This window comes from Sporosarcina koreensis, assembly GCF_000826145.2.
In the GTDB taxonomy this organism is placed as follows: Bacteria; Bacillota; Bacilli; order Bacillales_A; family Planococcaceae; genus Sporosarcina; species Sporosarcina trichiuri.
The window spans coordinates 864,991-980,333 of sequence record NZ_LN651337.1 but is presented as its reverse complement, the minus strand read 5'-3'; the positions used below and the strand labels follow the sequence as shown (position 1 = coordinate 980,333).

At 53.3% G+C, this 115,343-nt stretch carries 116 protein-coding genes and 1 riboswitch (2 of these 117 only partly in view); of the genes, 111 read left to right on the top strand and 5 right to left on the bottom strand.

Annotated elements, in window-relative coordinates:
• The 97 genes from BN1190_RS10640 to hfq all read left to right on the top strand — a co-directional run.
• Window positions 1–38: the final stretch of a hypothetical protein gene (locus BN1190_RS10640; RefSeq protein ID WP_040286877.1), read on the top strand. The gene continues 1,993 nt to the left of window position 1, outside the view; the window shows 38 of its 2,031 coding nt (coding positions 1,994–2,031); the start codon falls outside the window, past its left edge; it ends in the stop codon at window positions 36–38.
• Window positions 35–316, top strand: a complete 282-nt coding sequence (locus BN1190_RS10635; protein WP_040286876.1) for an EscU/YscU/HrcU family type III secretion system export apparatus switch protein — start codon at window positions 35–37, stop codon at window positions 314–316. The genes BN1190_RS10640 and BN1190_RS10635 overlap by 4 nt, the downstream gene beginning before the upstream one ends.
• Window positions 317–443: 127 nt before the next feature.
• Window positions 444–1,604 (top strand): ADP-forming succinate--CoA ligase subunit beta, encoded by a 1,161-nt coding sequence (sucC, locus tag BN1190_RS10630; RefSeq protein WP_040286875.1) that lies wholly within the window; start codon window positions 444–446, stop codon window positions 1,602–1,604.
• A gap of 18 nt (window positions 1,605–1,622) precedes the next feature.
• Window positions 1,623–2,525, top strand: coding sequence for a succinate--CoA ligase subunit alpha (gene sucD / locus BN1190_RS10625; protein ID WP_040286874.1), 903 nt, complete (start codon window positions 1,623–1,625; stop codon window positions 2,523–2,525).
• 68 nt (window positions 2,526–2,593) lie between these two features.
• Entirely contained in the window at window positions 2,594–3,445 is an 852-nt protein-coding gene (dprA, locus tag BN1190_RS10620) for a DNA-processing protein DprA (RefSeq protein WP_040286873.1), read from the top strand.
• 119 nt (window positions 3,446–3,564) lie between these two features.
• Window positions 3,565–5,643 (top strand): type I DNA topoisomerase, encoded by a 2,079-nt coding sequence (gene topA, locus BN1190_RS10615; protein WP_040286872.1) that lies wholly within the window; start codon window positions 3,565–3,567, stop codon window positions 5,641–5,643.
• Window positions 5,644–5,667: 24 nt separating this feature from the next.
• Entirely contained in the window at window positions 5,668–6,984 is a 1,317-nt protein-coding gene (gene trmFO, locus BN1190_RS10610; protein WP_040286871.1) for an FADH(2)-oxidizing methylenetetrahydrofolate--tRNA-(uracil(54)-C(5))-methyltransferase TrmFO, read from the top strand.
• Between the two features lie 312 nt (window positions 6,985–7,296).
• Complete coding sequence (gene xerC / locus BN1190_RS10605; protein ID WP_082023347.1) at window positions 7,297–8,196, top strand: tyrosine recombinase XerC; 900 nt, start codon at window positions 7,297–7,299, stop codon at window positions 8,194–8,196.
• An 11-nt stretch (window positions 8,197–8,207) separates the two neighbouring features.
• Entirely contained in the window at window positions 8,208–8,753 is a 546-nt protein-coding gene (gene hslV / locus BN1190_RS10600) for an ATP-dependent protease subunit HslV (protein WP_040286870.1), read from the top strand.
• Window positions 8,750–10,147 (top strand): ATP-dependent protease ATPase subunit HslU, encoded by a 1,398-nt coding sequence (hslU, locus tag BN1190_RS10595; protein WP_040286869.1) that lies wholly within the window; start codon window positions 8,750–8,752, stop codon window positions 10,145–10,147. Before hslV ends, hslU begins: the two co-directional genes overlap by 4 nt.
• Before the next feature lie 80 nt (window positions 10,148–10,227).
• The gene (gene codY, locus BN1190_RS10590) at window positions 10,228–11,004 is read left to right on the top strand and encodes a GTP-sensing pleiotropic transcriptional regulator CodY (protein ID WP_040286868.1); all 777 of its coding nucleotides are present in this window, start codon (window positions 10,228–10,230) and stop codon (window positions 11,002–11,004) included.
• A gap of 338 nt (window positions 11,005–11,342) precedes the next feature.
• The gene (flgB, locus tag BN1190_RS10585) at window positions 11,343–11,735 is read left to right on the top strand and encodes a flagellar basal body rod protein FlgB (RefSeq protein WP_040286867.1); all 393 of its coding nucleotides are present in this window, start codon (window positions 11,343–11,345) and stop codon (window positions 11,733–11,735) included.
• A 2-nt stretch (window positions 11,736–11,737) separates the two neighbouring features.
• The gene (gene flgC / locus BN1190_RS10580; protein ID WP_040286866.1) at window positions 11,738–12,199 is read left to right on the top strand and encodes a flagellar basal body rod protein FlgC; all 462 of its coding nucleotides are present in this window, start codon (window positions 11,738–11,740) and stop codon (window positions 12,197–12,199) included.
• Window positions 12,200–12,223: 24 nt separating this feature from the next.
• Window positions 12,224–12,526, top strand: coding sequence for a flagellar hook-basal body complex protein FliE (gene fliE, locus BN1190_RS10575; RefSeq protein WP_040286865.1), 303 nt, complete (start codon window positions 12,224–12,226; stop codon window positions 12,524–12,526).
• 62 nt (window positions 12,527–12,588) lie between these two features.
• Entirely contained in the window at window positions 12,589–14,187 is a 1,599-nt protein-coding gene (fliF, locus tag BN1190_RS10570; RefSeq protein WP_040286864.1) for a flagellar basal-body MS-ring/collar protein FliF, read from the top strand.
• A 13-nt stretch (window positions 14,188–14,200) separates the two neighbouring features.
• Complete coding sequence (fliG, locus tag BN1190_RS10565) at window positions 14,201–15,214, top strand: flagellar motor switch protein FliG (RefSeq protein WP_040286863.1); 1,014 nt, start codon at window positions 14,201–14,203, stop codon at window positions 15,212–15,214.
• Window positions 15,207–15,983, top strand: a complete 777-nt coding sequence (gene fliH / locus BN1190_RS10560) for a flagellar assembly protein FliH (RefSeq protein ID WP_052461795.1) — start codon at window positions 15,207–15,209, stop codon at window positions 15,981–15,983. The genes fliG and fliH overlap by 8 nt, the downstream gene beginning before the upstream one ends.
• 2 nt (window positions 15,984–15,985) lie before the next feature.
• Window positions 15,986–17,317, top strand: coding sequence for a flagellar protein export ATPase FliI (gene fliI, locus BN1190_RS10555; RefSeq protein ID WP_040286862.1), 1,332 nt, complete (start codon window positions 15,986–15,988; stop codon window positions 17,315–17,317).
• Window positions 17,314–17,766 carry a flagellar export protein FliJ gene (gene fliJ / locus BN1190_RS10550; RefSeq protein WP_040286861.1) on the top strand — a complete coding sequence of 151 codons (453 nt, stop codon included), beginning with the start codon at window positions 17,314–17,316 and terminating at the stop codon, window positions 17,764–17,766. The genes fliI and fliJ overlap by 4 nt, the downstream gene beginning before the upstream one ends.
• Window positions 17,767–17,770: 4 nt before the next feature.
• Window positions 17,771–18,376, top strand: coding sequence for a MotE family protein (locus tag BN1190_RS10545; protein WP_098060132.1), 606 nt, complete (start codon window positions 17,771–17,773; stop codon window positions 18,374–18,376).
• A 45-nt stretch (window positions 18,377–18,421) separates the two neighbouring features.
• Window positions 18,422–19,798 carry a flagellar hook-length control protein FliK gene (locus BN1190_RS10540; RefSeq protein WP_052461793.1) on the top strand — a complete coding sequence of 459 codons (1,377 nt, stop codon included), beginning with the start codon at window positions 18,422–18,424 and terminating at the stop codon, window positions 19,796–19,798.
• Between the two features lie 4 nt (window positions 19,799–19,802).
• Window positions 19,803–20,450 carry a flagellar hook assembly protein FlgD gene (flgD, locus tag BN1190_RS10535; protein WP_040286860.1) on the top strand — a complete coding sequence of 216 codons (648 nt, stop codon included), beginning with the start codon at window positions 19,803–19,805 and terminating at the stop codon, window positions 20,448–20,450.
• A 21-nt stretch (window positions 20,451–20,471) separates the two neighbouring features.
• A complete protein-coding gene (locus tag BN1190_RS10530) occupies window positions 20,472–20,846 on the top strand; it encodes a TIGR02530 family flagellar biosynthesis protein (protein WP_040286859.1) in 375 nt (124 codons plus the stop codon).
• A gap of 97 nt (window positions 20,847–20,943) precedes the next feature.
• Window positions 20,944–21,804, top strand: a complete 861-nt coding sequence (gene flgG, locus BN1190_RS10525; protein ID WP_040286858.1) for a flagellar basal body rod protein FlgG — start codon at window positions 20,944–20,946, stop codon at window positions 21,802–21,804.
• Between the two features lie 282 nt (window positions 21,805–22,086).
• Window positions 22,087–22,308, top strand: coding sequence for a flagellar FlbD family protein (locus BN1190_RS10520; protein WP_040286857.1), 222 nt, complete (start codon window positions 22,087–22,089; stop codon window positions 22,306–22,308).
• On the top strand, window positions 22,298–22,726 hold the full coding sequence (gene fliL / locus BN1190_RS10515; RefSeq protein WP_040286856.1) for a flagellar basal body-associated protein FliL: 429 nt from the start codon (window positions 22,298–22,300) through the stop codon (window positions 22,724–22,726). The genes BN1190_RS10520 and fliL overlap by 11 nt, the downstream gene beginning before the upstream one ends.
• Before the next feature lie 34 nt (window positions 22,727–22,760).
• Window positions 22,761–23,762, top strand: coding sequence for a flagellar motor switch protein FliM (gene fliM / locus BN1190_RS10510; RefSeq protein ID WP_040286855.1), 1,002 nt, complete (start codon window positions 22,761–22,763; stop codon window positions 23,760–23,762).
• Window positions 23,755–24,978, top strand: coding sequence for a flagellar motor switch phosphatase FliY (gene fliY / locus BN1190_RS10505; protein WP_040287278.1), 1,224 nt, complete (start codon window positions 23,755–23,757; stop codon window positions 24,976–24,978). Before fliM ends, fliY begins: the two co-directional genes overlap by 8 nt.
• A gap of 18 nt (window positions 24,979–24,996) precedes the next feature.
• On the top strand, window positions 24,997–25,359 hold the full coding sequence (locus BN1190_RS10500; protein WP_040286854.1) for a response regulator: 363 nt from the start codon (window positions 24,997–24,999) through the stop codon (window positions 25,357–25,359).
• Window positions 25,340–26,053 carry a flagellar biosynthetic protein FliO gene (locus BN1190_RS10495; RefSeq protein ID WP_052461792.1) on the top strand — a complete coding sequence of 238 codons (714 nt, stop codon included), beginning with the start codon at window positions 25,340–25,342 and terminating at the stop codon, window positions 26,051–26,053. The genes BN1190_RS10500 and BN1190_RS10495 overlap by 20 nt, the downstream gene beginning before the upstream one ends.
• Entirely contained in the window at window positions 26,046–26,711 is a 666-nt protein-coding gene (gene fliP, locus BN1190_RS10490; protein WP_040286853.1) for a flagellar type III secretion system pore protein FliP, read from the top strand. The genes BN1190_RS10495 and fliP overlap by 8 nt, the downstream gene beginning before the upstream one ends.
• 23 nt (window positions 26,712–26,734) lie before the next feature.
• Window positions 26,735–26,992 (top strand): flagellar biosynthesis protein FliQ, encoded by a 258-nt coding sequence (gene fliQ, locus BN1190_RS10485; protein WP_425313931.1) that lies wholly within the window; start codon window positions 26,735–26,737, stop codon window positions 26,990–26,992.
• Between the two features lie 5 nt (window positions 26,993–26,997).
• The gene (gene fliR / locus BN1190_RS10480) at window positions 26,998–27,771 is read left to right on the top strand and encodes a flagellar biosynthetic protein FliR (RefSeq protein ID WP_040286851.1); all 774 of its coding nucleotides are present in this window, start codon (window positions 26,998–27,000) and stop codon (window positions 27,769–27,771) included.
• A 4-nt stretch (window positions 27,772–27,775) separates the two neighbouring features.
• A complete protein-coding gene (gene flhB, locus BN1190_RS10475) occupies window positions 27,776–28,855 on the top strand; it encodes a flagellar biosynthesis protein FlhB (protein WP_040286850.1) in 1,080 nt (359 codons plus the stop codon).
• A gap of 25 nt (window positions 28,856–28,880) precedes the next feature.
• Window positions 28,881–30,914 carry a flagellar biosynthesis protein FlhA gene (gene flhA, locus BN1190_RS10470; protein ID WP_040286849.1) on the top strand — a complete coding sequence of 678 codons (2,034 nt, stop codon included), beginning with the start codon at window positions 28,881–28,883 and terminating at the stop codon, window positions 30,912–30,914.
• On the top strand, window positions 30,911–32,032 hold the full coding sequence (gene flhF / locus BN1190_RS10465) for a flagellar biosynthesis protein FlhF (RefSeq protein ID WP_040286848.1): 1,122 nt from the start codon (window positions 30,911–30,913) through the stop codon (window positions 32,030–32,032). The genes flhA and flhF overlap by 4 nt, the downstream gene beginning before the upstream one ends.
• Complete coding sequence (locus tag BN1190_RS10460; RefSeq protein WP_040286847.1) at window positions 32,025–32,891, top strand: MinD/ParA family protein; 867 nt, start codon at window positions 32,025–32,027, stop codon at window positions 32,889–32,891. Before flhF ends, BN1190_RS10460 begins: the two co-directional genes overlap by 8 nt.
• Before the next feature lie 2 nt (window positions 32,892–32,893).
• Entirely contained in the window at window positions 32,894–34,012 is a 1,119-nt protein-coding gene (locus BN1190_RS10455) for a protein-glutamate methylesterase/protein-glutamine glutaminase (protein WP_040287276.1), read from the top strand.
• 12 nt (window positions 34,013–34,024) lie between these two features.
• Window positions 34,025–36,076, top strand: coding sequence for a chemotaxis protein CheA (locus BN1190_RS10450; protein WP_040286846.1), 2,052 nt, complete (start codon window positions 34,025–34,027; stop codon window positions 36,074–36,076).
• Window positions 36,077–36,093: 17 nt separating this feature from the next.
• Window positions 36,094–36,567: a chemotaxis protein CheW gene (locus tag BN1190_RS10445; protein ID WP_040286845.1), complete on the top strand. Its 474-nt coding sequence runs from the start codon at window positions 36,094–36,096 to the stop codon at window positions 36,565–36,567.
• Window positions 36,557–37,189 carry a chemotaxis protein CheC gene (locus BN1190_RS10440; RefSeq protein WP_040286844.1) on the top strand — a complete coding sequence of 211 codons (633 nt, stop codon included), beginning with the start codon at window positions 36,557–36,559 and terminating at the stop codon, window positions 37,187–37,189. Before BN1190_RS10445 ends, BN1190_RS10440 begins: the two co-directional genes overlap by 11 nt.
• 43 nt (window positions 37,190–37,232) lie before the next feature.
• Entirely contained in the window at window positions 37,233–37,685 is a 453-nt protein-coding gene (locus tag BN1190_RS10435; protein WP_244898729.1) for a chemotaxis protein CheD, read from the top strand.
• Window positions 37,686–37,834: 149 nt separating this feature from the next.
• Window positions 37,835–38,614 (top strand): FliA/WhiG family RNA polymerase sigma factor, encoded by a 780-nt coding sequence (locus tag BN1190_RS10430; protein WP_040286842.1) that lies wholly within the window; start codon window positions 37,835–37,837, stop codon window positions 38,612–38,614.
• Window positions 38,611–38,916: a hypothetical protein gene (locus BN1190_RS10425; protein ID WP_040286841.1), complete on the top strand. Its 306-nt coding sequence runs from the start codon at window positions 38,611–38,613 to the stop codon at window positions 38,914–38,916. Before BN1190_RS10430 ends, BN1190_RS10425 begins: the two co-directional genes overlap by 4 nt.
• A gap of 4 nt (window positions 38,917–38,920) precedes the next feature.
• Window positions 38,921–39,454: a hypothetical protein gene (locus BN1190_RS10420; RefSeq protein ID WP_040286840.1), complete on the top strand. Its 534-nt coding sequence runs from the start codon at window positions 38,921–38,923 to the stop codon at window positions 39,452–39,454.
• A gap of 142 nt (window positions 39,455–39,596) precedes the next feature.
• Complete coding sequence (gene rpsB / locus BN1190_RS10415) at window positions 39,597–40,331, top strand: 30S ribosomal protein S2 (RefSeq protein ID WP_040286839.1); 735 nt, start codon at window positions 39,597–39,599, stop codon at window positions 40,329–40,331.
• 93 nt (window positions 40,332–40,424) lie between these two features.
• A complete protein-coding gene (gene tsf, locus BN1190_RS10410; protein WP_040286838.1) occupies window positions 40,425–41,312 on the top strand; it encodes a translation elongation factor Ts in 888 nt (295 codons plus the stop codon).
• Window positions 41,313–41,394: 82 nt separating this feature from the next.
• The gene (gene pyrH, locus BN1190_RS10405; RefSeq protein WP_040286837.1) at window positions 41,395–42,117 is read left to right on the top strand and encodes a UMP kinase; all 723 of its coding nucleotides are present in this window, start codon (window positions 41,395–41,397) and stop codon (window positions 42,115–42,117) included.
• Between the two features lie 2 nt (window positions 42,118–42,119).
• Entirely contained in the window at window positions 42,120–42,677 is a 558-nt protein-coding gene (gene frr, locus BN1190_RS10400; RefSeq protein WP_040286836.1) for a ribosome recycling factor, read from the top strand.
• Window positions 42,678–42,804: 127 nt separating this feature from the next.
• Window positions 42,805–43,599, top strand: coding sequence for an isoprenyl transferase (locus BN1190_RS10395; RefSeq protein WP_040286835.1), 795 nt, complete (start codon window positions 42,805–42,807; stop codon window positions 43,597–43,599).
• Entirely contained in the window at window positions 43,596–44,390 is a 795-nt protein-coding gene (locus tag BN1190_RS10390; protein WP_040286834.1) for a phosphatidate cytidylyltransferase, read from the top strand. The genes BN1190_RS10395 and BN1190_RS10390 overlap by 4 nt, the downstream gene beginning before the upstream one ends.
• Before the next feature lie 20 nt (window positions 44,391–44,410).
• A complete protein-coding gene (locus BN1190_RS10385; RefSeq protein ID WP_040286833.1) occupies window positions 44,411–45,559 on the top strand; it encodes a 1-deoxy-D-xylulose-5-phosphate reductoisomerase in 1,149 nt (382 codons plus the stop codon).
• A gap of 45 nt (window positions 45,560–45,604) precedes the next feature.
• Complete coding sequence (gene rseP / locus BN1190_RS10380) at window positions 45,605–46,864, top strand: RIP metalloprotease RseP (RefSeq protein ID WP_040286832.1); 1,260 nt, start codon at window positions 45,605–45,607, stop codon at window positions 46,862–46,864.
• A 42-nt stretch (window positions 46,865–46,906) separates the two neighbouring features.
• Window positions 46,907–48,508 carry a proline--tRNA ligase gene (locus BN1190_RS10375; RefSeq protein WP_040286831.1) on the top strand — a complete coding sequence of 534 codons (1,602 nt, stop codon included), beginning with the start codon at window positions 46,907–46,909 and terminating at the stop codon, window positions 48,506–48,508.
• A gap of 58 nt (window positions 48,509–48,566) precedes the next feature.
• Window positions 48,567–52,877, top strand: a complete 4,311-nt coding sequence (locus BN1190_RS10370) for a PolC-type DNA polymerase III (protein WP_040286830.1) — start codon at window positions 48,567–48,569, stop codon at window positions 52,875–52,877.
• Between the two features lie 206 nt (window positions 52,878–53,083).
• Window positions 53,084–53,560, top strand: coding sequence for a ribosome maturation factor RimP (gene rimP / locus BN1190_RS10365; protein ID WP_040286829.1), 477 nt, complete (start codon window positions 53,084–53,086; stop codon window positions 53,558–53,560).
• 24 nt (window positions 53,561–53,584) lie between these two features.
• Window positions 53,585–54,781: a transcription termination factor NusA gene (nusA, locus tag BN1190_RS10360; RefSeq protein WP_040286828.1), complete on the top strand. Its 1,197-nt coding sequence runs from the start codon at window positions 53,585–53,587 to the stop codon at window positions 54,779–54,781.
• A gap of 23 nt (window positions 54,782–54,804) precedes the next feature.
• A complete protein-coding gene (gene rnpM / locus BN1190_RS10355) occupies window positions 54,805–55,086 on the top strand; it encodes an RNase P modulator RnpM (RefSeq protein ID WP_040286827.1) in 282 nt (93 codons plus the stop codon).
• Window positions 55,083–55,397 (top strand): YlxQ family RNA-binding protein, encoded by a 315-nt coding sequence (locus tag BN1190_RS10350; RefSeq protein WP_179860777.1) that lies wholly within the window; start codon window positions 55,083–55,085, stop codon window positions 55,395–55,397. Before rnpM ends, BN1190_RS10350 begins: the two co-directional genes overlap by 4 nt.
• A gap of 13 nt (window positions 55,398–55,410) precedes the next feature.
• On the top strand, window positions 55,411–57,999 hold the full coding sequence (gene infB / locus BN1190_RS10345) for a translation initiation factor IF-2 (RefSeq protein ID WP_040286826.1): 2,589 nt from the start codon (window positions 55,411–55,413) through the stop codon (window positions 57,997–57,999).
• Window positions 57,996–58,277 carry a DUF503 domain-containing protein gene (locus BN1190_RS10340; protein ID WP_040286825.1) on the top strand — a complete coding sequence of 94 codons (282 nt, stop codon included), beginning with the start codon at window positions 57,996–57,998 and terminating at the stop codon, window positions 58,275–58,277. Before infB ends, BN1190_RS10340 begins: the two co-directional genes overlap by 4 nt.
• Window positions 58,278–58,296: 19 nt before the next feature.
• The gene (gene rbfA, locus BN1190_RS10335) at window positions 58,297–58,650 is read left to right on the top strand and encodes a 30S ribosome-binding factor RbfA (RefSeq protein ID WP_040286824.1); all 354 of its coding nucleotides are present in this window, start codon (window positions 58,297–58,299) and stop codon (window positions 58,648–58,650) included.
• 90 nt (window positions 58,651–58,740) lie between these two features.
• On the top strand, window positions 58,741–59,688 hold the full coding sequence (gene truB / locus BN1190_RS10330; RefSeq protein WP_040286823.1) for a tRNA pseudouridine(55) synthase TruB: 948 nt from the start codon (window positions 58,741–58,743) through the stop codon (window positions 59,686–59,688).
• Complete coding sequence (locus tag BN1190_RS10325) at window positions 59,669–60,616, top strand: bifunctional riboflavin kinase/FAD synthetase (RefSeq protein ID WP_040286822.1); 948 nt, start codon at window positions 59,669–59,671, stop codon at window positions 60,614–60,616. Before truB ends, BN1190_RS10325 begins: the two co-directional genes overlap by 20 nt.
• 130 nt (window positions 60,617–60,746) lie before the next feature.
• Window positions 60,747–61,016 carry a 30S ribosomal protein S15 gene (rpsO, locus tag BN1190_RS10320; RefSeq protein WP_040286821.1) on the top strand — a complete coding sequence of 90 codons (270 nt, stop codon included), beginning with the start codon at window positions 60,747–60,749 and terminating at the stop codon, window positions 61,014–61,016.
• A 185-nt stretch (window positions 61,017–61,201) separates the two neighbouring features.
• Window positions 61,202–63,319 (top strand): polyribonucleotide nucleotidyltransferase, encoded by a 2,118-nt coding sequence (pnp, locus tag BN1190_RS10315; RefSeq protein WP_040286820.1) that lies wholly within the window; start codon window positions 61,202–61,204, stop codon window positions 63,317–63,319.
• A 77-nt stretch (window positions 63,320–63,396) separates the two neighbouring features.
• Window positions 63,397–64,626 (top strand): M16 family metallopeptidase, encoded by a 1,230-nt coding sequence (locus BN1190_RS10310; protein ID WP_040286819.1) that lies wholly within the window; start codon window positions 63,397–63,399, stop codon window positions 64,624–64,626.
• Between the two features lie 68 nt (window positions 64,627–64,694).
• The gene (locus tag BN1190_RS10305; RefSeq protein WP_040286818.1) at window positions 64,695–64,967 is read left to right on the top strand and encodes a YlmC/YmxH family sporulation protein; all 273 of its coding nucleotides are present in this window, start codon (window positions 64,695–64,697) and stop codon (window positions 64,965–64,967) included.
• Window positions 64,960–65,739 (top strand): NAD(P)-dependent oxidoreductase, encoded by a 780-nt coding sequence (locus BN1190_RS10300; RefSeq protein WP_040286817.1) that lies wholly within the window; start codon window positions 64,960–64,962, stop codon window positions 65,737–65,739. Before BN1190_RS10305 ends, BN1190_RS10300 begins: the two co-directional genes overlap by 8 nt.
• Before the next feature lie 4 nt (window positions 65,740–65,743).
• The gene (locus tag BN1190_RS10295; protein WP_040286816.1) at window positions 65,744–66,337 is read left to right on the top strand and encodes a dipicolinate synthase subunit B; all 594 of its coding nucleotides are present in this window, start codon (window positions 65,744–65,746) and stop codon (window positions 66,335–66,337) included.
• A 92-nt stretch (window positions 66,338–66,429) separates the two neighbouring features.
• Window positions 66,430–67,482 (top strand): aspartate-semialdehyde dehydrogenase, encoded by a 1,053-nt coding sequence (locus BN1190_RS10290; protein ID WP_179860776.1) that lies wholly within the window; start codon window positions 66,430–66,432, stop codon window positions 67,480–67,482.
• Between the two features lie 13 nt (window positions 67,483–67,495).
• Window positions 67,496–68,386 carry a 4-hydroxy-tetrahydrodipicolinate synthase gene (dapA, locus tag BN1190_RS10285; RefSeq protein WP_040286814.1) on the top strand — a complete coding sequence of 297 codons (891 nt, stop codon included), beginning with the start codon at window positions 67,496–67,498 and terminating at the stop codon, window positions 68,384–68,386.
• A 105-nt stretch (window positions 68,387–68,491) separates the two neighbouring features.
• The gene (locus tag BN1190_RS10280; protein ID WP_040286813.1) at window positions 68,492–70,159 is read left to right on the top strand and encodes a ribonuclease J; all 1,668 of its coding nucleotides are present in this window, start codon (window positions 68,492–68,494) and stop codon (window positions 70,157–70,159) included.
• Window positions 70,160–70,229: 70 nt separating this feature from the next.
• Window positions 70,230–72,614, top strand: a complete 2,385-nt coding sequence (locus tag BN1190_RS10275; RefSeq protein WP_040286812.1) for a DNA translocase FtsK — start codon at window positions 70,230–70,232, stop codon at window positions 72,612–72,614.
• A gap of 159 nt (window positions 72,615–72,773) precedes the next feature.
• A complete protein-coding gene (locus tag BN1190_RS10270; RefSeq protein ID WP_040286811.1) occupies window positions 72,774–73,499 on the top strand; it encodes a GntR family transcriptional regulator in 726 nt (241 codons plus the stop codon).
• Window positions 73,500–73,551: 52 nt separating this feature from the next.
• Complete coding sequence (locus tag BN1190_RS10265) at window positions 73,552–74,625, top strand: BMP family lipoprotein (RefSeq protein WP_040286810.1); 1,074 nt, start codon at window positions 73,552–73,554, stop codon at window positions 74,623–74,625.
• Between the two features lie 174 nt (window positions 74,626–74,799).
• On the top strand, window positions 74,800–76,368 hold the full coding sequence (locus tag BN1190_RS10260; RefSeq protein WP_040286809.1) for an ABC transporter ATP-binding protein: 1,569 nt from the start codon (window positions 74,800–74,802) through the stop codon (window positions 76,366–76,368).
• Entirely contained in the window at window positions 76,361–77,407 is a 1,047-nt protein-coding gene (locus tag BN1190_RS10255) for an ABC transporter permease (RefSeq protein ID WP_040286808.1), read from the top strand. The genes BN1190_RS10260 and BN1190_RS10255 overlap by 8 nt, the downstream gene beginning before the upstream one ends.
• A gap of 1 nt (window position 77,408) precedes the next feature.
• Window positions 77,409–78,371, top strand: coding sequence for an ABC transporter permease (locus BN1190_RS10250; protein ID WP_040286807.1), 963 nt, complete (start codon window positions 77,409–77,411; stop codon window positions 78,369–78,371).
• A 177-nt stretch (window positions 78,372–78,548) separates the two neighbouring features.
• Window positions 78,549–79,835: an EF-P 5-aminopentanol modification-associated protein YfmF gene (gene yfmF / locus BN1190_RS10245; RefSeq protein WP_040286806.1), complete on the top strand. Its 1,287-nt coding sequence runs from the start codon at window positions 78,549–78,551 to the stop codon at window positions 79,833–79,835.
• Window positions 79,828–81,129: an EF-P 5-aminopentanol modification-associated protein YfmH gene (yfmH, locus tag BN1190_RS10240; protein WP_040286805.1), complete on the top strand. Its 1,302-nt coding sequence runs from the start codon at window positions 79,828–79,830 to the stop codon at window positions 81,127–81,129. Before yfmF ends, yfmH begins: the two co-directional genes overlap by 8 nt.
• Window positions 81,126–81,857 carry an elongation factor P 5-aminopentanone reductase gene (gene ymfI, locus BN1190_RS10235; protein WP_040286804.1) on the top strand — a complete coding sequence of 244 codons (732 nt, stop codon included), beginning with the start codon at window positions 81,126–81,128 and terminating at the stop codon, window positions 81,855–81,857. Before yfmH ends, ymfI begins: the two co-directional genes overlap by 4 nt.
• 138 nt (window positions 81,858–81,995) lie before the next feature.
• Window positions 81,996–82,793, top strand: a complete 798-nt coding sequence (locus BN1190_RS10230; RefSeq protein ID WP_040286803.1) for a YmfK family protein — start codon at window positions 81,996–81,998, stop codon at window positions 82,791–82,793.
• 17 nt (window positions 82,794–82,810) lie between these two features.
• Window positions 82,811–83,716, top strand: coding sequence for a helix-turn-helix domain-containing protein (locus BN1190_RS10225; RefSeq protein ID WP_040286802.1), 906 nt, complete (start codon window positions 82,811–82,813; stop codon window positions 83,714–83,716).
• Between the two features lie 92 nt (window positions 83,717–83,808).
• Window positions 83,809–84,387, top strand: coding sequence for a CDP-diacylglycerol--glycerol-3-phosphate 3-phosphatidyltransferase (gene pgsA, locus BN1190_RS10220; protein ID WP_040286801.1), 579 nt, complete (start codon window positions 83,809–83,811; stop codon window positions 84,385–84,387).
• A gap of 15 nt (window positions 84,388–84,402) precedes the next feature.
• Window positions 84,403–85,641: a competence/damage-inducible protein A gene (locus tag BN1190_RS10215; RefSeq protein WP_040286800.1), complete on the top strand. Its 1,239-nt coding sequence runs from the start codon at window positions 84,403–84,405 to the stop codon at window positions 85,639–85,641.
• A gap of 177 nt (window positions 85,642–85,818) precedes the next feature.
• On the top strand, window positions 85,819–86,880 hold the full coding sequence (gene recA, locus BN1190_RS10210; protein ID WP_040286799.1) for a recombinase RecA: 1,062 nt from the start codon (window positions 85,819–85,821) through the stop codon (window positions 86,878–86,880).
• 224 nt (window positions 86,881–87,104) lie between these two features.
• Window positions 87,105–88,661, top strand: coding sequence for a ribonuclease Y (gene rny, locus BN1190_RS10205; RefSeq protein ID WP_040286798.1), 1,557 nt, complete (start codon window positions 87,105–87,107; stop codon window positions 88,659–88,661).
• A 56-nt stretch (window positions 88,662–88,717) separates the two neighbouring features.
• Window positions 88,718–89,515 (top strand): TIGR00282 family metallophosphoesterase, encoded by a 798-nt coding sequence (locus BN1190_RS10200; protein ID WP_040286797.1) that lies wholly within the window; start codon window positions 88,718–88,720, stop codon window positions 89,513–89,515.
• Window positions 89,516–89,604: 89 nt separating this feature from the next.
• Complete coding sequence (locus tag BN1190_RS10195) at window positions 89,605–89,883, top strand: stage V sporulation protein S (RefSeq protein WP_040286796.1); 279 nt, start codon at window positions 89,605–89,607, stop codon at window positions 89,881–89,883.
• 194 nt (window positions 89,884–90,077) lie between these two features.
• A complete protein-coding gene (locus BN1190_RS10190) occupies window positions 90,078–90,512 on the top strand; it encodes a RicAFT regulatory complex protein RicA family protein (RefSeq protein ID WP_040286795.1) in 435 nt (144 codons plus the stop codon).
• Between the two features lie 96 nt (window positions 90,513–90,608).
• Window positions 90,609–91,154, top strand: a complete 546-nt coding sequence (cotE, locus tag BN1190_RS10185) for an outer spore coat protein CotE (RefSeq protein ID WP_052461840.1) — start codon at window positions 90,609–90,611, stop codon at window positions 91,152–91,154.
• A gap of 117 nt (window positions 91,155–91,271) precedes the next feature.
• The gene (gene mutS / locus BN1190_RS10180) at window positions 91,272–93,833 is read left to right on the top strand and encodes a DNA mismatch repair protein MutS (protein ID WP_040286794.1); all 2,562 of its coding nucleotides are present in this window, start codon (window positions 91,272–91,274) and stop codon (window positions 93,831–93,833) included.
• A 16-nt stretch (window positions 93,834–93,849) separates the two neighbouring features.
• Window positions 93,850–95,721: a DNA mismatch repair endonuclease MutL gene (gene mutL, locus BN1190_RS10175; protein ID WP_040286793.1), complete on the top strand. Its 1,872-nt coding sequence runs from the start codon at window positions 93,850–93,852 to the stop codon at window positions 95,719–95,721.
• Between the two features lie 18 nt (window positions 95,722–95,739).
• Entirely contained in the window at window positions 95,740–96,654 is a 915-nt protein-coding gene (locus tag BN1190_RS10170) for an alpha/beta fold hydrolase (RefSeq protein ID WP_052461790.1), read from the top strand.
• Window positions 96,651–97,625, top strand: coding sequence for a tRNA (adenosine(37)-N6)-dimethylallyltransferase MiaA (gene miaA / locus BN1190_RS10165; RefSeq protein WP_098060155.1), 975 nt, complete (start codon window positions 96,651–96,653; stop codon window positions 97,623–97,625). The genes BN1190_RS10170 and miaA overlap by 4 nt, the downstream gene beginning before the upstream one ends.
• Before the next feature lie 27 nt (window positions 97,626–97,652).
• Complete coding sequence (hfq, locus tag BN1190_RS10160) at window positions 97,653–97,862, top strand: RNA chaperone Hfq (RefSeq protein WP_040287271.1); 210 nt, start codon at window positions 97,653–97,655, stop codon at window positions 97,860–97,862.
• A gap of 23 nt (window positions 97,863–97,885) precedes the next feature.
• Here hfq and BN1190_RS10155 read toward each other — a convergent pair whose 3' ends face one another.
• Window positions 97,886–98,491, bottom strand: coding sequence for a trimeric intracellular cation channel family protein (locus BN1190_RS10155; protein WP_040286792.1), 606 nt, complete (start codon window positions 98,489–98,491; stop codon window positions 97,886–97,888).
• Between the two features lie 119 nt (window positions 98,492–98,610).
• On the opposite strand from BN1190_RS10155, the gene BN1190_RS10150 reads away from it, so the two are divergent.
• Window positions 98,611–99,873, top strand: coding sequence for an aminotransferase class I/II-fold pyridoxal phosphate-dependent enzyme (locus BN1190_RS10150; RefSeq protein WP_040286791.1), 1,263 nt, complete (start codon window positions 98,611–98,613; stop codon window positions 99,871–99,873).
• A 520-nt stretch (window positions 99,874–100,393) separates the two neighbouring features.
• On the opposite strand, the gene lexA is transcribed toward BN1190_RS10150, so the two are convergent.
• Window positions 100,394–101,014: a transcriptional repressor LexA gene (lexA, locus tag BN1190_RS10145; RefSeq protein WP_040286790.1), complete on the bottom strand. Its 621-nt coding sequence runs from the start codon at window positions 101,012–101,014 to the stop codon at window positions 100,394–100,396.
• A 187-nt stretch (window positions 101,015–101,201) separates the two neighbouring features.
• Between lexA and BN1190_RS10140 the strand changes: the two genes are divergently transcribed.
• The 6 genes from BN1190_RS10140 (at window position 101,202) to BN1190_RS10115 (ending at window position 105,604) form a co-directional block, all read left to right on the top strand.
• Complete coding sequence (locus BN1190_RS10140; RefSeq protein WP_040286789.1) at window positions 101,202–101,516, top strand: LysM peptidoglycan-binding domain-containing protein; 315 nt, start codon at window positions 101,202–101,204, stop codon at window positions 101,514–101,516.
• Window positions 101,517–101,519: 3 nt separating this feature from the next.
• Entirely contained in the window at window positions 101,520–102,179 is a 660-nt protein-coding gene (locus BN1190_RS10135; RefSeq protein ID WP_040286788.1) for a YneB family resolvase-like protein, read from the top strand.
• A 64-nt stretch (window positions 102,180–102,243) separates the two neighbouring features.
• Entirely contained in the window at window positions 102,244–102,477 is a 234-nt protein-coding gene (locus tag BN1190_RS10130) for a DUF896 domain-containing protein (protein WP_040286787.1), read from the top strand.
• A 106-nt stretch (window positions 102,478–102,583) separates the two neighbouring features.
• Window positions 102,584–104,590: a transketolase gene (gene tkt / locus BN1190_RS10125; RefSeq protein WP_040286786.1), complete on the top strand. Its 2,007-nt coding sequence runs from the start codon at window positions 102,584–102,586 to the stop codon at window positions 104,588–104,590.
• 191 nt (window positions 104,591–104,781) lie between these two features.
• A complete protein-coding gene (gene sirA / locus BN1190_RS10120) occupies window positions 104,782–105,231 on the top strand; it encodes a sporulation inhibitor of replication protein SirA (protein WP_040286785.1) in 450 nt (149 codons plus the stop codon).
• A gap of 136 nt (window positions 105,232–105,367) precedes the next feature.
• Window positions 105,368–105,604 (top strand): YneF family protein, encoded by a 237-nt coding sequence (locus BN1190_RS10115; protein ID WP_040286784.1) that lies wholly within the window; start codon window positions 105,368–105,370, stop codon window positions 105,602–105,604.
• A gap of 113 nt (window positions 105,605–105,717) precedes the next feature.
• Here BN1190_RS10115 and BN1190_RS10110 read toward each other — a convergent pair whose 3' ends face one another.
• Together BN1190_RS10110 and BN1190_RS10105 are read right to left on the bottom strand one after the other, a co-directional pair.
• Window positions 105,718–106,647: an alpha/beta hydrolase gene (locus tag BN1190_RS10110; protein WP_040286783.1), complete on the bottom strand. Its 930-nt coding sequence runs from the start codon at window positions 106,645–106,647 to the stop codon at window positions 105,718–105,720.
• A gap of 16 nt (window positions 106,648–106,663) precedes the next feature.
• The gene (locus BN1190_RS10105; protein WP_040286782.1) at window positions 106,664–107,566 is read right to left on the bottom strand and encodes a hydroxymethylglutaryl-CoA lyase; all 903 of its coding nucleotides are present in this window, start codon (window positions 107,564–107,566) and stop codon (window positions 106,664–106,666) included.
• Between the two features lie 118 nt (window positions 107,567–107,684).
• Here BN1190_RS10105 and BN1190_RS10100 point away from each other — a divergent pair, with 118 nt between their 5' ends.
• The 4 genes from BN1190_RS10100 to BN1190_RS10085 are packed head-to-tail and all read left to right on the top strand — an operon-like array spanning window position 107,685 to window position 110,934.
• Complete coding sequence (locus BN1190_RS10100; RefSeq protein WP_040286781.1) at window positions 107,685–108,875, top strand: acetyl-CoA C-acetyltransferase; 1,191 nt, start codon at window positions 107,685–107,687, stop codon at window positions 108,873–108,875.
• A 14-nt stretch (window positions 108,876–108,889) separates the two neighbouring features.
• The gene (locus BN1190_RS10095) at window positions 108,890–109,141 is read left to right on the top strand and encodes a YqkE family protein (RefSeq protein WP_040286780.1); all 252 of its coding nucleotides are present in this window, start codon (window positions 108,890–108,892) and stop codon (window positions 109,139–109,141) included.
• A 56-nt stretch (window positions 109,142–109,197) separates the two neighbouring features.
• On the top strand, window positions 109,198–110,313 hold the full coding sequence (gene menC / locus BN1190_RS10090; RefSeq protein WP_040287270.1) for an o-succinylbenzoate synthase: 1,116 nt from the start codon (window positions 109,198–109,200) through the stop codon (window positions 110,311–110,313).
• Between the two features lie 60 nt (window positions 110,314–110,373).
• Window positions 110,374–110,934, top strand: coding sequence for a YhcN/YlaJ family sporulation lipoprotein (locus BN1190_RS10085; RefSeq protein WP_052461788.1), 561 nt, complete (start codon window positions 110,374–110,376; stop codon window positions 110,932–110,934).
• A gap of 42 nt (window positions 110,935–110,976) precedes the next feature.
• On the opposite strand, the gene BN1190_RS10080 is transcribed toward BN1190_RS10085, so the two are convergent.
• On the bottom strand, window positions 110,977–112,071 hold the full coding sequence (locus tag BN1190_RS10080; protein WP_040286779.1) for a branched-chain amino acid aminotransferase: 1,095 nt from the start codon (window positions 112,069–112,071) through the stop codon (window positions 110,977–110,979).
• A gap of 188 nt (window positions 112,072–112,259) precedes the next feature.
• Between BN1190_RS10080 and BN1190_RS10075 the strand changes: the two genes are divergently transcribed.
• From BN1190_RS10075 to BN1190_RS10065, 3 genes are all read left to right on the top strand, one after another.
• Window positions 112,260–113,378, top strand: coding sequence for an NAD(P)/FAD-dependent oxidoreductase (locus tag BN1190_RS10075; protein ID WP_040286778.1), 1,119 nt, complete (start codon window positions 112,260–112,262; stop codon window positions 113,376–113,378).
• Between the two features lie 69 nt (window positions 113,379–113,447).
• Window positions 113,448–113,549, top strand: a riboswitch (purine riboswitch).
• A 150-nt stretch (window positions 113,550–113,699) separates the two neighbouring features.
• Window positions 113,700–114,284: a xanthine phosphoribosyltransferase gene (locus BN1190_RS10070; RefSeq protein ID WP_040286777.1), complete on the top strand. Its 585-nt coding sequence runs from the start codon at window positions 113,700–113,702 to the stop codon at window positions 114,282–114,284.
• Window positions 114,281–115,343 carry the 5' portion of a nucleobase:cation symporter-2 family protein gene (locus tag BN1190_RS10065; RefSeq protein ID WP_040286776.1) on the top strand. Its footprint extends 230 nt past the window's final position, so the window shows 1,063 of its 1,293 coding nt (coding positions 1–1,063); the start codon lies at window positions 114,281–114,283; its stop codon lies off the right edge, out of view. The genes BN1190_RS10070 and BN1190_RS10065 overlap by 4 nt, the downstream gene beginning before the upstream one ends.

The window sequence follows — 115,343 nt, the reverse complement described above, 5'->3', positions numbered from 1 at the left end:
CCGGCAGGAACCTGAAAGGAGTGGACTTCCGCATATGAGTGAGAAACCGTATAAACGCCGCGAAGCAGTGGCGCTGTCCTACGTGCCCGAGCAGAACGATGCCCCGAAAGTGACGGCCAAGGGGAAGGGGCAGATCGCCGATAATATCCTCCAGAAGGCGAAGGAGCACGGTGTGCCGATACAGGAAGACCCGTCCCTGGTCGAGCTCCTCGGACAGCTGGATGTGAATGAGACAATTCCTGAACAGCTGTATCAGGCAGTATCCGAAGTGCTCGCCTACGTTTATCGTCTGGATCGGTCGCAGAGCGGAAAGTAAGCGTCGGTTCCTGTCGTAGTACAGAAATTTCGCTAGAGACGAGTACAAATATGGACATAGTATGACAAGTTTACTACAATAGAGTACGCAGTAAAGTACAGCTATCAGTTTGATTGGAGGATATAAGATGAATATCCATGAATATCAAGGGAAGCAGCTCCTCCGTGACTACGGAGTCGCAGCTTCAAAAGGAATTGCAGCGTTCTCCCCGGAAGAGGCAGTAAACGCAGCAAAGGAACTGGGCACTGACGTATTCGTCGTGAAAGCGCAGATCCACGCAGGCGGCCGCGGCAAGGCAGGCGGCGTCAAGATCGCCAAGACTCTTGACGAAGTGCGCGCATATGCGAAAGAACTTCTCGGCAAGACACTGGTGACACACCAGACCGGCCCTGAAGGAAAAGAAGTCAAGCGTCTGCTGATCGAAGAAGGCGCGGACATCCAGAAAGAATATTACATCAGCCTCGTCGTGGACCGTGCGACGGACCGCGTAACGCTGATGGGATCCGAAGAAGGCGGAATGGATATCGAGGAAGTGGCGGAAGCGACTCCTGAAAAGATTTTCCGTGAAGTGATCGATCCGGTTGTCGGCCTGACCGGCTTCCAGGCACGCCGCATGGCTTTCAACATGAACATCCCGACGCACCTTGTGAACAAAGCTGCGAAATTCATGACAGGTCTGTACCAAGTGTTCGTGGAAAAAGATGCATCCATCGTGGAGATCAACCCGCTTGTCGTCACTGGAGACGATAAAGTGCTTGCACTGGACGCGAAGTTCAACTTCGACGACAATGCATTGTTCCGCCACAAGGACATCGTGGAACTTCGCGACTTCGAAGAAGAAGACGCTAAAGAGATCGAAGCATCGAAGTACGACCTCAGCTACATTTCGCTCGACGGAAATATCGGCTGCATGGTCAACGGTGCGGGACTTGCCATGGCTACAATGGATACGATCAACTACTACGGCGGATCACCCGCGAACTTCCTGGACGTTGGGGGCGGCGCGACTGCTGAAAAAGTCACTGAAGCGTTCAAGATCATCCTTTCCGACGAGCATGTCAAAGGGATCTTCGTCAACATCTTCGGCGGCATCATGAAGTGTGACGTCATCGCGGAAGGTGTCATCACGGCAGCGAAGGAAGTCGGCCTGGAAGTGCCGCTCGTTGTCCGTCTTGAAGGTACCAACGTCGACAGAGGGAAAGCTCTGCTGAACGAGTCCGGACTCAATATTATCGCTGCCGGCTCGATGGCGGACGGCGCACAAAAGATTGTTGAAATCGTAGGCTAAGAAAGGCAGGGACAAACGATGAGTATTTATATCGACAAGAATACAAAAGTGGTCGTGCAGGGTATCACCGGCGGGACTGCGAAATTCCATACCCAGCAAATGCTTGAATACGGCACGAAAATCGTCGCAGGTGTCACACCAGGAAAAGGCGGCACGGAAGTGGACGGCGTTCCTGTATTCAATACGATGGAAGACGCTGTCAAGGAAACAGGCGCCAACGTATCTGTCATCTATGTGCCGGCTCCGTTCGCAGCGGATGCGATCATGGAAGCTGTGGATGCAGAACTGGACATGGCCATCTGCATCACGGAACACATCCCGGTCCTTGACATGGTGAAAGTCGTCCGTTATATGGAAGGCAAGAAAACACGCCTGGTCGGTCCTAACTGCCCGGGTGTCATCACACCGGAAGAGTGCAAGATCGGCATCATGCCGGGCTACATCCATACAAAAGGTCATGTCGGCGTCATTTCACGCTCCGGCACACTGACGTATGAGGCGGTCCACCAGCTTTCCGAAGCAGGCATCGGCCAGACGACCGCTGTCGGTATCGGCGGAGACCCGGTCAACGGCACGAACTTCATCGACGTCCTGAAAGAATTCAACGAAGATGAAGACACATACGCAGTCGTCATGATCGGTGAGATCGGCGGTACGGCAGAGGAAGAAGCAGCCGAGTGGATCAAAGCCAACATGAAGAAACCTGTCGTCGGGTTCATCGGCGGACAGACAGCACCTCCAGGAAAGCGTATGGGCCACGCAGGCGCCATCATTTCCGGCGGTAAGGGTACTGCTGATGAAAAGATCAAAGCGCTCAACAGCGCAGGCGTGGAAGTCGCAGAGACGCCTTCCGTCATCGGTGAAACACTGATCAAAGTCATCAAGGAAAAAGGTCTGTACGAGAAGTGCAAGACCCACTGATCATAGAAGAGAGCAGCGTATCGCCAAGATGCGCTGCCTTTTTCTATAATTGAAAAAGGAGGAACAGCATGAATCTGTCCGAACAGGAAATCGACCTGCTGAAACTGCATTACGCCTGGCCGGCTCCGTATCCGAAACTTCATCGGTATTTGAGTTATCAGACAGGTGACGAAAACTTTACACATTCATCATTGAAACAGCCCGCGGACCTCATTGAGAAACTGACCGGACTTTCCAGGCTCCCCCTCTTGGAACTGCTTCTGCAAAAAGGAATCTTCCCCATTCCCTATACTCATCCTGACTATCCTCCACAACTGAAGCAACTGATCGACCCGCCTGCCGTTCTCTATACAAAAGGCAACCGGAAGTTATTGAAAAAAGAAAATCTCACCGCCATCATCGGCGCCCGGCAAGCAACTTCCTATTCCGTGAAAGCAATGGAACAGATCGTCCCGCCGCTTGTCGCAAACGGCTTTGTCATCGTTTCCGGACTCGCAAAAGGCGCGGACACATTCGCCCATGAAGCGGCCATCCGGTATGGCGGCGAGACGATCGCCGTCCTTGGAAACGGGTTCTTTCATTTATACCCGAAAGAGAACCGGCAGCTTGCCGAGCAGATTGCAGCCCATCATCTTCTGATCACGGAATATCCGCCCTATCATAAGCCGGCTAAATGGACCTTCCCGATGCGCAACCGGATCATCAGCGGATTGTCGAGATCGCTCATCATCACGGAAGCGGCCGAGAAGAGCGGCACGATGAGCACGATCGAGCATGCACTTGAACATGGCAAGGAAGTCTTCGCGGTCCCCGGCCCGATCGATTCGCCGCTTTCACTCGGCCCGAACAGGCTGCTGAACGAAGGCGCGACCGGAATCTGGAACGGTTTTCAGCTCATTGCGACGGTTGTCGAATCGTGACGGAAAAAAACCATTTCACTGAAACAGTTGCTTTTCCAGAAAAACTGTTATACATTTTGCAACAGATATTCTTTTGGATGAATAAATACAAAGAACCTCTGTAAGGGGGACGAAACATAATGGCGGATTACTTGGTAATAGTGGAATCACCCGCGAAAGCGAAAACAATCGAGCGGTACTTAGGAAAGAAATACAAGGTGCGCGCTTCCCTCGGTCACCTGCGCGATCTGCCGCGCAGTCAGATGGGAGTCGACGTTGAAAATAATTATGAGCCGAAGTATATAACGATCCGTGGGAAAGGCCCGATCTTGCAGGACTTGAAAAAAGAAGCGAAAAAAGCGAAAAAGATCTTTCTCGCAGCTGACCCCGACAGAGAGGGGGAAGCGATCGCCTGGCACCTCGCGCACCAGCTCGGTGTGGATGAAGAAACGGACTGCCGTGTCGTCTTCAACGAAATTACGAAAGACGCCATCAAAGATTCGTTCAAGCATCCGCGCCCGATCAATTCAGACCTTGTGGATGCCCAGCAGGCACGGCGCATCCTCGATCGTCTGGTCGGCTATAATATAAGCCCGATACTGTGGAAGAAAGTGAAAAAGGGACTCTCTGCAGGCCGTGTCCAATCCGTGGCCCTCAAACTGATCATCGACCGGGAAGAGGAGATCAAGGTCTTCGAACCGGAAGAATACTGGACGATCGGCGGAGACTTCAGCAAAACGGAAGGTGCGTTCAATGCCTCGTTCTACGGCAAATCAGGCAAGAAAGTGAAGCTCGGCGACAAACAGCAGGTGGACGAAATTCTCGGCCAGCTCGACGGCGACGGGTTCACTGTTACAAAAGTCGTGAAAAAAGAGAGGAAACGGAATCCCGCAGCACCTTTCACGACGTCTTCCCTGCAGCAGGAAGCTGCCCGTAAGCTCAATTTCCGGGCCAAGAAGACAATGATGATCGCCCAGCAGCTCTACGAAGGGATCACTGTCGGCAAAGAAGGGATCGTCGGCCTGATCACCTACATGCGTACCGACTCGACCCGGATTTCGGAAACTGCGCAAGGTGAAGCGATAGAGCATATCGGGACCATGTACGGGAAGGAGTATCTCCGCAGTACGAAAACAACGGGCAAGCCTGCTGCAGCGAAGACGCAGGATGCCCATGAAGCGGTGCGGCCCACCTCCGTCATGAGGACACCAGATGCGATGAAAGAATTCTTGTCGAAAGACCAGCTGAAACTGTACAAGCTCATCTGGTCCCGTTTTGTCGCGAGCCAGATGGCGCCGGCAGTCCTCGATACAGTGACTGCGGATCTTGTAAACAGCGGCATCCAGTTCAGGGCGACAGGCTCCCAGGTGAAATTCCAAGGCTTCATGAAAGTCTACGTCGAGAGCCAGGACGATAAGGAAGAGGAGAAGGATAACGTCCTTCCGCCACTGGAGGAAGGGGAAACTGTCGAATGTACGAAGATCGATCCGAAACAGCACTTCACGCAGCCGCCGCCCCGTTATTCGGAAGCCCGTCTCGTCAAGACACTGGAAGAGCTCGGCATCGGCCGTCCGTCCACCTACGCGCCGACACTGGATACGATCCAGAGACGCGGATATGTGACGCTTGACGCCAAGCGGTTCGTACCGACCGAACTCGGGGAGATCGTGAACGCGGCGGTGAACCAATACTTTTCGGATATCACCAATGCCGAATTCACGGCAAAAATGGAACAGAGCCTCGACCAGATCGAAGAAGGCGACATCGCCTGGGTGAAAGTGATCGATGACTTCTACAAAGATTTCGAGAAGCACCTCAAGATCGCTGATGAGGAAATGGAAAAAATCGAAATCAAAGACGAGCCTGCCGGCGAAGATTGTGAAAAGTGCGGAGCCCCAATGGTCTTCAAAATGGGACGGTACGGTAAATTCATGGCTTGTTCGAATTTCCCGGACTGCCGCAATACGAAAGCCATCGTCAAGCCGATCGGCGTCACATGTCCCCTATGTAAAAAAGGGGAGGTCGTCGAGCGGAAGAGCAAGAAAAACCGGATTTTCTATGGCTGCGACCGGTACCCGGACTGTGAATATATCTCATGGGATAAGCCGATCTCCAGGCCTTGTCCGAGGTGTGAAAGCACGTTAGTTGAAAAACGATTGAAAAAAGGTCTTCAAATCCAGTGTACGGAATGCGATTATAAAGAGAACCCGCAACAATAATTAAGCAGGAAAGAAGTGGTAACCGTGACACCATCAGTTAATGTAATCGGAGCCGGTCTTGCAGGAAGTGAAGCAGCCTGGCAGATCGCGAACAGAGGCGTCTCTGTCCGCCTGTACGAAATGCGCCCTGTCCAGCAGACACCCGCCCATCATACAGACAAGTTCGCAGAGCTTGTGTGCAGCAATTCCCTGCGTGCCAACTCGCTGACGAATGCAGTCGGCGTCATCAAAGAAGAGATGCGCCGCCTGGACTCCGTCATCATCTCGGCTGCGGACGCATGTTCCGTTCCGGCAGGCGGCGCTCTTGCTGTGGACCGGCATGAATTCTCCCAGCATGTCACCGACAAAGTGAGAAACCATCCGCTGATCGAAGTCGTCAACGAAGAAGTGACAGAGATCCCTGAAGGAATCACCGTCATCGCGACAGGACCTCTGACATCACCGGCACTCGCGGAGAAGGTCCGCCAGCTGACCGGGGAGGAGTATCTGTACTTCTACGATGCGGCAGCGCCGATCGTCGAGAAGGATTCCATCGATATGGACAAGGTCTATTTGAAATCCCGCTATGACAAAGGGGAAGCCGCTTATCTCAATTGTCCGATGGATGAGGAGGAGTTCGGCCGCTTCTATGACGCACTCGTCAATGCGGAAGTCGCTGAACTGAAGGAATTCGAGAAAGAAGTGTATTTTGAAAGCTGTATGCCCGTGGAAGTGCTCGCTTCCCGGGGAGAGAAGACGCTGCTGTTCGGACCTATGAAACCTGTAGGTCTCGAAGATCCGAAAACAGGGAAGCGCCCGAAAGCGGTTGTGCAGCTGCGTCAGGATGATGCAGCCGGCACGCTCTATAATATTGTCGGATTCCAGACACACATGAAATGGGGTGCACAGAAAGAGGTGCTCCGTCTCATTCCCGGGCTTGAGAATGTGGAGATCGTCCGGTACGGTGTCATGCACCGGAACACATTCATCAATTCCCCGCGTGTTCTCGAACCGACATACCAGCTGCGCGCCAACCCGAATCTGTTCTTTGCCGGACAGATGACAGGCGTCGAAGGGTATGTTGAATCTGCAGGAGCAGGCCTTGTGGCAGGCATGAACGCTGCCCGCCTGGCACTCGGTGAGGAGCTCTGCGTCCTGCCGAAGGAAACTGCGCTCGGCAGTATGGCACGCTATATTACGGAAGCGGACTCGAAGAACTTCCAGCCGATGAATGTCAACTTCGGTCTGTTCCCGGATCTCGGCGAACGGATCCGTTCCAAGGTTGAGCGTGCGGAGAAACATGCTGAACGTGCACTGGCAGCATTGGAGACGTTCAAAGAAACCCACCAGACGGTAAACTGAGGACGATATTGTCCAGAAGAGTCTTGTGTTGGATAATGAGCCGGCCGGCAGAGCAGTCATGCTCTGCTGGCTTCTTTATGGTTGATGCGGCAGGCAATTCGTGAAGAGAATGTGAAGTTTTGTTGACAGTCCGTCAAAATATTATTAAGAGGTCTGACGACAGAGCCTCAGATAGTTGATAGAACAGTGGTTCATCATGTATAGTAAACCGTGGATGAATTTGAATTTAACGAGTAATCGGCATTTTCTAACAGTTACAGATGACCGCCAGCCCGCCCTGCAATCCGAGCCATTCATACGGGGGTGCATCCATTGGAACAGCAGACATTGAAACTGCATGATGATTATATAACGTATATCCGTTTGGAGAAGAACTATTCTGTACACACTGTATCCGAGTATATAACGGATGTGGACGAATTCCTTGAGTTCCTGGCAAGTGAAGGAATTGGCACGATCGAGTCGATCACGTACCAGGAAGCCCGGCTGTATGTGTCCCGGCTGTATGACCGCGGACTGTCCCGCACGACCATCTCCAGAAAAATCTCATCTGTCCGCTCTTTCTTCCGGTTCGCGAATTCACGATGCGGAATAGACGACACGGCATTCCGCTTGCTGCATCATCCTAAAAAGGAAGAACGGCTGCCGGCTTTTTTTTATGAAGAAGAACTTGAAAAATTGTTTTCGGTATGTCAAGGCGGGCAGCCGAGGGACGTACGCGATCTAGCATTGCTCGAGCTGCTCTATGCGACGGGGGTGCGCGTCAGTGAGCTGACGTCCATCACCCTGCCCGATGTGGACCTCGATCTGGGTATCGTCCGTGTCATGGGGAAAGGCAGGAAGGAACGGTATATTCCGTTCGGGAGCCTGGCAGCAGAGGCGCTGGAATCATACATAGGAAATGTGCGACCGCGTCTCATGAAAAATGTCCGCCATGATAAGCTGTTCGTCAACTTGCGCGGCGGGGCTCTGACAGCCAGGGGAGTCCGGCATGTCCTTACATCCATAGTGGAGCGTGCTGCAATCCAGACGAAAGTGTATCCGCATATGCTGCGCCATACATTCGCCACCCATTTGCTGTCAGCGGGCGCCGATATGAGGACAGTGCAGGAATTGCTCGGCCACAGCGATCTGTCATCAACGCAGATCTACACGCATACAACGAAAGAGCATTTACGGAGAACCTACATGAATACGCATCCGCGTGCTTAGGAGGAATCTGAATGGAATTTCATGCAACGACAATTTTTGCAATCCGGCATAATGGGGTCTGTGCAATGTCCGGTGACGGACAGGTGACGATGGGAGAGAGCGTCGTCATGAAACATACGGCCAGGAAGGTGAGAAGGCTCTTCAACGGCAATGTCCTTGCAGGGTTTGCCGGATCCGTAGCTGATGCCTTCACACTGTTCGATCTGTTTGAAGACAAATTGACGGAGTACAACGGAAATCTGCAGCGTGCCTCCGTGGAATTGGCGAAACAATGGCGGGGGGATCAGGTCCTCAGGAAACTGGAAGCGATGCTTCTCGTCATGAACAAAGAAAGCCTGCTGCTTGTTTCCGGCACAGGTGAGGTCATTGAGCCTGATGACGGTATCCTCGCCATCGGATCCGGCGGCAACTATGCATTGGCAGCCGGCCGCGCGCTGGCAAAGCATGCAGGCGATACACTCACGGCGGAACAGATTGCCCGGGCAGCCCTTGAAACGGCTGCAGAAATCTGTGTATTCACGAATGATAATATTATCGTGGAGGTGCTCGGCGAATGAAGTCCAAGGAACTGACACCAAAAGAGATGATCACTTTCCTGAACCGTTATATTGTCGGCCAGGAACAAGCGAAAAGAGCGGTCGCGGTCGCCATACGCAACAGATACCGCAGAAATTTGCTCACGGATGAGGAAAAAAGTGAAATCATACCGAAAAACATATTGATGATCGGACCGACCGGCGTCGGGAAAACCGAAATTGCGCGCCGTATCGCCAAACTGGTCGATGCCCCATTTGTGAAAGTGGAAGCGACGAAGTTCACGGAAGTCGGCTACGTCGGACGGGATGTCGAATCGATGGTCCGCGATCTGGTCGAGACAGGGGTTCGTATCGTCAAGGAACAGCAGAGGGAGAAAGTGAAAGACCAGGCTGCTGAACAGGCAGAAGAACGTCTCGTCGAGCTGCTCGTTCCGGCGAAGAAAAAGAAAGGCCACATGCAGAATCCATTTGAAATGCTCTTCGGCGGCCAGAAGAACGAGCAGGACACGGAAAACCAGGAAGAGGAATCCGAAAGAACGCGGAAACGCAGTGAGATTGCCGCACTCCTGAAAGAAGGTAAGCTCGAGGAAGAGCAGATTACCGTGGATGTGGAATCCCAGCAGCCTTCCATGTTTGACGCTCTCCAGGGATCGGGAATGGAACAGATGGGAACCAGTATGCAGGATGCCTTATCATCCCTTATGCCGAAGAAGACCGTTTCCCGGAACATGAAAGTGAAAGACGCAAGGCGAGTCGTCGAGGCGGAGGAAGCGGATAAGCTGATCGACCATGATGAGATCGCACGGCTTGCAGTGGAGCTGACAGAGCAGTCCGGCATCATCTTCATCGATGAGATGGATAAAATCGCGAGCAAAAGCGGTTCCGGCAATGCAGACGTATCGCGTGAAGGCGTACAGCGCGATATCCTGCCGATCGTCGAAGGATCCACAGTCAATACTAAATATGGTGCTGTCCGGACAGATTATATCCTCTTCATCGGTGCAGGGGCGTTCCATATCGCAAAACCATCCGATATAATCCCGGAACTGCAGGGCCGATTCCCGCTGCGGGTCGAGCTGGATAAGCTGTCGAAAGAGGACTTTGTGCGCATTTTGAAAGAACCCGATTTCTCACTCATCAGACAGTATGAGAAACTTCTGGCGACAGAGGACGTCCTGTTGGAGTTCACGGACGAGGCGATCGACCGGATTGCGGAAATCGCATTCGAAGTAAATGACAACACGGAAAATATAGGGGCGAGACGGCTGCATACGATCGTCGAGCGTCTGCTGGAAGAATTATCTTTCGAGGCTTCGGATATCGGACCGACCAGCATCCGGATCACACCTGCCTATGTCGATGAAAAATTAGCCGGAATTGTCAAAGACAAAGATCTGTCACATTTCATTCTGTAAATAAGGCAAAATGGTTTATTTAATAATTGAAAACCTTTAGAATATTCATATCAGTCAAGAACCTTGAGGAGGAACCATAAATGACACTGTTAGACAAAACAAGAAAAATCAACGCGATGCTTCAGGAAACTGCCGGGAAGCAGGTCAACTTCAAACAGATGGCCGAACAGCTGAGCGAAGTCATCGACTGCAACGCATTCATCGTAAGCCGGAAAGGGAAGCTGCTCGGCCACGAGATCCATCACCAGATCGAAAACGAGCGCATGAAGCAGATGTTTGAAGACCGTAAGTTCCCTGAAACGTATACGAACAAATTGTTCAATATCCGTGAAACATCACAGAACATCGGCGTGGACAGCGAATATACTGTCTTCCCTGTCGAAAATAAAGACCTGTTCAAGGAAGGCCTGACAACGATCGTGCCGATCATCGGCGGCGGCGACCGTCTCGGGACGCTGATCCTTGCCCGTCTGAGTGAAGAGTTCAAGGAAGATGATCTCATCTTGGCCGAATATGGCGCTACAGTAGTCGGCATGGAAATCCTCCGTGAAAAAGCGGAAGAGATCGAAACGGAAGCCCGCAGCAAAGCGGTTGTCCAGATGGCTATCAACTCACTTTCATACAGTGAGCATGAAGCGATCGAGCATATCTTCAATGAGCTCGATGGCAACGAAGGGCTTCTGGTCGCTTCCAAGATCGCTGACCGTGTCGGTATCACACGTTCAGTCATCGTCAACGCATTGCGCAAGCTTGAAAGCGCCGGTGTGATCGAGTCCCGCTCCCTCGGGATGAAAGGGACATATATCAAAGTGCTGAACAGCAAATTCCTCGAGGAACTCGAAAAACAGAAATCATAATGTAAGGAACACAAAAAAGAGCGAACAGCGAATGCAGCTGTCCGCTCTTTTTCTGTTTTGGAAACCTAGTAAATACAATCACTTCAATTCATTGCAGTCAGTAAGGTTTTGAATACCTAGTAATAATAGTTTATAGAAAGTCATGTACCAAATGACCTGTTTTCGTTCTGAAAATTATAGGGAATATGTGAAGAAGTATAGAAAAGTCCTTTGGATTGTATCGGAATAGCCTAGACAAATTAGTCCATAATCCGATACAATGGGATGTAAATGTTGACTTCTGCTAGATTATGTCGAATTTAATATATTTCTTACTTGCTATCGAAGGAGGAAACCGAATGGAACTCTATGGAGGCACCGTTTCACTGCTAGAGAAAGGGCTGAATTTCTCGGCAGACAGATCAAAAGCGATCGCTCAGAACGTAGCAAATGCCGACACACCGAATTATAAGGCGAAAACTGTCGATTTCAAAAGTTACCTGAACGAAGCGAAGACAGCGCAGCTGGAAGCTTATCGCACAGACAAGCGGCATCTGCCGTTCTCTCCATCTTCTGACGGTTCACCGGTCCGCACCTATGCGAATTTCCGGTTCAACCAGAATGGAAACGGCGTGGACATGGATAAGGAACAGGCGGACCTTGCAGCCAACCAGATCTATTACAATGCGCTCGTCGACCGGATGGGCAGTAAATTCAATTCACTGAACAATGTCATCAAAGGAGGCCGCTGATCATGTCGATTTTCCATGGACTCAATACGACAGCTTCCGCACTCACCGCCCAGCGTCTGCGGATGGATGTCATTTCATCGAACATGGCGAATATCGATACGACACGCGGCAAGCTGGTTGACGGTGAATGGCAGCCGTATGCGCGGAAATCAGTCGCCCTCCAGCCGCGGCAGGGCCAGTTCTCGAACTTCCTGAATATCGCCATGGGAACACGGGAGAGAGGTTCCATCGGCAATGGTGTCGCCGTTTCGAAGATTGTCGAAGACAACGAGACGCCTTTCAAACAAGTATTCGATCCGTCCCACCCCGATGCAAATGCGGACGGGTATGTGTCCATGCCGAATGTGGATCCGCTCCGCGAGACGATCGATATGATGTCCGCGACGCGTTCCTATGAAGCGAATATCACCGTCTTGAATTCGAACAAGGCGATGCTCATGAAAGCACTGGAAATCGGAAAATAACAGCAGGAAGCAGGGTGAGACCATATGGCAATCCAATCGATCATGTCCATGGGTCCGGCAATGATGCCGGCCCAGGCAAAAGCGGCACCGACAACATTCGAATCGCAGCAGAAGTTCGGCGCCTATCTGAAAGATGCAATCCAAGATGTGAACAGTGCACAAGTCCAGTCCGATATGATGACTGAGAAATTGGTCAGGGGCGAGGACGTCGATCTGCACAATGTGATGATCACTGCACAGAAAGCTTCGATTGCACTGAGCGCAACAATGGAAGTGCGCAACAAAGTGGTCGAAGCCTACCAGGAAATCATGAGGATGCCTGTGTAACTAAACTAAAGCGTTGTTCCAGTTAAGCAGTACGGAGAACGCCTGCCGACCGGAGGATCAGAATGAAAGATAGATTTGCAAAGATCATAACTGATATGAAAACGTTCTGGTCAAACCGGACCAAAAACCAGAAAATCCTGTACATCAGTACAGCGGCGGCCATCATCATCGGTGCCGCCCTGCTGACGTTCTTCCTGTCGCGCACAACATACGTGCCGCTGTATAAGGATCTGTCCCGTTCCGATATAGGACGCATAAAAGAGGAATTGGATGCCCAGGCGGTGCCGAACCGGATAGCGCCAGGCGGTACATCGATACTCGTGCCGGAAGAGCGCGTGGATGATATGCTCGTCGCAATCGAATCACAGGGGCTGGCGGACTCAGGGAGAATCGATTATTCGTTTTTCTCGGAAAACGCCGGGTTCGGAACGACCGACAATGAATTTAATATGATCAAGCTTGCAACCATGCAGAACGAGCTTGCTAAGCTGATCACCGGTATCGAAGGTGTGAAAGACGCCAAAGTGATGATCACGCTGCCGACCCAGGGAGTCTTCGTCAACGAAGATACACAGGCCGCGACCGCATCTGTCGTGTTGAAGACAGAGCCGGGCCAGCAGTTCACGGATGCGCAGATCAACGGACTTTATAACCTTATCTCAAAAAGCATCCCGAACCTTGCTCCGGAAGATATCGTAGTCATGAACCAGTATTTCGAATACTATGACCTGAATCATGAGAAGAACCAATTCGGTTCAAACGTTGCGGATCAGATATCCATCAAGAAATCGATCGAACGCGATCTGCAGCGGCAGGTCCAGATGATGCTCGGTTCGATGATGGGACAGGACAAAGTGGTCGTCTCGGTGACAACGGACATCGACTTCATGCAGGAGAAGCGGGAAGAAAACCTTGTTACGCCAGTCGATGAAGAGAGCATGGAAGGCATCGCCCTCAGTGTTCAGCGCATCACCGAAACCTTCACCGGCGACGGCGCGGTGCCGGGAGGCGTTCCGGAAGGTGAAGATCCTACCGACAACCGGACGACCGTCGTGGAAGGCACGACGGCCAATGGCGATTATGAACGTATTGAAGAGACGATCAACAACGAAGTGAACCGGATCCGGAAAGACATCGTTGAAAGTCCATATAAGATACGGGACATCGGACTTCAGGTAATGGTGGAACCTCCTGTTGCGGATGATCCGGGCTCACTTGACCCGGGTGTCCAGCAGGATATCGAGCGGATACTGGAAACCATCGTCCGGACATCGATCGACAAAGTGTCCGCCGGTGAATTGACTGAGGAACAGCTTGGTGAAAAAATTGCGGTTTCCATCCAGCCGATCCGGGGCAAGCAGGCCGACTTCGCTGAAAAAGAAACTGTCATCCCTTGGTGGGTGTATGTGATCGGCGGTCTGCTCGTTGTCGTGATTGTCGTCCTCATCGTCCTGTTCATGCGCAAACGACGCAGGGACGCGGAGCTTGCCGAAGAGGAGGCCCGTGCGCTGGAAGAACAGCTCCAGGCCATCGAAGTGAGCGATATCAACGACGAAGTGGAGACCGAAGCGACGATGCGCAGAAAACAGCTTGAAAAGATGGCGAAAGAAAAACCGGAAGAATTTGCGAAGCTGCTCCGTACATGGATAGCAGAGGACTAAGGAGAGGTCAGTCATGGTGAAAAAAGATAAAGACATGTCCGGAAAACAGAAGGCGGCCCTTCTTTTGATATCCCTTGGTCCTGAAGTGTCCGCTTCCATCTATAAACACTTGTCGGAAGAGGAGATCGAGCGGCTGACACTGGAAATCTCGGGTGTGCGCAAAGTCGAGTCCTCCGTCAAGGAGGAGATCATCGAGGAATTCCACAATATCGCGCTTGCCCAGGACTATATTTCACAGGGCGGCATCGGGTATGCGAAGACCGTGCTGGAAAAAGCTCTCGGGAAGGAACACGCGCAGGCAGTCATCAACCGGCTGACCTCCTCGCTGCAAGTTCGTCCGTTCGATTTCGCACGGCGCACGGAACCTAGCCAGATCCTGAACTTCATCCAGAATGAGCACCCTCAGACAATCGCGCTCATTCTGTCTTACCTGGAGCCGGAGCAGGCAGGGATGATCCTCTCATCACTGCCGCAGGAAGTCCAGGCGGATATCGCGAAACGGATTGCCACGATGGATTCGACATCGCCGGAAGTGATCAGCGAGATCGAAGCGGTCCTCGAGCGGAAACTTTCATCGACCGTGACACAGGACTACACGGATACCGGCGGTGTGGATGCTGTCGTCGAAGTGCTGAACGGGGTCGACCGGTCCACGGAGAAGACGATCCTCGATGCGCTTGAAATCCAGGACCCTGAACTCGCCGAAGAGATCAAGAAACGGATGTTCGTCTTCGAAGATATCATCACACTCGACAACCGTTCCATCCAGCGCGTCATCCGCGATTGTGAAAACGAAGATCTCATCCTGTCCATGAAAGTGTCCAGCGAAGAAGTCAAGGATATCCTGTTCAAGAACATGTCGTCCCGGATGGCGGAATCGTTCAAAGAGGAAATGGATGTCATGGGACCTGTGCGTCTGCGTGATGTGGAAGAAGCCCAGACACGGATCGTCGGTACGATCCGCCGTCTGGAAGATGCAGGAGAAATCATCATCGCACGCGGCGGAGGGGATGATGTGATTGTCTAACATATTCAGACCTCAGACGGACCGTCCATCCGGTGTGAAGAAGATCGGCATCCGGAATCTCCAGCCGCAGACGGAACATGCTGAAACATTAACTGCCGCATCGCAGCTGAACCTGGCGGACGTCATCATGGAAAGGGACCGGCTGCTGAACGAGGCGCGGACGAACATACAGATCGAGCAGGCGGATCTGGAGCGGCTCCGTGCTACTGCGCACGATGATGTCGAGGCGATGCGTGCTGCATGGGAAGCGGAGAAAGCTGAACTGCAGCAGAAGGCTTACGAAGAAGCATTCCAGGTCGGTTATGAAGAAGGCATGAAGAAAAGTATGTCGGACATGCAGGAAACAATCCGGAAAGCGAATGAGACAGTGGAAACCGCCCGGCAGAATGGGGAGGCATACTTGGAATCACAGGAACGCCTGATTCTCGAGATCGCCGTCAAATCGGCGGAACGGATCATCGGCCAGCAGCTTGATGAGGACCCGGACCTGTTCCTGTCGATCGTCAAACGGGGATTGAAAGAAGTTCGCGAAATGCGTGATATCAAAGTGTACGTGTCGCCGGACTGCTATAAGCTCGTTTCCGACAGCCGGGAGGAACTGGCATCTATCTTCCCGCCGGATGTCCCGATGCTGCTGTTCGTCAACGATGAGTTCGACAACGATGAATGCTATATCGAGACGAATCACGGCCGGATCGTCGTCAGTGTCGATGAGCAGCTGAACGAATTGAAGGAGCGCCTTGTGGAGTTATTGGAAAGCGAGGGCTGATCATGAAAAAAGCTGAACAACTTTCTGAAAAGATATCCAGCGTGAGAACGTTCAAGAAATACGGGCGTGTCGTCCGTGTCGTCGGGCTGATGATCGAATCGAAAGGACCGGAGAGCTCGATTGGCGACCTCTGTGTCATCCATTTGAACCCTACGGACGATTCAGATTCGAAAATTCTGGCGGAAGTCGTCGGATTCCGTGAAGAAATCGTCATGCTGATGCCGTATACAAACGTCACCGACATATCGAGCGGCTGCTTAGTGGAAGGCACGGGCAAGCCGCTCGAAGTGAAAGTGGGCATGAATCTGATCGGAAAAGTGCTCGATCCGATGGGACAGCCCATAGACCACTCACAGCTGCCGAAAGGACTGGCAACTGTCAGGACCGAACAGAACCCGCCGAACGTCCTGACCCGGCCGACCATCAACGACAAGATCTCCGTCGGCGTCAAGGCGATCGACGGAATGCTGACAGTCGGCGCTGGACAGCGTGTCGGAATCTTCGCCGGTTCCGGTGTCGGTAAAAGCACCCTGCTCGGGATGATCGCACGGAATACGACAGCGGATATCAACGTCATCGCGCTCATCGGGGAGCGGGGACGGGAAGTCCGGGAATTCATCGATCGTGATCTTGGGCCGGAAGGACTCAGCCGGACGATCGTCGTTGCGGCAACTTCCGACCAGCCGGCCCTCATGCGTATCAAAGGGGCGTTCACAGCGACTGCGATTGCAGAGTATTTCCGCAACAGGGGCATGAACGTCATGCTCATGATGGACTCGGTGACACGTGTCGCCATGGCGCAGCGGGAAATCGGCCTGGCTGTCGGGGAACCGCCTGCCACGCGCGGCTATACCCCTTCCGTGTTCGCCATTCTGCCGAAACTGCTGGAACGTTCCGGCACGAACGAATTCGGGGCGATCACCGCGTTCTACACCGTCCTCGTCGATGGCGATGATATGAATGAACCGATTGCAGACGCAGTGCGGGGGATATTGGACGGTCATATCGTACTCGACCGGACGCTCGCCAACAAAGGCCAGTATCCGGCCATCAATGTCTTGAAAAGTGTCAGCCGGCTCATGAACCACATCGCCGATCCGGAGCATGTGAAAGCGGCTGAAAAACTGCGTGAATTGTATTACACGTACGATAAATCCGAGGACCTCATCAATATAGGTGCCTATAAGAAAGGCACGTCACGGGAGATCGATCAGGCGATCGAGTATGAGCCGCTGATCACGCAATTCCTGAAACAGAGCTACAAAGATAACATCACGCTGGAAGAAAGTGTCGAAGAGCTCATCGCGCTCGCTCCAGGGGGCGGTCAGACGTGAAACCCTATCAGTACCGCTTCGAGAAAGTGCTGAACTACCGGGAACAGGAAAAGACCGAGACCGAGTCGGCGTACAAGCAGTCCATCGAAGATTTCGAGACGATCGCCACCGAGCTGTATGACCTGCTTAAACGGAAAGAGACTGTGCTCGAACAGCAGCAGGAAAAGATGTCTGTCGGATTTGCGGTCAATGAAATCCATCACTACGCAAGATTCATCGACAGCCTTGAAGCGAAGATCACCTCCGTCCAGCAGCAGGTCATCCAGGCACGAGGCAAGATGACGTGGTACGAAGAGAAACTTTTGGAAAAGACGATCGAAGTGAAAAAATACGAAAAGATGCGGGAAAAAGACCGGGAAGCGTACAAGGTGGAAATGGAGCAGGACGAAGCGCAGCGCCTGGATGAACTGTCCACGATGAAATTCCGCAATAACGAAGATGGGTGGTAAGCCGGTGAAACGTAAAAAGGACAAACAAACTGAACCGTATAAAGAACAGAGCAGAACCGGCGGCATCATTCAAATGCTGCTTGCGTGGTTCATCATCCCTCTTATTTTCGCTGTTGCTGTCCTGCTGATCATCGCAAAAGTGGCGGACGTGGATGTCGTCCAGAAAGCGAAAGATCTGACAGGTTCGATTCCGCTGCTGGAGCAGAAAGAACAGCAGGCCTCCAAGAAAAAGGATGAAAAGATACTGGAAGAACGCATCACTGCCCTGAAAGAAGAAGTGAAACAGAAAGAACAGCAGCTGCAGGACATTCAAGATGATCTTAGGAAGTCCGATGAAAAGAATGAGAAGCTGGTGCTGGAGCAGGATAAGCTGCAGGCACAGATCGCCGCTCTGAAACGATCCAGCGATCAGACGAAACAGGAGATCGGCCAGCTCGTCGCCACCTATGAAAAAATGTCCGCCAAGTCATCGGCGGCCGTCATCGCCAAAATGGATGAGGCGCAGGCACTGCAATTACTGTCCCAGATGAAGGCCGATACACTGGCTGCGGTGCTGGAAAAAATGTCACCCGAAGATGCAGCGAAATATACTGCCCTTTTGGCCAAATGATGATATAATCATAAAGTAATAGATTTTAACTTCGGAGGTGAAAACATGAATGCAGGTTCAGTACAGGCAGTCCCGGCTGCTGCAGGCAGCCAGCTTGGCGGAATATCCGTTGCAAAAGCGAAAACCGGTGGGTTCTTCGGAACTGTCCTGGCTGGTATGACACAGACTTCCGTCCCACCTGGTGCCGCTGATGCCGATATGAAACAAAACAAAGCGGTATCTGATGCGGCAGCCGTCCTCGGTGCCGAAGATATTGGCAGTCTCGCAGAATCGCTCAGCAGGATGACAGGCATTCCTTCAGAGAAACTGCTCGAAGGTCTGGAGCAGGTCAAAGGCTCATCGAAACTGTCCGACTGGGCAGATCTTCTCGGTATGGATATGCAGGAGGTTTTCGAGACGCTTGGCCCTTTGCTGGAAGACGCTGGAGTCTCCAAAGAGCAGCTGGCGGAAATCGCATTCTCGGATGATATTTGGCCGCTCATCAATGCGGCTGCAGAGCATGCACGGGAACTCGCGGGCAAACTGCAGGAAATGATTTCGAGCAAAAACGGTGAAACATCACCGCAGCAGGCAGTAAAGGCTTCAGTGCTGCTGAAAACATTGTCAACTGTTCTCCCGTCCAAGGATCTATTGGGCTGGCAGCAGGAAAACCTGACCGGATTGAAGGAACTCGCAGGAAAGCTTGCATTGGCCGCTGAACAGACAACAGAGTCGCAAACTTCTGTAAAGAACCCGGACTTCGGTATGCTGCTCAGAACAGTAAATAGCGCCTCGCACCACGCTCCGGCGGTTCAGTCTGAAGAACAGAGCGGGAAAGCGAATGCTGATCAGCCGAAAACAATTGTGCAGGCCCTGGCAGCAGTTTCCCAGACAAGTGACAATGGAACGAATTCCGACAAGAAAAGCGAACAAAATCATGCCGCGCTTCTTCAAAATCCGACAGTACAGCCGATAGTATCCAAGAACGTTTTCAGTCTGGAAACACCTGAACAGAAGCCGGCCGGTCAGGCAGAAGCGCTGCTCGCGAAATTGCAGAGCCTGTTCAAACAGACGAATTTCGGCCAGCTCGGCGGCACGAACCGGCTGCTTGTGAAACTCTATCCGGAGCATCTCGGACAGGTGCGGATCGAACTTGTCCAAGTGAACGGTGTCATGACCGCAAGGATCCTTGCATCCACAGCGCTCGGCAAGGAGATGCTCGACAGTCAGCTGCATCAGCTACGTCAGTCGCTCAGCCAGCAGAACGTACAGGTGGATCGTATCGATGTCACCCAGGCGGTGCAGGACCCATCGCGGAACGACCGCAGCCAGCAGTTCTCCCAGCAGCAGTTCGAAGGAGAACAGGAGCAGCCGGAACAGCGGGAAGCAGAACCGGAAGAACAGCAGACGTTCCAGGAGTTCCTAATCGATTTGGAGGGATGAACCAATGGTGGACGGACAGCGCCCGATCACGGAATCGATGTACCTCATCAACAAACAGCGGGACGAACGGAAAACCGGTCAAGGCACGCTCGGCAAAGATGACTTCATGAAACTGCTCATCGCCCAGCTGCAGAACCAGGACCCGACCAACCCGATGAAAGATAACGAATTCATCGCACAGATGGCCCAGTTTTCGTCACTCGAACAGACGATGAACCTGGCCAAGGCGTTCGAGAAGTTCGCAGAGACGACGAACCAGAGCCAGCTCATCCAGTACAACTCATTCGTCGGAAAAGATATCAAATGGCACCAAGTGGCCGAAGAACCTGATGAAGACGGCAAACCCGTCATCACCGAAGGGACCGGAACGATCGCTTCCGTCAAATACGTTAACGGCTCCGTCATTTTCACGATGGCAGATGGACAGGAATTATCACCCGGCAACATTTCGGAAGTGCTGTCAGGCAGCGTCAGTTCGAACAGCCTCGTCGAAGCGAGCATGCTGATCGGCAAGACGGTCGGCTACACGGACGGGGAAGCCGAGAAGACAGGCACCGTCAATTCCGTTTCCAACAAAGACGGCAAACTGCTGTACATCCTGGACAACGGTGAAAAGATCGAAGGCAGCCGGTTCACGAGCATCAGCAAATAACAGACAGAACGGAGCAGCGACATGGAACCACTCAATATCCAGCGCCTCCAATCGCATCCGCCGCTAAGACCCGGACAACCGACTAGACCGGCACCGGCAACGTCATTCGCTGCACAGCTGAACAGTGCACTGGCACCGGCTCCGCTGAAAGTCAGCAAACATGCCACCGCCCGGCTGTCAGAACGCAATATCGTCATCACTGATGCCGAATGGGCACGCGTCACGGACAAAGTGAACGAGGCGAAGGCGAAAGGAATCCGCGACTCCCTCGTACTGATGGACCAGGCCGCACTGATCGTAAGCGCCAAAAATTCCACAGTCATCACAGCGATGGACCGCACGGAAGCAAAAGACCAGCTGTTCACCAACATAGACGGCACGATCATACTCAGCTGACTGAAATACACGGCAGGACCTCCAGAAGCGGGGATGCCGCCGCACTGCCGACCGACAGAGGCAGATGCACTTACAATCCGAGAGGGGAAACCATATTATGTTACGCTCAATGTACGCAGGAATCTCAGGACTCAAAAACTTCCAGACCAAACTAGATGTCATCGGTAATAATATTTCCAACGTGAATACGTACGGTTTTAAGAAGGGGCGTACAGTATTTAAGGATCTTTATTCGCAAACAGTATCGGGCGCTAGTGGTCCGACGCCTGGAGGTACAGGTGCAAATCCAGCCAACATTGGCCGCGGAGGGGTGAACCCCAAGCAAGTAGGACTTGGTTCGCAACTTGCTACAATTGATACTCTAATGTCTCCAGGATCCACTCAGTTTACTGGCAATACTCTAGACTTAGCGATTGAAGGTGATGGATTTTTCGCTGTGAAAGCAGGAGACACAATTCAATACACTAGAGCAGGGAATTTTTACTTAGATGAAAAAGGAGCTTTAGTAGATGGTGATGGACGGTTTGTTATGGTTAGTGACTTTTCTGCAACTCCTCCAACCAATCCGACGACCGTAACAAACCTGAGAAAAATTGAGATTCCCCTTACTGCGACCAGTCTATCTATTGGTCAAAATGGCGTGGTGAGTTATGTGAATAATGGTAATCTAGTAGAAGCTGGAGTCGTACAGATAGCTAAGTTTAATAACCCGGCTGGTCTTGAAAAGGTTGGCGGTAATCTGTATGTAGACTCGACCAACTCAGGGGATCCTGTGTATCGAGCTCCTCAGTCTGGAGGTAATGGCTCCATCAAATCCGGCTCCCTCGAAATGTCCAACGTCGACCTCTCCGAGGAGTTCACCGAAATGATCGTCGCGCAGCGCGGATTCCAGGCGAACACGCGGATCATCACAACATCCGACGAAATCCTCCAGGAACTCGTCAACTTGAAACGATAACCTAATCGACTATTCCATGTACGCTGTTGTCTTGGCTATCTACGTTAGTTGTCGGGAACGGCTTTTGCGAGCAAAAGGGAAGCGTTGTGAGCAAAGGATGCCTTAATTTCTGCTAAGTTCGCAGAAATACGGCAAAGCGAACCCTTCGCTGTTCGCTTGGCTCAACGCTCGCCCCCTGGAAAGCGTCCGCCTGCAGCGCAGGACAACGGTTTTTAGCAGGATAAGCCATATTCCACTTGTCAAAGGAGGGTCGGGTCGGCTCTTGTGCCCGGCCCTTTACATATGATAGAAGTGACACGCCTGAACGGAGCGCCGTTCCATCTGAATGCGCTCTACATAGAAAAAGTCGAATCCATGCCGGATACGAAAATCACACTGACGACGGGCACGACCTATGTCGTACTGGACTCCCTCGAGACGGTCAACACCCGGATCACCGAGTTCTACCGCACCGTCCAGCTGCTGTCGAATCCCCACTTGCGAGGTGAAGAAGATGAAGAATAAAGTCCTGACCGTCTCCCTGATCATCCTGGTGTCCATCACCCTCGTCGGTGTGGTCGGCCTGATCCTGGTCCTCCAGTTCAACAAAGGGGACGCCGCGCCGAAAGAGCCATCGATCGATGAGATCATCGAGGCTTCCGTCGACGTACCCGAAATCACGACGAACCTGAGCGGCCGGCAGTTCATCCGGATCTCGCTGAAGATCCAGACGGAGAACAAGAAAGCAGCCGAAGAACTGACGAAACGTGACTTCCAGGTCAACAACCTCGTCATCCAGGAACTGTCTGAAATGACAGCAAAAGATTTCGAAGGCAAAGCCGGCAAGCAGAAATTCGAAGACGCCATCAAGGCGCAGCTCAATCCTCTCATGAAAGAGGGCAAGATCGAGAAAGTCTATATAACATCCTATATCATCCAATAACGCTTACGCTTGAGCGGCACAAGGAGGTGGCCCCATGTCGGGAGATATCTTATCGCAAAATGAGATTGATGCATTGCTGTCCGCCATTTCCACAGGTGAAATGACCGCGGACGAAATGAAGAAAGAGGACGAAACGAAGAAAGTGAAAGTGTATGATTTCAAACGGGCGCTCAGGTTCTCGAAAGACCAGATCCGCAGTCTGACGCGGATCCATGAGAACTTCGCCCGGCTGCTGACGACGTACTTCTCGGCGAAGCTCCGGACGTATATCCAGATCAACGTTGCGTCGGTCGACCAGATTCCTTTTGAGGAATTCATCCGCTCAATCCCGAACATGACCCTTCTCAATATATTCGAAGTTCCGCCCCTTGAAGGCAACATCATCATGGAAGTGAACCCGAACGTCGCCTATTCCATGCTCGAGCGGCTGATGGGCGGATACGGGGAAAGCTCCGGCAAAATCGACAATATGACGGAAATCGAGACGAAGATCCTCACCTCGCTCTTTGAACGGTCATTCGACAATTTGCGGGAAGCATGGGCTAATATCGCGGACATCGATCCGTATCTGGCTGAAATGGAAGTGAATCCGCAGTTTCTGCAGATGATTTCGCCGAACGAGACGGTCGTCGTCATTTCATTCAACATTGTCATCGGCGAGTCGAGCGGTATGATCAACATCTGCATCCCGCATGTCGTCCTCGAGCCGATCGTCCCGAATTTGTCGGTCCAGTACTGGATGCAGACGAACAAGAAGGAACCGACACCCGAACAGAGTGTCGTCCTCGAGAAGCGGATCAGGAAAGCGAGCCTTCCCGTTGTTGCAAACTTGGGGGAGGGCACGATGACCGTCGAGGACCTGCTGTATCTCCAGCAGGGGGATGTCATCCAGCTCGATACCGCATATGACGACCCGCTGACGATCGAAGTGAGCGGTGTTCCGAAATTTACAGCACAGCCCGGCCATCTGCGCAACCGGATGGCTGTCCAAATACTAGATACCCTGATTGGAGGGGATGAAGAAGATGATGAGTGATAATATCCTTTCACAGGAAGAGATCGAAGCCCTCCTGCGCGGCGAATCCATCGACACGGGAGGCGAGGCGGAGAACGGCGGCCAGCAGGAAATCCGTACGGAGGACTACCTGGACGATATGGAACAGGATGCTCTCGGGGAGATCGGCAATATCTCTTTCGGAAGTTCCGCAACCGCGTTATCCGGGCTGCTTGGCCAGAAAGTCGAAATTACAACACCGACCATCTCGGTCATCGATCGCAACGATCTCGATACGGAGTTTGTCCATCCGTACGTTGCGGTAGGCGTCGAATATACAGCCGGCCTGAGCGGCACCAACCTGCTCGTCATCAAACAGAGCGACGCCGCGATCATTGCGGATCTCATGCTTGGCGGGGACGGCCTGTCGCCGGATGAAAGTCTCGGTGAAATCCATCTGAGCGCTGTACAGGAAGCGATGAATCAGATGATGGGGTCTGCGGCGACAAGTATGTCGACCGTATTCAACAAGAAAGTCGACATCTCGCCTCCGACGATCGAGCTTCTGGATGTCCAGGCGGATGAAGGCACGGACAGCATCCCGAACACCAATCTGCTGATCCGGGTGTCATTCAACTTGAAAGTCGGCGAACTGATCGATTCGAACATCATGCAGCTATTCCCGCTGGACCTTGGCAAGGAGCTTGTCGCTGCACTCGTCGGCGACCCGGCAGCTGAAGCGGCACCGACAGTCGCGGAACCTGAACGGATGAGACCGCAAGAGCAGGCAGCACCTGCGCAGGAGCCGCCGCGCCAGGAACCTTCCTACCAGCAGCCGGTCCAGCCCCAGTATGATCATTCACAGCAGCAGGCGGCACAGCCGGCTTACGCCGAACCGCAGCAGCAGCTGCCTCCGCGTCAGCAGGCACATCAGCAGCTCGACGTACAGCAGGCGCAGTTTGCAAGTTTTGACGCACCTTCGCTTTCCCAGTCGGAGACATCGAACCTGAATCTCCTGCTGGATATCCCGCTCCGTGTGACCGTCGAACTCGGCCGGACGCAGCGGTCGGTCAAAGAGATCCTTGAAATGTCGAGCGGCTCCATTATCGAACTCGACAAGCTGGCAGGGGAACCAGTCGACATCCTTGTCAACAACCGGAGGATCGCCAAAGGGGAAGTCGTCGTCATCGACGAGAACTTCGGTGTCCGGATCACTGATATACTGAGCCAGACAGAACGGTTAAACAATTTACGCTAAAACTTGGAGGTCATTGCTATGTCAAAACGTATTCTAATTGTAGATGATGCTGCATTCATGCGCATGATGGTGAAAGATATTCTCTCTAAAAACAACTTTGAAGTCGTCGGGGAAGCGGCAGACGGCGCTCAGGCGGTCGAGAAGTATTTCGAACTCAAGCCGGATCTGGTCACGATGGATATTACAATGCCGGAAATGGACGGGATTGCAGCATTGAAGGCCATCAAGGAAAAAGATCCGAATGCGACAGTGATCATGTGTTCGGCAATGGGTCAGCAGGCGATGGTCATCGATGCGATCCAGGCAGGTGCAAAAGACTTCATCGTCAAGCCTTTCCAGGCGGACCGGGTTGTAGAAGCGATTGAAAAAGCACTCAGCTGATCCGTTCTTCCGTACGAAAGCAACCCTTTTCCTGATCATCTGCCTCGCGGTCGTACTGGCCGCGGGGATTCCTTCTGAAGTGGCGCATGCCGAAAAAGACACATCGGTCACCGATTATCTGAAGAAGAACAAGAAAGAGGACAAAGGAAAAGAGCCTGTCAAAGCGGAACAGCCGCCTGCTGGCGAAGAATCGCCTGCTGATGCGCCGGCGGTCGGCCTGTCCGTATGGGATTATGTGAAGACAGGGCTTGCCCTGCTGTTCGTCATCGCTCTCATCTACGGCTTGGTGCGGCTCGTAAATGCACGCAACCGGATTTCGCAAAACGGCAAACTCATGAAGAACATGGGCGGCCTGTCCCTCGGCCAGCAGAAATCGGTCCAGCTCATCGAAATCGGCGGCCGGTTCTATCTGATCGGTGTCGGGGAAGACGTCCGTCTGCTGAAAGAACTGACAGACCCCGAAGAGATTGAACAGCTAACTGCCTATTATGAGCAGGAAGCGGATACCGTGCAGCACAGTCCGATTCTCGGGCTGCTGGAACGCCTGAAAGCCGGGAAGCAGAACCCATACCAAAAACAAGAAGACCCGGGGAACTTCGGGAATGTATTCAAAACGAAGCTGACTGAAATCGAGAATGAGAGGAAGCGAAAGCTGAATCAGCTGACGGAGAAGGAGCGCAATCGGAATGACTGATTTCATGCAATTTTTTTCGGATAGTGATCCGGGTGCAGTATCGACATCCGTCAAGATGCTTCTTCTTCTGACTGTCCTTTCACTGGCACCGGCAATCCTGATCCTGATGACATCGTTCGCCAGGATCATTATTGTTTTGTCATTTGTCCGGTCGGCGCTAGCGACCCAGCAGATGCCGCCGAACCAGGTGCTTGTCGGACTCGCGCTGTTCCTCACCTTCTTCATCATGGCGCCGACGTTCCAGCAAGTGAATGACCAGGCGCTGACGCCGCTGTTCAATGAAGAGATTTCACTCGATGAGGCCTACAGCAAAGCGAGCGTCCCGTTCAAGGAATTCATGGGGAACCATACACGCCAGAAAGACCTTGAACTGTTCCTGCGTTACAATAATGCGGACAGGCCGGAGACGATGGAGGATATCCCGCTTACGATGATGGTGCCGGCATTCGCCCTCAGCGAAATCAAGACCGCCTTCCAGATGGGCTTCATGGTGTTCATTCCGTTCCTTGTCATCGATATGATCGTCGCCAGTGTCCTCATGTCAATGGGGATGATGATGCTTCCGCCGGTCATGATTTCCTTGCCGTTCAAAATCCTGCTGTTCGTACTGGTCGACGGCTGGTATCTCATTGTCAAATCACTGCTGCAAAGCTTTTAGGGGGGATCCGATTGACAGGAGAAATGATAGTGAATTTTGCTGAACGATCCGTCTGGGTCATCCTGATGGCATCCGGCCCTCTTCTCATTGTCGCACTTGTGACAGGGCTTGCAGTCAGTATCTTCCAGGCGACCACGCAGATCCAGGAGCAGACCCTCGCATTTGTTCCGAAGATCATCGCCGTCATGGTGGCGATCGTGTTTTTCGGTCCGTGGATGCTGTCAAAAGTGACCGCCTATGCGATCGACATTTTTGACAACCTGTCCCGGTATGTAGGGTAACGGGAATGGAAGCGTTCCTTCCCTTCGTCTCCGTATATTTATTGGTACTGACCCGGATTGCCGCATTTTTCGTGACGATGCCGCTGTTTTCGTATCGCGCCATCCCTCCGGTCATGCGGATCGGCATAGCCGTCCTGCTGTCCTGGGTGCTCGTCTTTACACTGGATGCCCCCCAGGTCGACATCAATGGGGAATACATACTATTAGTTTTGAAAGAAGCGGTCATCGGATTGTCGATCGGCGTTATCGCGTTCATCGTCATGGCGGCCATCCAGGTGGCGGGCGGGCTGATCGATTTCCAGATGGGATTCGCCATCGCGAACGTCATCGATCCGCAGACGGGTACGCAATCACCGCTCCTCGGCCAGTTTTTCAACTCACTCGCCCTGCTTCTGCTGCTTGCGGTGAATGGCCATCATGTGCTGCTGGACGGAATGTTCTACAGTTATCAATTCTTGCCGATCGACCAGGTCTGGCCGCACTTCGGGAATGGTGATGCGGCCCATCTCGTCTTACGGACGGTGGCTGCCGTATTCGCAATTTCGTTCCAGATGGCGATCCCGATCGTTGCGACCCTGTTTCTGGTCGACCTGGCCCTCGGCATCACTGCGCGGACTGTCCCGCAGCTCAATATTTTCGTCATCGGTTTTCCGATTAAGATCGGTGTCGGATTTCTTGTCCTGTTCATCATGGGGTCGGTCATCGTCGCCATGATGCAGAAAATTTTTGAAGTGATGTCGATCAGCATGAGGGACCTGATGGTGCTGTTAGGAGGATAACCGGATGCTGCGTTTGGATCTTCAGTTCTTTGCAGGGGAAAAAACAGAAAAAGCGACACCAAAAAAACGGGAGGATTCCCGGAAGAAAGGGCAGGTGCTCAAAAGCCAGGACGTGACGAGCGCCATTGTGCTGCTGTCCGTCTTCCTGTTCCTGTTCTTTGCCGCGGGGCTCATGAAAGAGCGTTTCTTCCAGTTCTTCAAGCAGACCTTCCAGACATATGTCACCATGGAAAAGCTCGACATCGATCAGACAATGCTCATCTACGTCGAAGTGGTGAAGGAGATGGCGATCGTCCTGCTGCCGATCATGCTCGTCGCGATGATAGCCGCGATTGCAGGGAACCTGATCCAGTTCGGCCTGTTGTTCACCGGGGAGCCGCTGAAATTCGATTTAAAAAAGATCGATCCGATCAAAGGGCTGAAACGGATCTTTTCCATCCGGGCGATCGTCGAACTGCTGAAGTCCTTGCTGAAAATCTCGTTCATCGGCAGCGTAACCTCGATTGTTTTGTATATGAACATCGACAAAGTGCTCGATCTGGCGTTCAAGACGCCTTCCGCATCCATGAAGACGATCGCTGAGCTCGTTGCACTGATGGGGATCGCCGCATCCTTTGTCCTGCTGTTCATCTCCATCTTGGATTTCCTCTATCAGAAATTTGACTATGAGAAGAATTTACGGATGTCGAAACAGGACATCAAAGACGAATACAAGAACATGGAAGGGGATCCGCAGATCAAATCGCGGATCAAACAGCGGCAGCGTGAAATGGCAATGCGCCGCATGATGCAGGAAGTGCCGGAAGCGGATGTAGTCATCACCAACCCGACACACTACGCAATCGCCCTCAAGTACAAGGACGGAGAGATGGATGCGCCGGTCGTCGTGGCGAAAGGTGCGGATTTCATCGCCCAGAAGATCAAGCTGATCGCGAAAGAGCATAACATCGTCACCGTGGAGAACCGTCCGCTGGCCCGTGCGCTCTATTCGGATGTGGAGATCGGCTCAAGCATACCGGACCAGTTTTTCAAAGCGGTTGCGGAAGTGCTCGCATATGTCTACCGGATCCAGCGGAAAATCTAAATGACCAACAGAAAGTAGGGATGACATGCAATTCAAAGATATGGGTGTGCTCGCGGCCGTCATAATGATTGTTGCGATGCTTGTCATCCCGCTGCCCCATTGGCTGCTCAGTTTTCTGATCATCATCAATATCACGCTTGCTCTGCTCGTCCTCCTGACGGCGATGAACATGCAGGAAGCGCTGCAGTTCTCGATATTCCCGTCGCTGCTGCTGCTCCTGACACTGTTCCGTCTCGGTCTCAACGTATCGACGACCCGTGCGATCCTCAGTGACGGAAGTGCCGGCGGCGTCGTCGATACGTTCGGCTCGTTCGTCACCGGCGGCAATGTCATCGTCGGGATGGTCGTCTTCGTCATCCTGATCATCATCCAGTTCATCGTCATCACAAAGGGGTCCGAACGGGTCTCCGAAGTGGCGGCGCGTTTCACGCTCGATGCGATGCCCGGAAAGCAGATGAGTATCGATGCCGACTTGAACGCAGGCATGATCTCCGACACGCAGGCCCGGGAGCGGCGGGAGAAAGTGAGCAACGAGGCGGACTTCTACGGCGCCATGGACGGGGCGACCAAGTTCGTCAAAGGGGACGCCATCGCCGGCATCATCATCGTCATGATCAACCTTCTTGTGGGAATGATCATCGGAGTCGTGCAGCTCGGCCTGCCATTTGCCGAAGCCGCCACACAGTTCTCCAAGCTGACGGTCGGTGACGGGATCGTTTCCCAGATCCCTGCTCTGCTGATTTCGACAGCGACCGGTATCGTCGTCACCCGCGCGGCCTCCGAGGGCAATCTCGGCACGGACATCACGAGCCAGCTGCTCGGTCAGCCGAAACTGCTGTATGTGGCTGGCGGTACGATCCTTCTGCTCGGCCTGTTCACGCCGATCAATAACATCCTGACGATTCCGGTTGCCGGAGCTCTTGCTGCCAGCGCGTTCTTCATGTCCCGTCCGAAAGAGGAGGATGAAGAGGAGCTGCTTGAATTGGAGGAGAGTGAGCAGACGGAAGGGCTGAAGAGCCCGGAGAACGTCGTGAATCTGCTTAACGTCGATCCGATCGAGTTCGAATTCGGCTACGGTCTGATTCCCCTGGTGGATGCATCACAGGGAGGGGACCTGCTTGACCGCGTCGTCATGATCCGCAGACAGCTTGCACTCGAGCTCGGTCTTGTCATCCCGGTCGTGCGGATCCGGGATAACATCCAGCTCCAGCCGAACGAATACCGCATCAAAATCAAAGGCAGTGAAATGGCGCGCGGGGAGCTCCTGCTCGACCATTATCTCGCCATGAGCCCGGGAGGCGATGATTCGATCCCGGGTATCGACACGATCGAACCGTCATTCGGCCTCCCAGCGAAATGGATCACGGAAGAGGTCAAGGAAGACGCGGAAATCCTCGGCTATACAGTCGTCGATCCGCCAAGCGTCGTCTCGACCCACTTGACGGAAATCATCCGTTCACATGCAGCTGACCTGATCGGCAGGCAGGAGACGAAACAGCTTATCGACCATGTCCATGAGACATATCCGATCCTTGTCGATGAACTGACACCAACACCGCTTTCCGTCGGGGAGATCCAGAAAGTGCTGGCCAAGCTCCTCAGTGAACATGTGTCGATCCGCAATCTGCCGATCATCTTTGAGACACTTGCAGATTCATCGAAATATACAGCGGACGTCGATCTGCTGACGGAATACGCTCGTCAGTCCCTTGCCCGGCAGATCACAGAGCAATATACGCCGCAAGGGCAGGCGCTGAAAGTGATGACAGTTTCCGGTAAAGTCGAGAAACTGATCGCAGACAGCGTCCAGCAGACCGAACAGGGCAGCTACCTGACAATTGATCCGCAAGATTCGCAGGCGATCCTGGAATCGATCGCAGCAGAAGTCGAACGTGTGGCACTGTTGGATCAGTCGCCGGTCATCCTCTGTTCACCGGCTGTACGGATGTACTTACGGCAGATCACGGAACGGTATTTCCCGCAGATTCCGATCCTTTCCTATAACGAACTGGAAGCATCGGTTGAAGTGCAGAGCGTAGGGGTGGTGGATATCGCATGAAAATGAAGAAATATACAGCAGACACAATGGTGCAGGCGATGCAGCAGGTCCGGAAAGACTTCGGTGACGAAGCGGTCATTCTCAGTTCAACAATTGTCCAGCCGAAGGGACTTCTCGGCATGTTCCGAAAAAAACGTGTGGAAGTGGTGGCTGGATTCGACGAACCGGCAGTGCTGAAGGAAAGCGGTCTGCCATCCGCAGATGAGATGGTACAATCTGCCACATCCGGTCCGGATCCCTCACTCGAGGAACTGAAACAGGATATGCGGGAGGTGAAACTGCTGCTGAAAGCGGCGAAGAAATCCTCGTCTTTCGATCAGTATCCGGACTCGATGCAGCCGCTGCTCGACCGGCTCACAGCACAGGAACTCAAACCTGAACTCGTGCGTACAGCTGCCGACCGCATCTTCAGCCGTATGAAAGAGGAGAAGACCGATTTCACGGAGGCGGAGCAGCGTCAGATTATAAAGGAACTTCTGAAGGAGGAACTGGCGGACCTGCCGTTCGGTGGTGTGAATCTGAAGAAAAAGTATGTCAACGTCCTCGGACCGACCGGTGTCGGTAAGACGACGACGATTGCAAAGATTGCCGCCCGCTCGCTCATCGAGAACAAGCGGAAAGTCGGCTTCATCACAACGGATACATACAGGATAGCTGCCATCGAGCAGCTGAGGACCTATGCGAACCTGCTGCAGGCACCTGTCGAAGTTGCCTATACGGCAGACGATTTCAGGCAGGCGCTGGAAAAGCTTGCGGACAAGGACATCGTCTTCATCGACACGGCCGGCCGCAACTATAAAGAATTGAAGTTCGTCGATGATCTGAAACAGCTCATCGATTTCAATCTGGAAATGGAGACATATCTGGTGCTCGCCGCGACGACGAAGGAATCGGATATGCGTGCGATTGCCGAGCAATTCGGCGAATTCCCGATCGGGCAATTCATCTTCACGAAGCTGGACGAAACGGAATCGATCGGACCTGTCTATAATATGGTGACGGACTTCCAGAAAGGGATCGCCTATATGACGGACGGCCAGGAAGTGCCGGAAGACCTTGAAGAAGCGACGGTCGGCAATCTGCTGACACTGCTGCTGGAGGAGGGGGCGGATGCGTGACCAGGCAGAATCACTTCGTTTGAAGATGATGCAGGCGGAAGGGACCGCTGCCCATTCCATCGCCGTGATCAGCGGGAAGGGCGGCGTCGGCAAAACGAACTTCACGACAAACTTTGCCACCGCCCTCAAAAAGCAGGGAAAGCGGGTCATCATCGTCGACATGGATATCGGTATGGGGAATGTCCATATCATGCTGGGGGCCACGGCGGAGTCCAGTCTGAAAGATTACCTGACAGGGGAGCGGCCGCTTGCCGACACGATCAGCCGCAGCCCGGATGGCCTGGACTTCATCTCGGGCGGCTCGGGGCTTGAGTCCGTGCTTGAATGGACAGCGGATAAGTTCTCCCGCCTGATCGAGGCGTTCGAAGTGCTCCAGCAGCAGTACGATTACATCCTGTTCGATATGGGGGCAGGCGCGTCGGAGAGTGCGATCGAGCTTATCGTCTCGGTTGACGAAATCATCGTTATTGCGACACCTGAACCGACTTCCATCACGGATGCCTATTCCATGATGAAATTCATCTGCCTGCGGGATCCCGGAAAGAAATTTTTCATCGTCAGCAATCGGGTGCAGCCGAAAGAGGATGGAAACGAGGCGATCACCCGTCTGCAGTTCGCCATGCGCAAGTTCCTGAATAAGGAGACAACGATACTCGGGGCACTGCCTGAAGACGCGGCAGTACGGAAATCCGTCGTTGCACAAAAACCGTTCGTCACACTTTTCCCTCAATCGCCGGTTTCCAGGAGAATGAATGCAATTGCCTCTAATTATATTTCTGCCGGTACCGATATAGAGAGTAAAGAGAGCAGCACATTTTTGAACCAGCTCAAGAAATTGTTTGCGAGAGGACGTGGATGATCATGGAGCAGGATGTAAAACGAGTGCTGATCGCGGATGATTCCGCTTTCATGCGCAAGCTGATTTCGGAGATCATCTCCTCGCATCCCGGACTGGAAGTGGCCGGAACAGCCAGGAATGGGCTGGAGGCTGTTGAGAAAGCGAAAGCGCTCAAACCTGATGTCATGACATTGGATATCGAGATGCCGGTGCTCGACGGACTTGGTGCTTTGCGGAGGATCATGGAGACGGCTCCGCTCCCGATCGTCATGCTGTCCAGTACAACGAAAGAAGGCGCGGAAAACACGATCCGCGCCATGGAATACGGAGCGGTCGATTTCATCACGAAACCGGGCGGTGCCATTTCGCTCAACTTGCGGGACAGCGAACAGCAGATCATCCGTAAAGTGACCGATGCCTCAAAAATCGATATGAAGAAGATCACTGACCGCAGGGCGGCCGATACACCTGCTGTTCCGGCACAACCGGTACAGCGGTTCCCGAAAGCCACAAGCACTGTGCAGACTGCACAGCCCGCCGCTTCGGGACTTTCGCGCTCTGCGGTTAAGCGGATGATCGTCATAGGCACTTCGACAGGGGGTCCAAGAGCCCTCCAGCAAGTGCTGACTTCACTTCCTGAAAATGTCGGGGCCCCTATTCTGATCGTCCAGCACATGCCGGCGGGTTTCACGAAATCCCTGGCAGAGCGCTTGGACAGCCTATGTGAGATCCATGTGAAGGAAGCGGAAAACGGTGAGCTGGTCGAAAAGAATACAGCCTATATCGCGCCGGGCGGCTACCATATGAAAGTCGTTCGGATAGGCGTCAGCTATGCAATCCGTCTGGATAACGCAGAGCCGCCGAGAATGGGTCACCGGCCTGCTGTCGATGTGCTGCTCGAATCGGTATCCGAATTGGCGGAACAGCAATTCACGACAGCCATCATGACAGGTATGGGGCATGATGGTCTGGAAGGCATGGAACAGCTGAGAAGCAGATGCCGGACCTATACCATCGCTGAATCGGAAGAAACTGCAGTCGTCTATGGCATGCCCCGCGCAATCGCCCGGGCCGGCCTTGCCGATATTTCGGCGCCTGTACAAGAAATCGGGAAGCTGCTCACAGAGCACGTCAAGTCTTAAGGAGGCAATTGGATGGATACAAACCAGTACTTGGAAATGTTCCTCGAAGAGAGTAAAGAGCATCTCCAGGCATGCAACGAACAGCTGTTGGAGTTGGAAAAGAATCCGGATGACCTGAGCATTGTCAATGAAATCTTCCGGGCTGCCCATACATTGAAAGGCATGTCAGCTACGATGGGATATGAAGACATCGCCAATTTGACACATAAAATGGAAAACGTCCTTGATGCCATCCGCAATTCGAAGATCGGTGTGACATCGGAAATACTGGATGTCGTGTTCGAATCGTCCGATGCACTTGAGGAGATGGTGCTCGATATCGAAGGCGGCGGAACAGGCAAGAAGGACGTAGGCGGCCTGGTGACCATGCTCAATCAGATCGAAGCGGGAGAATCACCAACCGCTGAAATTCCGGCGGCTGAAGCGGCACCTGCTCGCACAGGTGCACTTGTCTATGATGATTTCGAACAGACGGTGATCACACAGTCGATCGACCAGGGATTCCATGCCTATGAACTGGACGTGACACTCCGGGACGACTGCCTGCTGAAGGCTGCCAGGGTCTTCATGGTATTTGAAATACTCGAAAAAGCCGGAGAGGTCATCAAGACGAACCCGAATGTGGAACAGCTGGAGAATGAAGAATTCGATAACCGGTTCACTGTCGTCCTGATCACTAAGGAAGACGCCGCGGATATCAAGGCGAAAGTGGAGAAAGTGTCTGAACTCGAGACAGCTGAGATCCATCACGTCCAGCTGAAGCGGGCGGAAAACGAGTCGGCGGCTGCTGTGGAGGCACCTGCGAAAGAAGAAATACCCAATCCGCCAGCTGATTCGGCACCTGCCGAGAAGCCCGTTAAAAAGGCGGATGACAAAGCGGAGGCTTCGTCCAGACGATCCGGCTCCTCCCATTCCGCGAACAAGACGATCCGGGTCAATATCGACCGTCTCGACGTACTCATGAACCTGTTCGAAGAACTTGTCATCGATCGGGGCCGTCTGCAGTCCATCGCTGCGGAACTGCAGAATGCTGAATTGAATGAAACGACGGAGCGGATGACACGGATCTCGGGGGATCTGCAGAATATCATATTGAATATGCGGATGGTCCCGGTGGAAACGGTATTCAACCGGTTCCCGAAAATGGTCCGCCAGCTCGCCCGTGACCTCGATAAGAAGATAAATCTGGAAATCATTGGCGCCGAGACGGAACTCGACCGGACGGTGATCGATGAAATCGGTGATCCGCTTGTCCATCTGATCCGCAATGCGCTTGACCATGGCATCGAAAGTCCTGCGGAACGGCTTGCAAAAGGAAAGCCCGAGGAAGGCACCGTCACGCTCCGTTCCTATCACTCAGGAAACCACGTCTTCATAGAACTCGAAGATGACGGAGCAGGCGTGAACCGGGAACGCGTCCTCCGAAAGGCGATCGAGCGGGGAATCGTCTCGGAAGATGCTGCGGATATGCTGACCGATAAGCAGGTGGCGGAACTGATCCTGTCATCCGGTTTCTCCACTGCTGAAAAACTGACAGATGTTTCCGGCCGGGGTGTCGGGCTGGATGTCGTCAAAAGCACGATCGAGTCGCTCGGCGGCCATATTTCGATCGATTCCAAAGAAGGGGAAGGCTCCCTGTTCCAGGTCCAGCTGCCGCTCACACTTTCGATCATTTCGGTCATGCTCGTCGAGATGCAGAAAGAAGTGTTCGCTGTTCCGCTGTCCTCGATCATCGAGACGGCAATCATACACAAGGATGATATCCTGAATGCGCACAACCAGCGGGTGATCGACTTCCGCGGAAAAATCGTGCCGCTCGTCGATCTCCGGGAAATTTTCCAGACAGGCCTGCCGGACGGAGAAGAGGAATACAAGTCCGTCGTCATTGTGCGCAAAGGGGAGAACCTTGCGGCGCTGGTCGTCGATTCGTTCATCGGCCAACAGGAAATTGTACTCAAATCACTCGGGAATTACTTGCAAAGCGTCTTTGCTTTGTCGGGCGCTACCATTCTCGGAAATGGGCAAGTTGCACTGATCGTAGACTGCAACGCCCTCATCAGATAAGCAGGGAGGAAATTCGAATGTCAGCTGGAACAGAAAACAAGATGATCAAGACGATCGTCTTTCAACTGCTCGACAAAGAGTATGCGATCGAAGTGGATGTCGTCCAATCGATCGAAAAGCTATTACTCATGACGATCACGCGGATCCCGGGCGTGCCGTCCTATGTAAAAGGGGTGATCAATCTGCGCGGAATGGTGACACCGATCGTCGACTTGCGGACACGCTTCGACCTTCCGGTGACCGAGTACGATGACAATACGCGGATCATCATCGTGAACCTTGAGAACTTCGATGCCGGCCTCATTGTCGATGATGCCAATGACGTAATCGATATTCCGGCTGATGCGCTGGAATCACAGCCGGAAGTCGTCGGTTCCGTGGAATCCGACTTCGTGGCAGGCGTGGCCAAGATCGATAAGCGGCTGCTCGTGATGCTCAACTTGGATCAGGTGCTGAAGCCGATCAGGAACGGACAGTCCGATGACAACTGACCTGACGATCACGGACATGCATCTCGATGTCCTGAAGGAGATCGGCAATATCGGGGCAGCCCATGCCGCGACTTCACTGTCCGAACTGCTGCAGCGGACCATCGATATGCATGTGCCGAAAGTGGCGCTCGTCTCATTCGATGACATGTTCGAGCTCGCAGGCGGCTCGGAAAGTGTTGTCGTCGGGATTTTCCTGCGCATAGAAGGGGACCTGTCCGGCAGTATGTTTTTCGTGCTGCCGATCGATTCGGCGAACCGCTTCATCCGCAGGCTGGTCGGAGATCCGTCCTTCGATTTTTCCGCTCCGGAGACGATGGCGGATATCGGGCTGTCCGCCATGCAGGAACTCGGCAATATCCTGTCGGGTTCCTACCTGTCTGCGCTGTCCGATTTCACCGGTCTGAAAATCTACCCGACTGTTCCGTCGCTCAGCGTCGATATGGTCGGGGCGATCGTCAGTTTCGGTCTGATCGAAGTCTCGCATTACAGTGACGAAGTCATCGTGATCGATACGAAAATCGTCGAGGAAGACATCAGTGATAAAAGTGTCGACGGCCATTTCTTCCTGCTTCCCGATCCGCCTTCCTATGCCGCCATCTTCAAGTCTTTGGGAGTCATGTAAGGTGGCTGCAGTGAAGACGGTCGTACGGGTCGGTATCGCGGATATGAACTTGGTGAGGGAATCGGATACAATCCGGACATCGGGTCTCGGCTCCTGTGTAGGCGTCGTGCTCTACGACGAACGGAAGAAGATTGCCGGTATGGTGCATGTGATGCTTCCGGACAGTTCGCTGGGGAAAGGAGCTGCTCTTAACGCTGCGAAGTTTGCGGATACGGGCATCTACGCCCTGATGGAGCTGCTGAAGACGGAGGGCGTCCGTCCCATGTCGCTGAAAGCGAAGATTGCAGGGGGATCACAGATGTTCCAGTTCGGGTCCAGTGACACAGTGAGGATAGGACCGCGGAACGTCGAAGCGGTGAAGAATGAGCTGAATCGCCTCTCGATACCGCTGATCGCGGAAGACACAGGGGGCTCCAGCGGCCGGACAATCGAATTCGACCCTGCATCAGGAGTACTGAGTGTCAGGACTGTCAACGAAGGAACGAAGGAAATATAAAAGCAGGCAACAGTGGTTTCAGTAGATGAAACTGCTGTTTTTTTGTGATGAATATACTTTCTGCACACTGTCTTTACGATGCCTGTTTTGCTATACTGTTCAATAGTTAGGAATACATTATACCGTTTAGCATGGAAGCGAGGGATTCTATGGCGAAAAAGGAACTGTCCGAGGATGATCACTGGGAACTTTGGCTTAGCAGACGGGATCCCGACGCAGGGGATGCACTCGTGCGCAAATATATGCCGCTTGTGAACTACCATGTCCAGCGGATCGGATCCGGCCTGCCCAGGAATGTTTCAAGAGACGACGTAAAGAGCCTGGGATACCAGGGCCTATTCGACGCGCTCACGAAATTCGACCCCTCCAGGGATCTGAAGTTCGATACATACGCGTCATTCCGTATTCGGGGAAGTATACTGGACGGCCTGCGGAAGGAAGATTGGCTGCCGAGGTCCTCGCGCGAAAAGTCCAAGAAGCTGGAAGAACAGATCAGCAAATTGGAACAGAAGCTGATGAGGAGTGCCACCCCGGAGGAAATTGCAGAGCATACCGGCCTTGAGGTGGCGGATGTCTATCAGACCGTCCATGAGCATTACTTTGCAAGTATCCTGTCAATCGATGAACGGATGAATGACGACGAAGAGGATGCCGGCAAAAGCTTCGTGCTGAAAGACGAGAAGACAGTCACGCCGGAACAGCAGGCGGTAAAAACGGAACTGCTCGGTGAAATGGTTCAGAAGATCAAGGATCTGAACGAGAACGAACAGCTTGTGCTCAGCCTTTTCTATTCGGAGGAAATGACGCTCACCGAAATCGGTGAGATCCTGAGTCTTTCCACTTCCCGGATATCTCAAATCCATTCGAAAGCATTGTTCAAGCTGCGGAAAGTCCTGCTGCCGGAAGTGCTGGATCGGGGGATCCTATGAGTCTGAAATCGATCGAACTGCAGATTGCGATTCCGAAGACGTTCGATGCGGGGAAAGTCACGGAGCAGAAAAACCAGCAGTCTGCGCTGAACCATCAGCAGGCCGCCGCCCAGACGGAAACACAAGCCCGGAAACAGCGGAACACAGTAATGGACAGTGCGCAGTCCGAAAAGATGCATAATAACAATCAGCAGTCAGGCAGCGGACAAACGGGTGACGAACGTCCGCAGACGGAACAAAATCAGAAAGAATCCACCTTAAGCCATCCGTACAAAGGCGGCTTTGTGGATTTTAGCGGGTGATGGGATGACAGCTATATTCCTAGTGCTCCTGTTCATCCTCCAGCTCGGCAGTTTCTATTTCATTGCACTGCTGTATATGCGGCTTTCCAGGCTGGACAATACGGAAAAGCAGCAGAAGCAGCTCATGAAAGAGATGGAAGACAGTCTGGCGCTGTATATGTCAGATGTCAAAGAAGAGAATGACAGGCTGATCGAAGAGCTCGGACAGCTGAAGGACCGCTCCTCTGCGGCCGGAAAACCGGCCGCTCAGACTCATGAGGCACAGACGGCACCAGGGCCGGACAGGCAGCCTGCTGATTTCGAACCGCCAAAGCCGCCGGTGCTGAAGGTTATGAACTCCTATCAAGCCCAGCAAGGGCCGGCTGCATCGGCTGTTGCGCGCAAACAAGGTGGCGGACACGGACAGGACGGCCGTACGGATGCTGCGTTCGAGGAAGTTTACCGGCTGCATAGCGAAGGGATTTCTCCTGAGGAGATTGCGAGCCGTCTCGGCAAAGGGAAGACGGAAGTAGAGCTCATCCTGAAATTCAAACAGTAATGGTTGCACTGATCACGGGTCGTATGTTATAGTAGCAAATGGTATTACTACACACGTGCCGGGACGCTGGAGATGGTGCCGGAAGGTCGCTCACTGCGGATGATCTGCACGGAGGAATCCAACCAAACAGGAGGAAAACACAATGTCAGTTATTTCAATGAAACAATTGCTTGAAGCTGGTGTGCATTTCGGACACCAGACACGCCGCTGGAACCCGAAAATGAAGAAATACATCTTCGTGGAGCGGAACGGAATCTACATCATCGATCTTCAGAAAACAGTGAAGAAGCTTGAAGAAGCTTATAACTTCATGCGCCAGGTCGGTGCTGACGGCGGTAAGGTATTGTTCGTCGGTACGAAGAAACAAGCCCAGGACGCTATCAAGGAAGAAGCGGAACGTGCAGGCATGTACTATATCAACCAGCGCTGGTTGGGCGGTACTCTGACAAACTTCGGCACAATCCAGAAGCGTATCGCACGGATGAAGCAAATTGAAAAAATGGAAGAGGACGGCACATTCGACGTTCTTCCTAAAAAAGAAGTCTCCCAGCTTAAAAAAGAACACGAACGCCTCGTTAAGTTCCTTGGCGGTATCCGTGATATGAAGCAGATCCCTGACGTAATCTACGTAGTGGATCCGCGCAAAGAGCGTATTGCAGTTGCAGAAGCTCATAAATTGAATATCCCACTCGTCGGCATCGTGGACACGAACTGCGACCCGGATGAGATTGACTATGTCATCCCTGCAAACGATGATGCAATCCGTGCAGTCCGCCTTCTGACAAGCAAAATGGCGGATGCATTGATCGAGTCTAAACAGGGTGAAGACGAAGAGACTGCTCAAGCAGAAGAATCAGAAGCAGTAGCTGCAGAGTAATAGAAACGGTAAGACGATAAGCGGCCAACCCCCACTTATCGTCTTTTTTAGGAGAACAGCCTACACTAAATGGTCCAATAGGAGGAATTCAACATGGCTATTACAGCTCAAATGGTAAAAGAACTGCGTGAAAAAACCGGCGCAGGTATGATGGACTGCAAAAAAGCATTGACTGAAGTGAACGGAGACATGGAAGCAGCAATCGACTTCCTGCGTGAAAAAGGACTTTCCAGCGCAGCGAAGAAAGCCGATCGCATTGCAGCGGAAGGTACAACGTCAATCGAAGTCCGCGGAAACGAAGCGGTCATCCTTGAAGTCAATGCTGAAACAGACTTCGTTGCGAAAAACGAAGCGTTCCAGACACTTGTCAAAGAATTGTCTGATCACCTTCTTGCGACGAAGCCGGAAACTGTTGAAGAAGCGACTGCTTCCAAAATGGAAAACGGACAGGTCGTTGCTGACTACATTTCCAATGCAGTTGCGAAAATCGGTGAAAAGATCACACTCCGCCGTTTCGAAATCCGTACAAAGACAGACAACGATGCTTTCGGTGCATACTTGCACATGGGCGGCCGTATTTCCGTACTGACGCTTCTGGAAGGATCGACTGATGAAGAAGCTGCGAAAGATGTCGCTATGCACATCGCAGCCATGAACCCTAAATACATCTCACATGACCAGATTTCCGAAGAGGAAGTCGAGCATGAGCGCAAAGTACTGACTGAGCAGGCCTTGAACGAAGGCAAGCCGGAAAACATCGTTGCGAAAATGGTGGAAGGCCGTCTGCGCAAGTATTTCGAAGAGATCTGCGTACTCGATCAGCCATTCGTCAAGAACTCAGACCAGAAAGTCGGCGAATTCATCGCTTCGACTGGCGGCACACTGAAGGAATTCATCCGCTATGAAGTCGGCGAAGGTATCGAAAAGCGTGAAGACAACTTTGCGGACGAAGTCATGAGCCAAGTGAACAAAGGCAACTGATTCCACTTATACAACTGACAGGGGACACATTTTGTGTTCCCTCTTTTTTAGAAAACCGAAACCAAAACGATGGGGGATACATATGAGCACTCCTACATACAAACGGATCGTGTTAAAACTGAGCGGAGAAGCGCTCGCCGGAGAGCAGGGCTTCGGCCTTTCTCCTGCAATCATCAAATCCGTCGCCGTGCAGGTGAAGGAAGTCCTGGATCTCGGTATCGAGGTCGCTGTCGTAGTCGGCGGCGGCAACATCTGGCGCGGGAAAGTCGGCAGCGAGATGGGGATGGACCGGACGACTGCCGACTATATGGGAATGCTTGCAACTGTCATGAACGCTCTGGCACTCCAGGATGCTATTGAAAAACTGGGGGCTGAATCACGGGTGATGTCCTCGATTGATATGCGCCAGGTGGCTGAGCCGTACATTCGCAGGAAAGCGATCCGCCATCTCGAAAAGAATCGGGTTGTCATCTTTGCGGCAGGTACGGGCAATCCGTACTTCTCGACGGATACAACAGCAGCATTGCGGGCAGCTGAGATTGAAGCGGATGTCATCCTGATGGGCAAGAATAATGTCGATGGTGTCTATTCGGCAGATCCGATGATCGACTCGACAGCTGTGAAGTATGAACAGCTCACGTATCTCGAAGTGATCAGCAAAGGACTCCAGGTGATGGATGCCACAGCGTCCACTCTCTGTATGGACAACGATATCCCGCTCGTAGTATTCTCGATAATGGAAGAAGGAAACATTAAAAAGGCTGTATGCGGCGAAACGATCGGTACAGTCGTTGGGAGGAACTGAACATGCCAAAATCAGTAATGGATCAGACAACTGAACGCATGGAGAAAGCGATCCAGTCACTTACAAGGGAACTTGCTTCCATCCGTGCCGGACGTGCGAACGCGTCTTTGCTTGACCGTATTTCCGTCATGTATTATGGTGCCCCGACACCTTTGAACCAAATGGCGGGTATTTCCGTACCGGAAGCACGCCTGCTGGTCATCCAGCCATACGACAAAACGACATTGGGTGAAATCGAAAAAGCGATCCTGAAGTCGGATATCGGCATCACGCCTTCGAATGACGGATCTGTCATCCGCCTGGCAGTGCCGGCACTGACGGAAGAACGCCGGAAAGAGCTCGTCAAAGAAGTGAAAAAAGACGGCGAAGAGTCGAAAGTCGCAGTCCGCAACATCCGCCGGGATGCCAATGACGAACTCAAAAAACTGGAGAAGGACGGCGAAATCACAGAAGACGAACTTCGCCGCTACAGCGAAGAAGTCCAGAAGCTGACGGATGCGTACATCTCCAAAATCGACGGTCTCGCGGAAGACAAAGAAAAAGAGATTATGGAAATCTGAACAGTAACTTTCTATTTTATCGGACGTCCTAAGCACAGGACGTCCTTTTTAGCATGCAACTTTCCCGTCAGTTTGATAGGATAAAGAGGATGAATGAATTGAATTGCCGTCGAGTGGAGGAAAAACTATGTTCGATAAACTGCTGCGCAAGAAAACAACGGCGTTCCCGTCGGCAGCCGAAGAGCGTCTTGCAGCTGTAAAAGGGAAGCCGATGCCTGCCCATATCGCAATTATCATGGATGGCAATGGCAGATGGGCGAAAAGCCGTAAGCTGCCCCGCATAGCAGGTCACCATGAAGGCATGAAAACTGTCCGGAAGACGACACTGTTTGCGAATGAGCTCGGTGTGCAGGTATTGACACTGTATGCATTCTCAACGGAAAACTGGAAACGTCCGAAGCGGGAAATCGATTTCCTCATGAAACTTCCCGGTGAATTCCTGACGACGTATCTTCCGGAGCTGGTTGAAAATAACGTGAAAGTCGAAATGATCGGCAGTGCGGAACTGCTGCCGGCCCATACGAAAGAAGCGATCGAGAAAGCGATCGAAGAAACATCGGCCAATGACGGGATGGTGCTGAATTTCGCGATGAACTACGGCAGCCGTTTTGAAATCGCGGAAGCCGTCAAAGGGATTGCCCGTCAGCTGGAGAACGGAGAACTGCGTCCGGATGATATCACAGAAGAAACCGTAGGCGATGCAATGATGACCCGGCATCTGCCAGACCCTGACCTGCTGATCCGTACGAGCGGGGAAGTGCGTCTGTCGAACTTCATGCTCTGGCAGCTGGCGTATGCGGAACTTGCATTCACCGAAGTGCTCTGGCCGGATTTCAACGAGAACACGATGCTGGATATACTAGAGGATTATCAAAAACGCAGCAGGCGGTTTGGCAGTCTTGAAGGGGAGGATCTCAAGTGAAACAACGGATACTTACCGCGGTGATAGCTGCAGCAATCTTCATACCATTTGTCATAGTGGGAGGAGTGCCGTTCACGCTGCTCGTCTATGCGATTGCTGCAATCGGCCTTCATGAACTACTGAAAATGCAGTCCATCAGGCTGGCTTCTCCGGAAGGTATGCTCTCATGGCTGTTGTCGGCGGTTCTTCTGCTTCCCCGAACGGCTGAACGGGAATGGCTTGGAGCGATCGGCTATACGAAACTGGAAGCGGCTTTCATCATAATTTTACTGTTATTAATTTATACTGTTATTGTCAAAAACCGCTTCACGTTCTCCGATGCGGCATTTTCAGTCCTGTCCGCCTTTTATGTCGGGATGGGCTTCTACTTCCTTACAGCGACCCGGGATGCCGGTCTTATCTTCATCGTCTATGCGCTCGTCGTTGTCTGGACGACGGATTCGGGCGCCTATTTTGTCGGCCGTAAATTAGGGAGACGGAAGCTCTGGCCGGAAATCTCGCCGAACAAGACGGTTGAAGGCTTCTTGGGCGGCATCATCTGTGCGGTCGTCTTTGCGATCATATTCCAGATGATTGAACCGGTCTCCCCGTCATATGCTGTACTGATCGGAGTGACGATCATCGCTTCGATCATCGGCCAGCTCGGCGATCTGGTGGAGTCTGCATTGAAAAGGACGTATGATGTGAAAGATTCCGGGAAACTGCTTCCCGGTCACGGCGGTATACTGGACCGGTTCGACAGCCTTCTGTTTGTCCTGCCGCTCCTTCATCTGCTGCATTTTGTCAGCTAATTGAAAGGGATGTATTCACAATGAAAAAAAAGATCAGCCTCCTCGGAGCAACCGGATCCATCGGTCTGCAGACACTGGATGTACTGTCCGCACATCCGGAACAATTCGAACTTGCCGCAATGTCGGCCGGACGCAATATCGAAAAAGTGAGAGAGATAGCGGCCACTCACAATCCGCCGCTTATTTCGGTCATAGAGAAGGCGGACGCCGAGATGCTGCGCACGGAATTCCCGTCCATCCGGTTCATGTACGGATCAGAAGGCCTTGAAGAAGTAGCCGCCCATTCAGGTGCGGATGTCCTGCTGAATTCCGTCATCGGCAGTGTCGGTCTGAAACCGACATTGGCGGCGATCCGAGAAGGGATTGCCATTGCCATTGCAAACAAGGAAACGCTCGTCGCAGCAGGGGATGTCGTAATGGCTGAAGCGAAGCGGCGAAATGTGCCGATCCTGCCTGTGGACAGTGAACACTCGGCGATATTCCAGGCGCTCAACGGGGAGCAGGAGAAATCCATCACCCGTCTGATCCTCACTGCGTCGGGCGGAAGTTTCCGTGATCTGACCCGCGGCCAGCTGCAGAATGTCACAGTGAAACAGGCCCTTGCGCATCCGAACTGGTCAATGGGCAGCAAGCTGACAATCGATTCCGCGACAATGTTCAACAAAGGACTGGAAGTGATCGAAGCCCATCACCTCTTCGATATGCCGTACGATCAGATCGACTGTCTGCTGCATAAGGAAAGCATCATCCATTCCATGGTCGAATTCGAAGACACGAGCGTCATGGCACAGCTGGGCTCACCGGACATGCGTGTGCCGATCCAATATGCGCTGACCTATCCGGAACGTATCCCGATGGCGTCGCCCCAGCGCCTGAAACTTGAAGAGATTGCAGTGCTGAACTTCAAGAAGATGGACTATGACCGGTTCCGCGCACTCGCGCTTGCGTATGAAGCCGGACGAATCGGCGGCACGATGCCTGCGGCGATGAACGCAGCAAACGAAGTGGCGGTCAGCCAGTTCCTTGCCGGCCATATCACATTCGTCCAGATCGATGAACTCGTCGAACGCGCGATGGAGCAGCACCAGACCATCCGGAACGCAACCCTTGAAGCCATCCTTGAGACAGACAGGCAAACTCGTCAAATCGTCCATTCCATGATAAAATAAGGTATTTAGTATAACAGCCTGAACGGGTTGAAAAGGTGGGTATAAATGGGAACAGTTATTTCGTTTATAATTATTTTCGGCTCCTTAGTATTTTTTCATGAATTCGGACACTTCCTGTTCGCAAAGCGCGCAGGCATCATGGTCCGCGAGTTTGCAATCGGTATGGGACCGAAAATTCTTGGAATCCAGAAAGGGGAAACCCTCTACACGATCCGGCTGCTGCCGCTCGGCGGGTATGTCCGGATGGCAGGAGAAGACTTCGATACCGTGGAACTGCTGCCCGGTTATCGTGTGGGTCTGATTCTGAACGACCAAGATGAAGTGACAAAGATCTATTTGAATTCGAATGTCTCCAACCCCGAGATCCTCTTCCTGGAAACCGAGGCTGCTGACTTGAAAGATGAGCTTTTCATCAAAGGATACGACGAAGATGAAAACCTCGTCCGTTTCAGCGTGTCGCGAAATGCTGTCATCTACGAAAAAGGTGAAAAGACACTGATCGCACCGAAAGATCGTCAATTCGATTCGAAGCCGCTCATGGGACGGTTCCTCACTATATTGGCGGGACCTGTTTTCAACTTCATCCTGGCGTTCTTCGTTTTCCTTGCACTCGGCCTGCTGAACGGCGTGCCGACGAACGAACCGATCATCACCGAAGTCCAGAAAGACAGCCCTGCGGCGGCGGCCGGCCTTCAGGCGGGTGACTATGTCAAAGAAGCGGACGGCAGGGCTGTGACGGATTGGAACGGATTCACCGAAGAAATCCAGAACAGCCCTGAAAAGGAAATGACAATCGAAGTGGAACGCAACGGGGCCTTGAAAACATTGACGGTGACCCCGGAGGAAGTCGAGGATGCCGGCCAGTCATTCGGCCAGATCGGCGTCTACTACACAAGCCCGGTGGAGAAGAATCCGCTGAAGGCTGTCGTCTACGGCGCGCAGCAGACGTGGTACTGGATCGCGAAGATATTTGAACTGCTCGGTATGCTTGTAACTGGCCAGTTCACACTGGATGCATTATCCGGTCCGGTAGGTATTTACAAAGCGACCGAAGAAGTTGCACAGTACGGCATCTTCAATCTGATGAACTGGGCGGCTGTATTGAGCATCAACCTCGGGATCATGAACCTGCTCCCTCTGCCGGCACTTGACGGCGGACGGCTGCTGTTCTTCCTGTTCGAAGCGATACGAGGCAAGCCGATCGACCGTCAAAAAGAAGGGATGGTCCATTTTGTCGGCATCATGCTGCTCATGCTGCTCATGCTGGTCGTCACTTGGAATGATATACAGAAATTCTTTTTCTGAACGACAAGTACCCCTCTGGGGGATTGAGGGAGGCGATGCACGATGAAACAATCAGGCGTTTTCATACCTGCCGCTGAAACATCGAACCGTTGCTCAGCGGACCGTCTGCTGACCCAATCCGGCTATATTCAGGAGACTTCCGAGGGGATGTACGCATACTTTCCGCTCGCCGGGAAAGTGCTGGCTAATATGAAGCAGATGATACGCGATGAGATGGAACAGGCAGGTGTGCTGGAAGTGGACCTGCCTTATGAACAGTTCGAGCATGCCACAGGGAAATCGGATGAAATGGTGCTCCTTTCGCTGATCGCAAAGGAGGTCATCGCGTCCGAGCAGCTGCCCATCTCCATGTTCCATATCAAGCAGCATATCCGTCCGGACAGTTCATTCGATCCGGTAAGGGGTCTGCTGGCGGCAAAAGAATTCTCCCTGATGAGCGGCTATTCGTTCCATACGGACATCAAAGAGGCGGAGGAGCACGGGACGCTCCTCCACTCCGTGTTTTCTGCGATCTTCAACAGGATCGGCACCCCATTCAGTATTCTGGAGAGCGAACAGCAGGCTGGTGTGAAACAGTATGAATTCACCGCCTTCTCGGAATGCGGCGATGAATGGATCGCTCGGAATGAGAGCGGAACGTATGCAGCCAAAGCAGCACTCGCTGAGGCTCCCCGGCAGGAAAGGGAAGCGGGTGTAAGGGAGAAACCGGCCAAGAAGATAAACGGCGGCGGCATGGATGTCGTGCAGCTGGCGGAATCGCTGGATATAGACCAAGACCGGATCATCCGGTCGTACCTGTATGACACGGATGACGGAGCAGTCCTGGTGCTCATCCGAAACGACTGTGAACTGAACGAATGGAAGCTGAAAAAAGTTCTCGGTACCGATTCGATTTGCAGACTGACAGACGGCAGCGTAAAGGAAGTGCTCGGTGTGCAGTCGGAAACACTCGGACCTGTACAGCTTCCGTTCGGTTTCCGTGTGATTGCGGACTATAGTGTAGAGACGGTTGTGAACGGCTTGTGCGGTGCGAACGAAACGGATACATTCCTCCAAAATGTCAATCCGGAACGGGACTTTACGGCTGATACTTATGCGGACCTGCGTCTCGTCAAAGAGGGGGAGCCCTCGCCTGACGGGAACGGCACCCTGACATTTCATAAAGCAGTGACAGTCGCCTGGATTCTCGATCCGAAACCGGTGTTCAGTACGATCGACGTTGCCGGCAAGGGGTCACTCGAGATCTCCACCGGTTATTACTACATCGATGTCACCCGGCTGTTCGCAGTGACGGCTGAATACTTCAGTGATGAGTCAGGGCTCAAATGGCCGGTACGTCTCGCCCCTTACGATATACACCTGCTGATTGAGGACACTGACGACGACGCACAGCTGCAGCTCGCCGATGAGCTGAATTCCGTCATGAAAGGCTACCGCTACCGGGTGCTGTACGACGACAGGCATGTGAGTGCGGAAAGTAAGCAGAGGACTTCCGATCAGCTTGGTGTTCCTGTCAAGATTGCAGTGGACGGCCGGGCCGCGGACGGGTTCGTGGAAGTCACATACCGGACTGCGGGGACTCATTTTCAATGGCGGAAAGAGGAAGTTACTGAAAAACTCCAGGAATTCTTCAGGATGGGGTAAGGACAAGGGATGGCCGTCTGACGGCCCTCCCTTTCTTTTTCGGGAAAGGAGAAAAAATATGGATGCTACAACTAAACTGTCGCTGCTTCTGCAGCAGACCGGCCTGACTGAAGACGCAGTGGCCGTCCACTTCCAGCATGCTGAACTGGAGCGTGTGGACATTTATAAAAAATCGAGAGTCTGGCAGTTTTCCATCACATTGGACGATCCGCTGCCCTTTGATATCTTCCAGCTGTTCCGCACGCGGGTGATCGAGACGTTTTCTGCAATCGCCGCCATCCGGCTGCAAATCAAAGCTAGAAACCGTGCCGCAGATCCAGCGAAGGTCCTGTCGTACTGGCCCGCAGTGCTCGATGAGCTTGGTGAGGTGTCACCGCCGATCCGGGAAGCGCTGACAGCCCGTAAACCCGAATTATCCGGGGATAAGCTGACTGTCTGCTGTGTGAATGATGTCCAGCAGCGCACGCTGAAAAACAAATACGGCCGGCTCATCACTGATGCTTACGAATCATTCGGATTCAGCGGCATCTTTCCGGAATTTGCACTGTCCGATCTTCCGGAAGAGAACCAGCAGGCTGAAGCTGCGTTTTTCGAAGAACGGAAAGCGGAGGAGGAAGCATACGCCCAGAAAGCACTGGAAGCGATGCAGCAGCGGGATACCGTGAAGAAAGAAGGCGACGCACCGAGCGGGCCTATTTCCCTTGGTACGCCGATCCGGCATGACGAGCAGATGGTCAGCATCAAGGAAATCCAGGACGAAGAACGGCGGATTGCCATCGAAGGGTTCGTCTTTGACGCGGAAGTCCGCGAGCTGCGGAGCGGCCGGTCCCTGCTGACTCTGAAAGTCACGGATTATACGGATTCCATCTTGGTGAAAATGTTCTCCCGTGACAACGAAGACGCGGAGCTGATGAAAGCCCTGACGAAAGGGAAGTGGGTGCGGGCACGCGGCAGTATTCAGAATGATACATTCGTCCGTGACCTGATCATGATGGCGCAGGATATTATGGAAGTGGCACCGATTGTCAGGAAAGATAAGTCTCCTGAGGGCCGCAAGCGGGTTGAACTCCATGCGCATACCAAACTGAGCCAGATGGATGGTGTCTCATCTGCTGGAGCACTCGTTGCACAGGCTGCAAAATGGGGCCACCCCGCCGTCGCCATTACCGACCATGCGAATGTACAAGCATTCCCGGAAGCCTACAATGCCGGTAAGAAGCACGGCATCAAAGTCCTGTTCGGATTGGAAGCGAATCTCGTGGATGATGGCGTGCCGATCGTTTACGACGAGCAGCACCGTCTGCTGGAAGACGATACATACACTGTATTCGATGTCGAGACAACGGGTTTATCCGCTGTATACGACACAGTGATCGAACTTGCGGCGGTCCGTGTGAGGAATGGCGAGATCATTGACCGGTTCGAGCGCTTTGCCAACCCGCATCATCCGCTGTCCTCCACGACGACCGAATTGACGGGCATTACGGATGATATGGTGAAAGACGCACCGGAAGTGGCAGAAGTCATGAAAGACTTCATCGGTTTCATCGGTGATTCGGTCCTCGTCGCGCACAATGCTTCATTCGATATGGGCTTCTTCTATGAATCCTGCAAGAAGTCCGGCATCGAGACTGAGAACTATCCTGCCATCGATACGCTGGAGCTCGCCCGGATGCTCTATCCGGATCTGCGGAACCACCGGCTGAATACATTGGCGAAAAAGTTCGGCATCGAGCTCACCCAGCACCACCGGGCCATCTACGATACCGAGGCGACAGCACATCTGTTTGTCCGTCTCATGCAGGAGGCGGCAGAAAAGAACATCGTCTATCTGGATGATTTCAATAAGAACGTCGGTGAAGGGGATGCTTATAAACGGTCCCGCCCTTCCCACTGCTCCTTGCTTGCGACGAGTAATGAAGGACTGAAAAACCTGTTCAGACTTGTATCCCAATCCCATCTGGACTACTTTTACAGGGTGCCGCGGATTCCGCGTTCACTGCTCGTCAAGCATCGGAAAGGGCTGCTTGTCGGCTCGGGCTGTGACAAAGGGGAGGTCTTCGAGGCGCTCATGCAGAAGTCGCTGGAGGAAGCCGAAGAAACGGCGTCCTTCTACGATTATCTTGAACTGCATCCGAAGCCGGTCTACAGCCATCTGATTGAACTCGAGCTGGTCAGGGATGAGTGGAATCTTGAAGACATCATGCGGAAAATGATCAAGCTCGGTAAAAAGACGGGACTGCCTGTCGTCGCAACGGGGAATGTGCATTATATCGATCCCACTGATGCTGCCTACCGGGAAGTGCTTGTCCGCTCACAGGGCGGCGCCAATCCGATGAACCGCCACAGCCTTCCGGAAGTCCATTTCAGGACGACCGATGAGATGCTCGAGGAATTCGCATTTCTCGGACCGGAGACGGCGGAGAAGATCGTCATCGATAACCCGCTGGCCATCGTCGAACGTGTCGGGGATATCAAAGTGATCAAAGATGATCTGTATCCGCCGCATATCGAAGGAGCCGATGAGGAAGTCCGGTCGCTGACGTATACGATGGCCCATGACATCTACGGGGAAACCCTCCCCGACATACTGGAAGCCCGGATCGAGAAAGAATTGAAGTCGATCATCGGCAACGGGTTCGCGGTCATCTACCTGATCTCCCACAAGCTCGTAAAGAAATCGCTGGACGACGGCTATCTTGTCGGCTCCCGTGGATCTGTCGGTTCGTCGCTTGTTGCGACGATGATGGAGATCACCGAAGTCAACCCGATGCCGCCGCACTACGTGTGCCCTTCCTGCAAACAGGCGGAGTTCTTCTCGGACGGTTCTGTCGGCTCAGGTTTCGACCTGCCGGACAAGGAGTGTCCTGCCTGCCATGTCCCGTACCGCAAAGATGGACATGATATTCCGTTCGAAACATTCCTCGGGTTCAACGGCGACAAAGTGCCGGATATCGATTTGAACTTCAGCGGGGAATATCAGGCGCATGCCCACAATTACACGAAGGAGTTGTTCGGGGAAGATTATGTCTACCGGGCCGGAACGATCGGCACCGTGGCAGAGAAGACCGCCTATGGATATGTCCGCGGCTATATGAACGACAACGCCATCAACTTGCGCGGTGCGGAAATCGACCGCCTCGTCCAGGGCTGCACGGGTGTCAAACGGAACACCGGCCAGCACCCAGGCGGAATTATCGTCGTGCCGGATGACATGGAGATCTATGACTTCACACCGATCCAGTACCCTGCGGATGATGTCGGGTCCAGCTGGAAGACGACCCACTTCGACTTCCACTCCATCGACAACAACTTGCTGAAACTCGACATCCTCGGCCACGATGACCCGACGATGATCAAGATGCTCGAAGACCTTTCGGGCATCGACCCGAAAACGATCCCGCCGGATGACGCGGGCGTCATGTCGCTGTTCAGCGGAACCGAATCACTCGGTGTGACAGAGGAGCAGATCAACTGCAAGACGGGCACACTCGGCGTGCCGGAATTCGGCACCCGTTTCGTCCGTCAGATGCTCGAGGAGACGAAGCCGTCCACGTTCTCCGAACTGATCCAGATTTCAGGACTTTCCCACGGGACGGACGTCTGGCTCGGCAATGCCCAGGAACTGATCCAGAACAAAACGTGTGTCCTCGCCGAAGTGATCGGCTGCCGGGATGATATCATGGTCTATCTCATCTACCAGGGACTGGAGCCCGCCATCGCTTTCAAGATCATGGAATCGGTGCGGAAAGGGAAAGGGCTGACACCGGAGTTCGAAGAAGAGATGAAAAAGAACAAAGTGCCTGCATGGTATATCGCATCCTGTAAAAAGATCAAGTACATGTTCCCGAAGGCCCATGCTGCGGCCTACGTACTGATGGCGCTGCGGATCGCCTACTTCAAAGTGCACCATCCGATCATGTACTACGCCGCCTACTTCACAGTCCGGGCCTCCGACCATGATCTGGCGACGATGATCAAAGGATCCGCTTCGATCAGAGCACAGATCAAGGAAATCTATGACAAAGGCCTGGATGCGTCTCCGAAAGAGAAGAGTCTCGTGACAGTACTCGAAATTGCACTAGAGATGTGCGAGCGGGGCTTCACATTCGCTAAGCCGGACCTGTACAAATCTTCGGCCACGGAGTTCATCATCGAAGGCAATTCACTGATACCGCCGTTCAATGCGATACCTTCCCTCGGTACGAACGTGGCGAAGACGATCGTCGAAGTCCGCGAAGACGGGGAATTCCTGTCGAAGGAAGATCTTCAGCGGCGCGGGCGTGTCTCCAAAACGATCATCGAATACATGGACAGTCTCGGCTGTCTGGAAGGACTGCCTGAGATGAACCAGCTGTCGCTGTTCTGATTGGCGGCCTTCCAGCCGGAAACTGCGGCATGGCGGACCTGCTGCAGGAACCGGTCTGGCTGTAACATTTGCGGCACAGGACGGTGTATGGTATAATGAAGTTAACTTTTGCTATAGCTTTACGCGAAAAGAGTGGGAATCCCCGCTCTTTTCTGTTGTTTACTGTGAGTGTGCAAGCAAATTACAATCAGTAAGGGAGGGGCAGAATGAGTAAAGTAACCGAACAAGTGGAGGAGCTTGTACTCCCCATCGTCGAGGAACTCAAGCTGGAACTGGTTGACATCGAATTCCTGAAGGAAGGCCGGGACTGGTTCCTTCGTGTCTACATCGATACGCCGGAAGCGGATATTGATATCGATCAGTGTGCACAGGTGAGCGAGCGGCTCAGTGAAGAACTGGACCGCACCGATCCGATTCCGCAAAACTACTTTTTGGAAGTATCATCTCCTGGAGCGGAACGTCCGCTCAAAAAAGAAGAAGACTTTGAAAAAGCGGTCGGCCGTTACGTATATGTGAAGACGTACGAGCCGGTGGAGGGCATGAAAGAATTCGAAGGGCACCTTATAGTCAACGAGCCGGATGCGCTTGAAATCCAAGTGCGCATCAAGACAAGGACGCTGACTGTCAGGATCGCAAAAGACAAGATTGCTGTCGCCCGGTATGCAATCGACTTTTCGGCATAATTGAACCAATCAGGAGTGATGAAGATGAGTAGCGATCTGCTCGATGCGTTAACCGCTTTGGAAAAGCAAAAAGGAATCACCAGGGAAGTGCTCGTGGAGGCAATCGAAGCCGCACTTGTAACAGCATACAAACGGAATTTCAACCAGGCGCAGAATGTGCGCGTGGATCTGAACCTGGATCGGGGAACCATCAAAGTCTATTCACGAAAAGATGTCGTGGATGACGTTGAGGATGATCTTCTACAGATTGAACTGGAAGATGCACTGCTTATCAATCCTGCATATGAAGTCGGCGACATCGTGGAGCAGGAAGTGACACCGCGTGATTTCGGCCGTATTGCAGCACAGACGGCCAAGCAGGTCGTGACACAGCGTGTCCGCGAAGCGGAACGCGGTCTGATCTACGATGAGTATATCGACCGGGAAGACGATATCGTCAACGGGATTGTTGAGCGGTTCGATGCGCGGAACCTCTACGTAGGCCTCGGGAAAGTGGAAGCCGTCCTGCCGATGACTGAACAGATCTCTTCGGAAACATACAATCCGCATGACCGCATCAAAGTATATATCACAAAGGTCGAGCGGACGTCCCGCGGCCCGCAAGTATTCGTTTCCAGAACGCACCCGGGCCTGCTGCGCCGGCTTTTTGAAATGGAAGTGCCGGAGATCTACGAAGGGATCGTAGAAATCAAGTCCATTGCCAGAGAAGCCGGAGACCGCTCTAAGATTTCGGTATACACGGCCAACGAGGAAGTCGATCCGGTCGGTTCCTGTGTCGGTGCACGCGGAGCGCGTGTCCAGTCGATCTCCAACGAACTCCATGGTGAAAAGATCGACATCGTCGAATGGTCCGAAGATCCGGTCGTTTTCGTAGCGAACGCACTGAGCCCTTCGAAAGTGCTGGATGTTCAGGTGAAAGAGGAAGACCGGTCGACAACCGTCGTCGTTCCTGACTACCAGCTGTCGCTGGCGATCGGCAAGCGCGGACAGAATGCCCGCCTTGCGGCTAAACTGACAGGCTGGAAGATCGATATCAAGAGTGAAACGGATGCCCGGGAGCTCGGTATCTATCCGCGTATTGAAGAAGAAGAGACGGATGAGGAAGAATACTTGGAGGACGGCGATTTCGACATCTATGCGGAGGAAGAGGATTCCTACGATACAGAAGAGCCTGAATCCGATGACGAGCCCATCGATCTGTATTCCGAAGACCACCAATAAGAAGAACGAAAGGGTGCATCCGCATGGCAGTCAGCAAACGGAAAGTGCCGCTGCGTAAATGTGCGGCCACTGGTGAGATGTTTCCGAAAAAAGAACTGCTCCGCATTGTCCGGACAAAAGAAGGCGAAGTATCCGTCGATCTGACCGGCAAAAAATCAGGCCGCGGCACATATGTCTCGAAGTCCGAGTCGGCTGTCGAGCAGGCGAAAGCCAGCCATGCCATTGAAAAACAGCTGGGTGCTGCTGTTCCGGATCAAGTGTATGCAGATTTGCTGCATGCAATCCGGAGAGAGGCCATCCAATGATTACAGCGGAGATGAAAATCTATCAAATGCTCGGACTTGCAGCCCGAGCAAGGAAATTGATAACAGGCGAAGAGCTCGCTGTGTCCGAGATCCGGGCCCAGCGCGCAAAACTTGTTATACTATCTAATGACGCATCTGACGGTACGAAGAAGAAAGTGTCAGATAAATGTACTAGCTACAACGTTGAGAAGCATGTTTTCGGGGATCGAGCATCACTCGGGCATGCAATCGGGAAAGAGTCGCGAGTCGTCCTCGCGGTAACAGACAGCGGCTTTGCCAAAAAGCTGTCTGGGCTCCTCAACGAACTATAACGGGGGTGGGCTAATGACGAAAATACGAGTACATGAGTACGCGAAAAAAGTGAACAAATCGAGCAAGGAAGTCATTGAGGAACTTGGGAAGATGAACGTCAATGTCACCAACCATATGTCCATGATCGACTCAGGCTCAGCAGACAAGCTGGATAAGAAGTTCAATTCGGCGAAATCGCCGCAATCCGGACGGGACAACACAAATCGTCCGCAGAATTCGAATGGCGGCCGTCCTCAAGGAAAAGACGGCAGTCGCCCGCAGGGGCAGGGCAGTCGTCCACAAGGCCAATCCGGCAGCCGTCTGCAGGGGCAGGGCAGCAGCCGTCCGCAAGGCCAATCAGGCAATCGCCCGCAAGGCCAGAATACTGGCAGCCGCCAGCAGGGCCAAACAGGCAATCGTCCACAAGGCCAGAATACTGGCAGCCGCCAGCAAGGCCAAGCAGGCAATCGTCCACAAGGTCAGACAGGCAGCCGACAGCAAGGTCAGGGAGGCAGCCGCCCACAAGGCCAGAATAATGGAAACCGCCCGCAAAACCAGGGGGGCGGCCGTCCACAGGGCCAGGGTTCTTCTTCACGCCCGCAAAACCAGAACCAATCCGGCAGCCGGCCACAAGGTCAAACCGGAAACCGTCCGCAGGGCCAGGGCGGCAATCGTCCGGCAGGCGGACAGGGATCACAGCAGCGGACAGGGCAGGGCCCGTCCTCGCAGAACCGCCAGGGGGGCGGAGGCAACCGCCGCGGCGGCCGTCCGCCAGCACGGGGCATCAACCAGGGCCGCCGCAGACACCGCCCGGCGAATCCGATGCCGAAAATCGAAAAGCCGCTGCCGGAGAAGATCACGTTCTATGAATCTTTATCCGTCGGTGAACTAGCCAACAAGTTAGGCAAAGAACCTTCTGAGATCATCAAGAAGCTCTTCCTTCTCGGTGTGATGGCGACCATCAACCAGGAATTGGACAAAGACGCAATCGAACTGATCTGTGCAGAGTATGGCGTGGAAGTGGAAGAAGAGATCCGCATCGACAAGACGGACCTCGAAATCTACTTCGAAGAGCCTGAAGCAGGGGAAGCATCCGAAGAAAAAGAGGCTGCCATGACGGAGCGTCCGCCGGTTGTCACAATCATGGGGCACGTCGATCATGGGAAAACGACACTGCTCGACTCGATCCGTGACACGAAAGTCACACAGGGAGAAGCGGGCGGAATAACCCAGCATATCGGTGCCTACCAGATCACTTCCGATGGTAAGAAGATCACATTCCTCGATACACCGGGACACGAGGCATTCACAACAATGCGTGCCCGCGGAGCGAAAGTGACAGACCTCACGATCCTCGTGGTCGCAGCTGATGACGGCGTCATGCCGCAGACAGTCGAGGCCATCAACCATGCGAAAGCGGCTGAAGTGCCGATCATCGTTGCAGTCAACAAGATGGATAAGCCGGCAGCCAACCCTGACCGGGTCATGCAGGAACTGACCGAGCATGGACTCGTGCCGGAGGACTGGGGCGGAGATACGATCTTTGTTCCGATTTCAGCTTTGAAAGGCGAAGGGATCGATCAGCTGATCGAAATGATCCTTCTCGTTTCTGAAGTTGCAGAACTGAAAGCGGACCCTGCAGTCCGTGCAAAAGGGACAGTCATTGAAGCTCAGCTGGACCGCGGACGCGGTGCGGTTGCGTCCCTGCTGGTCCAGGACGGAACACTGCGTGTCGGTGATCCGATCGTTGTCGGAAATACGTACGGCCGTGTCCGTGCGATGATCAATGACGTCGGCCGCCGTGTGAAAGAAGCCGGTCCGTCAGCTCCTGTGGAAATCACGGGACTGAGCGATGTGCCTCAGGCAGGCGACCGTTTCGTCGTCTTCGAAGACGAGAAGACAGCCCGCCAGATCGGGGAAAGCCGTGCAGGTGACGCGCTCCAGGAGTCACGTACGGAGAAAGCCCGCGTAACATTGGATAACCTGTTCGATCAGATGAAAGAAGGCGAAATGAAAGAACTGAACCTGATCGTCAAAGCGGACGTTCAGGGTACAGTGGAAGCAATGGCTGCCTCTCTCATGAAAATCGACGTGGAAGGTGTCAATGTGAAAATCATCCACACAGGCGCCGGCGCTATCAACGAGTCCGATATCTCACTTGCTGCTGCATCCAATGCAATCGTCATCGGTTTCAACGTCCGTCCGGATACGAATGCAAAACGTGCAGCTGAAGAAGAGGGCGTGGACATCCGTCTGCACCGCGTCATCTATAAAGTGGTGGAAGAGATCGAAGCGGCGATGAAGGGGATGCTTGATCCTGAATTCGAAGAAAAAGTGATCGGCCAAGTGGAAGTCAGGGAAACGTTCAAAGTTTCGAAAGTCGGCACGATTGCCGGAAGTTATGTGACGGACGGCAAGATCACCCGGGATTCCGGCGTGCGTATCTACCGCGATGACATCATGATCTTTGAAGGTGAGCTTGATACATTGAAGCGGTTCAAGGATGATGCCAAGGAAGTCACGAAAGGATACGAATGCGGACTCACCATCAAAAACTTCAATGACATCAAAGAAGGCGACATCATCGAAGCCTTCGTCATGCAGGAAGTCAAGCGGGTGTGATCGTCTTTGCAGAGTTTTCGTTCATCATTCCAATGGCGGCTTCTCTGAAAGATAAACGCGCAGTTCTCAGACGCATGATCGATCGCGTCAAAAATGGGTATAATGTGTCTATATCCGAATTGGATCATCAGAACCTCTGGCAGCGCACGACACTGGGTGTGGCGGCGGTCGCGTCTTCGACTGAAGCGGCCGAGCGGGAAATCCGCCGGGTCCAGAAGTTTCTGGAGTCCAATCCGGAATGGCAGATGACGGAAGTACAGATTGACTATGTAAGATAGTGAAGCGGGGTGAAACTCCATGACAATGCGTGCAAACCGGGTCGGTGAACAGATGAAGAAAGAACTGGGTGATATCATCGGCCAGCGTCTGAAGGATCCGCGCATCGGTTTCGTCACTGTGACGGACGTCGAGGTGACAGGCGACCTGCAGCAGGCGATGATCTACATTTCGGTGCTCGGAAAAGACTCCGAAAAAGAGGCTTCTTTGGAAGGTCTGAAAAAAGCCAAAGGATTCATCCGTTCTGAAATCGGGAAACGGATCCGCCTCAGAAAAACACCGGAGATCGACTTCGCTTTCGATGAATCCGTTGCGTACGGCAACCGGATCGACTCGCTTTTGAGGGAAGTGAAAGAAGACGGATCGGACAGTTAACTGGAAGGGATCGGCATCCGACAGGATCCCGATCCCTTTTTCCCGTGGTACATAGATTTCTTACAATGCAGAAAAGGAGGCGATACTCATATGGATGGGATTCTGCCGCTCTGGAAAGAAAAAGGGATGACGTCCCATGACTGTGTATTCAAGCTGCGGAAAATCTTGCGTACGAAAAAGGTGGGGCACACCGGCACGCTCGATCCGAACGTGGAAGGAGTACTGCCGATCTGCATCGGCCAGGCGACGAAAACTGCATCATATATCACGGATTCCGGAAAAGAATATATAGCAGAAGTCTCGATCGGTACAGCGACGGAAACCGAAGATGCGGATGGGGAGGCGGTGGATCAGGATCTTTCCTTGAAATCGATCAGCCGTGCAGAGGTGCTTGCCGTCCTTTCGTCCCTGACCGGTCCGATCACCCAGATTCCGCCGATGTATTCCGCCGTGAAAGTGAACGGACGCAGGCTGTATGAATATGCGCGCAAAGGAATAGAAGTGGAACGCCCGGAACGAACGGTGTTCATCGAAAAGATCGACCTGCTGAGCGGGGAGTCTGAATTCAAGGGACGTGAACCGAAGTTCACCATCCGGGTGGCATGCGGAAAAGGCACTTACATCCGGACCCTTGCCGTGCAGATCGGGGAACAGCTCGGCTATCCCGCACACATGTCCGCTTTGGTGCGTACGGCTTCCGGCACCTTCACGAAGGAAGACTGCCTGACCCTGGAGCAAGTGAAGGAAGAGATGGACAGCGGGCAGCTTCTGCCGCATCTCCGGCCGCTCGAGTCAGCACTATGCGGATTGCCATTCATCGAAGCACCCAGTGACCTTCTGGAGCGGGTCCTGAATGGACAAGTGCTCCCGCAGCACGCCATGCTGGAAACATCGAATGAAATCGTGTTTTCCGATGACGGGAAAGCGCTGGCAGTCTATGCACGCCATCCGGAAAAACCGGGACTCATCAAGCCCGTGAAAATGTTTCCGGCCAACCGACAAAAGGGGGACGACAGCAGTGGACGTCATCAAGCTTGATGCCGCGTCAGGCATCAGCCCGATCAAAAACAAGGAATTCTCGCTGGCCATCGGTTTTTTTGACGGTCTGCACAGCGGCCACCAGGCGGTGATCGGTGAGGCCGTCCGCAAAGCGAAAAACGACGGCCTCCAGCCAGCTGTGATGACATTCGATCCCCATCCGTCCCACCTGTTTTCGAAAGGACCGGAAAAGATCGGATACATCACCCCACTGCGGGAGAAACAGCGTCTCCTTGCTGAAATGGGGATCGACACGCTGTTCATCGTCACGTTCGACAGCACATTGGCTGGTCTGACGCCTGAACAGTTTGTGGAAGTTATACTGAAAAAGCTCAATGTCCGGCATGTGACAGCAGGTTTCGATTTCACATTCGGAAGGCAAGGCAAAGGCACGATGGCGGATATGCAGGAACTCGGCAGAGGATTCTTCACTGCGACGACAGTCGGTGAGGTGGCTGATTCCGAGGAGAAAGTCTCTTCGACAAGAATCCGGAAGCTGCTGGCGGATGGTGAAGTGGCAGAGACCGCGCGCCTGCTCGGCAGACCGTTCCGCTCTGTCGGCACAGTGACAGGCGGTGATAAGAGGGGGAGGCTGCTCGGTTTCCCAACAGCCAATATTATACCGGAAGACGATCTTATCGTCCCGAAAAACGGTGTATATGCGGTCCGTTTCACCGTGGACGGGACTGGGTACAACGGTGTCTGCAATATCGGGGTCAAGCCGACATTCGATAAGCCCGAGCAGGCGAGGAAGACCATCGAAGTGAATGTGTTCGATTTCGACGGGGATCTGTACGGCAGGGAAGCAGCTGTCGACTGGATCCGGTTCATCCGCGCCGAGCGGAAATTCGACTCGATCGACGAGCTGAAGCAGCAGATCAGCAGCGACAAAGAGACCGCAAAAAAAATTCTGGCTGACTGCGAGTGACAGTTGCACGCCGGCTGCCGGAGTGTTATCATAGAAAAGTGTACAGCGTACACAAACCTTTTCCTTGGCATCTCGATTCACCAACGGCTGCTCGGGACTTGGGGATATTACAGAATGGGAGGTGAAAAGGATGGCTATTACACAAGAGCGTAAACATGAGCTGATCAACGAATTCAAGACTCATGAAAACGACACAGGGTCTGCAGACGTACAGATCGCTATCCTTACAGAAGAGATCAACAACTTGAACGAGCACTTGCGCACTCACAAGAAAGACAACCACTCGCGCCGCGGCCTTTACAAAATGGTCGGAACGCGCCGTCGTCTTCTCCGTTACCTGCGTGAGAACGAAGTTCAGCGTTACCGTGAACTCATTGCCAAACTCGGCCTTCGCCGTTAATATCGACAACCGAAAAAGCGGGCTCTGCCCGCTTTTTTCTATGCACATAACCAGCCGGACGGCAGCCTCTTCGGATGGTTCCAGCCGGTGTAGTGAAAACTTTCGCATATCATTGCTGAATTTGATACACTGATAAGTACTACATACTACGTATGCGCAGGATGTAAACCGAGAGGAGATCAATCATGACAGAACACAAGAAGTTTACGATGGATTGGGCCGGAAGACAGCTGACGGTCGAAACAGGACAGCTTGCCAAACAGGCGAATGGTGCTGTTCTTGTACGGTACGGAGAGACGACGGTCCTTTCCACAGCAACCGCTTCGAAGAAACCGAAAGCGCTGGATTTCTTCCCGCTGACAGTCAACTACGAAGAGCGGCTCTATGCAGTCGGGAAAATACCGGGAGGCTTCATCAAACGGGAAGGCCGTCCTTCTGAGAAGGCCGTTCTGACAAGCCGTCTGATCGACCGCCCGATCCGCCCGCTGTTCCCGGATGGCTTCCGGAATGATCTTCAGGTGATTTCACTGGTCATGTCCGTGGACCAGAACTGTTCTTCGGAAATGGCAGCGATGCTCGGGTCCTCCCTGGCCATCTCGATCTCGGATATTCCGTTCGATGGCCCGATTGCAGGTGTCCAGATCGGACGCGTCAACGGGGAACTCATCGTGAACCCGACACCCGAACAGCTCGAGACGAGCGACATCGACCTTGTCGTCGCAGGTACGAAGGATGCCATCAACATGGTGGAAGCCGGAGCGAAGGAAGTGTCTGAAGATGTCATGCTGGAAGCGATCATCTTCGGCCACGAGGAGATCAAAAAACTGATTGTCTTCCAGGAGAAGATCATCGCGGAAGTCGGCAAAGCGAAGATGGAGATCGAACTGTTGGAACTCGACCGCGATCTGTTCACAGCCATCAAAGAGAGCTGCCATAATGAACTTGTCGCAGCTATCCAGACGGAAGAGAAGCATGCCCGCGAAGAAGCGATCACGGCTGTTAAGAACGAAGTCATCGCCCGCTACGAGGAGAACGAAGCGGACGATGCAACCATGAAACAGGTCCGCAATGTCCTTGAGCAGCTCGTGAAGGACGAAGTGCGCCGTCTCATCACAGATGAGAAAGTGCGGCCGGATGGACGCGGACTGGAAGAGATCCGCCCGCTTTCCTCCGAAGTCGGCGTCCTGCCGCGCACTCATGGATCCGGCTTGTTCACCCGCGGTCAGACTCAGGCACTCAGTGTCTGTACGTTAGGCGCGCTCGGAGAAGTCCAGATCATCGACGGACTCGGTCTGGAAGAGACGAAACGGTTCATGCATCATTATAACTTCCCGAACTTCAGTGTCGGTGAAACCGGACCGATCCGTGCGCCGGGCCGCCGTGAGATCGGTCATGGGGCACTCGGAGAACGGGCATTGTCCGCTGTCATCCCGGACGAGAAGGAATTCCCGTATACGATCCGCCTCGTTGCAGAGGTGCTGGAATCGAACGGCTCTTCCTCCCAGGCGTCCATCTGTGCTTCCACCATGGCGATGATGAATGCAGGCGTTCCGATCAAAGCACCGGTTGCAGGAATTGCAATGGGACTTATCAAGAAGGACGACAACTACTCCGTCCTGTCCGACATCCAGGGAATGGAAGACCATCTCGGCGACATGGACTTCAAAGTGGCGGGGACCGCAGAAGGCATCACAGCACTTCAGATGGATATCAAAATCGAAGGGCTGTCCCGCCAGATCCTCGAAGAAGCACTCGCACAGGCGAAGATCGGCCGTATGAAGATTCTCGGCCATATGCTGGAAACGATCGCGGCACCGGCTCCGGAACTTTCGAAGTATGCACCGAAGATCATCATGATCCATATCAACCCTGATAAGATCCGTGACGTCATCGGACCTGGCGGTAAAGTGATCAACAAGATCATCGATGAGACAGGCGTCAAGATCGACACGGAACAGGACGGCACGATCTATATTTCATCACCTGATTCCGAGATGAACGACAAGGCGAAGAAGATGATCGAAAACATCGTCCGGGAAGCGAAAGTCGGCGAGTACTATATGGGCAAAGTGAAGCGTATCGAAAAATTCGGCGCGTTCCTCGAATTGTTCCCTGGGAAAGACGGCCTGCTCCACATTTCTGAAATTCAGGAAGAGCGTACCAAGTCGGTCGAAGATGTCATGAAACTCGGAGACGAGCTCTTTGTCAAAGTGATCGAGATCGACAACCAGGGCCGGGTGAACTTATCCCGCAAAGTGGTCTTGAAAGAAGAGAAGGAAAAAGCCGAGCAGAAGGGCGAGTAAACAGATTGCAGAAAGCCTCCTCCCACGAATCAGTGAGAGCGGGGCTTTTTTGCTTAGTACAGTTAGGAGACGACAACATGATAACCATCAACACACTGCCGAATGGCGTCCGGGTCGTCAGCGAGCCGATCGGTCATGCCAGGTCCGTATCGCTCGGCATCTGGGTGAAAACCGGTTCTGCAGACGAACTGCCCGGCGAAGAGGGGATCGCTCATTTCATCGAGCATATGCTGTTCAAAGGGACAGCTTCCAGGACAGCGAAGCAGATCGCCCAGCAGTTTGACCTGTTCGGCGGCGACATCAATGCCTTCACGACAAAAGAGACGACGTGCCTCCACGCGACCGTACTTGCAGACAAAGCGGGTGCGGCTGCTGAGATACTTGCCGATATGCTGCTGAACTCCTCTATGGATGAAGGGGAGATCGAGAAGGAGAAGACCGTCATTCTCGACGAACTCGCCTCTGTCGAAGATTCACCGGAAGATGACGCGGACGAACAGTTATGGACGGTCATGTTTCCGGATCATCCGATCGGGAGGCCGATCGGAGGGACGGCCGCCAGCGTCGGGCCGCTCACCCGGCAGCAGCTTATGAAGTTCATGAAGCGGACATACCTCCCGGAAAGAATAGTTGTGTCAATCGCAGGTCAGTTCGGTGAAGAGCTTTTAAAGACAGTGGAAAAGCTGTTCGGCACTTTCTGCAGAAATGACCGGCCACACCAGCAGGAAAGCAGGCGGCCTGCACAATTTTACAGCGGGTCCGTCCGTAAAACGAAAGACATCGAGCAGACGCATCTCTTCCTCGGGTATCCGGGGCTGGCCCTTGCCGATCCGGAAATCTATACACTGGCCATGCTGGACAGCATCGCCGGAGGCACGATGTCGTCCCGGCTGTTCCAGCAGGTGCGTGAAGAAAAAGGACTTGCGTACTCGGTCTATTCCTATTATGCAGGGCATGAGACAGAAGGTGCCTTCGTCATCGGAGGTGCAGCTTCGTCTGAGAACGAACAGGAGCTGTTCGGCGCAGTGCAGGCCGTCATCCGGGGAATCGCTGAACAAGGCGTAACGGAACAGGAGCTCCATCATGCGCAGGAGCAGATGATCGGCAGTTTCCTCATCGGCCTGGAAAGTACGGAATCCAGAATGCACAGGAACGGGAACAACGAACTTCTTCTCCAGGCGCACCGTACAGAAGAGGAAGTTACAGCTCTGATCCGAGCTGTGACTGTCAGGCAAGTCGCATTGCTGGCACAACAGATTCTTGCTGCGGAGCCGGCTGTTGCCATCGTGTCCCCGGTGACGGGGTGAGAAATTCAGGTGTCAGCTTTTCCGCTGTTCCGTCATAGACTGGGACTATACAGCGAGGAGGCGGATGCATGCTATTATCGGAGCTTGCACAGAAAGAATTGATCCAAGTGGCAGAAGGAATACGGTACGGCTTCTTAGCGGATACCGATCTGCTGTTCGACAGGCGCAGCGGAGCGATCATCGGTTTTGAAATCAGGGACCGCGGCGGAAAGATACCATTCTTGCAGAAAAAGGAATCCTCGAAGGAATATATCCCCTGGAGTGAAATCGTCCTCATCGGCGAGCACCGGATCCTGTTCGGCAAGACACACTTCCTGGACGGAGCGGAATACGATGAATGAAAGTCGCTGGCTTGTTGTCGGGGCGGACGAACGGATGCAGTCCTGTGCGCTGGTTTTGCAGGCGGCGAAACACACTTGTGACGTGTGCCGGACAGATGAGGTGACGGATGAACTGATCGATCTTATCGAACGGTCGGAACCCACCCATATCATTTTGCCGGTGCGCGGCCTGGCAGGCGTCCTGCCGGCGGACTTGTTCAAGGACAACGTCCGGTTCTTTACAGGCCTGATGGACGATGAAGTCCGTCTTCAGCTGGAACAGGGAGGGCACGAGGTTCGGAGCTATCTGACGGAAGAGCGGTTTGTCTGGAACAATGCCTGGCTCACCGCCGAAGCGTTCATCAGTGAATTCTGGACCCGGACGAAAGAGCCGGCTGCCGGCACGGCAATCGCGATCGCAGGCTTCGGAAGAGTCGGACGGATGGCAGCCGAAGCCTTTTCGGCGCTCGGTGCGGACTTGACGGTCTATGCCCGGTCCGGCACCCAGCTCGGTGAAGCGGAAGCCCGGGGATACAAGGCTGAACTCCTTCATACGGAGAATCTGCCCGCTTCCGGATATCTCGTCAATACGATACCTTTCCCCTGGTTTGAGAGGAAGGCGGACAGCACACTGCATGTCTTCGAATTGGCCTCGATGCCCGGCTGCCTAAAGCCCGGTTCCTCCTCTGCATACTATACGGTACATCTCGGGCTGCCCGGCAAGCATTTTCCGCACAGAGCGGGAGAGTACTTGGCGCAGGCAGTGCTGAGAATGTGCAGAGGAAAGGAGTAGAACTATGCTTCAAAACAAACGGATCGGCCTCGGAATCACAGCATCGCACTGTACGTATGAAGAGCTGCTGCCGATGATCGGGCGTCTGCAGGACGCAGGAGCGACCGTCATCCCTGTCATCACCCATTCAGTACTCACCGCAGCTACTCGTTTCGGAACAGGGGAAGAATGGATTGAAAAGATCGAGACAGCGACCGGTGAAAAGGTGATTTCATCCATTGCAGGGGCAGAGCCATTCGGCCCTTCTTCACCCGTCGATTGTATGATCATCGCACCGATGACCGGGAATTCCATGAGCAGGCTCGCGAATGCGGCCACGGATTCCCCCGTGCTCATGGCAGCCAAGGCGACGATGCGGAACCATGCACCCGTCGTACTCGGCATATCCACGAATGATGCACTTGGTCTCAACGCATATAATCTGGTCAAATTGCTGAATATGAAAAACGTATTCTTCATCCCGTTCGGACAGGATGACCCCGTAAAAAAACCAAACTCCCTCATCAGCGACTTTTCCCTCATTGTGGAAACTGCCGCTGCCGCAATTCAGAAGAAACAGCTCCAGCCGCTTCTTATCACACACACTCCCGAAAAATGACCTACAGAAAATTCGTTGTTATGGTATAATTCCTGAAACGTGAAAAACGATGAGCCGGATCCGGAACATCACTTCAGAGAAGGAGAATCAGCATGCAGACGTATAATGTTGCAATTGTAGGGGCCTCCGGTGCAGTAGGCGCTAAAATACTTGATAAGCTAATCGAACGGTCTTTCCCGATACGATCCATCAAACTGCTGGCTTCTTCCCGCTCAGCAGGAACCGTCATACAGGCGGCGGGCAGACTGTTCACGATCGAAGAGGCGAAGCCGGAGTCATTCCAGGATATCGACTTTGCCTTCTTCAGCGCAGGCGGTGCCATTTCAGAAGTGCTGGCACCTGAAGCGATCAGGAGGGGAGCTGCAGTCATTGATAACACGAGTGCGTTCCGCATGGATGCCAATGTGCCGCTCGTTGTGCCGGAAGTGAACCCGCAGGCGCTGCGGAACCACAGAGGGCTGATCGCCAATCCGAACTGCTCCACGATCCAGATGGTGGCGGCGCTCAATCCTGTGAAAGAGGCGTACGGACTGGAACGGATCATCGTCTCCACATACCAGGCAGTGTCCGGTGCGGGCGCTGATGCGATTCTTGAACTGAAATCACAAAGCAGGCAATTCGATTCCAGAGCCGGCAATACGGCAGCCCAGCTGCCGACAGCCGGATCCGAACGTCATTATCCGATTGCGTTCAATGTCATTCCGCAAATCGATGTGTTCGACAGCAAGGGCTATACGAAAGAAGAATGGAAGATGATCAACGAAACGAAGAAAATACTGGCGGATGAGTCCATTTCGGTATCGGCGACGTGTGTCCGCCTTCCTGTTGTGACCGGCCATTCGGAGTCTGTCTATATTGAAATCGGTCAAGACGGCGTGAGCGCTGAACAGCTGCGCCGCAAAATAGCGGAAGCGAGAGGGATCATCGTCCAGGATGACCCGGCGAAGCAGGAATATCCGATGCCTTTGGCAGCAGAGAACCAAGACGCCGTCTTTGTCGGCCGGATCCGGAAAGACCCGGATCATCCGCGTGGTTTCCATTTGTGGATTGTCGCAGACAACTTATTGAAAGGGGCAGCATTGAACTCTGTGCAGATTGCAGAGAAGCTGATTGAAGACGGGATCCATTCCCGAAATGATAACTAAAAAGGATGAGCGAATGAGATTAGGCCGGATTGGTACAGCGATGGTGGCGCCGTTCAGCCAGGAGGGGACAGTGGACCTCGCGGCTGCCGCCAGCCTCGTCGAACATCTATTGTCGACAGGGACCGATTCATTGATCGTCAACGGGACGACGGGGGAATCCCCGACACTTACCGAACAAGAGAAGGAAGAACTGCTGGCCGGTGTCATCGACGCCGCAGATAACCGGGTGCCGGTCATAGCAGGGGCCGGCAGTAATGACACGGCAGCTTCGATCCGTGCGGCACAGAGGGCGGAGGAGATTGGGGCAGACGGCGTCATGCTGGTAGTACCGTATTACAATAAACCTGACCAGCAGGGGCTGTATGCCCATTTCAAAGCGATTGCAGAAAGCATTTCCATACCTGTGCTGCTGTATAACATCCCCGGAAGATCGGGAGTCAACATGACTGCGGAGACTGTGATCCGTCTTTCAAAGATCGACAACATCCGGGCGGTCAAAGAGGCAAGCGGGGACTTGGAGCAGATGGCGGACATCATCGCAGGAACCGATGAGGAATTCATGGTATACAGCGGTGATGATGCGCTGACACTTCCGCTGCTCGCAATCGGGGGAGACGGGGTCATCTCCGTGACCTCCCATATTGCAGGCTGCGAAATACAGCAGATGATCAGTGCTTTCCAAGACGGGCGTAACGGACTTGCCGCGGAATGGCACCGGACCCTCCTTCCGCTGTTCGGAGCAGTCTTCTCAAAACCGAACCCGGTTCCTGTGAAGTATTTCCTGAACCGAGCAGGAATTCCCGTCGGCGGGGTCAGGCTCCCTCTGATTGGTGCATCACCAAGTGAACCCGGGCTGGACGCAGTATATGAAAGTATGAAAGCAGCGGCAAGACGTCTGATATGAGCAGCCGGCAGAAATGCCGGCTATTTTTGTTTGTGCAGAACTGCTCGGTCAAGTATAATGGGAACTAGTCGTTTAGTGCGGGAATTTTTCATAGGAGGAAATAATGTGACAAAAGTCAAAAATGAAGTAATCAAAGTCATTCCGCTCGGCGGAGTGGGAGAGCTGGGGAAATCGATGTATGTGGTGGAAATCGATGATGAACTGTTTGTCGTCGACGCCGGACTCATGTTCCCTGAAGAAGAAATGCTCGGAATCGACTTTGTCGTTCCGGATATGACATATTTGGAAGAAAACAAGGACCGTGTCAAAGGGATCTTCCTGACGCACGGACACGAAGATGCAATCGGGGCGATCGCCTACTTGCTGCAGAAAGTCCAGGCGCCGGTCTACGGGTCCAAGCTGACGCTGGCGCTCGCAAAAGAGCACCTGAAGATAATGCCGGCTCCTTCCAATGTCAAATTTTTTGAAGTATCGACCAAAAGCCGCATGAATTTCAAGCAGACGTACGTGACATTCTTCAACACAACCCACAGCATACCCGATGCACTCGGCATCGTATTCCATACGAGCGAAGGGGCGATCGTGCATACAGGCGATTTCAAATTCGACCAGGCTGCAAAAGGGCCGTACAAGCCCGATCTCGGCAAGATGGCCGCCCTCGGAGAAGAAGGCGTGTTCATCCTGATGTCCGATTCGACTGATGCCGAACGACCGGGCCATACAACGTCCGAAACAGTCGTGGAAGCACAGCTGTCGAAAACCTTCTACGGCGCGGAAGGCAGAATCCTTGTTGCCGTCTACGCCTCGAACTTCCTGCGGATCCAGCAAGTGCTTGATAAAGCGGCGGAGACCGGACGGAAAGTGGCCGTCGTCGGAAAAAGCCTTGAAAGTTATTTTGAAGTCGGCCTCAAACTCGGCTACTTGAAAGTGGCTGAAGATACTGTCATTTCCGTGAAAGAACTCGGAAACCATGATGACAGTGAAATTGTCATCATCATGACCGGCAGCCAGGGCGAACCGCTCGAAGCCCTCGAAAAGATCGTCCGCAAGCATCATCGCGATGTCCGCATCAAAGACACGGATACGGTTCTGATCACCGTGACACCGTCACCGGGATCGGAAGTCTCCGTCTATTCGATGATGAATGAACTGGCGAAACTGGGCGCGAAAGTGCTCACGTCGGCGAGGAATGTCCATGTCTCCGGTCACGGAAGCCAGGAAGACCTGAAGATGATGCTCAACCTCATGCAGCCGAAAAATTTCATTCCGATCACAGGGGAATACCGGATGCTGATCGCCCATTCGAAACTCGCACAGGAGACCGGCATGCGGAAGAACCAGATCTTCATCGCCGACAAAGGCGACATCGTCGAGTTCAAGAACGGTAAGATCCGTATGAGCGGACGTGTCACAGCAGGCAATGTCCTGATTGACGGAATCGGCGTCGGTGACGTCGGTAACATTGTCCTCCGCGATCGGAAACTCCTTTCACAGGACGGAATTTTCACGATTGTCATCACGCTGAACCGGAAGCAGAAGAAGATTGCGGCAGGTCCTGAAATCGTATCGCGCGGATTCATCTATGTCCGGGAATCCGAGGAGCTCCTCGAAGAAGCTTCGAAGCTGATTCGCAAGATCGTTGAAAAGTATGTGAATAAAGAAACGTTTGAGTGGACAAACATTAAGCAGGAGATCCGGGATACCCTCAGTTCCTACTTATATCAGCAAACAAAAAGGCGTCCGATGATCATCCCGATCATTATGGAATACTGATTGAACAATCTTTCGAGGATTTCCTTGCCGTCAGGCGGGAAATCCTTTTTTCGCAAAAAGGAGGCAGAGCATGTCCAAGAAAGTCTCGAAAAAGAAAAAGAGAAGGCCCTCACCGAAAAAGAAAGGCAAGAAACAGCTGAATCCCCTCCTGTTCGAAGTGGTCGGTCTCGCCATGCTGGCACTTGCCGTCATCATCCTATTCGAATTCGGACCGGTCGGAAGAGGGTTGGGCTCAGCAGGCCGCTTCCTGTTCGGCAACTGGCATGGTGCACTTCCGCTCATGCTGATTCTGCAGGCGCTTGTCTTCATGGTGAAACGGGGCGAGCTGGGCTGGAAGAACCGGATTGTCGGGGGAAGTTTGTGCATACTCGGAAGTCTGCTTTTATTCAGCCATATATTATTATTCAAAGAATTATATGCAAGCCGTGTCCTGCTGTCGGATTCCTCATTGAAAGAGACATGGAACGTGCTCATCACAAACGGGGGAATCAGCACACGGAGCGGATCACTCGGAGGCGGCATGGTCGGCGCCGTCCTTTTTGCAATGTTCTTCTCGCTGTTCGATTCTGCCGGCGCTGCGGTAGCGGGAGTGCTTCTCTTGTTGACGGGGCTCATCCTGATCACGGGGAAAGCACTCGCTCCTTACTTGGCAGAGTGGTTCCCGGCTGCCTTCGCCTCGCTGAAACAGAAAGTGCAGAGCATCGATTTCAAACCGCAGCCGAAGGTGAAACCTGAAAAGACTGCGAAAAAGACGGCAGGGACCCGGGCGGGCAGGCATCAGAAGGAAAAGGAAAAGCCGGCCAGCGAGCAAATTGCACAGCCCGCGGAACCTCAGGCGGCTCCCGAAGAGCCATATGTCCAGCCGATCATCTCGGCATTCAATGAGCGCGCCGCCGAGGAGAAGGAACAGCCGGAAAGCAGCATGGCCGCCCCTCAGCCGCCGCGGCCGGAGCCGGCAGAAGAGCAGGATGACAAGCCAGCTGTACCGGAAGCGGGAGACCCATATCAAGGCGTGTCTGGGGAGGAGGAGAATGAGTCCTACCAGCTGCCGTCCTTCAATCTCCTCAAACAGCCGCCGGAAAACGACCAGTCAGGTGAATATAATGCAATCCAGGCGAATGCGCAGAAATTGGAGAGGACGTTCCACAGTTTCGGTGTGAAGGCGCGGGTGACACAAGTGCACTTAGGACCGGCCGTGACGAAGTATGAGGTGCTGCCGGACACCGGTGTCAAAGTGAGCCGGATCGTCAGTCTCGCAGATGATATCGCCCTTGCCCTCGCTGCAAGCGGTATCCGGATCGAAGCGCCGATCCCCGGGAAATCCGCGGTCGGAATCGAAGTGCCGAACAAAGCTGTCGCTGTCGTCAGTCTGCGGGAAGTGCTCGAAGCAAAACAGAACAACCGTCCTGATTCCAAGCTGCTGATCGCGCTCGGCCGCGACGTCAGCGGCGAGGCGATGCTTGCCGAGCTGAATAAGATGCCGCACGTCCTGATTGCAGGGGCGACTGGAAGCGGGAAAAGTGTCTGTGTCAACGGCATCATCATCAGCATCATCATGCGGGCAAAACCGCACGAAGTGAAGATGATGATGATCGACCCGAAGATGGTTGAGCTGAACGTCTATAATGGCATCCCGCATCTCCTGGCACCTGTCGTGACAGACCCGAGGAAAGCGGCGCAGGCACTGAAGAAAGTGGTCGCGGAAATGGAACGGAGGTACGAACTGTTCTCACATACCGGAACACGTAATATTGAAGGGTACAATGATCATATCGACCAATGGAACGAGGAAAACGATGAAAAGCACCCGAAGATGCCGTATATCGTCGTCATTGTCGATGAACTCGCCGACCTGATGATGGTCGCCTCGAACGAAGTGGAAGATGCCATCACACGCCTTGCACAAATGGCACGGGCTGCCGGCATCCACCTCATTATCGCGACCCAGCGGCCGAGTGTGGATGTCATCACAGGCATCATCAAAGCGAATATCCCGTCCCGTATCGCTTTCGCGGTCTCTTCAGCGGTCGATTCAAGGACGATCCTCGACAGCGGCGGTGCCGAAAAACTGCTCGGCAGGGGGGATATGCTGTTCCTGCCGGCGGGTGCTTCGAAACCGACGCGGGTGCAGGGCGCTTTCGTGTCAGACCGCGAAGTGGAATCCGTCGTCGATTTCGTCATCCAGCAGCAAAAAGCGCAATATCAGGAAGAGATGATCCCTTCAGAAACCGAAGAAGTGCATGAAATGGAAGAAACGGATGACCTGTACGATGAAGCGGTGCAGCTGGTCGTCGAAATGCAGACCGCTTCCGTATCTCTGCTGCAGAGAAGATTCCGTATCGGCTATTCCCGTGCCGCCCGTATTGTCGATCAGATGGAGATGAGGGGCGTCGTCGGGCCGCCGGAAGGCAGCAAACCGCGGCAGGTCCTGGCGGACAGGGATGCGGCGGAGTAATCCTGTTGAAAGATTGTCGGAAGATGAACAGAAAGTCACTCTCTTACAAGTTTTTTTAAAATGCATTGTTTATTTTCTCCCCCGGTAATGTTATAGTATGGTTGAATGGAACGACGTATAACATCAGAGGTCTGACCTCAACCGGAGGGAGATGGATTTGTGATCAAGGCAGACCAGCGGCATCTGTATGTCCAAGTCATTGAGCACATCAAGCAGAACATCGAAGCCGGCGTTTTCAAGGAAAATGAGAAGTTCCCTTCTGAATTCGAGCTCGCCAGGACACTTGGTGTCAGCCGCGCGACGCTGCGTGAAGCACTGCGTGTCTTGGAAGAAGAGAAAGTGATTGTCCGCAAGCATGGTGTCGGTACATTCCTGAAACCAAGTCCAGTCTTCTCATCAGGGATCGAGGAATTATCCAGTGTGTCAACGATGATCCGCAATGCAGGCATGGAACCCGGCACGATTTTCATGGAAGTGACGGAAGCACCGGCTGCGGATGACAGCATTGAAAAGTTCGGTTGCGCTGCGGAGGATTCCATTGTTACAATTAAGAGGGTCCGCACAGCGGACGGGGAACCGGTCGTCTATTGTATCGATCAGGTTAAATCCGGCAGTTTACGGAATACTTCCTCTGAATTGATGAAAAATTCGCTTTTCGACGCGCTTGAACAAGATGGTAAGATCCATATCGCACAGGCTATTGCACATATTGAACCAGTGGGATATGATCAGGAAGCATCATCCATCCTGCGGTGCGGGGTCGATGTACCTCTTCTCGTCCTGTTGCAGAAGCACTACACAGACACTGGTGAAATGGTGCTTCTTTCGAAGAATTACTTCCGTGCTGATAAATTCAGCTTCCATGTAGTCCGGAAACGGGTATAAGGCGGATTCCGCCCTCATCATACCAACATATAAATAGGGAGGTCACACAAACATGAGTAAACGCAGATTCGGTCTTGCCCTGTCCCTCGTACTTGCTGCAGGCACAGTGTTGGGAGCTTGTGGTTCAGACAAGGATGACAGCAAGGGGAATGACAAAGGCTCAGCTTCTGGCGGAGACAAGTCTTCTGAATTCTCTGTGGCTATGGTTACAGATGTCGGCGGTATCGACGATAAGTCGTTCAACCAATCCGCTTGGAAAGGGATTCAGGAATTCGGTGAATCGAATGATCTTAAGAAAGGCGACGGCGGCTTCGATTACCTGCAATCACAAAGTGACGCAGACTACACAACAAACTTGAATGCGCTTGCACGACGCGACTTCAATCTTGTATTCGGAGTAGGTTTCCTGATGGAAGATGCTATCGACTCGATCGCAACTCAGCAGAAGGACACTGAGTTTGCAATCATTGACGGCGTAGTGGACCAGCCGAACGTTGCAAGCATCCTCTTCAAGGAGCAGGAAGGTGCCTACCTCGCTGGAGTTGCAGCTGCTCTCATGACGAAATCGGACAAAATCGGTTTTGTCGGCGGTATGGAAATCCCGGTCATCGAGCGTTTCGAAGTCGGTTTCCTTGAAGGCGTCAAAGCAGTGAAGCCAGATCTTAAAGTGGATGTCCAGTACACTGGCGCGTTCGATAAGGCGGAACTTGGTAAAGCAGCAGCGAACCGTATGTATTCCGAAGGTGTGGATATCATCTTCCACGCTGCCGGCGGATCAGGAAACGGTGTGTTCAGTGAAGCGAAAGAACGCAAGTCAGCTGACAAAGACGCTTATGTATGGGTCATCGGTGTCGACTCCGACCAGTACGACGAAGGACAGGTCGGCGATGACAACGTAACACTCACTTCCATGCTGAAGCGTGTGGACAATGCGGTTAACGACGTCGCTGAATTGGCGAAAGAAGACAAGTTCCCTGGCGGCGAAACAAAAGTCTACGGTCTCCATGACGAAGGGGTGGCACTTGCTGACTCCCGCGGTGCGATTCCGGAAGACGTTCTTGCAAAAATCGACGAATACAGCAAGAAAATCGCTGACGGCGAAATTGAAGTACCAGGTGAAAAGTAAGAAAAGCTCATGGATTTGAATGATGGGGGCCGGTGCAATCCGGCCTTCGTTCTTTTGTATACATAATTGGTGGGTCGGAGCCCGGTAAGTTGCCAGACTAAAAGATTTTGTTCCAAAATCTTTTATTGTGTCAATTTTAATGAGGCAGAAACTATACGCAAGGAAGTGAGAACTGTGGAATACGTCATCGAGATGCTGAATATTGATAAGAAATTCGGCAATTTCTATGCGAACAAAAATATTACCCTTCAGCTGGAAAAGGGAGAAATCCATGCGTTGCTCGGCGAAAACGGTGCGGGTAAATCCACTCTGATGAACGTCCTGTTCGGCCTGTACCAGCCGGATGGCGGACAGATCAAAGTGAATGGCAAAGCAGTCAATATCACGGATCCGAATGTTGCCAACGATCTCGGGATCGGCATGGTCCACCAGCACTTCATGCTCGTTGAAAATCTGACAGTAACAGAAAACATCATCCTGGGCAGCGAACCGACCAAAGGCGGGAGGATCAACATCAAAGACTCCGCCAAGAAAGTTGCCGAGATTTCGAAGCTTTACGGATTGAATGTCGATCCGTCCGCTAAAATCGAGGATATTTCCGTCGGAATGCAGCAGCGTGTGGAAATTCTGAAAACGCTTTATCGCGGTGCGGAAATCCTGATATTCGATGAGCCGACAGCTTCCCTGACACCACAGGAAATCGATGAGCTGATCCGCATCATGCATAAGCTGATCGAAGAAGGGAAATCCATCATACTCATCACACACAAACTGCAGGAGATCATGTCGGTGTCCGACCGGGTGACAGTCATCCGGAAGGGCGAAGGGATTGGAACGGTGATCACCGAAGAGACCAATCCGGAAGAACTTGCAACCCTGATGGTCGGACGCCAGGTGACGTTCAAGACGGAAAAGAAACCGGCAGTGCCGACCGAAGAAATCCTGTCGATACAGGACCTGATAGTGGCGGACTACCGCAATGTCAACAAAGTCAAAAACCTGAATCTTTCTGTCCGGAGAGGCGAAATTGTCGGGCTGGCAGGTATCGACGGCAACGGTCAGTCTGAGCTGATCGAGGCGATCACCGGTCTGCGCAAAGTTAAATCTGGGAAGATCATCCTCGGCGGCAAGGATATTACAAACCGCAAACCGCGGACGATTACAGAGACAGGTCTCGGCCATATTCCGCAAGACCGCCACAAACACGGTCTCGTCCTCGACTTCAGTGTCGGGTATAACGCCGCCCTGCAGTCGTATTACCAGAAACCGTTTTCGTCGAACGGTCTCATGAACTACAAAGCTGTCGCCGACCATGCCAATAAGATCATCGCGGACTATGATGTCCGGACACAGGGGGAGCACGAACTGGCCAGAGCCCTGTCCGGCGGTAACCAGCAGAAGCTGATCATCGGGCGGGAAGTCGAACGCAATCCTGATTTCCTGATTGCCGCTCTGCCGACGCGCGGACTGGATGTCGGAGCTATCGAATTCATCCACAGACGTCTCATCGAGCAGCGGGACCAGGGGAAGGCTGTCCTGCTCATCTCCTTCGAGCTGGATGAAGTCATGAATGTGTCCGATAAGATTGCGGTCATCTACGACGGAGCCATCGTCGATACGGTAACACCGGCAGAAACAACAGAGCAGGAACTTGGACTGTTCATGGCCGGTCATGACAAAAAAGAAATTGCTGAAAGTAAGGAAAGCCCTGTTTTGAAAGAAGGTGACGACAAGCATGTCTAATCGTATTATCAATCTGCTCGTTCCGGTAATCTCGATCATCCTCGGATTGCTTGTAGGAGCTGTTGTCATGCTGGTCAGCGGATATGATCCCGTGGCAGGCTATGCTGCGTTATGGAACGGCATTTTCGGAGATTCCTATGCGATCGGTGAAACGATCCGCCAGATCAGCCCGTACATACTTGCGGGACTTGCTGTCGCATTTGCATTCCGCACCGGCCTGTTCAATATCGGTGTGGAAGGACAGCTCATCGTCGGCTGGTTCGTGGCTGCCTACGTCGGAATGGCGTTCGAACTGCCGAAAGTCATCCACTTGCCGCTTGCACTCCTGGCAGCAGCTGCTGCCGGTGCAATCTGGGGACTCATCCCGGGACTTCTGAAAGCGACACTCAAAGTCCACGAAGTTATCGTCACGATCATGATGAACTACATTGCCCTTCATATCGTCAATGCGCTCATCAAGACGATTTCAGGCGGCGGCTTCAAGCTGGATAAAATCCAGGATACGGCATCACTGCGATCGGATTTCCTATCGGAGCTGACGGATTTCTCGACACTCCACTATGGTATTTTCGTTGCACTGTTCATGGTGTTCATCATGTGGTTCATCCTCGAGCGCATGAAGCTCGGTTATGAGCTCAAGTCCGTAGGGTTCAATGAGAACGCTGCACAGTATGCCGGTATGAACGTGAAGAAGAACATCATCCTGGCAATGGTCATTTCAGGGGCGTTCGCCGGTCTCGGCGGTGCCATGGAAGCACTCGGAACGTTCGGAAATATTTCGTCCCGTGCCGGTTTCACCGGAATCGGATTCGATGGGATCGCCGTTGCGCTCCTTGGTGCCAATACACCGCTTGGCGTAATATTCGGTGCCAGCTTGTTCGGTTCCCTCAAATACGGTGCGAACAACATGCCGAATGCCGCCAATATCCCGATTGAAATCGTTTCGATTGTCATTGCGTTAATCATATTCTTTGTAGCATCAGGCTATATCATCCGGGTCGGCTTGCTGCGACTGAGCAAGAAAAAGGAGGCGAAGTGAGATGAGTACGCTCCTTAATGTATTGTATATAATCGTACCTTTGTCGATTGCGTATGCAGCCCCCCTCATCTTCACAGCGATTGGCGGAGTGTTCTCCGAACGCTCCGGTGTCATCAATATCGGGCTGGAAGGTCTTATGGTCATGGGTGCGTTCGTCGGTATCGTATTCAACTTGTTCTTCGCCGATACATTCGGCGCCTGGACACCGTGGGTTTCGATTCTTGCAGCCATGCTGGTATCGGCGATCTTCTCGCTGATGCATGCGGTCGCTTCGATAACCTTCCGCGCCGACCAGGTCGTCTCAGGGGTGGCCATCAACCTGCTGGGGATCGCGATCGCCCTATTCTCGGTGAAGATGATCTACGGGAAAGGGCAGACGGATTTCATCCAGGAAAAGATCGCCCGCTTCAACATTCCCTTCTTGAAGGACATCCCTGTACTTGGTCCGATGTTCTTCAAGTCGGTATATGGTTCGTCGATCTTGGCAATCTCCATAGCGGTTCTCGCCTGGTTCATCATCTACAAAACGCCATTCGGCCTGCGTCTCCGTTCTGTCGGTGAGCATCCGATGGCAGCTGATACGATGGGGATCAAGGTCAACCGCATCCGTTACATCGCTGTCATCATCTCCGGCGGACTTGCCGGTATGGGCGGTGCCGTCTATGCCCAGACGATGACAAATGACTTCGGCCATGCGACTATCAACGGCCAGGGCTTCATGGCGCTGGCTGCGATGATCTTCGGAAAATGGCATCCGATCGGAGCAATGGGCGCTGCCATCTTCTTCGGCTTCGCACAGGCGCTGGCGATCAACTCCTCGTCGCTGCCGTTCATGGAAAACGTCCCATCGTTCGTGCTGTACATCCTGCCATATGTGCTGACAATCGTTGCACTGGCCGGATTCATCGGTCGGGCGAATGGTCCGAAAGCACTCGGTGATCCGTACGTCAAAGGGTCCCGTTGATATCAGACTGTCCCGGCTGTCCTGCAAAGGATGGCGCGGGGCAGTTTTTTTGTGGGTCCCTTCGCTTGAATGCGCCACTTTGGAAATGTATAGTGAAGTTGGAAAGAAGCATACTGCTACTGTACGCTTTGTACGTGAATGAACTGAATCCATTTTGATAAATCGAGGTGTAGGTGAATGTTCAACAAAACTATTCTGCAGCCCGGTGTCACTCTTTATACACGCCCGACTGCTCAGTTCAAAACCATCAGTCTCTCCATCAAATTCACGGCGCCTCTGACAGAGGAGTCCGCGGGAGCCCGTACGGTGCTTGCGAATGTCCTGGAAGACTCGACTGCCCATTATCCGACCCGCACGAAACTGCGCCAGGCTCTCGAAGAGCTGTATGGTGCGGTATTCTACACGGACACGGGCAAGCGGGGGAACCAACACAGCCTGATGCTGTTTGCGGAAAGTGTCAACGATGAGTATCTGAACAATCCGGATGGCCCGGTGTTCGAGCAGCTGCTGTCTCTGGTCAAGGAGAGCCTGTTCGAGCCGAACCTCACAGACGGAGCGTTCAGTGAAACGATCGTCGAACGTGAGAAACAATCGGTGGCGGATCGGATCCGCTCCGTCTACAACGACAAGACTCGCTACGCCAACAAGCGGATGCTCGAACTGATCCGCCCGGGCGAACCGGCATCCCTCTCCGCGAACGGATCGGAGGAGGCTGTACTGGCCGTGACGGCAGAAACGCTCAGACAGACATACGACAGCATGCTGAACAACGACTCGATCGATATCTACGTGCTCGGCGATATCGATGAGCAGCAGATGATCGAACAGGTGAAAGACCTGTTCAGCTTCCCGGCGGGAGACCGTCAAACGGTCCAGCCGGCCGGTCATGAGCATTCCGGGGAGACCCCGCCGAAACATATCCGCGAGAAACAGGACATGAAACAGGGGAAACTCAACATGGCTTACAGCACGCCGGTCGACTTCCGCCATCCCGATTATCCGAAAATGCAGATGGCCAACGGAGTCCTCGGCGGATTTGCGCACAGCAAGCTGTTCGTCAATGTTCGTGAAAAAGAGAGTCTGGCCTACTACTGCTCCAGCTCCTATTCATCCCAGTATGGTCTGCTGTATATCATGTCGGGAATCGATGCGGAAGAAGAGGAAAAAACGGCAAGATTGATCGGTGAGCAGATCGAAGCCATGAAACAAGGGAAGATCTCGGATCTGGAAATGAGGCAGACGCTCGCACTGCTGTCGAACAGTATACGCAGCGCATTCGACTCGGCAAAAGGCCAGATCGATATTTACGACCAATATAAACAGCTGGACGAAAACTTCCGCGCTGATCACCTGATTGCGAAGTGGGAACAGGTGACGAAGGAAGACGTCCAGCAGATGGCGGGACAGCTTACGAAAGAGATCACGTATCTTCTTTCCGGACGGGAGGCACTCGAAGATGAATGAAATACATTTCAATCAGCTGCAGGAAACGCTGTATCACGAAAAGCTTGAGAATGGGTTGAACGTCTACGTTCTTCCGAAAGAAGGGTTTTCGAAGACGTACGTGACATTCACGACAAAATACGGCTCCGTCGATCGTACATTCATCCCGCGGGATAGAAAGGAGTACGTAACGGTCCCTGATGGGATTGCGCACTTCCTGGAACACAAGATGTTTGAAAAGGAAGAAGGGGATGTCTTCCAGGAATTCAGTGAAAATGCGGCAGCCGCAAATGCATTCACGTCATTCACACGGACTTCCTACTTGTTTTCATCTACATCGAACCTGTACAAAAACACGAAGACTCTCCTGGATTTCGTACAGCAGCCGTATTTCACAGAGAAGACCGTCGAGAAGGAAAAAGGCATCATCGCACAGGAAATCACGATGTATGATGACCAGCCGGACTGGCGCCAGTACTTCGGGACAATCGAAAATCTGTTCAGGAACCATCCGGTCCGCATTGATATCGCGGGAACCGTCGAAACCATTCAGGACATCACAGCCGACCATCTGTATGAATGCTATGAAACGTTCTACCACCCATCCAACATGGTGTTCTTTGCGGTGGGTAATGTCGACCCTGCAGAAATGTTGAAGTTCGTGAAAGAGGACCAGCATTCGAAATCATTCAAGGCACCTGAACCTGTCGTCCGGCAGTTCCCGGATGAGCCGGATGAAGCGGCCGAGACGCGCAGCGACCTGCGGATGGACGTCACGAAGCCGAAGCTGATGATCGGAACGAAATGCCGGAATACGGCTATGAGCGGGAAAGAGATGCTCATCCGCGAGCTCGCATCCGATGTGACGCTCGATATTCTGTTCGGCCGTTCTTCTGAATTTTATACAAAAGCGTATAACGAGGGGCTGATCGACGAGTCATTCTCCTATGAATTCAACTTGGAGAACGGATTCGGTTTCGCGGTCGTCGGCTCGGATACGGATCACCCTGAGGAACTGGAGAAGCTGATCTTCAGCGTCCTGGATGAAGCTAAGAGCAATTGGTCAATCACGGACGGCCAGCTGGACAGGATCCGGAAGAAGCGGATCGGGCTCTTCATGAGGGCGCTCAATTCACCGGAGTATATCGCCAACCAGTTCACCCATTATAATTTCAATGAGATGAATCTGTTCGATGTCGTGCCTGTTCTGGAACAGCTGACTGTGGAACAGATGAAGGAAGCATTCCGTGATCTGTACTATGAAAACGGACAGACCGTGCTGACGATCCATCCGACGGGGAACGAGCAGGGATGACCAGGCGCAGGGCGCTCATCCTCGGTGCATCCGGAGGGATCGGGCAGGCGATCTGCCGCCGTCTCGCTGCGGACGGCTGGTCGCTCTGCATGCAGTATAATACGAATGGATCTGCGGCCGCAGACCTGCGTGACAGCCTGCAGCAAGAGCACCCGGATGGCGAATTCGTCTGTATGCAGGCAGACTTCACGGCAAAAGGGGCTGCCGATGCCCTTGCCACGGCGGCAGGTGATATTTCATGCATTGTCGCTGCCGGCGGGCAGTCCGCGCTGAAACTCCTGACCGAGACGACGGAAGACGAGATGGAAGCCCTGTGGCGTGTCCACGTCCAGAATCCTGCGCGTCTGATCAGTCTGCTGTCCTCAAAACTGCGTAAACACGCTCCCGCTTACGTCGTGTTCATCGGTTCCATCTGGGGCAGTGCCGGAGCGGCGGGTGAAGTGATGTACTCCAGTGTGAAAGGTGCCCAGCATGCATTCGTCAAAGCATATGCCAAAGAGGCTGCATTCGGAGGCATCCGGGTGAACGGGATCGCTCCCGGCTGGATCGAGACGAGGATGAATGAGGAGATTCCTGATGAGGAGCGCGCACTCGTCATGCAGGAGATTCCTCTGCAGATTCCGGGCCGTCCTGAAGAAGTGGCAGATCTTGTCGGTTTCCTGACAAGCGGAAAAGCCGATTACATGACCGGGGAGATCCTGAAGCTGAACGGCGGCTGGTATATATAGCCGTTTCCGTTCTGCCCAGGGTCTCCCTGTTTTAGTTTTTCCTTTCACTCACGTGCTAATTCAGCTATTATAGAAACTAAGCTGTCCGTTTCTGCGTCCTATGTACGTGAGCGGTCTACTGACGAAGGAGGGGTTCCGATGGGTGAGTGGTATCTTGAATACAAACTGCAGGTGAACCGTCCCGGACTTCTCGGGGACATTGCTTCATTATTAGGGATGCTCCGGGTCAATATTGTGACGATCAATGGAGTCGATGGAGATACCCGGGGGATGCTCGTACGGACAGAGGATGATGACCAGATCAGACGGTTCGAACTGATTGCTTCCACCATGGATACGATTGAAATCCGGAAAGTGAGGCAGCCGAAGCTGCTCGATGTCCTGGCAGTGCGGCACGGACGTTACATCCAGCGTACGGAGGATGACCGGAAGACATTCCGGTTCCTGCGCAGCGAACTCGGTGTGCTTGTGGACTTCATGGCTGAAATTTTCAAACAGGACGGTCATAAGCTGATCGGTATCCGGGGAATGCCGCGGGTCGGGAAAACGGAATCCGTTGTTGCTGCCAGCGTCTGTGCAAATAAGAAGTGGATCTTCCTCTCTTCCACGATGATCAAGCAGACATTGCGCAGCAGTTTGATGGGCGATGAATTTTCGAAAGACAATATTTTCCTTCTGGATGGCATCGTGACTAGAAAATCCGGAGATGAGCGGCATATGCAGCTTGTTCGGGAAATGATGCGCCTTCCTTCCACAAAAGTTGTCGAGCACCCGGACATGTTCGTACAGCACTCGGAATACTCCATTGAAGACTTTGACTACATTATTGAATTGCGGACAGATCCAGACCAGGAAATTACATATGAAGTCATCGATAACAATGTGATGAATTCAGGACGCGGCAGCGCGGATGGTTTCGGTATGTTCAATTTTTAAACAGGCAGGTGATTAAGTTGTCCGGATTGGGCGAACGGCTGAAAGATGCACGAAAAGCAAAAGGGTATACCCTGGATGACTTACAAGCAATAACGAAAATACAAAAACGGTATTTAGCAGGAATCGAGAACGAGGATTACAGCATGATGCCGGGCTCTTTCTATGTCCGGGCATTCATCAAACAATATGCCGAAGCGGTCGGACTTGATGCCCAGGAAATGCTGGCCCTCTATCGTGAAAACGAATCATCCGCCCAGATGCGGGAAGAGGAAGTGCAGCGCAGTGCCCCGCAGATGAACCAGAAGACAGGCTTCAGCCGGTCAGGCAGGATGAATGAAATGCTGCCTAAGATTATCGCAGCTCTTTTCATCGTCGTCATATTGGCTGTTGTCATATTCCTCTATAAACATCAGGCAAATACACAGAAACCCGATGAGCCCGGCGCTGCGGATGAGTTGACGGTCGATAAGCCGTCAGACCAGCCGACACTTGAAGAGGACGGCAAGAAAGACGAAGGAAAAGAAGATGCTGATACAGATGAAGAGGAGCAGCCGGCGCAAGAAGAAGAGCCGGAAGAACCGGAAGAACCTGCTGCTGATCAGACCTTGACCCAGGCCTCCGTATCAGGTGCGGATTCGACATTCACACTGGAGAATGCCGAGAAGTTCTCGGTTACTGTGAAGGTCAAACCAGAAGGCGAATCCTGGATCGGAATCACAAATCCGGCAGGTCAGGAACTGATGCCGCAAGGCGCACGTGTCATGACAGCAGGACAGGAAGAGACCGTCGATCTGAGCGGACAGGAGTCAGCGAGGATCCGTGTGGGACGCACGCAATTCACCGAGATTCTCGTGAATGGCGAACCGCTGTCTTATCCGAACGATCAGATCACTCAAAATATCATCATCCAATATAAAAAATGAAATAGTCATCCGCTGCGATGACTTTTTTCTTTCCTGTTCCGGCCAAGCCGGGCCAGGAAGGACTTTTACCTACAGAGAGGGAGCGTATTCCTATGAACTTGCCAAACAAAATTACAGTATCCCGCGTTCTGCTGATTCCGGTATTCATCGTATTCATGCTTGCTGATTTCGGGATGGGGATGATCTCGATCGGCGGGACTGAACTGCCGGTCGAGCAGTTCATCGGAGGTCTGATCTTCATATTCGCATCCGCCACTGACTGGCTGGACGGCTATATCGCACGCAGAAACAATCTCGTCACCAATATGGGAAAGTTTTTGGATCCGCTCGCAGACAAATTGCTCGTGTCAGCTGCCTTCATCATTTTAGTGGAATTCGGAGCTGCGCCATCTTGGGTTGTCATCATCATCATCAGCCGTGAGTTTGCGGTGACCGGTCTCCGGCTTCTGCTGGCAGGCGAAGGGGAAGTGGTCGCAGCCAACCAGCTCGGCAAGATCAAGACCGTGACACAGATTCTCGCAATCGCTTCACTGCTGCTGCACAATATTTTCTTCGAAGCTGTCAATTTCCCGTTCGGCACAGTCATGCTCTATTTGTGTCTCGTATTCACTGTCTGGTCCGGATTGGATTATTTCGTGAAAAACCGGCATGTGCTGACACAGTCGATGTAAAGGAGGCAGCGGACAATGAAAGCGGAGATCATCGCAGTGGGATCCGAGCTGCTGCTCGGACAAATCACAAATACGAACGCACGATTCATCTCTTCCCGGCTCGCTGAAATCGGTGTGGATGTATACTATCAGACGGTCGCAGGTGACAATCCGGCGCGTCTGGAAGAAGCGATCCGCATCGCAGAAGAACGGGCGGACCTGCTTGTCTTCTCCGGCGGACTCGGCCCGACAAAAGATGACCTGACCAAAGAGACGATCGCCCGGCATATAGGGATAGCACTTGAAATGGACGAGGATGCACTGCACTCCATAGAGGACTATTTCGAACGCACAGGGCGGGAGATGACAGCAAACAACCGCAAACAGGCACTCGTCCTGAAAGGGTCAACCATCCTTGCAAATCATCACGGGATGGCGCCCGGTATGGCACTTGCTGCAAATGATCATATTTATATCTTATTGCCCGGCCCTCCTCACGAGATGGAGCCGATGTTCGAGAAGCTTGCAATCCCCTATGTGCACAGGGCGCTCGGCCGCAAGGAAGCGATCGTTTCGACCGTCGTCAAGTTCTATGGCATCGGGGAGGCGGAACTCGCGTTCAAGGTGCAGGATCTGCTGGACAGCCAGTCGAATCCGACCATCGCCCCTTTGGCCTCAAGGGATGGGGTGACACTGCGGCTGACGGCGAAAGCGGACACGCCTGAACTGGCGCGGACACTGATCCTGCCTGTTATCGGAGATCTGCAGGAACAGGTCGGAGAATTCATTTACGGATTCGATGACGATACGCTCTCTTCGAAGGCTGCTGAGCTGCTTCAGGAAAAAGGGCTGAGCATCTCTGCAGCAGAAAGCCTGACAGCGGGTCTGTTCACCTCCCTTCTCGCAGAGCATGCCGGCATCAGCGTAGCGCTCAAAGGCGGTATGACCGTCTATACGGAAGAAGAGAAGATCCGCCAGCTTGGTCTCGACCCAGCCATGCTGAAACGCCATGGCGTCGTCAGCAGTGAATGTGCCGGGGCTCTGGCCGCGAGTGTCCGGAAGCGGTTCCTGACGGATATCGGCATCGGGCTGACAGGTGCTGCAGGTCCTGACCCGCATGATGGACAGCCTGCCGGCACCGTATGGATCGGCATCTCCTTTGCGGGCTCAACAGAAACCTACCAGCTGAAACTGTCGGGATCCCGGAATTCCAACAGGATGAGGGCTGCGAATTTCACGCTGTACTATCTCATAAGGAAGCTGCGGACGGCCTGACTGCAAACTTTGTTTTTCGTCCGTATTCTCAATTAGACTTCTAAAGTGGAGCATTTTCTCAATTAAATCGGTGATTTCAAGCAAAAAGTCGAATACTCGTTCGCTTTTTGCTTGTTTATTTTTCTCAAAAGGAGTATAGTAGAGATAGTTGGAAAACACCTTTAAGGAGGAATTTTTTTGAGCGAACGTAAAGCAGCGTTGGATCAGGCGTTGAAACAGATAGAAAAGCAATTCGGTAAGGGATCGGTCATGAAACTTGGTGAAAAGACCGACAGGGAGATCGCCACTTCCTCCACAGGATCGCTTGCCCTGGATGCAGCGCTCGGCGTAGGCGGCTACCCGCGGGGCCGTGTCATCGAAATCTATGGACCGGAAAGTTCAGGTAAGACGACTGTCGCACTCCACGCGATCGCTGAAGTGCAGGCATCAGGCGGACAGGCCGCCTTCATCGATGCAGAGCATGCTCTCGACCCGGTATATGCGCAGAAACTCGGCGTCAATATCGACGAACTCCTGCTGTCGCAGCCGGATACCGGAGAGCAGGCACTGGAAATCGCTGAAGCGCTTGTCCGGAGCGGCGCAGTCGATATCATCGTCATCGACTCAGTGGCCGCCCTCGTGCCGAAAGCGGAAATCGAAGGCGAGATGGGGGATTCCCACGTCGGCCTTCAGGCGCGCCTGATGTCACAGGCACTCCGGAAACTGTCCGGTGCCATTAACAAATCCAAAACGATCGCAGTCTTCATCAACCAGATCCGTGAGAAAGTCGGCGTCATGTTCGGGAACCCGGAAGTGACCCCGGGCGGCCGTGCACTGAAATTCTATTCCTCCGTCCGTCTTGAAGTGCGCCGCGGTGAAGCTATCAAGCACGGGAACGAGATCATGGGGAACAAGACCCGTGTCCGTGTCGTGAAAAACAAAGTGGCACCGCCTTTCCGCACGGCGGAAGTGGATATCATGTATGGTGAGGGGATTTCCAAAGAAGGGGAAATCGTCGACCTCGGTGTCGAAGCGGAAGTCGTCCAGAAAAGTGGTGCCTGGTATTCCTATGAAGGGGAACGCATGGGGCAGGGACGTGAGAATGCCAAGCAGTTCCTTAAGGAAAATCCGGCGATCCGTTCCGAGATTTCCGACAAGATCCGCAGCAGCTATGGATTGACGACGGATAATTACGTCATCGCAGCACATGACGAAAACGAAGACGAAGAAGAACTTGCATTGTTCGAAGACGAAGAATAATAGATTGGAAATGCCGGCTGCCTGTCCATGGGGGCCGGCTTTCCTGTTTGAGAGCGACAATCCTGTATCTCCCATCTTGACATGCCAGAATGACACCGATACAATTAGAATTGTCTAACTCTCATCATAAGAAAAGATTTTGCTGAAATGATTCATGGCGGTATATTGAAAGCTGATGTACAAGCCGACTACACATGAAAAATAAGCAAGAGGAGGTGACCTGAATGGGTACAATCATCATCTCCGCTTTGCTCGGTCTCATCGTCGGTGCAGTTGTTATGTTTGTGTACAACAAAAACGTGAACGAGTCGAAAGTGACAGGTGCCAAGCACTCCGCTGAAACTATCGTGGAAGAGGCGAAGCGCGAAGCGGAGGCATTGAAAAAGGAAGCACTGCTTGAAGCGAAAGATGAAAATCACAAATTGCGTGTGGAGGCTGAGACGGAAATACGGGAACGGCGCTCCGAGCTGCAGAAGCAGGAGAACCGCCTGCTGCAGCGGGAGGAGAACCTGGACCGTAAAGATGACTCCCTCAACAAACGCGAAGCGAGTCTGGAGCGCAAAGACGATGCGCTGTCCGGAAGACAACAGCATATTGAAGAGATGGAACGCAAGGCGGAAAACCTGGTGGCTGAACAGCAGACGGAACTGGAGAAGATTTCAGCGCTGACACGCGACGAGGCGAAGCATCTCATCCTGGATGACGTGGAACGTGAATTGTCCACGGATATCGCCGTGATGACGAAGGAGTCCGAACAGCGTGCCAAGGAAGAGTCCGAAAAACGCTCACGCGAAATTCTGTCTCTTGCCGTTCAGCGGTTTGCAGCTGATCATGTGGCAGAAACGACAGTATCTGTCGTCAATCTGCCGAATGATGAAATGAAAGGGCGGATCATCGGTCGGGAAGGCCGGAATATCCGTACGCTTGAAACGCTTACAGGAATCGATCTCATTATCGACGATACCCCTGAAGCGGTCATCTTGTCCGGATTCGATCCGGTGCGCCGTGAAATTGCACGGCTGGCATTGGAGAAATTGGTGGCGGACGGACGGATCCACCCTGCGCGGATCGAGGAGATGGTGGATAAGTCGAGACGCGAAGTCGATGAACTGATCCGGGAAACCGGTGAGCAGACGACCTTCGATATCGGCGTCCATAACCTCCACCCGGACCTTATCAAGATTCTCGGCCGGCTGAAATTCCGGACGAGCTACGGTCAGAACGTCCTGAAACATTCGACGGAAGTGGCGTATCTCGCCGGTCTGCTTGCAGCGGAACTCGGGGAGGATGTCACATTGGCAAGACGTGCAGGACTGCTGCATGATATCGGCAAGGCGATCGACCATGAAGTCGAGGGAAGCCACGTACAGATCGGTAAAGAGCTTGCCATCAAGTACAAAGAGCACCCGGTCGTCATCAACAGCATTGCGTCACACCACGGAGACGAAGAAGCGACGTCCGTGATCGCAGTGCTCGTTGCAGCGGCGGATGCCCTGTCGGCAGCACGTCCGGGAGCGCGCAGTGAAACTCTTGAAAACTACATCCGCCGTCTTAAGAAACTCGAAGAGATTTCAGAGTCCTATGAAGGTGTGGAGAAGTCATTCGCCATCCAGGCGGGACGGGAAGTACGCATCATCGTACGGCCGGATGTCATCGATGACATCACGGCACACCGGCTTGCCCGGGATATCCGGAAACGGATCGAAGAGGAGCTTGACTATCCGGGTCATATCAAGATCACAGTGCTTCGGGAAACCCGTGCTGTGGAGTACGCTAAATAATAAGAGGGGCTTCCTGCTTCAGGCAGGAGCCTCTTTCTTTTGGAGAGGGAATGGCTATGAAAATCTTATTTATCGGAGACATTGTCGGGTCGCCCGGCAGAGACATGGTGTTCGACTATCTGCCGCGCTTACGGAAGAAATACAAGCCGGATGCCGTCATTGTCAATGGGGAGAATGCAGCTGCCGGAAGAGGCATCACGAAAGATATTTTCGACGACCTCCTGCGTGCAGGAGTGGATGTCGTGACGATGGGCAACCATACGTGGGACCATAAGGAAATCTATGATTTCATCGATGATACGGAGTTTCTCATCCGGCCGGCGAACTTCTCGGACGAAGCCCCCGGGCAGGGGATGACGTATATCGAACGCGGAGGCGTACTGCTGGCTGTCCTGAACCTTCACGGGCGGACATTCCTGCCGCCGCATGACGATCCGTTCAAGAAAGCCGATGAGCTGATCAGGGAAGCGAAAGAACGCACGCCGCTCGTCTTCGTCGATTTCCATGCGGAAGCGACCAGTGAAAAAATCGCGATGGGCTTCCACCTGGATGGCCGCGCATCGGTTGTTGTCGGCACGCATACGCATGTCCAGACAGCGGACAGCCGGGTTCTTCCGGAAGGCACGGCCTATATAACCGATGTCGGGATGACAGGTCCCTACGATGCCATCCTCGGCATGAAGAAAGAAGACGTCATCTATCGGTTCCAGACGAATCTGCCGGTCCGGTTCCAGGTGCCGAAGCAGGGACGCACCCAGCTGAACGGTATCATCGCGGACATCGATGATGCAACCGGGCGGGCGTCATCCATCGAACGGATCATGATCAATGATGACCAGCCGTTCCAGCCATGAGGCTCAGCGTCTAAAACTCCGTCTCCTTTCATAGGATGGTGCATGGAGAACTGCATTCCATACACTACTGTCCACAAGGAGGAAACACGTTGAACCCATTGAAAGTATCTTCCCGATCGAATCCGAATTCAGTAGCAGGAGCACTCGTTGCAGTCATCAGAGACCAAGGTTATGCTGAAATGCAGGCAGTCGGTGCCGGTGCCCTCAACCAGGCCATCAAAGCGGTTGCGATTGCACGCGGCTTTGTCGCACCGAGCGGGAGCGATCTCATCTGCGCCCCTGCTTTTGCGGATATCGAAATCAACGGCGAGGGACGCACGGCACTGAAACTGTTTGTGGAAAAAAGGACCCGCCAGCAAGCTTTATAAACCGAGCACTGCGAAAAGAGCGAATTCTTTTCGCAGTGCTTTTTCTGTGACAAAGGAGGGACAATCCGGTAAGCTCCTGTACATATGGAAATCCCTTCAGTATACTAGGTGTACCTGATGCTTGGTTTGACGAAGAGCCGGCAAACCAGGAAAAGGTCTGTATCCACGAACGAAGAAGAAAAGGTGGCGGCATAATGGCGGAACAATACACGAAAGAACAGATCATCGACAAGGCGAGGGAAATCGCCCATATGATCGCGAATACAGAACAGGTCGAACTGTTCAAGCAGACCGAAGCGCACATCAACGAAAACAAAAAGGTGCGTGAAAAAATCGCGAGCCTGAAATCACTGCAGAAACAGGCGGTCAATTTCCAGGAATACGACAAAGAACGGGCGCTCGGCATCATCGAAAAGAAGATTGAAGAGATCGAAAATGAGATCGATGAAATTCCGCTCGTTCAGGAATTCAAGCAATCCCAGAATGATGTCAATGACCTGCTGCAGCTCGTTTCCAACACAATCTCCAACCGGGTGACAGACGAGATCATCGAGTCGACGGGCGGGGATGTGCTGAAAGGACAGACAGGATCGTACATCGAGAACACCAAGCATAAACCGTTATCCTAAAGGAAAATCGGGAGAGAATCATTCTCTTCCGATTTTTTTCACTTTCTGGGCTTCTGCTGCATAGGATGTATGGAAGTCTACGAAGGGGGAAAGAATTTGAAAAACTTACGGCAGGTCGTTACGAAAGCAATTATCGCAAAGGGCAAGAAGCGGACGGAGAAGGAAGTTTCTCTGACTCCGCCGAACCGTCCGTCCAGCATACTCGGCTGCTGGGTCATCAACCACTCGCATAGCGCCAAAAAAGTCGGTTCCACCATCGAAGTGACAGGGAAATTCGATGTGAACGTCTGGTATTCTCATCATGACCATTCAAAAACTTCGGTATTCACCGAAACGGTACCGTACAAGGATACGATCAAACTGCGGTACCGGGATGAGCCGTCTTCATCCAAAGAGGAAATCCGCGTAGAGGTGCTTCAGCAGCCGAATTGCACAGAAGCCATCATCTCGGAATGCCAGGAAAAGTTCCAGATTAAAGTAGAACGGGAACTTCTGGCGGAAGTGATCGGTGAAACGAAAGTGCTGATTACGGTCCACTCGAATGAGCTGGAGGAAGAGTGGTCATTTGATGACGAATCTTCCAACGAACAGCATGCAGGCAACGGACCCGGCCGCCAGGGGAACGACCATTCATCATTTTAAAGCCGAAGCAGTCTTCGGCTTTTTCTTTTTGCCCAAAATAGGCAGCCGTGTGGTTGAACGGGACGGCCCCCCTTCTGGTATACTAAAGGAATACTATTAAGCTGTGAGGGAAATGGAATGACAACTTATACACCAATGATGCAACAATACCTGCAAGTGAAATCCCAGTATGAAGATGCGTTCTTGTTTTTCAGATTGGGTGATTTTTATGAAATGTTCTTTTCGGATGCAACAGAAGCTTCCCATCTCCTGGAAATCACGCTGACGAGCCGGGATGGCGGAGAGTCAGGCAGGATACCGATGTGCGGCGTGCCGTACCATTCTGCCGATGGCTATATCGAGACGCTGGTCGGCAAAGGGTACAAGGTGGCGATCTGTGAACAGACCGAGGATCCGAAGCAGGTGAAAGGACTGGTCAAGCGGGAGGTCGTCCGTGTCGTCACGCCAGGTACGATTACTGAAGGAAAGGCTATCGATGCCCGTACCAACCACTACATCGGATCATTGGACCGCGTCGGAGAAGCCGCATGTGCCATCTCCTACATCGACCTGGCAACGGGCGAAGGTACTGCCGAGTACATTTATGGGGATGAAACGTCGATTGTACAGGCGATCGACTCTCTCGGCATGAGAGAAGCCGTCGTGGATGAGCAGCTGCAGATTGCGCTCGCCGAATCGGCAGGGACCAAAGGGATCGTCCTGTCTTCCTGTGATACGGATAGTTATGAACCGCACGGCCGTGAATTGTTCAATGGACTGCCTGCCCCTGCTGTCCCGGCGTGCAGACGCCTGGTCGGATATTTGCAGCAGACCCAGAAATCGAGCCTTGATCACCTGCAGCCTTTCCGGTTCCTGGCAAGGGAAGCCAAGCTGTCCATTGATGCCAACTCGATGAGAAACCTGGAACTTGTCGAGTCGATCCGTTCGGGCGGCAAAGAAGGGACGCTGTTTTGGCTGCTCGATGAAACGAACACCGCCATGGGAGCACGGAAACTGAAAACGTGGATCCGCCAGCCGCTTGCAGACCAGAAGGAGATTGAACAGAGACTCGCCATCGTGGAGGAACTGATTGCCGCGTTCTTCCTGCGAGATGACCTGAAAGCCGCCCTCCGGGACGTATACGATCTGGAACGGCTGGCCGGACGGATTTCGATGGGCAGTGCCAATGCAAGGGATCTGGCGCAGCTGCGCAACTCCCTGCAGACCATCCCGGCACTGAAAAGACTGCTTGCGGAGTCAAACATGCCGCGGCTCCGGGAGTTCGCCGATCGGATCCGACCGTGCGAGAATCACTGCCGGCTGCTCGTGGAAGCGATTGCGGAAACACCTCCGCTGTCCGCAAAAGATGGCGGTGTCATCAGGGACGGCTACCACGGTCAGCTGGATACATACCGGGATGCTGCACAGAACGGCAAGCAATGGCTGGCCGAACTCGAACAGAAAGAACGGGAACTGACCGGCATTAAAGGATTGAAAATCGGCTATAACCGGATTTTCGGTTACTTCATCGAAATCACCAGGTCCAACCTGCATCTCGCGGATCTCACCCGATACGAGAGGAAACAGACACTCGCGAACGCGGAACGCTATATCACCGCTGAACTGAAGGAGAAAGAGGAATTGATCCTGAATGCGGAAGCGCAGAGCCTGGAACTTGAATACACCCTGTTCACCGAAGTGAGGGAGCGGATGAAGGCTGGCATCGAAGAAATACAGCAGCTCGCCTCGGTCATCAGTGAACTGGATGTACTCGCTGCGTTCGCAGAAGTATCCGAAACACAGCAATATACGAAACCGAGTTTCACGGATGCCCGGACACTCGAGATCAGGGACGGACGCCATCCTGTCGTGGAAAAGATGATGGATCACTCCCTGTATGTGCCGAACAGCTGCAAGCTGACGAAGGAATCCAATATGCTGCTCATCACCGGGCCGAACATGTCCGGGAAAAGCACATACATGCGGCAGGTGGCACTTACGGTCGTCATGGCGCAGATCGGCTGTTATGTCCCTTGCGAGTCGGCCGTGCTGCCGGTCACCGATCAGATTTTCACGAGGATCGGGGCGGCGGATGACCTGGCTTCGGGACAGAGTACATTCATGATGGAGATGATGGAATCCCAGCAGGCGATCGCACATGCGACAGACCGCAGTCTCCTCCTGTTCGATGAAATCGGACGGGGAACCTCCACGTATGACGGCATGGCGCTCGCGCAGGCGATGATGGAGTATATCCACGACAAAATCGGTGCCAACACCCTGTTCTCCACGCATTACCACGAGCTGACGGCATTGGATGGACAGCTGCAGCGCCTGGTGAACGTGCACGTTGCTGCGATGGAGCAGGAAGGGAAGGTCGTCTTCCTCCACAAGGTGATGGGAGGGCCGGCCGATAAGAGCTACGGCATCCATGTGGCGGAGCTCGCAGGACTGCCTGAAGCACTTCTCGACCGTGCCCGCGTCCTGCTGGAAGGTTTCGAGAACCAGCATGCGGATGAACAGCCGCAAAAACCGGCCGGGGAGCAGATCAGCTTCTTCGATTTTGCCCAGGAAGAGCCTGAAACGATGCCGGCCGAACATAAGGAAGTCCTGGAGATGATCGCGGAATTGGATCCTGCCAATACGACACCTCTCCAGGGACTGCAGATCCTGTTCGATTTGAAAGCGAAGCTGAAGTGAGAAAGGAAGTGGCAGAATGGACATCATAAAAGTGATGGATGCTCCGCTCGCCAACAAAATAGCAGCCGGGGAAGTGGTGGAGCGCCCGGCTTCCATCGTGAAGGAACTGGCGGAGAACTCGATAGATGCCGGCAGCACATCGATTGAAATCAGCCTGGAAGAGGCCGGCCTGACGAGCATCCGGGTGACGGACAATGGAAAAGGGATGAGTTTCGCGGACGCCATCCGGGCATTCGAACGGCATGCAACGAGCAAGCTGGAGAATGAGCATGATCTGTTCCGGATCCGGACACTCGGTTTCCGGGGGGAGGCCCTGGCAAGTATCGCCGCCGTTTCGAAAATCGATCTGTGGACGTCGGATGGCGAGGTAGGCACCAAGGTGCAGCTGGAAGGCGGCCGGATTCTCGGTCACCAGGCGGCCGCCCTGCGGAAAGGGACGGATATCACAATCTCCCAAGTATTCTTCAATACACCGGCGCGGCTGAAATATATGAAGACCATCCAGACGGAACTCGGCCATACGATCGATCTCGTCAACCGTCTGGCGATCAGCCATCCGCGCATCGCCTTCCGTCTATCGCACGGACAGCAGGTCTTGCTGAAAACCTCGGGGTCAGGGGACCTGCAGCGGGTGCTCTCCGATGTATACGGCATCGCAGTCGCAAAGAAGATGATTCCTTTCGCAGGCGGGAATGCCGATTACAGCGTAAGAGGGTATGTGACACTTCCGGAGATGACACGGGCTTCGAAGAACTATATGACTGTCCTCATCAACGGCAGATGGGTCAAGAGCTATGCGGTCAACAATGCGGTGCTCGACGCACTCCATACGTATTTGCCAATCGGACGTTTCCCGATCGCGGTGATTGAAGCGGAGGCGGATCCGTACCTGACAGACGTCAATGTGCATCCTTCGAAACAGTTCATAAAGGTGAGCAAGGAATCCGAACTGCTGTCGGCTGTCCGGGAGGGGATCCGCACGGCGGTGAAACGCGCATTGATCATCCCGGATGCGGTACCAAAGGAGAAGAAACCGAAGCAGGCGGACAGTGTCCAGGAATCATTCTGGAAGACTGCAGGTTTCCGGAAAGATCCGGTGCCTGCAGAACAGCCTGCTCCATCGGTCAGCGGTTTTGAACAGACCGAGAGCCCGGCAGCAGAGCAGACGGCTGAAACCCGGCAGGAATTCAGCACGGTACAGTCGGCAGCCTGGACACCGGATCTCACGGAAAGGATGCCGACGTCTCCGGAGTCAGCTGAAATACCAACCAAGGCGGAAACACCCATGCCAGTGCCTGCTGCATCATTTCCTGTCCTTCTGCCTGTCGGTCAGGTGCATGGCACCTATATCGTCGCGCAGAACGAAGACGGTTTCTACCTGATCGATCAGCACGCGGCGCAGGAACGGATCAAGTACGAATACTTCCGGAAAAAGATCGCGCAAGTGGATCATGCGGAGCGGCAGATGCTCCTCATGCCCCTCATCTTCCATTACTCGGCCGATGAGCAGCTGAAGATCGAGGAACGGCTCGGTGCATTGGAAGAAGTCGGTGTATTCCTCGAACAGTTCGGGCCGTCATCCTATACCGTGAAAGAGTATCCATCCTGGTTCCCGCCGGAAGAGGCGTCCTCGATCATCGAGGAGATGATCGAACAAGTACTCCACACGAGGAAAGTCGACATTGCGAAGCTCCGCGAAGATACAGCCATCATGATGAGCTGCAAACGTTCCATCAAGGCGAATCATCATTTGACACCGTCCGATATGCAGCGCCTCCTGAAAGATCTGGGAGCAGCCGAGAACCCTTACACATGTCCTCATGGCAGGCCGGTGCTCATCCATTTCACGACCTATGAACTGGAAAAGATGTTTAAACGGGTCATGTAGCGAATAGGAGGGAAAGCAGTGGAAAGAGAAACTCTGATCATGTCCGACGGATGCATGGTGGAAGCCGTGTCGCTCGGGCCCGGCAGCACCCCACGTGGCCATATTCACCTCGTGCATGGCATGGCGGAACATATCGGCAGGTATTCCGGTGTGATGGAAGAACTTGCAGCACAAGGGTATGCGGTCAGCGGACAGAACCAGCGGGGACATGGGCCGCTTGCAGAAGAGGCCGGCCGTCTCGGTGATTTTGGAGACAACGTCACATTCGACCGTCTTGCAGAGGATGTCCGGGAAGTGCTGGCCCATTACAAAAAACGGTTCGGAAGGGTGCCATGTATACTGTTCGGTCACAGCATGGGCTCGTTCGTCGTCCGGCGTTACAGCCAGAAACACGGCCGTGAACTGGATGCCCTCATTTTGTCGGGGACGGCAGGCGGACCGGGCATCGTCGGCATCGGCGGAACAATATTGGCCTCCATGCTGTCTGTGAAAGACGGCAGCCATGCCCCGAGTTATCTGCTGGATAAGCTTGGGTTCGGCGGGTATAACAGATCCGTCGATCATCCGGAAACGAAATTCGACTGGCTGTCAACAGACCGGAGAGCAGTCCGTGAATACATCGCCGACCCGCTGTCCGGAGCCGTATCGACGAATAAGTTTTTCCGTGTATTGTTTGAGGGTCTGAAAGTGATCAGCACCGCAGATGCCTACCGATCAGTCCCGAAAAGCCTGCCGGTGCTGTTGATTTCCGGGAGTGATGACCCTGTCGGCGATATGGGAGCAGGGGTTTTCGAGGCAGCAGCCCTTTATCGGAATGCCGGTGTCCGGAGTGTTACCGTCAGTTTCCGTGAAGGGGAGCGGCACGAAATACTGCAAGGGGCGGCTCAGGCGCGTACACTTGCCGTCATGCTTGAATGGCTGGTGAAATCGTGAAGAACCAGCTGGATGTTATCGTCATTGTCGGACCGACCGCTTCTGGGAAGACGGACACCGCTGTCGGTCTAGCTCACTGCCTGGCTGGGGAAATCGTGAACGGCGACGCCATGCAGGTATACCGGGGGCTGGATATCGGCACAGCAAAGATCACAGCAGATGAAATGGAAGGGATCCCCCACCATCTGTTCGACATCAAGGCGCCGGAAGAGCCGTTCTCTGCCGCGGAGTATCAGCAGATTGTCAGGGAAAAGATCACGGAAATCAAGCAGCGCGGTAAGATGCCGATTGTCGTCGGCGGGACCGGTTTGTACATCCAGTCGGTCCTGTATGACTACCGTTTCACGGAGGCAGCGGGTGATGAACGTGTACGGGCCCGTCTTGAAGAGGAACTGGCGGATACAGGGCAGGAGCCGCTGTACAGACGGCTCACAGAGCTGGACCCTGAAAGTGCCCGGAAAATCCATCCGAACAACCACCGCCGGCTGATCCGTGCGCTTGAAATCCTTGAAGTGAGCGGCAATACAAAAGCCGAACAAGAATCGGATGTGGGTGCCGTCCCGGTCATGAATGCCTTGATCGCCGGGCTGGACATGCCGAGGGAGATCCTGTATGAGCGCATAGACCGGCGGGTGGAGCGGATGATGGACGCCGGACTGCTGGAGGAAGTCGGGGAACTGCGGAGACAGGGGATCCGTGACGTCCAATCCGTCCAGGCGATCGGCTATAAGGAATTGTATGAAGCATTGGACTGCGGACAGCCGCTGGATGAAGCCGTCGATCTGGTCAAAAGGAACACCCGCCGGTATGCAAAGCGCCAGATGACGTACTTTCGCAACAAGCTCCCGGTCTGCTGGCTGGACGCGCAGGCGGGAAGAGATGAGCTCGTCAGGATTATTTGCAGCAAGGTGAAGGAATGCAGTGAATCGATGGCGAATAGAGAAGGAAGCTTTGAAGAAAAACAACGGTAGGGGGACTCCTCATTGGCAAATGCAAATATGCAGGACGTGTTTTTGAATTCGCTCCGCAAGAACAATACATTCGTCACGATATTCCTGACAAACGGGTTTCAGCTGAAAGGGATCATCAAATCCTATGACAATTACACGGTCCTGCTTGAATCCGACTCGAAACAGCAGCTCATCTACAAACATGCGATTTCGACCTATGTGCCGGCGAAACCGGTCGTCCTGAAAGATGAACAATAAAAAAGGCCTGTGCGGGCCTTTTTTTATTTTGGCAGCAGAGACCGCTGGGGCAGCTGCCAGTGATATTTGATCGACAGCATGCGCAGGGCGGCAGTGGCAGCCAGCAGTACATAAAGAGCAGCATCATGCACATAGTTATCGAACCCGACGATGAGCCCCGCGAGTGCTGCCCATACCGCATAAATATCGCTCTTGAAGATGAGCGGCTGGCGGCCGGCAAGCAGATCACGGATCACACCCCCGCCTGCTCCGGTCAATACGGCGGCTGCCACGACCGCAAACAGCGGCATATCCATCCGGACAGCCATCAGGGCGCCCTGGATCGCAAAAGCCGCGAGTCCGATCGCATCGAAATACGCTCCCCATCTGTTCCAGGTCTTCAGCAAGTATCCGGAAAAGAAGAAGATCACAGCGATCAGCACAGAAGCGACAGTGAAAAACAGACCTTGTTCCCACAGGACGGAAACAGGGATGCCGATCACCAGATTACGCACAGCCCCTCCGCCGAAAGCGGTCACCATCCCGAGGATGTACACCCCGAACATATCAAAGTCCTCCTCCATTGCAACAATTGCGCCGGAGATGGCAAAAGCAGCAGTCCCAATCAGACTGAAAATGTCCCAAGTCACCGAATCGTGCCTCCGTTCTTATAATGTGCAGCTGCGCCAGCCGGCTTCATTCATTTACCGGCGGCGTCTGAACTGCTAAAATGGATTGTATATCTATGGACAAGAATGGAGCATCCTGAATGAGTATACAGCAATTGAACAACGAAATCCTTGCGCGCGCAGAAAAGATAGAGACGGAAATACGGCCATATTCGCAGGAGACGGAGCGGATCGCCCTGTTCAACCAGCAGAAAGTGCTTGCCGCATTCCGTAACAACCGCGTCAGCGACTTCCATCTGAATGGCTCGACCGGATACGGCTATGACGACTCAGGCCGTGAAGTCCTCGAACGGGTGTATGCGGATACGTTCGGTGCGGAGGATTGTCTTGTCCGCGGTCAGATCATCTCAGGCACACACGCCATCGCCATCACGCTTTTCGGCATTCTGCGGCCGGGTGATGAGCTTCTTTATATTACCGGGAAACCATACGACACGCTGGAATCCATCGTATCCGGAGGGGACAAGGATACCGGCTCGCTGAAGGATCTGAATATAAGCTACCGTCACGTCGATCTTCTGGATGACGGCAGTGTCGATTTCGACGAAGTCGAGCGGCAGATCCGCCCTGAAACAAAGATGATCGCCATCCAGCGCTCCCGCGGGTACGCAGACCGTCCGTCGTTCACAATCAGCAAAATCCAGAAGATGGCGGAGCGCATCAAATCGAAGCACCCCGGCCTCATCCTATTCACCGACAACTGCTACGGTGAATTCACAGAAGAACTGGAACCGACCGAGGTCGGCATCGATATCATGGCCGGGTCCCTCATCAAAAACCCGGGAGGCGGTCTTGCGCGTACAGGCGGCTATATTGCCGGGCGCGCGGATCTGATCGAGAAATGCAGCTACCGGATGACTTCCCCGGGACTCGGCGCGGAAGCCGGCGCGAGTCTCGACACGCTTCGTGAAATGTATCAAGGTTTCTTCCTGGCACCGCACGTCGTCAGCCAGGCGGTCAAAGGGGCACAGTTCACCGCGGGCATGCTCGCCTCCTATGGACTGGAGACAGCGCCGCATTTCTCCGCCAAGCGGACTGACCTGATCCAATCCGTCTCATTTGCCAGCGCTGAGCAGATGATCGCATTCTGCCAGACCATCCAGGAAAACTCGCCGATCGACGCCCATGTCAGCCCGGTGCCGTCGTACATGCCGGGATATGCCGATGATGTCATCATGGCGGCCGGTACGTTCATCCAGGGCTCCAGCATCGAACTGACAGCGGACGGTCCGATCCGGCCGCCATACACGGCGTACGTCCAGGGCGGCCTCACCTACGAGCACGTCAAGGCGGCCATCCTGAGTGCGGTCGGCCGACTGGAGGAACTGGGTCTTATCAAGTGACAGGCCCGGGCGACTGTCGGAACTTGTCCTGGTCGCTAACGACATCTTGAACACGATCATGAAACAGGGATAATGATCATAAATTTGTAAAAGTGATCATAAATCCGCAATAGTGACCATAAAAACAGGAAAGTGATCATAAATCCGGATTTCCGCTCATAAACACGTGGGAGTGATCATAAAATCCGAAAAGCGCTCATAACTTCACATACCGGCACCCGCCGGTACGCGGCCCGTACCCCGTTCCTGCAGCAGACACGGCCGCGCAGAAAAGGAGCAAGCCAAGGATCAGATTTGCCGGCTGCGCTTCGCTCCGCGTATTCGGAGCGGGAGCGGAGCAGAGAGGTTCACTGGAAGATAAGGGATCATAAACTAAGCAAAGTGATCATAAATCACGATACGCACTCATAAACTTCCCGGAATGCCAGCCGGCCTGCGCAAGCTGCCGCCTGCCGGGGGAAACCTCAAAAAACAGCACGGACGCCATGAAAACGTGACGTCCGTGCTGTTTTTTGCTAATTCAATGGATGGTACGATACACGCCGACGACCTTGCCGAGAATCGATACATTTTCGACAATGATCGGATCCATCGATGAGTTCTCCGGCTGCAGCCGGAAATAATCTTTCTCTTTGAAGAAACGTTTCACTGTCGCTTCATCCTCTTCAGTCATCGCGACGACGATTTCACCGTTGCTCGCAGTGTGCTGCTGCTTCACGACGACACGGTCGCCGTTCAGGATTCCTGCTTCAATCATACTCTCCCCCATGATCTCCAGCATGAAAAGGTTGTCCTCTGAAGTACCGAACGAGTCGGGAATCGGGAAATATTCTTCAATGTTCTCGATTGCGGTGATCGGCAGTCCTGCCGTGACCTTTCCCACAAGAGGGACATGTACGACACCTGTCTTGAGTTCGTCGGCATCTTCCTGGCCGAGAACTTCGATCGCACGGGGCTTTGTAGGATCCCGTCGGATAAGACCCTTGCTCTCCAGCCGGGCAAGATGGCCGTGGACGGTCGAACTCGAGGCCAGACCGACCGCTTCACCGATTTCACGGACGGAAGGCGGATAGCCCTTCTTCTGGACTTCGTCTTTAATGAATGACAGGATGTCTTCCTGCCTTTTTGAGATCTTCTTCAAACGTGTTCACCTCTTCGCTGATTTCGCAGTCATTGGCAGCGCTGCGGCCTGTTTCTATAAAAATAGTATAACAGGTGTTCGTACATATAGCAAACACAGGTTCTAATTTCAAGGTTGACTTCCAAACCTCTGTTCGCATATAATAAAAACAACGAAGCGAACGTACATTCTGAAAGGGGTTTTTTTCATGGCTGCCATCTTGAATAGGAATAAAAATATCATCGGGGCTTTTGCGGTTTTGACAGTCCTAACATTCGTCCTTATACTGAAATTCTCAGTTCCCAATGAATTCATCGAGGTGACGGTCATCCAGGGGGATACATTATCAGCGCTTGCAGAACGGTACTCGGGAGAGATGCCCGCAGACCGGTGGATCAGGGAAGTTGCAGCATTGAATGATCTGGACGGAACGGCGATCATGGCAGGAGAAGATCTCAAGCTTCCTTTACAATCGTATCAGGGGGCCGATGATGTTCGGCTTGTCTTCGCAGAGGAGGAGTGAACTATGGGCAAGGCAGGGCGCTGCGTCATCTATTGCCGTGTAAGCACAGATAAGGATACTCAGGAAATGTCGCTCTCCCGGCAGCAGGAAGAGCTTGAAAAGCTGGCGGACGAGCTTGGCTTCACCACTGCGGCTAGTTTCGTCGACAGGCACAGCGGCTATGAACTCGATCGTGAAGGTCTGCTCGATCTGCTCGATTTCATACGTGACGATTGTATCGGAGCCGTCCTGGTGCAGGATGAGACGAGGCTCGGGAGAGGGAATGCCCGTGTCGCAGTCCTTCATCTGCTGGCCAAGACAGGTACTTCGGTATTTACGAATCATGACAGCGGACCGCTGGAACTGAATGAGATGGACACGATGCTGCTCGAAATATTGGCGATCGTGGAAGAGTACCAGCGCAAATTACATAATGCAAAGATCAGAAGAGGGATGAGACGGGCTGTGGAAGCGGGATACCGCCCTGAACGCAACTTGAGGAACCAGGGGAACGCGGAAGGCAGGGAACGGATCGATACGCCTGTGCAGGAGATCGTCTCACTGCGGGAAAAGGGACTGACGTTCGAAGAGATCACGTCTGTCCTGAAGGGGCTCGGCCACCAGGTCAGCAAGGCCACTGTGCATCGCCGTTACCAGGAATATACATCTGAGCATGGAGACTGATTGGTTGCACTTCCGCCTGTAATTGTATACGTTAAAATGACGGAAACGAACAGGAGGGATTCAATTGCTGGAAGACAAGAAAATCAAGCGGATCAACGAACTTGCAAAAAAAGCGAAAACGACCGGATTATCGGTCGAAGAGGCGAAGGAGCAGTCACAGCTGCGGAGTGAATATCTGAAGACATTCCGCTCGACGATGAGGGATACGATCGAAAATGTGAAGGTGATCGACCCCGATGGGAACGATGTCACGCCTGACAAGGTGAAAGACGCAAAAAACAGGAAATTCCTGAATTGAGCCGGAAATGCTCATGACCACCGCAGTTTGTATTCCTGCGGTTTTTTCATTACAATGAAAGAGGAAACTAGTTTCATGAAGATAACTTGAAAGGGTGTTCTAATCGATGACCAAACCTGTTGATCAATTGGCGATCAATACGATCCGCACATTGTCGATCGATGCAATCGAAAAAGCAAACTCCGGCCATCCGGGCCTTCCTATGGGAGCTGCACCTATGGCGTATGTACTGTGGACACAGCATATGCATCACAATCCATCGAATCCTTCCTGGTTCAACCGTGACCGTTTCGTCCTGTCAGCCGGACACGGGTCTGCGCTGCTGTACAGCATGCTCCATCTGAGCGGGTACGATCTTCCACTCGATGAGCTGAAGAATTTCCGCCAATGGGGCTCCAAGACACCCGGGCATCCTGAATATGGCCACACAGCCGGTGTGGAAGCGACGACAGGTCCTCTTGGGCAGGGAATCGGCATGGCGGTCGGCATGGCGATGGCAGAAAAGCACTTGGCTGCCACTTATAACAAACCGGGATACGACATTGTCGATCACTACACATACGCACTTTGCGGTGACGGCGACCTGATGGAAGGTGTTGCCGGGGAAGCGATCTCCCTTGCCGGCCATCTTGAGCTTGATAAGCTGATCGTCCTGTATGACAGCAATGATATTTCACTCGACGGAGAACTGGACATGTCCTTCACTGAAAAGATCCAGAAGCGTTTCGAGTCTTACGGCTGGAATTATATCCGCGTGGAAGACGGCAATGATACGGACAGACTCTCTGACGCGATCGGACAGGCAAAACAGAACACCGGCGGCCCGACGCTCATCGAAGTGAAGACGATCATCGGCTACGGCTCTCCGAACAAATCCGGTAAATCGGATGTCCACGGCGCGCCGCTTGGTGAAGATGAAATGAAATTGACGAAAGAATACTATAAATGGACGTTCGATCAGGATTTCCATGTACCTGAGGAAGTCTATGAAACGTTCAAGACGTCCATCCAGGAAAACGGCATGGACAGTGAATCCGAATGGAACAAATTGTTCGGCGCCTATGAAGCTGAACATGCCGGACTTGCAAAACAGCTGAAGGCTGCAATCGACGGTATTGACACCGAGTCGGTCGGCGCTGCGCTGCCTGTATATGAAACAGGCAAGTCGATTGCGACCCGCTCAGCTTCCGGCGATGCCATCAATGCGATTGCAAAAGCACTCCCTTCGTTCTTCGGCGGAAGTGCGGACCTCGCAGGTTCCAACAAAACGGCAATCAAAGGGGCAGGGGACTTCCTGCCGGGCACTATGGAAGGACGCAATATCTGGTTCGGTGTTCGTGAATTCGCAATGGGCACTGCATTGAATGGAATGGCGCTCCACGGGGGATTGAATGTCTTCGGCGGGACGTTCTTTGTCTTCAGCGACTATGTGCGTCCTGCAGTCCGTCTCTCGGCGCTTATGGGACTTCCTGTCACATACGTATTCACCCACGACAGCATCGCAGTAGGGGAAGACGGTCCGACTCACGAGCCGATCGAACACCTGGCATCCCTTCGTGCAATGCCCGGGTTGTCCGTAATCCGTCCTGCGGATGCCAACGAGACATCGGCGGCTTGGAAGCTTGCTGTCACGTCGGCGGACAAACCGACCGTGCTTGTGCTGTCCCGCCAGAACCTGCCAGTCCTTGAAAAATCGAAGGAATTGGCAGACGAAGGTGTCCGGAAAGGGGCGTACATCGTTTCGCCGAGCGAAGCGGACCAGCCGGAAGCCATCCTGATTGCCACCGGCTCCGAAGTCAGTCTCGCTGTGGACGCACAGAAAGAGCTCCGCAGCAAAGGGATCGACGTTTCCGTTGTCTCCATGCCTTCCTGGGATCGTTTCGAGGAACAGGACGCCGGCTACAAGGAACAAGTACTGCCGAAAGCTGTCACCGCGCGTCTCTCCCTTGAAATGGGATCTTCCCTCGGCTGGCACAAGTACGTCGGCACTGAGGGGGACGTACTGGCGATTGATACATTCGGCGCCAGCGCACCTGGAGATATCGTCATGAAAGAATACGGCTTCCATACAGGGAACGTCATGGAGAAAGTGACCGGACTGCTCGGCAAGTAATTGCCTGTCCGGCGGTTTCCATCCCTCTTATACACTGCCTGCAGAGCCATCTCCGGATGGCGCCTGCAGGCAGTGTTTTTTTTTTGACAGCGCCGACGATGTGATTCGACAGAACTAGTCGACTTCCGTTCCGTGAATTGACAGTCTTTTTGAAATCGTTGTTATACGATGTAGGAAAGGAGTGGTCATCCATGCGAACTTATGGCATCTATAAAATCAAAGAAACTTATCAGGACTTCGTACTTGGCAGAGAACGGCTGCTGTATGATTTACTTAGTGCGGACGGAAGCGACACCCATCTGAATGAAGTAAGATACTTGTGCGATCGTCTGGAAATCGGCGCGATTGAAAATGCGATCATGAAACAGCTTGGCAAGAACTTTCATACAATCGACAGAGGCGATATGAAGTATACACTGACCCATCCGCTGAAAGGAACGATTGACGTCGGCTTCTCGAGCCATGCCCTTCATGCGACCTGCCACGGATCCCGTATGCTCGACCTGGACTTGTTCGTTGCCCTCTCCAGTGCGGAAGACCGATATTTCGCAGTGATGGATGAATCGAGCGAGTGGGGCTGGCTGAAACCGATTCGCACATCTGATCACGTCCTGTCCGCAGGATGCCTTCTGGCCCAGTGAAATCGCTGCAGCGCGTTCGAGTGAATGCCGTAATTCCTGAAAGTCGTGATTGAGACGTTGCGAAGATGGACTGCGATGCTGTATAATCCTACTTGGTGGAAACACTTGGACTATTGCAGCAGGGGAGGTAGTACGTATGACTGTTTGGTGGATTGTTGGAATCATTGTTGCACTTGCAGCCGGGGTGGCTCTTGGCTTCTTCTTGGCCCGTCAATACATGATGAAATATCTGAAAGAAAACCCGCCGATTAATGAAGATATGCTCCGCATGATGATGATGCAGATGGGGCAAAAACCTTCTCAAAAGAAAATCAATCAAATGATGGCTCAAATGAATAAGATGTCTGACAAAGAAGCGAAAAAGAAGAAGTAATTCATTGATATACGAAGTGTTCCTGTACATAGGTGATCACTTGCTGGAATAGGGCGCTTGCGGAAGATCATAACGTGATCTTCCGCAAGCGCCCTTTGCCAATTTAGAACCATTCATGAGTTCAGCAGCCCGTATTTCCTCAGGAAGCGCCGGACGGTCATTTCATATTCTTCCGGGTTCTCATTGAAGGAGCGTGCATGCGCCCCTTTCGGAAACAGTTTGATGGCTTTCGGTCCTTGTTTCCGTTCATACAGATCTTCCGTCATCGCGGGGAGTATGAAATCATCTTCGAGGCTGTGGATGAACAGCATCGGTTTTTTGACTTGATCGACGGCCTCTTTCGGTGAAACGAGCGTTGTTGTGTAGCCATCCCGGATCTTCAAGAAAAGATTGGCAATCCGTATCACTTTCGGACTTCTGAGAGGCGTCGTCGTCCTTAGTATGTGGAACACCTGCTCCGTGAAATCGGAGAACGGGCAGTCCGCCACATAGAAGTCCGCCTCCTCCTCGTACGTTCCGGCCGTCAGGATCATCGTGGCGGCGCCCATCGACTCTCCGTGGATCCCGAGCAGTGCACGCTTGCCGATCCGGCTGCGCACAGCACCGATGATCGCATGCAGATCCATTTTTTCGTAAAACCCGAAACTCGTCGTCTTCCCTCCGGACTCTCCGTGTCGCCGGTGGTCATACACCACCGAATTGAAACCGAGACGCTCGAACATACGGGCGAATTTCATGGAGTTGATCTTATTCTCGGTGACACCATGCGTGATGATGACCGTCCTTGTCGTATCGAGCGGTTTCAAATAGACAGCATGCAGCAGATAGCCGTTCGGCGACTGGATCTTCATGACAGCCTTCGGAACCGTTTCATACCAATGGCCATCGAACCGTCTCGCGATCGTCTCGCGTTTCAGCACCAGCTCGGCATCCTTGACTTTCAAGAACATGAGCCGGTTCGTCGCAATTATGCCGAACGCCGTCACGGTACCCGCTGCCAGTGCTGTCAGTCCGCCCGTGATCGCAAGAAATCGTTTCTTCACATCCCTCCAGCCCCTCTCAGCATGTTCCTTTTTCGAAAAGACGGTACATTCCGGTGTCGATTGGCCGGGAGACGTAAGGGGCGATAGCGGATATCGCTTCGCACATCTTCCCAACGTCGATTCCCGTTTCGATTCCAAGGGAATCGAACATATTGACAACGTCTTCCGTCGCCACATTACCGGTCGCCCCTTCTGCAAACGGACAGCCGCCAAGTCCGCCTGCCGACGTATCGAACCGATCCACACCCGCCTGGAGTGCAGCTAAAATGTTCGCCAATGCCATTTTACGGGTGTCGTGGAAATGAGCAGTCAGCAGGACTGACGGGAACGCCTGGCGGAGACGGGAGAACAGTTCGAAGCTCTCTGCAGGGTTCGCCATACCGATCGTATCGGCGACACTCAGTTCGTCGACTCCGAGAGCGACGAACCGCCGGCATAGTTCGATGACGTCCTCGATATCCGTCTTGCCTTCATATGGACAATAGAATGCAGTGGAGATGCATGCGCGGACAAAGATTCCATCCTCTTTCAATTGTTCGATGACCGGTGTCAGCGCCTCCACACTTTCATCAGTCGACCGGTTGATATTCTTTTGATTGAATGTATCACTTACTCCGACAAAGACGGCAACGGCTTCTGCCCCTGCGTCCCGGGCGAGACTGACTCCTTTTGAATTCGGTGTCAGAACGATGGCGCGCTCGAACGGTACGGCATTCCTGGCAATATCCCCGGCATCCTTCATCTGCGGAACCCATTTGGGCGATACGAATGATGTCAGCTCGATCTCCCGGACGCCCGAGGTTTTCAGAAGGCGGATGAATTCGAGTTTGGCGTCTGTCGGCACCTGGTTCTTCTCATTCTGGAGTCCGTCACGCGGTCCCACCTCGATTATTGTTGCACGATTTGGTAAACTGAACATAGTATCCCTCCTGCAGTCTATTCTACCGGACACTTGCAGATGCAGGCAATCCATATGTGGGAATGTTCAGAGAACCGGACGGGAGGGCATGTTCCATTACATAAGGGGGGAATTGTTCATGACAGAAGAGATCATTATTGCAAGTGCTGTACGTACGCCTATCGGTTCGTTCCTGGGCGCCCTGAAAACAGTCAGCGCGGCGGAGCTTGGCGCAATCGCCATCAAGGAAGCGGTGCAGCGTGCCGGCATCGTGCCGGAAGAAATCGATGAAGTCATCATGGGGAATGTGCTTCAGGCGGGCTCAGGACAGAATCCTGCACGGCAGGCCTCCATTAAAGCCGGTTTGTCCGAACAGGTGCCTGCAACAACTATCAACAAAGTCTGCGGGTCCGGTCTCAAAGCAGTCCAGCTGGCCAGGCAGGCGATCCTCGCAGGGGATGCTGACGTAATTGTTGCAGGCGGAATGGAGAGCATGAGCCAGGCGCCTTATGTGCTGAAAAATGCACGCGAAGGGTTCAAGATGGGGGACCAGCAGCTCGTCGACACGATGATTTCCGATGGGCTCTGGTGTGCATTCAACGATTACCATATGGGTATCACCGCAGAAAATCTGTGTGACCGTTATGAGCTGACCCGCGAAGAGCAGGATGAGTTCGCTGCAGATTCTCAGAAGAAAGCGGCGGCTGCGCGTGCTGCCGGCAGGTTCAAAGAAGAGATTGTCCCGGTGGAGATCCCGGTCCGCAAAGGGGACCCCGTCCTGTTTTCAGAAGACGAATATATCAAAGAAGGCACAACAGCGGAAAAACTGGGGAAACTGCGTCCGGCCTTCAAGAAGGAAGGCAGTGTGACGGCAGGGAACGCATCCGGCTTGAATGACGGTGCTGCAGCACTGGTCATCATGTCGAAGACGAAAGCGGATGCGCTTGGCGTCGAACCGCTCGCGGTGATCCGGGCGAATGCCACCGCAGGCGTCGATCCCGCTGTCATGGGAATCGGACCTGTCCAGGCGGTTGCGAATGTGCTGAAACGTGCTGACCTGACGCTTGACGACATCGACCTGATCGAGGCGAACGAAGCGTTTGCCGCCCAGTCGCTTGCAGTCGGCCGTGAATTGAAATTCGATAACGCTAAGCTGAACGTCAACGGCGGGGCAATCGCACTCGGTCATCCGATCGGCGCAAGCGGTGCCAGGATCCTCGTCACCCTGCTGCATGAGATGAAGCGCAGGGATGCGAAGCGCGGTCTGGCAGCTCTTTGTGTCGGCGGCGGCCAGGGTGTCGCTGCTGTTGTCGAACGCACTGATGTGTAAAAGGAGACGATGGAATGAGTAAGAAACGGACAAGCAGCCAAAAGCCCGCTGGTAAACAAGATGACGGGAATCTGACACTTGCGGACGCCCTCGGAGACAGCGTACTATCCAAGCTGAAACAAGCGAAAACAGAGCTGTCCCAGAAAGCCGCACAAGAAGAGGAAGAAAAGAAACAGCGTGCAATCCGCGAACGGCAGGAACGGGAAGCGAACAAGTCGTTTGCTGAGCTGCTGGACGAATACGATGGACCGGCACGCAAAGATTGAACAGGGGACCGCACAGTATTTTGTGCGGTCTTCTTTTGAAGGAGCTGGCAGGCTGGATGAAAATCGAGAGGATCATTATTAGAGAACTGGAAATGATGATGAAGAATCCGTTCACGACAAGTTTCGGCACGATGCAGAAACGGCGGTTCTCTGTCGTCGAAGTGCAGGACGAACTCGGAAACTGCGGGTTCGGGGAAGGAGTCGCATTCACCGAACCATCCTATACGGAAGAAACAGCCGGGACGGCTCTCCATATGATGCAGGACTTCCTCATTCCCCTCCTTGCAGGGAAAACAATCGAACACCCGGACGATGTATCAGTGATCTTCCGGCCGATCCGCAAAAATAATATGGCGAAGGCGGCAATCGAATGCGCTGTCTGGGATTGCTGGGCAAAACGCATTGGAGTTTCTTTGTCCGCTGCACTCGGCGGAACGAAATCCCTCATCGAAACAGGGATCAGCATTGGCCTCCAGCCGTCACCTGCTGCTCTGCAGGACCGCATTCGGCAGAGTCTGTCAGCGGGATACAAACGGATCAAAGTGAAAATTAAACCCGGCAATGATCTCGAGTTGCTCGCAGGCATACGGGAGGTGTTTCCCGATATCCCGCTCATGGCTGACGCCAATTCCGCTTACTCCCTCGCGGATATCAGCCTGCTGAAAAAGCTCGACCGGTTCGATCTCATGATGATCGAGCAGCCGCTTGCGGAAGATGACATCGTGGATCATGCAGCCCTGCAGAAGGAATTGCGGACGCCGGTCTGCCTGGACGAAAGCATCCTGTCGGCGGAAGACGCCCGTAAAGCGCTCCAGCTCGGGAGCTGCAGAATCATTAATATAAAGATTGGCCGTGTCGGGGGACTGACGGAAGCAAAAAAAATCCATGACATCTGTCAGGCAGCAGGTGTTCCGGTCTGGTGCGGAGGAATGCTTGAAGCCGGCATTGGCCGTGCCCATAACATAGCGTTGACGTCGCTGCCTGGATTCAGTCTGCCAGGCGATACGGCAGGCTCCTCGAATTATTGGGAACGTGACATCGTGATGCCTGAAATACAGGCGGAAGACGGACACATCCCCGTACCTGAAGGACCGGGGATCGGATTCGATATCGACTGGGAAGAGCTTGAGCAACACACAGTCAATCGGCTGACATTCGATTTGCTCCGATGAATACATAGTTTCTTTCTCTTCGTCCATACTGTCAGTAAACAGGATGGAGGAGAAATGATTATGAAGAAACTGATGATGCTTCTTGCTGCCTGCCTGCTGATGGCTTCGCTTGCTGCCTGCGGAAAGAAAGACAATGCCAATAATGGGACTGCAGACAACAATACGGATACCACCGGGCAGATGGACAAAACGGACGAAACGGATGACATGGCCGATGATGATACAACTGCAGGTACAGACACGGATGCAGATATGGATACTGAGAACGGTGACAGCGCAGCGGATGATCAGAACAATGTGGAGACGAGTGATGACATTGCAGAAGCGGTTAAATCGATCGACGGCGTCGACCATGCCAATGTCCTGAAGATGAATGATACCCTCTATGTAGGTGCAACACTGAAAGAAGGAACTAATTCCACAACGGAACTCGATGGTCAGATTGCAGACAAAGCGAGAGAAGACTCCGATGATGCCGACAAAGTGTATGTGTCCACGAATCCTGATTTTGCGAAAGAAATCGACGAGTATAGTGACAAGATCCGGAACGGGGAACCGGTCCAAGGATTGTTCGAAGAAATCGGCGATGCCATGTCCCGAATGTTCCCCGATGCACACTGACTCAAAAAACCCGGCTTCCCAAATGGGGGAGCCGGGTTTTTGTCAGCTGATTTTCTCCAGGGAAGAAGGAACTTCCGTGACCCAGCCGAGAGGATCGCTTTCCTCGCCCGTCTGGATTTGAGTGAGCGTTTCGTAAAGTTTTTTGGAGACGGGTCCGGTTTCACCTTCGTTCACTACCATGACCGTATCATTCCAATTCAGTTCACCGACCGGGGAGATGACCGCGGCAGTACCGGTACCGAACACTTCCTCGAGTTTACCGGCGGCATGGGCATCTGCGACTTCATCGATTGAAATTTTCCTTTCAGTCACCGGAGTTCCCCAGTGGGCTAGCAATTCGATGATCGATTTGCGTGTGATCCCTTCCAGGATGCTTCCATTGATGGCAGGTGTGATGATCTCTCCGTCAATCTTGAAGAAGATATTCATGCTGCCGACTTCTTCCACGTACTTTTTCTCGACACCATCGAGCCACATGACCTGGGAGTACCCTCTCGAGCTGGCGGTCTCCTGCGCTTTCAGGGCAGAAGCATAGTTTCCTGCAGTCTTGGCGCCGCCTGTCCCGCCTTTGACAGCACGGACATATTCGTTCTCCACCAATATCTTGACTGGATGGATCCCCTCTTCGTAATAGGAGCCGACCGGCGACAGGATGATGTAGAATTGATAACTGGCTGCAGGCGCCACGCCGAGGAATGCTTCAGTCGCAATGACGAACGGACGGATGTACAAAGACGTTCCTAAAAGATGAGGGACCCATCCCTCTTCGACACGCAGCAGTTCCAGAAGCCCCGCCAGTGCATCTTCTGTATCAATTTCCGGCATGCAGAGACGGTCCAGTGAACGATTCAGCCGTCTGAAGTTTTCCTCGGGACGGAACAGCCGGATGGAATCGTCTTCGGCCCGGTAGGCTTTCAGGCCCTCGAAAACAGTCTGCCCGTAATGGAATACGATGGCAGCCGGGTCAAGGGAAATTGGTGCATACGGTACAATTCTGTGATTCTGCCAGCCTGAGCCTTTGACATAATCCGCGATGAACATATGGTCTGTGAAGCTTCTGCCGAATACAAGAGTTTTGTCATCCGGCTTTGGTTTCCGGGATTCGGTTAAGTTATAAGTGATCTTAGATGTTGTCATCAGGCATATCCCCTTTGCGGTTCATTACATCGATATATCGAATACAGCCATTATACGCCTTCTGTCAAGAAATGAAAGAATAGTCCGTATTTTATTTTTATTACAATTTTGAAATCGTTTTCAGTAATATCGTTTGTTGAATATCTGTTTAGCATGTACACTTGGGAACTGAAAAGGAGTGGGATGCTATGCTTCGAACAATTGTCATCGGGGGCGGCATTGCGGGCTGCGCCGCTGCCTATGAACTGGCCAAACGGGGATGCCGCGTGACGGTGATCGACAGAGACGACAAAGGAAGAGCTACAGATGCGGCAGCAGGCATCATCTGTCCCTGGCTGTCGCAGCGGCGCAACCAGGATTGGTACCGGCTTGTGCGGGAGGGGGCGAGGCATTACCGCGTTCTGATTCCCGAGCTGGAGCAGCTCGGCGAGACAGAAACAGGTTACCGGCAAGTCGGAGCCCTCAGCCTGTTCACTGACCAGAAGAAGCTGGAAAAAGCATACGAGCGTGCGCTTTCAAGACGGGAAGACGCCCCCGAAATCGGTGAAGTGCATATGCTCGATGAAACGGAAGTGAAAGACGCTTACCCGCCTGCTGCTGAAGGGTACAGGGCACTGTACGTTTCGGGGGCTGCCCGGGTGGATGGCAGACAGCTGCGGCTTGCACTCAAGCGTGCGGCAGAACGGCTCGGAGCGCGGTTCATTGCAGGGAATGCTGTGCTGGACAGTTATGCTGTTGGCTGTCTGTCATTGCGTGCAGGTTCAGAGAGCTTTACTGCCGACCGGCTGATCTTTGCGACGGGGGCATGGCCTCCTGCCCTGGAAGCTGCAGGCATCCAGCTCGATATACGCGGACAGAAAGCGCAGATTGTCCACCTGGATCCGCATGACAGCGGGGCATCGGATTGGCCGGTCGTCATACCGCCCGGCGACCAGTATCTGCTGTCCTTCGATGACGGACGGGTGGCTGCCGGGGCCACCCACGAAGACGAGGATGTGTTCAATACGGCGGCAACGGCCGGCGGTCTGCATGAAGTGCTGGACAAGGCCTTGCGGGTCGCGCCGGGATTGGCGGCATCCGAATGGATCGGGGCGCGTGCGGGTGTTCGTCCCTTCACACCGGGGTTTCTGCCGGTTGCGGGGGAGATACCGACACATCCGGGTCTTTACGTTGTCAACGGACTCGGCGCTTCCGGCCTGACTGCGGGGCCATTCATCGGCAAGCTGATCGCTCAAATGTGCACGGGAGAGAAAACCGACCTTGAGATGGATGTGTATTCACCGGACCAAGCGATCCGCGCCTTGTAGAGGAAACCGTTTACATTCTTAAATCTTTGCGGACCCCTTGTTTTTTCAGTGCGGCATGCTATACTGATATCAAAATCGAATACATTCACTCATATAATAGCGGGGATATGGCCCGCAAGTTTCTACCGGTTTGCCGTAAACGAACCGACTATGAGAGCAGCGGATGTGAAACAACCTGCGGAAAGACTGCAGGTCACTGTTTTGCGTTTCATCTGGTGATTCTGAAGCCGTGATGACCCTTGCTCCACTCATAGATATGATTGGATGCGCGGGTCATGCGGCTTTTTTGTATGCCCGCCATATCATTGAGGAGGAAATCGAATGCAATTGCTGAAAAACAAGATTATGGAAGAGGGCAAAGTGCTGCCGGGCAACGTATTGAAAGTTGATTCATTCCTGAACCACCAGATCGATCCTGCACTCATGCAGGCGATCGGTGATGAATTCGCAGAGAAATTCGGACAGTCAGGACTCACAAAGATATTGACATTGGAATCATCCGGTATAGCCCCCTCGGTGATGGCCGGCCTCAAGCTCGGCATTCCGGTCGTGTTTGCAAGGAAGCGTAAATCGCTCACACAGAACAGTGCGCTGTACAGTGCTTCCGTCTACTCCTATACAAAGCAGGAGTCGAACGAAATCTCCGTTTCCCAGGCACATATCAGCGGTGATGACACACTTCTGATTATCGACGATTTCCTGGCAAATGGACAGGCGGTCCTCGGCCTGCTCGATATCGCGGAACAATCCGGTGCTTCTGTTGCGGGTGTCGGCATCGTCATCGAGAAAGGGTTCCAGCCGGGAGGGGACATGCTCCGTGAAAAGGGCTGCCGTGTCGAGTCGCTGGCCATCATCGAATCACTTGAAAACAGCCGGGTGACGTTCAAGGAGGCTGTCAACCAATGAAAACGGCCCTTCTCGGAATCCAGCACCTCCTCGCGATGTACGCCGGCGCAGTCCTGGTCCCTCTGATTGTCGGCGGGGCGATCGGCCTGTCATCCACGCAGCTGACATACCTTGTGTCGGTTGATATCCTGATGTGCGGTATTGCAACGTTGCTGCAGATCATGACCAATAAATTCTTCGGCATCGGTCTTCCTGTCGTCCTTGGATGCACCTTCACCGCGGTCGGCCCGATGATTGCCATCGGCAGTTCGTTCGGCCTGTCTGCGATTTACGGCGCTGTCATCGCTTCAGGCGTCATTATCGTGCTCATCAGCGGATTCTTCGGGAAACTCGTCAAATTCTTTCCCCCTGTCGTGACAGGTTCAGTCGTGACGATCATCGGGATCACTCTGATACCCGTCGCCATCAATAACATGGGCGGCGGACAGGGGGCCGCTGACTTCGGCTCCCTGCATAATATTCTGCTGTCGTTCGGCACACTTGCATTTATCGTCCTCGTCTACCGGTTTTCCACAGGGTTCCTGCGTGCGATCGCCATCCTGATCGGAATGGCAGCAGGAACTGTAGGAGCGGTATTACTCGGGGTTGTCGATTTCTCGGCTGTCCACGAAGCGTCGTATTTCCACTTGGCAAAGCCATTTTTCATTGCCGTGCCTTCGTTCCATTGGCAGCCGATCCTGACGATGACCATCGTGGCGATGGTATCGCTTGTCGAATCGACAGGTGTCTACTTTGCCCTGGGAGATATTTGCGAGAAGGAAATCGACCATAAAGACTTGGAAAAGGGGTATCGGTCGGAAGGACTCGCTTCCGTCCTCGGCGGTCTGTTCAATGCATTCCCGTATACGACATTTTCACAGAACGTAGGACTCATTCAAATGTCCGGCGTCAAATCGAGGAAGGTGCTGGTCATTACAGCAGGCATGCTGATCGGCCTCGGCTTCCTGCCGAAAGTGGCAGCACTTGCAACAGTGATCCCGAATGCGGTCCTCGGCGGCGCCATGGTGGCGATGTTCGGTATGGTCGTCTCGCAGGGCATCAAGATGCTGAGTACGGTTG

What these genes read in the sequence shown, in the direction of transcription:
- BN1190_RS10635 (WP_040286876.1), top strand. Translation starts at nt 35, where the DNA reads ATGAGTGAGAAACCGTATAAACGCCGCGAAGCAGTGGCGCTGTCCTAC.
- sucC (WP_040286875.1), top strand. Translation starts at nt 444, where the DNA reads ATGAATATCCATGAATATCAAGGGAAGCAGCTCCTCCGTGACTACGGA.
- sucD (WP_040286874.1), top strand. Translation starts at nt 1,623, where the DNA reads ATGAGTATTTATATCGACAAGAATACAAAAGTGGTCGTGCAGGGTATC.
- dprA (WP_040286873.1), top strand. Translation starts at nt 2,594, where the DNA reads ATGAATCTGTCCGAACAGGAAATCGACCTGCTGAAACTGCATTACGCC.
- topA (WP_040286872.1), top strand. Translation starts at nt 3,565, where the DNA reads ATGGCGGATTACTTGGTAATAGTGGAATCACCCGCGAAAGCGAAAACA.
- hslV (WP_040286870.1), top strand. Translation starts at nt 8,208, where the DNA reads ATGGAATTTCATGCAACGACAATTTTTGCAATCCGGCATAATGGGGTC.
- hslU (WP_040286869.1), top strand. Translation starts at nt 8,750, where the DNA reads ATGAAGTCCAAGGAACTGACACCAAAAGAGATGATCACTTTCCTGAAC.
- codY (WP_040286868.1), top strand. Translation starts at nt 10,228, where the DNA reads ATGACACTGTTAGACAAAACAAGAAAAATCAACGCGATGCTTCAGGAA.
- flgB (WP_040286867.1), top strand. Translation starts at nt 11,343, where the DNA reads ATGGAACTCTATGGAGGCACCGTTTCACTGCTAGAGAAAGGGCTGAAT.
- flgC (WP_040286866.1), top strand. Translation starts at nt 11,738, where the DNA reads ATGTCGATTTTCCATGGACTCAATACGACAGCTTCCGCACTCACCGCC.
- fliE (WP_040286865.1), top strand. Translation starts at nt 12,224, where the DNA reads ATGGCAATCCAATCGATCATGTCCATGGGTCCGGCAATGATGCCGGCC.
- fliF (WP_040286864.1), top strand. Translation starts at nt 12,589, where the DNA reads ATGAAAGATAGATTTGCAAAGATCATAACTGATATGAAAACGTTCTGG.
- fliG (WP_040286863.1), top strand. Translation starts at nt 14,201, where the DNA reads ATGGTGAAAAAAGATAAAGACATGTCCGGAAAACAGAAGGCGGCCCTT.
- fliI (WP_040286862.1), top strand. Translation starts at nt 15,986, where the DNA reads ATGAAAAAAGCTGAACAACTTTCTGAAAAGATATCCAGCGTGAGAACG.
- BN1190_RS10540 (WP_052461793.1), top strand. Translation starts at nt 18,422, where the DNA reads ATGAATGCAGGTTCAGTACAGGCAGTCCCGGCTGCTGCAGGCAGCCAG.
- flgD (WP_040286860.1), top strand. Translation starts at nt 19,803, where the DNA reads ATGGTGGACGGACAGCGCCCGATCACGGAATCGATGTACCTCATCAAC.
- BN1190_RS10530 (WP_040286859.1), top strand. Translation starts at nt 20,472, where the DNA reads ATGGAACCACTCAATATCCAGCGCCTCCAATCGCATCCGCCGCTAAGA.
- flgG (WP_040286858.1), top strand. Translation starts at nt 20,944, where the DNA reads ATGTTACGCTCAATGTACGCAGGAATCTCAGGACTCAAAAACTTCCAG.
- BN1190_RS10520 (WP_040286857.1), top strand. Translation starts at nt 22,087, where the DNA reads ATGATAGAAGTGACACGCCTGAACGGAGCGCCGTTCCATCTGAATGCG.
- fliL (WP_040286856.1), top strand. Translation starts at nt 22,298, where the DNA reads ATGAAGAATAAAGTCCTGACCGTCTCCCTGATCATCCTGGTGTCCATC.
- fliM (WP_040286855.1), top strand. Translation starts at nt 22,761, where the DNA reads ATGTCGGGAGATATCTTATCGCAAAATGAGATTGATGCATTGCTGTCC.
- fliY (WP_040287278.1), top strand. Translation starts at nt 23,755, where the DNA reads ATGAGTGATAATATCCTTTCACAGGAAGAGATCGAAGCCCTCCTGCGC.
- BN1190_RS10500 (WP_040286854.1), top strand. Translation starts at nt 24,997, where the DNA reads ATGTCAAAACGTATTCTAATTGTAGATGATGCTGCATTCATGCGCATG.
- fliP (WP_040286853.1), top strand. Translation starts at nt 26,046, where the DNA reads ATGACTGATTTCATGCAATTTTTTTCGGATAGTGATCCGGGTGCAGTA.
- fliQ (WP_425313931.1), top strand. Translation starts at nt 26,735, where the DNA reads ATGATAGTGAATTTTGCTGAACGATCCGTCTGGGTCATCCTGATGGCA.
- fliR (WP_040286851.1), top strand. Translation starts at nt 26,998, where the DNA reads ATGGAAGCGTTCCTTCCCTTCGTCTCCGTATATTTATTGGTACTGACC.
- flhB (WP_040286850.1), top strand. Translation starts at nt 27,776, where the DNA reads ATGCTGCGTTTGGATCTTCAGTTCTTTGCAGGGGAAAAAACAGAAAAA.
- flhA (WP_040286849.1), top strand. Translation starts at nt 28,881, where the DNA reads ATGCAATTCAAAGATATGGGTGTGCTCGCGGCCGTCATAATGATTGTT.
- flhF (WP_040286848.1), top strand. Translation starts at nt 30,911, where the DNA reads ATGAAAATGAAGAAATATACAGCAGACACAATGGTGCAGGCGATGCAG.
- BN1190_RS10460 (WP_040286847.1), top strand. Translation starts at nt 32,025, where the DNA reads ATGCGTGACCAGGCAGAATCACTTCGTTTGAAGATGATGCAGGCGGAA.
- BN1190_RS10455 (WP_040287276.1), top strand. Translation starts at nt 32,894, where the DNA reads ATGGAGCAGGATGTAAAACGAGTGCTGATCGCGGATGATTCCGCTTTC.
- BN1190_RS10450 (WP_040286846.1), top strand. Translation starts at nt 34,025, where the DNA reads ATGGATACAAACCAGTACTTGGAAATGTTCCTCGAAGAGAGTAAAGAG.
- BN1190_RS10445 (WP_040286845.1), top strand. Translation starts at nt 36,094, where the DNA reads ATGTCAGCTGGAACAGAAAACAAGATGATCAAGACGATCGTCTTTCAA.
- BN1190_RS10440 (WP_040286844.1), top strand. Translation starts at nt 36,557, where the DNA reads ATGACAACTGACCTGACGATCACGGACATGCATCTCGATGTCCTGAAG.
- BN1190_RS10435 (WP_244898729.1), top strand. Translation starts at nt 37,233, where the DNA reads ATGAACTTGGTGAGGGAATCGGATACAATCCGGACATCGGGTCTCGGC.
- BN1190_RS10430 (WP_040286842.1), top strand. Translation starts at nt 37,835, where the DNA reads ATGGCGAAAAAGGAACTGTCCGAGGATGATCACTGGGAACTTTGGCTT.
- BN1190_RS10425 (WP_040286841.1), top strand. Translation starts at nt 38,611, where the DNA reads ATGAGTCTGAAATCGATCGAACTGCAGATTGCGATTCCGAAGACGTTC.
- BN1190_RS10420 (WP_040286840.1), top strand. Translation starts at nt 38,921, where the DNA reads ATGACAGCTATATTCCTAGTGCTCCTGTTCATCCTCCAGCTCGGCAGT.
- rpsB (WP_040286839.1), top strand. Translation starts at nt 39,597, where the DNA reads ATGTCAGTTATTTCAATGAAACAATTGCTTGAAGCTGGTGTGCATTTC.
- tsf (WP_040286838.1), top strand. Translation starts at nt 40,425, where the DNA reads ATGGCTATTACAGCTCAAATGGTAAAAGAACTGCGTGAAAAAACCGGC.
- pyrH (WP_040286837.1), top strand. Translation starts at nt 41,395, where the DNA reads ATGAGCACTCCTACATACAAACGGATCGTGTTAAAACTGAGCGGAGAA.
- frr (WP_040286836.1), top strand. Translation starts at nt 42,120, where the DNA reads ATGCCAAAATCAGTAATGGATCAGACAACTGAACGCATGGAGAAAGCG.
- BN1190_RS10395 (WP_040286835.1), top strand. Translation starts at nt 42,805, where the DNA reads ATGTTCGATAAACTGCTGCGCAAGAAAACAACGGCGTTCCCGTCGGCA.
- BN1190_RS10385 (WP_040286833.1), top strand. Translation starts at nt 44,411, where the DNA reads ATGAAAAAAAAGATCAGCCTCCTCGGAGCAACCGGATCCATCGGTCTG.
- rseP (WP_040286832.1), top strand. Translation starts at nt 45,605, where the DNA reads ATGGGAACAGTTATTTCGTTTATAATTATTTTCGGCTCCTTAGTATTT.
- BN1190_RS10375 (WP_040286831.1), top strand. Translation starts at nt 46,907, where the DNA reads ATGAAACAATCAGGCGTTTTCATACCTGCCGCTGAAACATCGAACCGT.
- BN1190_RS10370 (WP_040286830.1), top strand. Translation starts at nt 48,567, where the DNA reads ATGGATGCTACAACTAAACTGTCGCTGCTTCTGCAGCAGACCGGCCTG.
- rimP (WP_040286829.1), top strand. Translation starts at nt 53,084, where the DNA reads ATGAGTAAAGTAACCGAACAAGTGGAGGAGCTTGTACTCCCCATCGTC.
- nusA (WP_040286828.1), top strand. Translation starts at nt 53,585, where the DNA reads ATGAGTAGCGATCTGCTCGATGCGTTAACCGCTTTGGAAAAGCAAAAA.
- rnpM (WP_040286827.1), top strand. Translation starts at nt 54,805, where the DNA reads ATGGCAGTCAGCAAACGGAAAGTGCCGCTGCGTAAATGTGCGGCCACT.
- BN1190_RS10350 (WP_179860777.1), top strand. Translation starts at nt 55,083, where the DNA reads ATGATTACAGCGGAGATGAAAATCTATCAAATGCTCGGACTTGCAGCC.
- infB (WP_040286826.1), top strand. Translation starts at nt 55,411, where the DNA reads ATGACGAAAATACGAGTACATGAGTACGCGAAAAAAGTGAACAAATCG.
- rbfA (WP_040286824.1), top strand. Translation starts at nt 58,297, where the DNA reads ATGACAATGCGTGCAAACCGGGTCGGTGAACAGATGAAGAAAGAACTG.
- truB (WP_040286823.1), top strand. Translation starts at nt 58,741, where the DNA reads ATGGATGGGATTCTGCCGCTCTGGAAAGAAAAAGGGATGACGTCCCAT.
- rpsO (WP_040286821.1), top strand. Translation starts at nt 60,747, where the DNA reads ATGGCTATTACACAAGAGCGTAAACATGAGCTGATCAACGAATTCAAG.
- pnp (WP_040286820.1), top strand. Translation starts at nt 61,202, where the DNA reads ATGACAGAACACAAGAAGTTTACGATGGATTGGGCCGGAAGACAGCTG.
- BN1190_RS10310 (WP_040286819.1), top strand. Translation starts at nt 63,397, where the DNA reads ATGATAACCATCAACACACTGCCGAATGGCGTCCGGGTCGTCAGCGAG.
- BN1190_RS10305 (WP_040286818.1), top strand. Translation starts at nt 64,695, where the DNA reads ATGCTATTATCGGAGCTTGCACAGAAAGAATTGATCCAAGTGGCAGAA.
- BN1190_RS10300 (WP_040286817.1), top strand. Translation starts at nt 64,960, where the DNA reads ATGAATGAAAGTCGCTGGCTTGTTGTCGGGGCGGACGAACGGATGCAG.
- BN1190_RS10295 (WP_040286816.1), top strand. Translation starts at nt 65,744, where the DNA reads ATGCTTCAAAACAAACGGATCGGCCTCGGAATCACAGCATCGCACTGT.
- BN1190_RS10290 (WP_179860776.1), top strand. Translation starts at nt 66,430, where the DNA reads ATGCAGACGTATAATGTTGCAATTGTAGGGGCCTCCGGTGCAGTAGGC.
- dapA (WP_040286814.1), top strand. Translation starts at nt 67,496, where the DNA reads ATGAGATTAGGCCGGATTGGTACAGCGATGGTGGCGCCGTTCAGCCAG.
- BN1190_RS10275 (WP_040286812.1), top strand. Translation starts at nt 70,230, where the DNA reads ATGTCCAAGAAAGTCTCGAAAAAGAAAAAGAGAAGGCCCTCACCGAAA.
- BN1190_RS10265 (WP_040286810.1), top strand. Translation starts at nt 73,552, where the DNA reads ATGAGTAAACGCAGATTCGGTCTTGCCCTGTCCCTCGTACTTGCTGCA.
- BN1190_RS10255 (WP_040286808.1), top strand. Translation starts at nt 76,361, where the DNA reads ATGTCTAATCGTATTATCAATCTGCTCGTTCCGGTAATCTCGATCATC.
- BN1190_RS10250 (WP_040286807.1), top strand. Translation starts at nt 77,409, where the DNA reads ATGAGTACGCTCCTTAATGTATTGTATATAATCGTACCTTTGTCGATT.
- yfmF (WP_040286806.1), top strand. Translation starts at nt 78,549, where the DNA reads ATGTTCAACAAAACTATTCTGCAGCCCGGTGTCACTCTTTATACACGC.
- yfmH (WP_040286805.1), top strand. Translation starts at nt 79,828, where the DNA reads ATGAATGAAATACATTTCAATCAGCTGCAGGAAACGCTGTATCACGAA.
- ymfI (WP_040286804.1), top strand. Translation starts at nt 81,126, where the DNA reads ATGACCAGGCGCAGGGCGCTCATCCTCGGTGCATCCGGAGGGATCGGG.
- BN1190_RS10230 (WP_040286803.1), top strand. Translation starts at nt 81,996, where the DNA reads ATGGGTGAGTGGTATCTTGAATACAAACTGCAGGTGAACCGTCCCGGA.
- pgsA (WP_040286801.1), top strand. Translation starts at nt 83,809, where the DNA reads ATGAACTTGCCAAACAAAATTACAGTATCCCGCGTTCTGCTGATTCCG.
- BN1190_RS10215 (WP_040286800.1), top strand. Translation starts at nt 84,403, where the DNA reads ATGAAAGCGGAGATCATCGCAGTGGGATCCGAGCTGCTGCTCGGACAA.
- rny (WP_040286798.1), top strand. Translation starts at nt 87,105, where the DNA reads ATGGGTACAATCATCATCTCCGCTTTGCTCGGTCTCATCGTCGGTGCA.
- BN1190_RS10200 (WP_040286797.1), top strand. Translation starts at nt 88,718, where the DNA reads ATGAAAATCTTATTTATCGGAGACATTGTCGGGTCGCCCGGCAGAGAC.
- BN1190_RS10190 (WP_040286795.1), top strand. Translation starts at nt 90,078, where the DNA reads ATGGCGGAACAATACACGAAAGAACAGATCATCGACAAGGCGAGGGAA.
- mutS (WP_040286794.1), top strand. Translation starts at nt 91,272, where the DNA reads ATGACAACTTATACACCAATGATGCAACAATACCTGCAAGTGAAATCC.
- mutL (WP_040286793.1), top strand. Translation starts at nt 93,850, where the DNA reads ATGGACATCATAAAAGTGATGGATGCTCCGCTCGCCAACAAAATAGCA.
- hfq (WP_040287271.1), top strand. Translation starts at nt 97,653, where the DNA reads ATGCAGGACGTGTTTTTGAATTCGCTCCGCAAGAACAATACATTCGTC.
- BN1190_RS10150 (WP_040286791.1), top strand. Translation starts at nt 98,611, where the DNA reads ATGAGTATACAGCAATTGAACAACGAAATCCTTGCGCGCGCAGAAAAG.
- BN1190_RS10140 (WP_040286789.1), top strand. Translation starts at nt 101,202, where the DNA reads ATGGCTGCCATCTTGAATAGGAATAAAAATATCATCGGGGCTTTTGCG.
- BN1190_RS10135 (WP_040286788.1), top strand. Translation starts at nt 101,520, where the DNA reads ATGGGCAAGGCAGGGCGCTGCGTCATCTATTGCCGTGTAAGCACAGAT.
- tkt (WP_040286786.1), top strand. Translation starts at nt 102,584, where the DNA reads ATGACCAAACCTGTTGATCAATTGGCGATCAATACGATCCGCACATTG.
- sirA (WP_040286785.1), top strand. Translation starts at nt 104,782, where the DNA reads ATGCGAACTTATGGCATCTATAAAATCAAAGAAACTTATCAGGACTTC.
- BN1190_RS10115 (WP_040286784.1), top strand. Translation starts at nt 105,368, where the DNA reads ATGACTGTTTGGTGGATTGTTGGAATCATTGTTGCACTTGCAGCCGGG.
- BN1190_RS10105 (WP_040286782.1), bottom strand. Translation starts at nt 107,566, where the DNA reads ATGTTCAGTTTACCAAATCGTGCAACAATAATCGAGGTGGGACCGCGT.
- BN1190_RS10100 (WP_040286781.1), top strand. Translation starts at nt 107,685, where the DNA reads ATGACAGAAGAGATCATTATTGCAAGTGCTGTACGTACGCCTATCGGT.
- BN1190_RS10095 (WP_040286780.1), top strand. Translation starts at nt 108,890, where the DNA reads ATGAGTAAGAAACGGACAAGCAGCCAAAAGCCCGCTGGTAAACAAGAT.
- menC (WP_040287270.1), top strand. Translation starts at nt 109,198, where the DNA reads ATGAAAATCGAGAGGATCATTATTAGAGAACTGGAAATGATGATGAAG.
- BN1190_RS10085 (WP_052461788.1), top strand. Translation starts at nt 110,374, where the DNA reads ATGAAGAAACTGATGATGCTTCTTGCTGCCTGCCTGCTGATGGCTTCG.
- BN1190_RS10080 (WP_040286779.1), bottom strand. Translation starts at nt 112,071, where the DNA reads ATGACAACATCTAAGATCACTTATAACTTAACCGAATCCCGGAAACCA.
- BN1190_RS10075 (WP_040286778.1), top strand. Translation starts at nt 112,260, where the DNA reads ATGCTTCGAACAATTGTCATCGGGGGCGGCATTGCGGGCTGCGCCGCT.
- BN1190_RS10070 (WP_040286777.1), top strand. Translation starts at nt 113,700, where the DNA reads ATGCAATTGCTGAAAAACAAGATTATGGAAGAGGGCAAAGTGCTGCCG.